The sequence below is a fragment of the Phormidium sp. FACHB-592 genome, from assembly GCF_014695795.1.
Taxonomy (GTDB): Bacteria; Cyanobacteriota; Cyanobacteriia; order Leptolyngbyales; family Leptolyngbyaceae; genus Stenomitos.
On sequence record NZ_JACJOZ010000046.1, the window covers coordinates 1 to 115,343 of the forward strand.

Sequence of the window (115,343 nt, forward strand, 5' to 3'; positions counted from 1 at the left end):
CTCATCGGTCAGGTCACTGTCGTAGTAAGGCTGACTCATATCCTCAAGCCATGTAGATGTCACTCTTCTGGTATCGCGCCTTTGTGACCGTAGTTGTCTTCTACTTCACATACATTTACAAACAGTTTCTAAAGGTATAAGTGCAGCTTAGACGGTTAAGCAATCAGTAAAGGGGAAGCGGCAATGCTTGGGCTTTGAATGTTGTACTTAGCACTCGAAGTTAAGGCAAGCAAGCTTACCCCTCTTTTTCGGAAGATTGCTGCAAGCCACAGCTTACAAGCATTTCCGTTTGCAAAAGCCAAACTTTTCCACCTTTCACTTTTTAACCTCTTCACGTACTGTCAGAGACAGTAGCTTACCCGTTGAAAACTTGCTGTAACTCAGTAGACTCTTAGTCTGACCTGATAATCTACTAGCATTCTTGGATGCTTTTGCATCTCAAGCTGTTCTACGCTCAACTTGAGAGAAGCAGTATGGATCTTAATTTTGAGGATATTGTTCTTTTACTGCATCCAGCGATCGCAGTGACAGTCGTGTTTCCTCTGATTGGCATGGTTGTGAGGCTGGCATGGCAGACACGGGCACGTCGCTTGGAAGTAAAGGCAGACAACAAGAGTAAAATCCCGCCAGCGGTTGGGCAAGAGCATCTTCAACTCGGTCGCTGGCTCACAGGTGCCGTGGTTGGCATCTACTTTCTTGGCATCACATTCCCGATTTTTGAACAAATCCAGAAGGAAGAGGGTTTTGCTAAAGCACCACAGCAAGTCATTTTGATTGTGCTTTTCTATATTGCGACGATCGCCTCACTTGTCTTTTTGTACCGCGCGCAAGAAAAGCTTTGGCGTGGCGTTTTCGCTACTCTGACCGGGATTGGACTAGTGGTTCTCGGCTTTCAGGATGGCGTGTATCGTCTTGATAAATACTGGTTTTTGTCTCACTTTTACTATGGGTTAGTAGCAGCGTTGCTGATGGTCTTTTCACTGGCGATCGTCCGTGACATCTACCAGGATCGGGCAAACCGCTGGCGTACTACTCATATTGTGTTGAACTGCGTCGCACTATTGCTCTTTGTGGGTCAAGGAATCACAGGCACCCGCGACCTTCTAGAAATCCCGCCAAGCTGGCAGAAAAGCACGATTTACCAATGCAACTTTGACAAACTATCGCCTGCATACAAAACCTGCCCACCGCTTGCGCCATCAAAGTAGTTGCCCCTGATGTAAGCATTGATCTTTTCATAGAGCGTAGGGAAGCGCCTGCACCTCTACGCCACGACTTGAAGCAATCACGCATTTCTTAGAACGAGATGCGCGGAATGATAATAATGCTGGGACGGCTGTACCGATCGCGCTTATAGTCACGACGATCGCCGTAATCGCGGTAGTCACGACGATCACGCAAGTAGCGTTCCCGTTCCCAATCACGACGATCCCAACTGCGGCGATCGCGTCTAAGAACGGAACGATTACGGTCGTATCCATCAAGCGTATAAACTCGTTGAATGACTCGACGGTTGTAGCCCCCATCGCGGGAGTAGCCACGATTGTAGCCCCCATCGCGGGAGTAGCCACGCTCATACCGTTCGCCAGCCAGCACCCCTGTAGGTGCTGCAATGGCGATCGCGCAAATTAAAGACAGAGCAGTACGAAACATCTTACGTGACTCCTACTTATTGCTGGTTACGTCCTATCAGCTAGTCACCCTACTCATCAGTATAAATAACTAGGATGAGATTCGCCTTTTCGTAACGCTAGATGAACTGTAGGTTGGTGTTCAAACAAGACAAGCCAACAACCGTTTTGACTGCTGTCCCTGCTACCGTCCAGCTTGTCAAATCGTAAAGATTTATAGTCAACATCGGAATCGACCTATCCTTGCGAGTAGGAATGGTTGTGGTAACAAATTGTTTGTTAGCAGCGATCATTCATAGAGTAGGGAAGCGGGGAGAATGGTGATGAGAAGTGGCAGTGGCGTTAAGCCCTGGTTTGTTTTGCTGGCTCTATGCGTTGCCCTTACCATCAAAGGCTGTAGCTTCGCCAACATCACCTCCAATACCAGCCCGCAGCCATTGGTTGCTGCCTTACCAGTGCCTAAATTGCCAGACTGGATTGAGCAGATTAGCCCGCTCGGAGACGCTGCTACAACCGCACAGATCCGCATTCGCTTTAAGGAACCAATCATTCCACTGGAAAACCTGGAGAACGGGTCACAGGAACTGCTGAAGAAATTTGAGGTTGTGCCACCGCTGCCGGGAACGTTTCGTTTTCTTACCCCTCGCATGGTTGGCTTCCAGGGTGATCAGGCAATACCAAAAGCGACTCGTGTTCAAGTCAAGCTTAAAGCTGGGTTGGCAGATCTAAAAAATCATCGACTAGATCAGGATCTTGCCTGGACATTCAATACTGAAGCCATTAAATTATCTAACTTGCCCGGGATGTCTGTTCCCGGAGAGGCGGCAGAGGCAGCAAGACCACTAGATCTCAAGCCTGTCCTCAAATTTACCTCCAACGTTGAGCTAAATCTGGCATCGCTGAAAGAGCGCGTCAAGTTGGTTCCAGCCAACGAGCCAAAGGCGAACAAGGGCGTAACGATGAATGCGGCGTTGGAGAAGAGTGAAGAACAGTCAAAGGAGCAGTACCCCGAAAGTACACCCGATGCGCAATTTGATCCCTCCGCCCGCGACTGGATTTATACGCTGGAACCCCAGCAAGCGCTTGCCAAAGCCACTCGTTATCGTCTGGAAATCACGCCAGGATTAGCGGCAGCAAAAGGCAATCTGGCTAGCGAGAGTATGTTTGCTAGCCAGGTGGAAACCTACGCACCGCTAGCATTTCAGAAACTAAACTACTACGGGCAACCCGATGCAAGCGGGACAACGGGACGCTTTGTCAACGGCAGCGGTCAGTTGGAGTTCAATAACGAACTAGATGCAGAAGCCGCGATCGCCAACATTTCCGTTGAACCGCCCCCGAAAAAAGATGTGCCCCTAGTGCGGGTTTACGAGGGCGAACGTCTGGTTAACCTTAATCCCTGGGCACTGGAGCCAGCGACCAAATACACGATCAAACTGGGTGCTGACCTAAAGGATAAATTTGGGCAAACCCTCGGCAAGCCAATGACGGTAGACTACCAAACTGGCGATGTTGGGGCTGACCTGTGGGCACCCTCTGGGCTCAATATTTTCCCGACAGGCAAGAACCTGCAACTAAATCTCTCAACGGTTAATCTTCCCAGCTATAAAGCCGCCTTTGCAATCGTCCAGCCAACGGATTTAGTCTATACCGACTCTGCCTACCCCAACGCTAATGGTGGCAGCCTGTTGCCCAGTCCCTCTGCGTGGAAGCGTGCGTCCTTGAAGGGGCAAAAGAATCAGGCGATCGACACAGCTATACCGCTGCAACAACAATTGGGCGGCACTACTGGGATGCTGGCATATGGCGTTCAGGCACGCACTAATCAATATCAAGACGGCAAACAGCAAAAGTGGCGCGAACCGACCACCTATGGCTTGGTGCAGTTGACCAATCTGGGCGTATTTGCCCAATGGTTCCCTGAATCGGGCATGGTGCGAGTTAGCCATCTCTCAGACGGATCGGCTGTTGCAAATGCCGCTGTGCAAGTTTATCAATCGAAACTGGAGGCGAAAGACCAGCCCACTCCAAGCGCCTGTGCGACCGGCAAAACCGACAAGACCGGCACCTTATTGCTCGATCGCTCAGCCTTACAAACCTGCATGGGTGGAGCCGGACGCTTTGCCAATGCACCTAACCTGCTAGTTGTGGCGCAAGAAGGCAAGGACTGGGCGTTTACCCGCACGACGGAATATAGCGGTGCCTATGGGTACGGTATTGATGCTGGCTGGCTGGGCAGCGCCCCTGAGTCACGGGGTGTAGTTTTCTCCGATCGCAATCTCTATCAACCGGGTGAAACTGCCTGGTTTACCGGAGCCGCCTACTACCTGCAAAACGGTGCCTTAAAACAAGACAAAAACGCCCGTTATACCCTCACACTACGCGACTCCAACGGACAGGAAACCAGCCTGGGCACTCAGACGACAAATGAATTCGGCACGTTTTCTAAGGAGTGGACAGTCGCCAAAAACCAGCCCCTTGGTTACTATGCGATTCTCGCCAAGAACGATCGTGGCGTTGAAATTACGGGCGAATTCCGCGTTGCCGAATTTAAGCCACCTAACTTCAAAGTGGCGTTGACGTTAGAAGGTAGTAAACCTGTTGAGCCATCAAACGCAACGCAAAACTCACAAGCCGAAACTCAAAACTTTGATGCGATCGCCACTGTTGGTCAGACCATCACCGCCAAAACCCAGAGCAACTACCTCTTTGGCTCGCCTGTAGAGGGTGGCAAGGTTAATTACTACATCACCCGCAAGCAAGCAGAGTTCGTACCTAAGGGCTGGGATGGCTTTGCCTTCGGGCGGCAGTGGTTCTGGCCCGAAGAAGCGCCCACCGTCACCAGCGACGTGCTGCAAACCAATCAAGTGTTGAGTCAAAACGGGGATAGCAGTCAGACCGTCACGGTTGAGAAAGAGTTGCCCTATCCGATGGCGTATCGCGTTGATGCCCAGGTGTCGGATGTGTCAAACCTCTCCGTTGCTGACTCCAAGACCTTTCTGGCATTACCGACAGACAAATTCATTGGGCTGCAAAGCGATTTTGTAGCGACCGCAGGGCAGGATTTCCCTGTCAAAGTCATCGTCACTGACCCCGCAGGTGCGCCAGTTTTGAATCAAAAAGTGCATCTGGAACTTCAGCAGATGAACTACAGCCGCGTGTCGAAACTGGTAGAAGGCAGCCGCACCCAGCAAGATCAGGTCGAGTACAAAACCGTCGCCACTGCGGATATCCAGTCTGATGTCAGTCCGAAAGGTGCAACCCTCAAGCCTACTACCGCTGGTGCTTATCGCCTACAGGCAACGTTTGCAGGCAGTAACGTGGTCAGCGCTACCGAAGTACAGCTTTGGGCAACGGGGGATGCGGCTGCATGGGGCAACCGCTACCGCAACAATCGACTTGAAATCAAGCTTGACAAAAAGCAGTACCAAGTCGGCGAAACGGCTACAGCGCTGATCCAGTCGCCCTATGCCGATGGTGAACTTTACTTTGCTGTCGTGCGCCACAACACCCTTTACAAAACACTGACAAAAGTACAGGGTGGTGCGCCTAAAGTGCAGTTTCAGGTGACACCCGAAATGCTGCCCAATGCAGCGATCGAAGCTGTGCTGGTGCGTCAGGGCAAACCGCTAGAACAGGTGGAACCTGGCAGCCTAGATCAACTCGTTCGCATTGGCTTCGCCCCCTTTGAAACGAGCCTTGCTCCTCAGTATTTGAAGGTAGAAACTACCGTTGCGCCCTCGTTGCAGCCGGGAGACGAACAAACGGTGCAGGTGCGAGTCTCTGCACAAGACCAACCGGCGAAAGGGCAAGTCACACTGATGGTCGTGAATGAAGCCGTTCTGCAACTGACAGGCTACCGTCCGCCTGATCTGGTGAAGACCGTCTATGCGGAACAACCCGTCTCAGTCCGCTTGAGCGACAATCGACCCGACGTAGTGCTGCAACCACAGGCATCGCCCTTACAAAAAGGCTGGGGCTATGGCGGTGGTTCGTCGGCAGGCGCTGGCAATACGCGAATTCGCACCGACTTCAAAGCGCTGGCATACTACAACGGCTCGGTGAAAACAGACGCGATCGGCAACGCTACAGTCAAATTCAAGCTGCCGGATGACCTAACCACCTGGCGCGTGATGGCAGTCGCTACCGATGAGAATATGCATTTTGGCAACGGCGATGCCACCTTTGTGACGACTAAACCGCTGCTAGCAAATCCCTTGCTGCCACAGTTTGCTCGACCGGGCGATCGCTTTCAGGCAGGCGTTTCTGTTACCAACAACACAGGACAAAACGGCAACCTGTCAGTAAATGGCACCGTTACCGAGCCGCTCAAGCTAGATAACTCAGGACAGCAGCAAGCGCAGGTGGAAGCTGGCACGAAGGCGTATCGTTTTCCAGTTGTCGTGCAGTCAGCAGGCGAAGCAATGGTGAAATTCACTACTCAGCTTGGCAGCGCCACTGATGCCTTTGAACTGCCGCTGGACGTGAAGCCGCTAGACGTAACCGAACAAGTGGTGGAAGCAGGCACCACGACCGATCGCGCGACCATTCCCCTGAACGTAGATAAAAATGTAGCGCCTGATGCAGGTGGACTGGACATTTCCCTTGCCAGCAGTTTGATTCCCACCCTGACTGCTCCCGCAAGGCAAGTGCTAGACGAAACCAACCTACCCTTCTTGGAGCCTGCTGCCAGTCAGCTCGCGATCGCCGCCAACCTGCAAACCCTTACCCAAACCTATGGGCAAACCTTTGCCAGCTTTAACCCCACTCAGCAGGCAACCCAAGCGCTCGATCGCCTGCAAACCCTCCAAAAACCCGATGGCGGTTTCGCCGCCTACCCTGGACAGGAGACTTCTGATCCGTTTATCACTCCCTACGCTGCCCAAGCGGTCGCCCTCGCTGATCGTGCCTTTAGTAAAACTGACTCCTCTCCCCTCACTCCTTCCCCCTCACTCCTCTCCTCTCTCACCGCCTATCTCAAGAAGCTCCTTGCCGACCCCGGACAGTACGATTTCTGCAAGCAAGCGCTGTGCAAAAATCAGGTTCGTCTGGAAACGTTGATTGCTCTTGCAGACCTGGGCGATCGACGCAACGACTTCCTTGCTGACCTCTACAGCCAGCGGAGCCAGTTTGACCCCGTTAGCCAGATCAAGCTAGCGCGGTATCTGTCTCAGTTTCCCGACTGGCAGCAAGAAGCCACCACCATGGTGAATCAGCTTCAGGAAACGATTTACCAAACGGGACGTAACGCCACCGTCAACTTGCCGTCTAACTGGCGCTGGCTCAACTCTCCTACAACAGCTCAGGCTCAGGCATTACGGCTCTTTGTCGCTCAAAAAACTAAAGCTGAGGACACCGATCGACTCCTGCAAGGGCTACTATCTCAGCGGCGTAACGGCACCTGGCAAAGCACCCACGACAACGCCGAAGCGCTCACGGCTCTGGTGGCATATAGCCAACTCCAACCGACACCACCCACGTTTGAAGCTACCGCTGCACTTGCGGGTAAACCGATCGCCACTGCTAAATTTGCAGGCTACCGCACTCCCAGCACGACTGAACAAGTAGAAATGGCTGCGTTACCGCGCGATCGCAATGACCTGATCCTCACTAAGACGGGCCAGGGCACTCTGCATTACCTTGTTGCCTACCGCTATCGTCTACAAGGCAACCAACCCGGTAAACTCAACGGGCTGAGAATCACCCGCACTATTCGTCCTGCCAACGAAGACAAAGTGGTATACAAAACTGGGCTTTATGCGCCAGAACCACTGACTGTTCCAGTGGGGCAGGTCTACGACATCGGGCTGGAGATCATTGCCGATCATTCAGTGGATCATGTAGTCGTCACCGATCCGCTGCCTGCGGGCTTTGAAGCGGTGGATGACAGTTTCCAGACAACGACACCCTACTTCCAGTCACAAGGCGATAGCTGGCAGCTTGTCTATCAAACGATCTACCACGATCGCGTGGTTGCCTTTGGTGACAAGCTCGATCCAGGCGTGTACACCCTGCATTATCTAGTGCGCTCTGTGACTCCCGGCACGTTCGTCTATCCCGGTGCGGAGACACATCTGCAATATGCTCCAGAAGAATTCGGGCGATCAGCTTCCTCAAGCCTTGTCGTGACGGAGAAGTAAACCGCTTGAGTTGATGCTTCAACCTAATTGTGGAGCGGCAATGCATTCACCGCCGCTCCATTTTGAGATTTTCGTACGTTTCTGCGACGAGGCTTCTGCAAATGATGAAGCAATCCTAATTTCATCAGATTAAGCGATCGCGCCCTTAGAACGAAGTTTTTGCAGCGGATAGTTGCAAAGCGTTGGCACTAAGTTAAGGGTTACGTTTGCGATCGTGGTTCGAGGATGCAGTGCAACACAAACAAAAGGTAACCCCGACCATATATTGCTATAGTCGGGGCTATCTAGGCTTTCAATCAATGGATCAAAAGCAACAAATTAAAGGTTGTACAGCACTTAGAACGGCTAAGATGAAGGATCTCCTCGCTTATGACGATCATAATTAGAGCTGCTGCGATACCGTCGTTGAGTTGTTTTTGGGTATTTAGGTATCTATTGCATTACTCTCGATGTTGCAGATGAAGAGATATCAACAACCTGGTTGAATGCTGCACATATTGACGAGATCGATTCAGACGTTAAAACGATAAAAACCTCCTGTTTAACGTAAGCTGAACCATTTATTTTGAATTAAGAAGCCTCCTTTCTTTGCTTCTTGTTTTTAGAATACTCTCCTTCTATTGTGATTTCTAGGGTTGAAATCAAAGTTTATCTTTTGAAACTTAACGCCATCGGTTGAAACGCGATCGCTCTTAGTAACTGCCAAGCCAACGAAGCAACTGATCACTTATCCTGATAGATGCTGCGATTAAGACGGCGATCGCCAATATTGAACCTTTCCCTCTTGCATAAATTTATGCTAGTGATAATTCTACTCATGCGCTAAAACAAGAAGATGGAAGATTCTACTTACGCTATTTTTCTTGCCTTTGGCTTGCTCTGGGTCGTCATGGGAGGAGCGGCTGTGATTGCTCTCATGAAGGCAGACGGTCAACCCATTCGGCTGGGTAAATGGGGGCTTGTCGTCACAGTACCCATCCTTATACCGTTACTAGCTGCCTTTGCGTTCGCAGCGTTCTATCACTAGCGAACTGCCAGCGTGCGCTTTCAAAGCTGTGGCTTGCTTCATCGAAGCGTAGGCTGACGGTAAACAGAAGCCAACGATCGCCAGCCCAATTGGATGGCTGCTTCCAAGGTAAGCTGATGGAAGCCGATCGCCCTTAGTCACCGCTATGCAACCAGAGCAACCGACCACTCACCCTGCATCCCTTGATGCCTTTTGGATGCCCTTTACCGCCAATCGGCAGTTTAAAGCCAAGCCCCGGTTGATGGCGGCAGCAAAAGGGATGTATTACACAACAGTCGATGGGCGCGAAGTGCTGGATGGCACTGCCGGATTGTGGTGCGTCAATGCAGGGCATGGTCGCGAAGAGATTGCAGCAGCCGTACACGCCCAAGTGATGGAACTTGATTTTGCACCGACGTTTCAGATGGGGCATCCAGGTCCTTTTGCCCTTGCCGATCGACTGGTTAAAATGCTTCCGGGCGATCTCAACCACGTCTTTTTTACCAACTCTGGTTCTGAGTCGGTGGATACTGCCCTTAAAATAGCGCTGGCGTACCATCGTGTGCGGGGAGAAGGCGCGCGTACCCGGTTGATTGGGCGAGAGCGTGGCTATCATGGCGTTGGTTTTGGTGGCATCTCAGTGGGTGGTATTGCACCCAACCGTAAGTTTTTTGGCAGCCTAATTCCTGGTGTGGATCACTTGCCGCACACGCATAATCTGGAACACAACGCGTTTACTCGTGGTCAGCCTGAGTGGGGCGCACACTTGGCAGATGAACTGGAACGCATTGTAACGCTGCATGATGCTTCCACGATTGCTGCTGTAATTGTCGAACCCCTGGCTGGCTCAACGGGAGTGCTAGTGCCCCCCAAAGGTTATCTCGAACGCTTGCGAGCCATCTGCGACAAATACAGTATTCTGTTGATTTTTGACGAAGTAATTACGGGCTTTGGGCGCTTGGGTTCGGGCTTTGCAACCGAGCATTTTGGCGTGATGCCCGATCTAGTGACGGTGGCAAAAGGCATTACCAATGGCACCGTCCCGATGGGTGCAGTCTTTGCACGGCAGGGTATTCATGAGGCCTTTATGCATGGACCCGACAGCGCGATCGAACTCTTCCACGGCTACACCTACTCTGGTCATCCTGTTGCCTGTGCTGCTGCTGAAGCGACACTGGACATCTACGAAAAAGAGGGCTTGTTCGATCGCGCCCGTCGGCTCTCTAGCGAGTGGGAAAACGCTGTTCATTCGCTTAAAGGCTTACCCCACGTGATTGATGTTCGCAATATGGGTTTGGTCGCTGGTGTTGAATTGGCATCGTCTGGCACTCCCGGTGCCCGTGGCTACGAATGCCTCGTCAACTGCTTTGAGCAAGGGTTGTTGATCCGCACAACCGGCGATATTATTGCCCTGTCGCCACCACTCACGATCGAGACAAGCCACATTGATCAACTGATTGAACAGCTTACAAAAGTGCTTAAAGCGCTACCGTAATTCGGTGAAGGATGAATAAATAGTGGGTGAAGCAATAAAATGGCTCAATGAGTGCCACTCACCATTTATCATCCTTTATGCCTCTCGGAGAATTACATGGCGAAGACACCACAGCCGTCGTCCTGGGCTTTTAATGACCATGAATCTTTCCTTCCTCTGACGCATGAGGGTAAGGTGGTTGGCTTTTGCCAGCCAGCCTATGCTCGTCATATCGTGAAACAGTTGACTGAGGGAGAACAGTTGTATAAAGCGCTAGAGTTGGCTTGCTATGACTTGACAGCACGAGCAGGTGGTAGTGCGATGGGTATTGGCGAGCTGGTGCAGCAGTATATGGCTAAAGCAGTAAGCCCCACAAGTGGTACGGCTTTAGTCGCTCTGTTATTAAAACAACGCCAGGAAGACTTGGACTTAAACGATGAGGAGTTTGCCAAGTTCTGCGATACGTTTCGGCTGTCCCGCGCTGAGCTACAAGCGATTTATCGAAACGAAGATATTGAGAATAACCAACTTAACCCGCTGGCACGCATTTTGGGTCTGTCAGTGGATGAGTTGATTGATGCGTGGAAGGAAAGAGAGTAAGGAAGGGAGATAGGGAGTAGAGCTTCGACTTGAGCGCTCAACCGAACGGAGTGAGGAGTAGGTTTGTAACAGTATTGGTTTCATTGCGCTATGGGCTGCTGGCGATCGTGCTCCATCAGCAAAACTTAACCTAAAGCCAACCTTCTAATTAACTTCCCTTGAAATACAGGTTCTAGGCTTGTGGTGCTCCTCATCACATTTATAAGCTCTATGCTGCAAGCCTACGCTTCTAGAGATGCTGTTCAGCCTGATCTGCGTCATTTTCTGGAAGAACTCTATCAAGGGCGAAACCTGAGTTCCTTCCGTGCCGGACAAACGATTCCTATGAATCCTCAGGATGTATGGGTTGTCTGCCGGGGTGTGGTGCAGCTTAGTACCCTGTATCAAAATGGTGACGATGCCTTGCTAGGGTTAGCAGGTCCTTCTATGCCGTTCGGATTGCCGCTAACGCTCATTTATCCCTACCAGGCAACAGCGCTGTCAGATGTTGATGTCATGGGTCTGACGATCACCGAAATCGATCAATCACCCACGCTAGCTCAAGAAGTGGGTCGTCATACAGTACGCCGACTGCGGCAAACCGAAGCAATGCTGGCAATGGCAGGCTATCGACGGGTGGAAGATCGGCTACGGCAATTGCTGCTATTGCTACAAATGGAAGTCGGGCAACCAGTTGCGGGCGGCACTCGCCTCAGCGTACGGCTAACCCATCAGCACCTAGCAAGTGCCATCGGTACCACTCGCGTCACTGTCACTCGGCTACTGGGTCAGCTTCGTGGCGAAGGGCGGCTGATCGTTGATGCAAACCGCCATATTATTTTGCCGCTCAGCGCAACGCTATAGCCTGCGAGCGATCGACTTACTTAGGTCAGCAGTTGACGTGGCGGGCTGCATGATTTCAGCTTCTACTGGTACAACACCATTAGTTTCGCTATCCAGAGACCGAGCAGCTTCCCGAGACAGGTCCAACGTACGGTTGTCAAAGTAAGGACCGCGATCGTTGACTCGTACGATGACAGCTTTTCCATTGTTACGGTTGGTCACTTTCAGATAGGTATCAAAGGGCAGCGATGGATGAGCGGCGGTGAAGTCATTTTGGTTAAACCGTTCGCCTGTCGCTGTTTGCCGCCCATGAAAATAAGGACCATACCAGGACGCAATACCTTTCAATCGCTCCCCCGTTTCCTGCAAACCACGCATTTTTGCCTGCGCGTCGGCAAGTGCCAGAGGCGGCTCGGCTAACGCTGTTCGCAAAGCGTTAACCCACTGAATTGCTAAAACTTCGGGGTGACAGTCCCACTGGTTAGCCATCTGCTGATCAACAGTAAACAAGACGCGATCGCCCAATTTTCCACCAGGAACACCATTGATTAAACCAGGCTGCAACTGGTCAAAAGGGACTTTAGCCTTACTTGCAGTGGCACTATCCAAAGCCTGCTCAAGGTGATTAGCAAGTTGCTTTGCCTGCCGTTGGCTAGAGATAGAGCCAACAATAGAGTCTTTAATCTTGACCTGAAACAGGCTTTTGGTCTGATGCTTAAGGCGGGGGTTTGTACCACCTTTGGCATTACGTTGAGCGATCGACAGACAGTAACCAAAGCCCAGCCCAGAGCTGACCTGCTTAATGCTCGTTTTGGTCTCTCGCTTGGGTTCTGCCTGAACCACAACGACAGGTGGAGTAGAGCGAGACGCTGTGAATTTCTGAAAGCTTGAGAAGAGATTCTTAAACGCGCCTAGAAAATCAACTGGGGCTGACAGAATACTACTGGCATCAAACGCCAGCGCTAAAGAAAGGGCTTGAGCCTGAGGCACAGTTGGCATCATGGAGCCAAATGGTTGCACTTGCTGCGAGGGCAGCACGGAGATGACCTGATCGCGGCTGGCAGCAACTGATCGTTCGTCACGAGCACCACTTACCCTGTAAACGGCTTGAAGTGGTAGAACACGGGCTAAAGCAGCAGGCGCTCGTAAGAGGTCTTGGCTAGACGAAAAAAAGCAACCAACCCACGAGGCAACCCATACAAGTCCGAAAATTGGCATGAATAATCTGTGGTTTAGTGAACGGTAGTATGCACTACAAAATCAAAAACGGGATTTTATCTTACCTTTCATCAAACCTTTAAATCTCTACCTCAGGGATAATTATCGTGAAGGTGACCAAGTAAACAGACTTATTTTAGGAAATTAAGGATTTGTGAACGTTATAAGCGATAAGGGCAAAACCTTTAGCAGAGGGCACCAAGACAGTGCCAAAGGGTCATTCCCAGTCCTCTTTCAGAGCAGACGTCTGCTTTACATGCCAACGGTTACTCAGCCGAAACGCCAAACCGATAGCCTTTTCCGTAGACTGTGGTGATTAAGGGCGGTTCACCATTAGCTTCAATTTTGCGTCGTAGGAGCCGAATTTGAGCAGCAAGAGCGTTGCTGGTAGGTTTTTCTACGCTGTCGCCCCAGAGATGCTGGTGGATTTGCTCGTGGGTGAGAAGTTGGTTAGGCAGGCGCATCAGGTATGCCAGCAGTTGTGCTTCTTTTTCGGAAAGCTCGATCGCCCGCCCCTGACGGTAGGCAAGCTGATTGCTCACGTCGAGTTCTAAATCATCCACCTGCAACCGTTGGCTTGGTGCAACAGGCTCTAAGGTAGCGGGACGACGCAGCAACGCCCGGACTCTCGCCAGCAGTTCTCGCAGCTCAAACGGTTTGATGAGATAATCATCGGCTCCAGCATCCAACCCCTCCACCCGATCGTCGATAGTGTCTTTTGCCGTCAAAAACAATACTGGTGTCGTATCACCGCGCGATCGCACTTGCTGACAAATCTCTAACCCCGAATAGCAGGGCAACATCCAGTCTAGAATCAGCAGATCGTAGTGCTCCTGCTGTGCCAACTGATTGCCACGATCGCCGTCATACGCCACATCTACGGCATAGCCTTCACGTGTCAAAAGGAGGCTTAACGGGTCTGCCATTTCTACTTCGTCATCCACCAAAAGAATCCGCATCAGCGCGATTAGCCTCTAGCCATCAGCTTTCAGCTATTATTATCGTGCTGATTGCCAATCACTGAAGACTGTTTATGCTGACTGTTGTACTCCCCAAAGGCGCTCTCCTACCAGACAGCATTCGACTGTTGAAGGCAGTGGGACTGGATTTCAGCGTGTTTCTTGATCCAGCGAACCGCTTGCTGCAAATTACTGACCCAACTGGAACGGCAAAAGCCTTCCTGGTGCGGAACTATGACGTGCCAGTCTATGTGGAATACGGTCAGGCGCAGCTAGGAATCATTGGCTACGACGTACTGCGAGAGAAAGTTCCTCAGGTAGCGCATCTCGCTGATCTTGGGTTTGGCAAATGTCGGATGTCGGTGGCGGTGAAGCAGTCCAGCCCCTACCGATCGGCATTAGACCTACCGTTGTATGGGCGAGTAGCATCCAAGTTTGTCCACTGTTCCCGCGAATATTTCGACAGTTTGGATTTGCCCGTCGAAATCGTGCCGCTCTATGGCTCGGTGGAACTGGGACCGATTACAGGGATGTCTGAGGCGATCGTCGATCTCGTCGCTACGGGCACGACTCTCCGCGAAAACGGCTTGATTGAAACCGATGTTCTGTTTGAAAGCACAGCCCGCTTAATTGCTCATCCACTGAGTTATCGTCTCAACACCGATAGTTTAAGCGAGTGGATTGAAAAACTGCGATCAGCTGTAGCGATCGCAGCCTAAAGCGGCAAAGCAGCGAAAAATCCAAAATATGGAAATTGCCTATCGGCTGGAAGGGCTGGAGTTTGCATGGGATGAGAACAAAGCTTGTAGCAACGTGCTTTTGCTTGACCTAAGTACATAAGCTCTGGCATGAATGAAGAAGTAAGCGATTGCCAACACAACTCTTAGTAACCGCGAATCAGGTGTTTGGATGGCTCAAAATGGCGGCTGAGTGAGGTAAACTCCAGTCATATTCTAGCTGGTGGAAGCTATATGGCATTTTGTGAAGACCTGAAGTCGATCGTCGATCGCAAGCATCTTTTGACCCATCCCTTTTACATCGCTTGGACAGAAGGCAAGCTCACTCGCACACACCTGAAGCATTACGCGATCCAGTATTTTCAGAATGTGCTGGCGTTTCCGACCTATTTGAGTGCAGTGCATTTCAACACGCCCTCTTTTGACAACGCAATTGCCGTTCGCCAAGAAATTCTCGAAAACCTGATTGAAGAAGAGCGTGGCGAAACTAACCATCCCGCCTTGTGGAAGCGGTTTGCGGAAGCCCTTGGTGCAACGGAAGCTGACCTAGCAGCAACGTCTGCCCTGGCAACGACGACAAACTTGGTAGACACCTTCCGTCAGCTTTGCCTGACTTCGCCCTTCTACGCAGGCTTGGCAGCACTCTATGCCTACGAGTCTCAAATTCCTGACATTGCAGCCGTCAAAGTGGATGGACTCAAACAGTTCTACGGCATGACTAACCCTGACGACTATCAGTTTTTCACGGTGCATCAGCAGGCGGATGTGTGGCACACCGCGACCTCACAGAAGCTCATTGAGCAGTACGCCGATACACCTGAAAAGCAAGCTGAAGCACTGAAAGTAGCTGAAAAAGCCGCCGATGCGCTCTGGCAATTCCTAGATGGCGTGTACGAAACCTACTGCCAGGACATCATGCCTGAGCCTGTAGCAGCGTAAGCCAGTTCATTTCCGTCGCTTTGATGATAAAAAAGTGGGACAGAGAATTTACGCTCTGCCTCACTTTTTTGTTACTCGATCGTTTAGATCGAGATGAAGTTGCTGGCGGTGAGACTGTTTGCCTGCACATCCGACAGTACTGCCAACGTTGCACCCTGACGTTTGATCAGTGTGTCATTAGCATTCAGTTCAGTGCCTTGCAGAATCGAGAGCCTGTTAAAGCCCAAGCCCGCTGGCAGCGCAATGAGATCTGTGCCGTTCTCAAAGTCGGCAATCGTTTGTGTACCACCCTTCGCGAGTACGAAAAGATCTCGTCCTTCACCGCCAACGAGGAAGTTGTTGCCTTTGACGCCGCTTAGAAAATCATTGCCTGCACCACCTTCGATGTAGTCATTGCGTTTCGTTCCCCGCAGGCGATCGTTCTCCTCGGTGCCTTCATAGGATCTGACATTTAACCCTGCCACACCCACGCGTGGGTCGAGCTTGAGGGGTTGCTCCAGTTGCAGGACGATAATTTCGTTGTTGTCGATCGCGGGCGGACGACCAACTGAGAACGGATAATTGTTGTCATTCGCTACCAGAATGGTCTTGGCATCAAGCACCAACACATCTTCAATGGTCTGGAACGGGAAGTTGAAACTGGTGCTACCGTCCTTGTTGAGATCATCAGGGTCTTTGATGTCCAACAAGTTGGCAATTTCCGTTTTGGCAACAAACCCGTTGGCATCCTGCTGAGAAAAATCGACCTTAAAGATCTTCTTGAACTGGGCGGCACCTGCCTGGTTGTTATCACGCTCGATGATCAGGTATTCGTTGTTGTTGACAACGGTGATATCGCCGATCGCATTCGCGGGATTTTCCAGCTTGTAGTAGCCGACTAAGCCTTCGTATTGTTTGGTTGCCACGTCAAACTCGTAAATCCGCAGTGAGCCTGCCGGATCACCGACGACCGTGCCTTCCAATAAGGGGTATAGCGTAGACTTGTCAGGACTGATTGCCAAGCCTTCAAACCCTTGGGAGCGACCAAGGTTAGCGACTGCTGGTGGGGTGATGAAGGTGCTGCGGGCATCTTCGCCTGTGCCGGGGAAGTCGGTAAAGTAGCCGTCTACGCCCAACTCAATGAATTGCTTGAATTCCGCTAACGGATCGCCGTTGTAACTGTCGGGCAGGAAGAAGCTCTCGTTGCGGAAGGTGTAGGGATGCACCAGCAAGCCAGCCGCATGAGCATCGGTGACAAGCGAGGTGGGAGTGCCTGTGATGCGATCGCCATCGCTTATTGCCCCATCGCCATTCAGGTCATCGGGACGACCATCGTTGTTGCGATCGACGGTGGCTAGCGGCACAATTCGTTGCTTATTGGGACCAATGCCCTGCGCGTAGGTGGCAATATCTGCCAGTCCGGTTGGGGTCGAGAGGTCGGTGTAGGTGCGTGTATCGCCACTCACGACAAAATCATAGGGGCGACCAGAACCGCCAAACAGTTGCACCAGGGGGATGTCAATGCCTGCGTTTGGCAGAATCGTTGTGTTCAATGCCTTCAGGTTAGCGACTTCAAAAGATTGAATGTAGATCCGTGATGGATCGGTGAAGTTCTGCGCTACCAGCGTATCCACAAGTAACTGGCTGGTGTTGAAGCCCTGCGCCGTAAAGAAGGTGGGGTGCTTAGTTTCGGGATAGATGCCAATTTTGCGTCCGATTTCCGCTTCGACTTGCTGCACAAGGTCGATCACTTCATCCAGGGTCGGTACTTTTAGCCCATCGTTGTTGAAGGCTGTACCGCGAATAGCTGGAATGCGCTCGATCGCGTTCAGCGTTTTGATTTCTGCCAGGGTGAAGTCTTCGGCAAACCAGCCTGTCACTGTATTGCCATCTAAAACCTTAGTGGCTTTGCGATCGGCGAACTCAGGACGCAGGTAAATATCGGTGCTGGTGTCGGTGGTGTTGAGAGTGCCATTCGCATTCAACACGGCTAACATTGGCTCGTGACGGGCGATGAGAATGCCGTCTTTGGTAACTACTAAATCGGGTTCGATAAAGTCAGCACCATCAGCGATCGCTTTTTTGTAAGCCGCCAGTGTGTGTTCGGGCCGGTCGCCACTTGCGCCGCGATGCCCAATCACGATCGGTTGTTTACCATCCAATGTGTTGAACTCGGTAGTAGCGAGAACATCAGGATTTTGGGGCGATCGGACAAAGGGGCTGGTAATTTGATCGCGCACTAAATCACCTGTACCAGGGAAATCAGTGAAGTAGCCGTCCACACCCAGGTTGATGAATTGCTCAAACTCTTTCGCTGGATTGCCCTGATAGTCGGAAGCTAGAAAGCGCCCTTCGTTCCTAAACGTGTAGGGATGCACCAATAACCCAGCGCTATGGGCATCGGTCACGAGGCTACTGGGAGCCAGAGTGACGCGATCGGCATCATTAATCGTGCCATCGTTATTTAGGTCGTCTGGTTGCCCATCCTTGTTAGCATCCACATTCTTGAGCGATACAATCATCCGCTTCCAGGGACCAATGCCATCTGCATAGGTGGCAATTTCTGCCAAGCCTGCGGAGGTTTGCAAATCGCCGTAGGTGCGAGTATCGCCTGCCACTGCAAAATCGTAGGGACGTGCATTGACATCCTGATACAGCAGTTCACCTGTGTTGTAGTCCACATCATAGGCATCCAGCAATTGCACCAGAGGAATGTCGGTCTTGGTGTTCAGTTCCTTCAGGTTTGAGACTTCAAACGACTGGATGTAGACGCGGCTGGAGTCGGTGAAGCCTGTTTGCTCTAGCGTTGTGAGCAATGGCTCTTCCAGGGAAAGGCCTAAACTATCGTGATAAGTAGGGTGTTTGGTTTCGGGGTAGATGCCGATCTTTTTGCCCGTATCCTTCTCGACTTGCTGCACCAGCTCAATCACTTCTTGCAGCGTAGGAATCTCAAAGACACCATTGAATGCCTGAGTGCGGAAGCCTTGAGGCATGATTGCCCGCAGGGCTTTGATCTCTGCCAGGGTGAAGTCAGAGGCAAAAAATTCGTTTTCGTAGAGTACACCGTCAATAGTGCCACTGCGCTTGCGATCGACAAACTCTGGACGGCTGGCAACATCAGTCGTGCCACCCAAAATGGGTTCGTGGCGAGCAATCAACACGCCATCTTTGGTAGAAACGAGGTCGGGTTCAATGAAGTCGGCACCACGCTCGATCGCCAGTTTGTAGGCTTCCAACGTATGCTCTGGCAGTTCACTGCTGGCACCGCGATGACCAATGACGATCGGGGGCTTGCCGTCCAGGGTGTTGAGGTTGACTAGATTTGGCGTGGCGATAGGTGCATCCAGCAGTTTGCCTGTTGCGTCGAAGTGCAGCAAAAAGGGTCCAAATTCTTCGCCCACCCAGATCGTGCCGTCTTTGGCAATCACGAAGGATTCAACGTCAAAATCTGCGCCTGTGAGGAAGCGATCGCCCGTAGGGTTCGTAATTTCAAACGGAATTTTGTTATCTGGGTCGCGCAGTTGAATGAAGTTTCTAACCGCCACGCTGCCATTACCAGAAGGTTCTGCGCCCTGCAAGCTGGGGTCTACCTGATAGATTCTCAACAGAAAATCAGCGCTGTTGTTCTTGGCACCAAAGCCGTTATCTGACAGAAACCAGAAGCGGTTTTCATCGGCAAACTGCACACCGCTAAAGCCCTGTACTGGCTGACCAGGAAAAGGACCTATGCGCCCATTAGCAGCAATGCCCTTACCCGCTGGAGGTCCCTCAGCAAACGTATCGGCTGGAAGCGATGCAAAACCTTTGAGTGTTACGTCTGCCATAGTTCGTTTAGATGTGATGAAGGTAGATGTGCGGAATCGTAGACGCGCTAACAAAACGAAGGTAAAAGGTTCTTCGTGTCACCCCTTCCGCCATTGATGGCTAAACTGCCTTCATCCATTTACAGAAGGGGAGGTAGATGCCTACCACCCTCCATAAATCCCACAGAGACGTTAAGACAGGTCTAACGCACTGTTAACAAGCCAGTAATTCTACTGAATTATTAATGTTTAGATTTGATGAACTATTGCTTAAAAGACTTGACTAATTCTTGTGGCAAATGTAGGCGTAGCATCCGTTACCTGGTACGAGTAAAATTGACTACGCTACAGTTGGAAGACACGTTTCTTTCAACTCGTCCTTTTAACTGGCTCTTCCTATGACTGGCTCGATCGCACCCCAAACGAAGCCCGATCGCCGCGTGCGAGAGACAGACTGGCGCTTGTTTATGCGTTTGGCAGAGTACGGGTTACGCGATAAGCGGTTGCTGGCATGGTCATTTGCGCTCCTAGTGCCGACGGCGATCGCGGGAGCGATGCAGCCCATCCTCATTGGCGAAGCTATTTCCCTTATTCGGCAAGAGCCAACGGGCTGGACGTTTCTGCGGCAGATGCCTCTGACAGATGGCATCAATACGCTGGCAGGGTTGCTGCTCTTGACACTGGTGTTGCGAACCATCTTTGATTCGCGGCAGGGATTCCTTGTGCAAAAGATGGGGCAGCGCATCACGGCAGATATTCGGCAAGATTTGTTTCACCACGTTACGTCGTTAGCAATGCGCTTTTTTGATCGCACGCCCGTCGGACGGTTAATTACCCGCCTTACTAGCGATGTAGAAGCGTTAGGCGATGTCTTTTCCACCGGTGCGATCGGCATTCTGGGCGATTTCTTTTCGATCATTGTGATTGCGATCGCCATGTTTCTTTTGCAGTGGCAGTTGGCGCTCTTGCTCACAGCCATGTTGGTTCCCGCCACGGCGCTAATTATTTACTTTCAGCAGCAGTATCGCAAAGCCAACTACAAAGCGCGCGAAGAACTATCGATACTCAACTCGACCCTACAAGAAAACATTGTCGGTATTAATGTCGTGCAGCTTTTTCGCCGCGAAGCCTTCAACGCTGACTTGTTTCGCACGATTAACAAGCGCTACATCAAAGAAGTTGACAAGACCATCTTTCACGATTCGGCAATCTCCGCCACGCTGGAATGGATCTCGCTAGCAGCGATCGCCGCCGTGCTGTGGCTAGGTGGCAACCTGATTCTAAGAGAAACCCTTAACCTCGGACAACTCTCAACGTTCATCCTCTTTGCCCAACGCCTCTTCGATCCGCTGCGTCAGTTCGCCGAAAAGTTCACTGCGATTCAGGCAGGCTTTACAGCAGTGGAACGAGTCAGCGATATCTTCAATGAGCCGATCGACATTCGTGACCCCGAACACCCCAAAACGCTAGACAGCAGCCCCGAAGCCACCACTGGCGAAATTCGCTTTGAGCACGTTTCGTTTGCTTATAAGGAAGGCGATTATGTCCTGCGCGACCTTAACTTCACGATTCATCCCGGTGAAAAAGTAGCGCTCGTCGGACCCACAGGCGCAGGCAAAAGCTCCATCATTCGTCTACTCAGCCGTTTATATGAAGCCACCGAAGGCTGCATTTTGGTAGACGGGGTGAACGTCCGCGATCTGCCACAAACGGAACTACGCCGTCACATGGGCGTGATTCTGCAAGATGGCTTTGTGTTCGCAGGCGATGTTAAGAGCAACATTACCCTGGGCGAAACATACCCCTTTGCAGCCATTCAATCTGCGGCTGAACGCACAAACGTTTCTGCCCTGATTGAGCAGCTACCGCAAGGTTACGATACCCCTCTACGCGAACGCGGCACTAATCTTTCAGGTGGACAAAAACAACTGTTAGCGTTTGCCCGTGCGGCTATCCGCGAACCGCGCATTCTCGTACTGGACGAAGCAACTGCTAGTCTGGATGTAGGCACCGAGGCACTGATTCAAGATGCGCTTGATCATTTACTAAAAAACCGCACGGCAATTATCATTGCTCACCGTTTGTCTACAATTCGCAACTGCGATCGTATTCTCGTCCTCAAGCGCGGTCAGCTTGTCGAATCCGGCAACCACGACGAGTTACTCAGTCAGGGTGGACTTTACGCCAGCTTATATCAATTACAAATGTTGGAAACGTGAGGTGCAACAGCACGTTTTAGCAATGTAAACCATCGTTCTTGTGGAGGAGTGAAAGGAGTGATTCGTGTAGCAAACCCTGAATCGTCAGACTGATGATCCTAAGTTGGTCGAGACGTTACGATCGCGTTCCTTGACGTTAGCGATTGCTAAAGATGGCATGACATAAGTTTGTAAAAAGCAGCTTATGGGTACGCTATTGTCTATTGCAGACCGTCATAATCCAAAAGACATCAAATCAAAAAGGTATTAATTAAAAAGACATCATCGCTCACTGTTTTTCCGTTCTCTATCCTTCGATTCACTTTTAGCACTCACTTTCATAAAACATGCAGACTTTAGAGCAATCCCTGCCGCTAGTGCCAAATCACACTGCGAAGACAGTTATTTTTGACTTTGATGGCACGATCGCTGATTCTTTTGACACTGTGTTTGCCATCAGCAACCGATTGGCAGATGAGTTTGGTTTTCCAATCACACCGTTAGAAGACGTAGATGCTTTGAAGAATTTAAGTTCTCAAGAAATTCTCAGGCGATCGAACGTGCCATTCGTTAAACTACCCTTTTTATTGCGGCGGCTACGCTTTGAACTTAACCAGGAAATTGCTGGACTTCAACCAATTGCTGGCATTAAAGAGGCGTTGCTAGAACTAAAACGGCAGGGGCATCATCTGGGTATTGTTACGTCTAACTCTAGGCAGAATGTCATCGCTTTTTTGGCGGCTCAAGACATGAGAGAAGTCTTTGATTTCGTCGATTCTGGTTTGACGCTCTTTGGCAAAGGCAGAATTATTCAAAAAATTCTGCGCCATAACCGAATTGATCCTGCCACCGCTATTTATGTCGGAGACGAAACTAGAGATGTTGAAGCCGCCCGCAAAATAGGCATTAAAGTCATTGCGGTTTGTTGGGGCTTCAACTCCTGCAAGGTGTTAGGAGCACAAGAACCCGATTTTCTGATCGCTGACCCCGCAGAGCTAGTGACGGCAACTAACTTCTCATAGCAACGACGATCGTCAACAGAGCACTTAAGTACGAAAAGATCCCGTGCTATTGAGATTTAATGTCAAAGCGCTGCCGCTCTACTCAATCAATCCGGGTGGTGGTGTGATTTCAATGCGGCGCTGCTGTAAATCGACAAGCGGCACGATCGCCTCCACAAAGGGAATCAACACAGTGGGTTGCTTCGTTGCTTCTGCTGCATTGCGTTGCACTTCTAAAAGGGTGTTGCCTGCCTGAATGATGCTGCTCACGGTGCCAATGAGTACTTGTGTAGCTTGATCGAACACTGCTAGCCCAATCAAATCGAGTATGTGAAATTCACCTTCTTCTAAAGGGGGACGATCGCCCTCTGGTACAAACAGTTGACCATCTCGCAAGGCTTCAGCTTGGTCGCGATCAGTCACCCCGGCAAATTGCACTACGTACAGCCCTTTACCATCCAGGTAGCGTCCCCGCACCAACTCAATCGGTTCTGGTGCTGTGGACGGCGATCGCTGGAGCCAGCGCGTTCCTGGTATTAAAAAGCGCTCTGGAAAATCCGATTCTGGGTAGACGCGCACTTCGCCCTTCATGCCCTGCGCCGCCACAACTTTGCCGATGGGGAGGAAGTGAGGAGGTAGGAGTGAAGGTTGAAGTGCATCTGTCTTTTGTGCTCGCCCTTCTGCCTTTTGCCGTTTGCCTTCTGCCTTTTTACTTTTAGTTTTTGCCTTTTGTCTGGTGCTGTCTGGTGCTACAGGTTCTTTACGTTCTAAATTGCGATCGCTCACGATGCCACCACTGCTTGCTTACCGATTATGGACTGTTGATACACACGTTCGACCACTGCTGCTAAACGCTGCATCGCTATTTCAAGCTCCTGATCGCTACCAGTCAGGCTAATGCGAACGCACTGACGAGTATGCTCCCAATCTTCATGCAGCCCCGGAAAGAAGGAACTGCCAGGAACAACAATCACGCCAACCTGCTTTAGCTCTTGGTAAAACTCCCAGTCAGTGATAGGCAAATCTTTGAGCCACAGCCAGGTGAAAATAGCACCTTCGCCGCGATGTAAGAACCAGGGCACAGAAGGCATTGCCTGATCAAGCGTTGTTTCAACGATCGCAACTTTCTTCTGATAGAAGGGACGAATCACCTGAGCCGCGATGTCTGCCAACGCGCCAGAGTTGATGGCACGAGCGGCGATCGCCTGTCCATAGCGAGGTGAATGGATGCACATATTGGTCTGGAAGCATTCCAGCACTTGAATGAGTTGTTCGTTACCGATCGCAATACCAATGCGCTCGCCGGGAAGCCCCGCCTTGGAAAGGCTCATACAGTGCAGAATGTTTTCGCCAAACAGCGGAGTCATCTCGGTAAAGTTGAGCGCCGGAAATGGTGGTGCATAGGCAGAATCAATCAGGACAGGCACATGATGAGGAGCCGCCAAGGCTGCAATTTTCTGCACTTCGTCATCGGTAAGGACGTTACCAGTTGGGTTACAGGGTCGAGAGAAAAGGACACAGCCTGTATCTTCTGCGATCGTCAACTGGCTAAAGTTGGGGCGATACTTAAAGCGATGGGCAGCCGTATCAATATCTAAGGACGGCTTGTAGGCAAACAGTGAATCTGGAGCGAGCGCTACGCCACCATAGCCTGTGTAGTCGGGACTCAGAGGCAAAACAACTTTTTTTAAGGTGCCGCTTTCGGTATAGCCGCCGAACGCATTAGTAGCGTAAAAATAAAGGCTCTGGCTACCAGGTGTAATCAGCACGTTGCGCTCGGTCAACTGCAACCCATAGCGCCGATTAAAATCCTGCACAATGGCATCAATCAGAGGTTGGTAGCCCTGACTTGCACCATAACGACACACTACATCACCATACTCAGCGCTCGCCAACAGGTCGGCAGTGCAATCGCGCCAGAGTTGTTCAACTTCGGGCAAAATCAGCGGATTGCCTGCGCTTAAATTGATAAAGTCCTGTCCTGCGCCCGATCGCAACGTTTCAGCAATATCTTTCATAATTGCCCGCACACCAGTCAGGCGGGTCATTTGGTTGCCAAGTTGAGTCAGGGCAGGCTTCATAGTAAAAATTGCAAAGTGTGGGGATTGTAAAGCGTCTTTCTAACGTTCACCAATGCTACTCAATTGTTCACACACTTTACCAAGTAGATGACCGTTGCCATTGATTTGCTTATTGTGTTCAGTCTGTCCTTCAAGCAGCAAGCACTAGCCCTAAAGCCTGTCTGACTAATGTTCACAGCTCAATTGAACTTGCCAAACTCTATCTGATAGCCGATGGCAAGAACTAACCCTGTGGAAGATGTGTTGACTGATCCACAGTTCTATCCTTAGCTGTAGAATTTCAAAATAATATGGAGTGTTGCTGATGAATATATTAATGGTTGCGGATGCTGCAAGCACGGGTATGCAGTTTCCAGTTTCGTTTACGTTGGTTTATGTTGTTGGGTTTATTGCAGCCGTTTCGATCGGTTCGATCGCCTGGTATAACTCCAAGCGTCCACCTGGCTGGGAAGGCAAGGATCGTCCTGATGCAGTACCTGAAGTAAAGAAAGAGGAAACTCCTGGGTTGTAAGGTTTTTGGGCGATCGATAAGGACAACGGTTGAGAGCCTTCTCAACCGTCAGCGGTTAGCTCTAGCTTTGAAGCTGATCGCTAAAACAAAAAATGTCTATGAAATAACATCACTTATGCATTTAGAGTAGCTACCCAGCGTTGGTAAATATTACGAATCGCTGTAAGCACTGAATTTTTCACTGATTCAGAGGGCGGGTGTGATGTATCTAAAAGTTGGAGATCAGTTAGCAGTTTTGCCTCGCTGGTATCTACGGTGCCATCACTATAAATCAGTCCACTAATAGCCTCGATAAGCTGCTGGCAAGCTTCTGAGGTCGGCTGATTACCCAGATATTCATTCACCCAGCTATAGCATTCTGCTGCTTTTACAGGTCTAAATTCGTGGAGCAACGGTTGAAGCTCTGGCTCGTTTTCTAACCCCTTTTCTTCAGCAATGCGGTGCAGATACTCGCGTTCTTCTGGTTGAATTTGACCATCAATCCAGGCGACACCAATGAGAATTTTTAGCAGCGTTGTAACCTTAGGATCTGTTGTCATAGGTCTGGTACAAAGGTAAATGAGCCAAGCAACCTGAGCAGGCTTCCTACACCCTACACCCTGCACCCTACCCATACCCACCGTTACTTAACGCTTCTTCAAGCGCGCCATAAAAAAGCCATCCATATCGTGTTCCTGCGACCAAATCTTAATCCATCCGTCTGAAGTGACGAATGCCGCCGGTGGCGTATGCGGTTGCGGTGGCTCGCTCACCCAGTCAGGATGACGAGCCAGAAAGCTCTGCACGATTGCCTCATTTTCTGCCGGATGTAGGGTGCAAGTAGCATAAACCAAACTGCCAGCAGGCTTAACCCATAACGCTGCCTGATCCAACAGTTCTGTTTGTAATTGCGTCAGTTGCTGCACAGTTTCAGGCGTTTGTCGCCAGCGAGCATCAGCATGGCGATGGAGTGTGCCCAAGCCAGAGCAAGGAGCATCAACCAGCACACGATCGCATTGCCCTATAAACTGCGGCAGGTTGCGGCTGTCGCCCTCACACAGTTGAATCGATTGCAAACCCAGACGATCGACATTTTGCTTAAGCTTTCTTAACCGAGAGGCAGCACGATCACACGCCCACACCGTACCGCGATCGTGCATTAACTCTGCTAGATGCATGGTTTTGCCGCCCGGTGCTGCACACGCATCCACAACTACGTCTTCAGGCTGCGGATCGACTAGATAACCTACTAACTGAGCGCTACTGTCCTGCACAATCCACCAGCCCTCGTCAAAGCCTGGTAGCTGATGAATTGCCCCTGCGGCTTCGGGTAAGCGCAACGCCTCTGGAAGGTGTGGAATACGGCTTACTGCAACGCCTGCGGTCTGCATTGCCGACTCGACCGTTTCAACCGAAGCCTTAAGTGTATTCACCCTCAAATCAATATGGGGCGGCTGGTTCATCCATTGACACAGTTGCTCCGTTGCTTCTACCCCCAACTGCTCCAGCCAAAGTGCCACCATCCAATCGGGATAACTGTGTTGAATGCCAAGGCGGGTGATGGGGGAAGGCGAGGTGAGGAGAGAGGAGAGAGGAGAGAGGAGAGAGGAGTCTTGCCTTGCTTCCCCCACTCCCTCTGTCGCCCCTGCTCCCTCCGCTCCCTCTGCCTCCTTCAAACGAACATACTGCCGCAACAAACCATTCACAAAGCCTGTTAACCCAGCAAAGCCGTTTTGCTTCGCCAGATCAACGGTTGTATTCACCGCAGCAGAGGCTGGAATTTGATTCAAAAAGCGCAGTTGGTAGAGTCCCAAATGGAGGATGGTGCGGAGATCATCCGGTTGCTGATGGGCAGGCTTTTTCGCCAGTTGGTCAATGAGCGCATCTAACGTCCGCTGCCTGCGAACGCTGCCATACACTAGCTCGGTCAGCAAGCGACGATCGAGAAGATTAGTGAGCTTTGCCTGCCGCAGCGTTTTGTCCAGCGCCACGTCGGCAAAAGCTCCCTGATGCACCGATCGCAGTGCCAAAAAAGCCAACTGACGAGGATTTTGGGTCACAATCGTGGTTTAAAACGCCGTTCCTAGGATAGCTCGGTACGCGGTTACTTTGAGTCTGCTGGATGATGGACGGGCGCATGGTGGACAGGAATTTCGATCATAAATTCGGCACCAAATTTTGGTTCAGAGTAAAACTTCAGGTAGCCGTGGTGCTGGTTGACAATAGTTTGATAGCTCACCGTTAGCCCTAACCCAACCCCCTGTCCTACCTCTTTCGTGGTGAAGAATGGATCAAAAATTTGGTGTTGCAGGTTGTGGGGAATGCCCGGTCCTGTATCAGTGATGACAACGCGAACCATTTCGGGTTGGTTGTTTGTGGCTGCAATCATATCGGTGCAAATGGCGATCGCCTTTTTGCCCTGCCAGGTACTCAATGCTTCGATCGCATTCAGCAACAAGTTGAGAAACACCTGATTGAGGTCGCCGGGATAGCATTCCACCAGGGGCAAATCACCATATTGACGAATGATTTCGATGTCTTCTTTGAAGTGGGTTTTGAGTACAAGTAGCGTACTTTCAATGCCTTCGTGGAGATTGACCCGTTTGCGCTGTGCTTCATCCAACCGCGAGAAGTTGCGGAGTGAGAGCACGATTTGACGAATGCGCTCGGCACCCGATCGCATGGAGTCGAGGATGCGAGGCAAATCGCCCCGCAAAAAATCGAGTTCAACTTCAGCAATCATCGCCTGTAAAGCTTCATCTGGCTCTGGTGTGCGAGCCTCATACTCCTTCAGTAAGTAGAGCAGATCGTGAATGTAGGTTTCGACATAGGGCACATTGCCGTAGATGAAGTTGATCGGATTATTGATTTCGTGAGCTACTCCTGCCACCAAGCGCCCCAGGCTAGACATTTTTTCGCTCTGAATAAGCTGTGCTTGGGTTAAACGTAGCTCGTTCAGCGTTTCTGCAAGATGGTGTGCCTGTGCTGCACTTTCTGCTGCCTGCTGCTTTGTCTGAGCATAAAGATGCGCCTGCTGAATCGAAATTGCTAACTGATCTGCCACTGCTTGCGTCAGTTTTTGGTCGTTCTTTGACCAATAGCGCGTGTGAGAACACTGATTGAGGTAGAGAATAGCGTGCAGTTTTTCCTTGTTCTGCACGGGCACCACCAGCGATGATTTAATTTCCGCCTGCTGATACTCCTCGTTGTGGGGACCAATGCGATCGTCCTGAGTCACATCAGCAATGACAACGCGACGGCGATTTTGAATCACCCAGCGGGTAATCGGACCATTAGTGTCAAACGCATCAATGGTGCCTGTAAAGGGTGGACGGCAGACTTCATACAGATGCTTGAGCCGAAAGGCAGCACGATCGTTGGTTTCATCCATCGCCGCTTCAACAACGGGTTCGCTCTCGTAATCGCCAGGATCTTCAACCAGATGCACCAGGCAGCGATCGACCTTGAGCGCCTCTAGCAGTTGAGCGATCGCGCCACTGAGAATCGTTCCCAGTTCAAAGCTTTGGCGCGTCTGGGCAGTGATCTGGTTTACCAAACGCTCTCGCTGCGCCTGCTTTTGGGTTTGTTCATAAAGCTGCGCCTGCCGGATTGCAATCTCAAGTTGCTGAGCGATCGACTGAATAAACTCTACTTCTGCGGGCGACCAGTGGCGGGGCTTGTCAGACAGGCAAGCGATAAACCCGTTCGAGCCGCCCTGCGAGTTAACGGGCACTAACAAATTAGCGATCGCGCCCAATACTAGCGGAGGCGGTTGTTCATCACGTTTGCGCCAGGGTAGTATCCAGTGCCTGAGCGATCGCACCAGCGAAGTGCCACTACTCAACCCACTAGTGATGCTGAGTTCGCCACGGGCGATTGCGGTCGCTGTGAAGCCAAACATAGCCAGCGGATAGTAGCCTGGTGCGAAAGCTTTTCGGTGCAGGCGATCGACGTTACCACTCTCACAGACAAGCTGAACTCGCTTAGTGTCGTGAAAATACCACAAGAAACTACAGCGATCCAACTTGAGTAAGGTTGCCAGTTCATCGGTTGCCGTTTGCAGCACAACCCGCAACTCTAGAGAATTGCGAACACGGTCAACAATCCGCCGTAGTTGGGCATTTTGTTTTTCGGGATACTCCAACCAATTACTTGGTGATACTTTAGCCAAACGAAATTTAGGAAACACACGAGGCCGGGTAAAAAAGGCAGACAGCATGAATAATTAGGGCGAGTTACTCGTCCAAAAGGGCATCACATTTTTTTCGAGTCGCTTAAAGATGAGACAAAGCAGTGGAGGGAAAGAGAAAGCAGCAAGGCTCCTTCCATCTGTTCCCTGCCTTTACCTAATCGCAACAGCACTCCACTCGACCGGAAACCGCTGTTTAAAAATCTGTAAGACCGTAGAGCCTAAGCACTACAGTAAAGATGCCCCTGTTTCGTCAATTAACGCTGTTTTGTTACTTAACACTGTATAAAGCAACACTGTATAGCTATGTTAGAAGTTTGAAGGCATTGAAGCTGTATTCAAACGTACGCTCTATTAGTTCGTTAGATTTAAGTCACCCGCCAAAAGACGTGTTTTGTCTCAGCAAGGCGATTAAACCGAGCAATGGTATGAAACAGACACAACCTAATCTTCAAGAGTCTCCAGCACAGTCGTTGAGTGTGGTGTTAGCGACCGATCGCCGTCAAGCCAATCAACTCACGGCGATCCTGCTTCTGATGGGGGTAGGCTTGGTTGCGATCGAACCAGTACTGGCATTACCTAATCCGGAGGATAAGCCTGAAGAAGTGCTGCGGTTGGAAGTCATTACTGGAGCGCGATCGCCGCTTGATGGCAAACCGATTACGGCAAGTGAGTATGCTCAGCTTCAGGCAGAGTTGCAAACGCCCGGACCCTCTCGACCGCAAGTGGGGCGACCACTTGAAAAGAACCTTAATTTGCTGCGTCTCCGCAGATTTATCAAAACCTTTTTTCCGTTCTTGCCAGTCCGTTAGTGAAGCAGCCTCAGGCGGGAACTTTAAGCGCTACCTGCTTTAACGCGCCGGGCAATCAGTGCTACCGCCTTTGCACGTCACATCGTATCCAACTGTCAAGGGTTGGTAGAAAAGTCTAATGCCCAAAGGTCAGGGAGTTGATGAATTTTTGCAACAGATTAGCGGAGTAATTGCTCAGAAAGAATGGGTTCGATGTAACAAAATACTTAAGACATCCTTATCAAATTGTGTCGGATATTTCCTAGAACGCTTATGTGGACTGGTTTTCTGGTACAACGGTGTGTATGCGATTATTGTAACGGTCAGTATTCAGTCATCCGCAACCCATACTCCTGAAAGATGGTGTGGTGCCAATTTGACTGCCTGCTCGTGACTGCCCCGCATACTTCGCGCATTACCAGACTAAGGAGCTTAACTGCATGTTCACACACGTCAAGCCCACCATCAGACACGTCGCACCCGATGATCTACGGGGACGCGCTCTGCTTAGAGTGGTCTATGTCGTGCTAGAGCCTCAGTATCAGAGTTCGCTTTCGGCAGCGGTTCGCGCCATTAACCAGAACCATCCCAATCTGGCTGTCGAAATTAGCGGCTATTTGATCGAGGAACTCCGCGATTCGGATAACTACGAAGCCTTTCAGCGTGACGTGGCGCGGGCAAACATTTTCATTGCGTCACTGATTTTTCTAGAAGATCTGGCAGACAAAGTAGTGGCAGCGGTAGAGCCACACCGCGATCGCCTGGATGTGGCAGTTGTCTTCCCCTCCATGCCGCAGGTGATGCGCCTAAACAAGATGGGCAGTTTTTCGATGGCGCAGCTAGGGCAATCCAAGAGCGCGATCGCCCAGTTTATGAAAAAGCGCAAGGAGAAATCTGGGTCTGGCTTTCAGGATGGGATGCTAAAGCTGCTGAACACGCTGCCCAAAGTGCTGAAATACCTGCCGATGGACAAAGCGCAGGATGCCCGTAATTTCATGTTGAGCTTTCAATACTGGCTCGGTGGTTCGCAGGAGAACCTGGAGAACTTCCTGCTGATGCTTGCCGATCGCTACGTATACAAAGAACTCGACACAGACAGCGGTGCCTTGCAGTATCGTGATCCCGTCACCTATCCTGACCTAGGTATCTGGCATCCCCTCGCGCCCACCATGTTTGAGGACGTGAAGGAATACCTCAACTGGTTTAACTCGCGCACTGATATTTCGGACGAATTGAAAGATCCCCTTGCCCCTTGTGTGGGTTTGGTGCTGCAACGGACGCACTTAGTAACGGGCGACGATGCCCACTATGTAGCGATGGTGCAGGAACTCGAAAGCATGGGCGCACGGGTGATTTCGGTGTTCGCAGGCGGACTGGACTTTTCCAAGCCCGTTGAGGCGTTCTTCTACGATCCCCTTTCTAAAAATCAGAACGCCATTGTGGATGTCGTGATCTCGCTGACTGGGTTTGCCCTAGTGGGTGGACCTGCGAAGCAGGATCATCCCAAGGCGATCGAAGCCCTCAAACGCCTTAACCGTCCCTATATGGTGGCGCTGCCCCTGGTGTTTCAAACCACCGAAGAATGGGAGGACAGCGATCTGGGTCTGCACCCGATTCAGGTGGCGCTTCAAATTGCGTTGCCCGAACTGGATGGCGCGATCGAACCCATTATTCTTTCGGGTCGGGATGGCATGACAGGACGTGCGATCGCCCTGCAAGATCGGGTCGAAGCGATTACTCAGCGTGCTATGAAGTGGGCAAACCTGCGCCGCAAGCCCAAGCTGACCAAGAAAGTGGCGATCACCGTTTTTAGCTTTCCACCCGATAAAGGCAACGTTGGCACAGCCGCATATCTAGACGTGTTTGGCTCCATTTACAAGGTGATGGAAGCTTTGCAGCACAACGGTTATGACGTGAAAGACTTGCCTGAAACGGCAGAAGCGCTGATGTTGGAAGTGCTGCACGATGCCCGCGCTCAGTACAACAGCCCCGAACTAAACGTTGCCTACCGGATGTCGGTGCCAGAGTATGAAGCGCTGACCCCGTACTCCGAGCGTCTTCACGCATCCTGGGGACCACCGCCCGGACACCTCAACACCGATGGGCAGAATCTGCTGGTCTTTGGCAAAGAGTTTGGCAACGTCTTCATTGGCGTGCAGCCGACCTTTGGCTATGAAGGGGATCCCATGCGGCTGTTGTTCTCACGGTCTGCCAGCCCCCATCATGGGTTCGCCGCCTACTACACCTACCTGGAGCAAATCTGGAAAGCGGATGCCGTCTTGCATTTCGGCACTCATGGATCGCTAGAATTCATGCCCGGCAAGCAGATTGGGATGTCCGATACCTGTTTCCCCGATAGTCTGATTGGCACTATTCCAAACCTCTATTACTACGCAGCGAACAATCCCTCGGAGGCGACGATCGCCAAACGTCGCTCCTACGCGGAAACGATCAGCTACCTCACACCACCCGCTGAAAACGCCGGACTGTATAAGGGTTTGAAGGAACTGGGTGAACTGGTTGCGTCCTACCAGACCTTGAAAGACACGGGACGCGGTGCCCAGATCGTTGATTCGATTATGGACAAAGCGCGGATCTGCAACCTGGACAAGGATATTGAGTTTCCTGAAAGCGCGAAGGAACTGGAGCCAGAAGCCCGCGATACGGTGGTCGGCAAGGTCTACATCAAGCTGATGGAGATCGAGTCGCGTCTGTTGCCCTGTGGTCTACACGTCATCGGCAAACCCCCAACGGCAGAAGAAGCGATCGCTACTCTAGTCAACATTGCTAGCCTCGATCGTCCTGAAGACAACATTCTTAGCCTGCCCAGCATTATTGCGAACAGTCTGGGTCGCACAATGGAAGCGATCTATCAGGGCAGCGATCGCGGTGTGCTAGAAGACGTGCAGTTACTGCAAGACATTACCCTGGCAACCCGATCGTCTGTTGCATCACTGGTGCAGGCTCAGGTCGATGCCGATGGTCGCGTTTCTAGAGTTTCCAGGCTCAACTTCTTCAACATGGGCAAGAAAGAACCCTGGGTAGAAGCCTTGCACCAGGCAGGTTATCCGAAGGTGGACGTTGAGCAAATCAAACCACTGTTCAACTATCTAGAATTCTGCCTGAAGCAGATCGTGGCGGATAACGAACTCGGTGCCCTGCTCACTGCCTTGGAAGGCGAGTACGTCATTCCTGGTCCTGGCGGCGACCCGATTCGCAACCCTGATGTGCTGCCGACTGGCAAAAACATTCACGCCCTCGATCCACAGGCAATTCCGACCTCCGCAGCCGTGAAGTCTGCCAAAGTGGTAGTCGATCGCCTGCTTGCCCGTCAGTGCGCGGAAAATGATGGCAAGTATCCAGAGACGATCGCTGCGGTTCTCTGGGGCACCGACAACATCAAGACCTATGGTGAATCACTGGCACAGATCTACTGGATGCTCGGTGTGGCTCCGTTGCCTGATTCGTTGGGACGAATGAACAAGCTGGAACTGATCCCGCTTGAAGAACTCGGCCGTCCTCGCATTGATGTAGTGGTGAACTGCTCCGGTGTGTTCCGCGATTTGTTTATTAACCAGATGGCACTGCTCGATCGCGCCGTGAAAATGGCAGCCGAAGCCGATGAGCCACTGGAAATGAACTTCGTCCGCAAGCACGCCCTCAAGCAGTCCGAAGAAATGGGCATTAATCTGCGGCAGGCTGCCACTCGCGTTTTCTCCAACGCCTCTGGTTCCTATTCCTCCAACATCAACCTGGCGGTGGAAAACAGCACCTGGGAAAGCGAAGCCGAACTTCAGGATATGTACCTGGCGCGGAAATCCTTCGCCTTCTCGTCAGATAACCCTGGCACGATGGATCAAAACCGCCAGATCTTCGAGTCTGCCCTCAAAACGGCGGATGTCACCTTCCAGAACCTGGACTCGTCCGAAATCTCGCTGACGGATGTCTCTCACTACTACGACTCCGACCCCACTAAGGTTGTGTCTCGTCTACGGAATGACGGCAAAGCGCCTACTTCCTTCATCGCGGATACTACAACCGCCAACGCCCAAGTTCGCACCCTCTCGGAAACCGTTCGTCTGGATGCCCGTACCAAATTGCTTAACCCCAAATGGTACGAAGGGATGCTGAGCCACGGCTACGAAGGCGTGCGGGAACTATCAAAGCGGTTGGTAAACACGATGGGCTGGTCGGCAACGGCAGGCGCAGTGGATAACTGGGTCTACGAAGATGCCAACGAGACGTTCTTCAAAGATGAGGAAATGTCGAAACGCTTGCTCGACCTCAACCCCAGTTCGTACCGCAAGATGGTGACGACGCTACTCGAAGCTAATGGTCGCGGCTATTGGGAAACCACTGAGGAGAACCTCGATCGCCTCCGCGAACTCTATCAAGAAGTTGAAGACCGCATCGAAGGCATCGAGTAGGTTGCCTACACGTCAATAGTTGCAAGGGGACACGATATTTCGATGTCCCCTTTTATTGTGAGTACAATTTACTGAGGTCAAACCGTGTTAGCAAGCTACGTATAGGCTCATAATAGGAAGAGTACTCCGTAATCGTTACAGAATTGTAAATTACGAGGATGTCTTACAAGCCCAGATGTAGGGATGTATAGGCTTAAACAAACTCTCATCCCTTAATCTGTCAGAAGAAATGATTATTGACAGGGGAATGAGAGCAAAGCAACTATCCTGTCCGATCGACATCAGCGATAAGCAATGGAATCTCTGATCCAAAGCGCTGCCCTCAGTCACATCAGATGGACGACCCCGAAGTGTGGCGATCAGACTCGTAAGCAATGCCATCTTTTACCGAGTGGTGGCAGGGAGTGCTTAGTGGCTATTGCCACACAACTTTCCATGGTGGAAAACGGTTTATCACCACTTTCGAGCTAAGCTGATGCGGTCTTGCCGGAAACCTCCGAAACTTTCATCTATGTCGCGATGATTCATCTCATACTCAGACGCCTAGCGTAGGTTTTCACTTCTCAGATATCCTCATAAGCGTTGTTTGCTGGATATACCATCGTCGTTCTGATGGGTTTTATACCTTCTCGACTAGAACGCAGTTATGGAACCAGGGAATTTGTGCAGCAACCTGCTGCACAATTTGCTTGTTGGAATAAGCTTCAGCGAATGCCCTCATATATTTGAGCTTTCGCGATGAAAACTCTTTGCTATCGGGATCCCGTTTCACGCCAACTTTTCAGACAGCCTCTAAAATCGATTCATGAATGCTTCGCATACAGTTACAAGCTGGATTGGCACCTCTTGCATCGGATAGTGTCCTGCATTGCTTATGACGTGCAACTCAGCCTTCTTAAACCATTGTAGGATTGTGCTTTCGACGAGAGCAGTCGTTACTGCGGCATCGTGTTCACCTGTAATAGCCAGGAAGGGGACTTCGCAACCATCGACTTCAGCCGCAAAGTCTTCTGCCGACCACATCTTAAAGTAGTTACGGTAAGCATCAGGATGAGTAGTTCTCAATGACTCATTGACCATGTACCGCTCCCAGACTTTCGTATAGCGATTGCCAGTCGTAATCATACAAATGGTGCCGCGATTGGCTGGTACTTCCCAGGCAGTAGCAAACAACTTTTGGGTCTCTTCATCAAAGGGGACAGCGCTTGCAGGTACTGGGGTCACTCCTATCACAGACTTGAGGTGGGTGCTGTAATGAGCACTCAAGTATTGGGCGACTTTGCCCATCATCGAATGACCGATATAGTGAAATGCTTCCCAACCTAGCATAGCTGCCAGTGTCATTACATCTCCTGCCACTTCTGCATTTGTGTAGTTTCCTACCATGCTTTTAGAATCACCGTAACCGCGTGGATCGGCAAAACAATACGTGAACGTCGCGCGATCGAGCCAGTGATAAATCGGTTGAAACACCGTATGGTCACCTAACCAACCGCCCATCACAATGACTTTTTCTGGTCCCTCTCCGATAACTTCGTGGGCAAGAATGGGTTGTGTCATCGTGGCAAAGCTCCTTTCAAGATTAGGTACAGTTGGTTGTTCATCACTCTAAACTCAGCGACAGAAGGCTTAGCTGAGCAATGTAAGCTTCAGAAGCAAGCTTTAAGTTTGTCACTGGTTTAACGACCGGAACTTTACAGGCAGATTTCATAGGGCTATAGCCACCAGCCTGAGGGAGGAACTGAAAGGCTATGGTTATTTATGGTGTATGAGTTAAGGAGAAGAAAAGGCGTATCGGGGTTCAATGAGTAGTTGTACCACATCACCGGGGCGCTATCACCAGGACGGGCATAGTCTTCGTGCTGCTGGGAAGCGCCAACACTTGGCACAGGGTTTGCCAGTGATGTTGGTTAAAATCTGCCAAAGCTTATGTCGCTGGGGCAATAAGCTTAGTTGCATGCTTAACAGTGACTGAGGTTCAGTCGACACAACATGTGGTCCAACCTTGTTTGCTTGTTACGGGTAGGGCTGCCGCCATCTCTGTAGCTCAACACACCCAGCGTAATCAGGCTGAGAGCGGTCAGCCAAAAGACCGTCTTGAAAATCGTTTTTGCCATACCAGTGCTCAACGTCTAAAGCTGCCTTGGGTATGACTAAGACTGCTAGCCTAGTCCTAGAGGTACCCTACTGTACTTTACAGCGCCCGGTCGCTGGCACCGGGCTTTCGCGTGCAAAGAAGAGGCAAACCACTCCACCCAAGCTCAAGTTAACGATCGCTCACCCTGGCATTGCCAATCAGGGGTCTCTCTCTGGAGTCGCTACAACTAGGCAGGGTTGGGGTCCTGTATGGCTTCACCGATTGCTTTAGCCACTTCAATACCATTTTCTTCAAGAATAATGATGGGATCAAAGCCAGTCTTGACCTCAATGCGCTTGATCAACACCTGCCCATTGGAAAAACGTTGCCCCACTTGAAGATGGCGACTGCTGGCTTCATTGGGTGCTTTAACGATCGCATGAGCCACACTGCCGACCACGACCACACCACTGACTTCTACCGCGTTCGCTAGGCTTGCCACTGGTAACGGCGGCAGTGCGCTGAGCAACGGTGTGCTTTGCTTGGGCGGCAATGGCGTAGTGCGCTTCGGCTTTAAAGCCGTCAGGCGGGTGCGGGGCTGAGTCAGTGGGGGCACAGTGACCGTCGGTGGCGTTGGAAATCCTATGTAAGGGGAGAATTTCGGTTTGTTAGCAAGCGTCGGTCGCCGTTGGATCAAGCGCGGCATACGCCTGGCTCGCGTTGGTAATTGCCTTAGAAGGGGGACATCGGGGCGAGCAGCCACAGGACGCGGTTGTTGTAACTTTGGTGGTAGGCTGGCGAACGGATCAGTTCTGCTTTGACGTTGAATGCTGCGCCGCACTTGTCTTGTCTGCTCAACGCTGTTGGTTGACTGGAGCAGTCCTGGCATGTACTCAGGAGCTGCCACTTGCGGTACCAACGGCGCTGTCCCAGCAGCAAAAGGCTCTGCTGTAGCAGGCGCTTCTGTTGTACTCGCGGGTTCTGGCGGCAGCGTGATCACGGCATCCTTATCAGCATGAGAAGAGCAACTACCAACGGTCAAAGCGACCGACCCAGCCAGCCCAGCAGACATCAACTTGCGCATGTTTCTCTCCTCAAGGGTTTGGTCTCCGACTGGCGTTGGCAAGGGTCAGGGTAATCGGTGCTGTAGCTTTCGGTGTCTAGCCAGAACCAATGCTCAACATGAGCGAAGCAACTATTGCCACAGCAGCGATCGCCCTATGTCGCTCTTGCCTTAACTGACCAGAGAGCGTCTCGCTTAACCAATTCTCAGAACAGTCGAAAAATCCGGACGATTGTTGTGCAGTCTTAGTAAAGACTCGCTTTGAAGCTGAGGTCTTGGCACAACCTCATCAACAGCTCCTATGCGCGACTGAGTCATAAACAAAGCTGATTTATTCATCGGGTCGCAGCGGACATACAATTAGCACAAGCCTTGCCTAACGGCGCATTAGAGACATTTCATCCAAAGGTAGTCTAATGTGCAAGCGCTGCTGCTAATGAAGTAGTGCTTGACTAATGAGAACCTTTTCCTAGGATTATTTACTTGGGTAGATGTTACATTCCCTACATTTGTTAAAAATGATGCTGTCGACCTGGTGAAGCTCTGCCTTGTGCAAGCCGCTGCACCGCTAGCTTCTGATGCACCTGACGCAAATGAAAAGTTTTTCTCTCCCTGTTGATGAACAGGAAAGCATCCTTTGTTTACAGCTTGTGAAACACAACATTAAGTACTCGCAAGCGGTTGCTGTCTCGAAGCTCCTGGTAGCACAAGGAAGCGGTCGGGTTTTGACCGAGGAAGAGTCGCAACTGACTCAGCAGGTTTGTCGTCAGTGGTTAGAGCAGCGGCAACGACAGCAGCGTCTAGAGGCAGTTCTGGAGCACTTGCACAACTAGAAGAGCATACTCACGCTATAACGCCTCTATATAGCAGCGGAGACAAAAAGGGGGACTATATTGCAAAAAGTGATAGAGTTAAAGGCTACCAATAGAAAAATTAACGGTAGTCCTATCTGGTAAAGGATAGGGAATAAGCAGCCTTCACTAACAACTCAATATCGCCGCACCTATCAGGTTGTTGTAATGATGGATGAAATACAAAGTCGCTCCCCTGTGATTCTCCAACTTTTTAGAGAATGATAACGGCTTCCTCACTAAGCGTGACACTCGTTGCCTCAGCATGTTGTTGAAGCGTTCAATGTAGCTGGTTAAGCCGCTCTCTTTACCTACCGCACGATGACGTTTACTTGGTAAAACCTTGGCGTCAGCTTCCCAGTAATCGCTGTACACAATGGCGCATTGTCAGTAGACAGCAGGCATCGATTGCCACAACCTCATTGCCCCCTCTGCTGAACAGTCGCCAATGTAGCATTCACAATCTCACGCGTTTCTACATCCAGTGCTAGCCACACCCACTGCTTGTTGCCCTTGTCATCAACAAACGACCATAATTCATCCATCTGCACCGCTAAGTGCCCCTTGGCTTTCGGTTGAGCTTGTACCGCTGCCGCACCTGGGCATAGCAACGGTGGACATAGCGTTGTAGCCTTCCCTCCGATCAGTTCATCACACGAGCACAATACCTACCAAGGGAATCTTCTCCAACAACAGGTAGTCAATCATCGTCTTGCGGTCTGGGTCAATTGGCTTCCATTGCAGGTCTTCGACAAATTGACGACCACAATCACGGCACTTGTAATTCTGCTTGCCACGACGAGTCGTGCCATTTTTCATGATGTCGTCTGAGTATAGGTCGGGCAAAGGAGATAAGGCTTCATGGTGGAAGACTCGGAAGCAGGAGATGTATGATAAAAGACTCAACCATGATAGCTAGTCCTAATTCTCTCTACTCTTTACTAAAGGGCACTACCCGTATTTTTTAACCATCGTACGCAGGATGAAGCCTTTTATGCTTTAGTCGATCGCATTTATACAGAAGGCATAGAACTCTAATCCCTACAGTATCTAACTGAACTGATCGAAACCAAGCAGAAAGTTCGTAAGAATCGATCGCAGTGATTGGAGGGGGTTCGTGTGGAGGTTCCCCCAATACTGTGCAATTCAAATCGCTTTAAAGCTTTCGGCTTAATGGTTTAGAGGGGATTGACTCGAAGGCAAGCTTCGACTGCTGCGGGTCGATTTGAGGCTCAAGTTCATACACATTGCGGTAGCCGTAGTTATATAGCGCAATGTAAGTTGAGAGATTGAGCGATGCTGATGGCATTTTGGAGGGAAACGGCTCCTCAGCGTTGACAAAATTATTGTTGCAATAGATGAGAATGCGAGTCGTTTTATCAGGCAGAGTGCGCTTCAGACTCTCCACTGTAATGTCTGGAAAACTCAGATTGACAGCGCCTTTAATGTGCAAAAGCTCGTACTTTTCACGGCTACGGGCATCCAGAACGATCGTGCCCGGTTCACGGCTCATACGGATGAAATCGGCTTCCGAAAGCCTACGCGTCTTGCGATGCTTTGCCGCCTCAAACGAAACGCGGAGATACCCATCCATATCGATCGCAGGGTTTGCCGCAAGTGGTTGTGGTGCCGCCACAGCACCGCCTGACAAAGCCACACAGAAAAAGAGAGCAATGGCAAGTTTCATAGAGTACGTTCTAAAGGAGGACTTAGGAATAAAGGTGCTTAGACTGTTGCACGCTATGAGCTTGTGAAGCACTGTTTATGGCTGTCTAAGCGAGCTACTTGAGTTTATCAAGCCGAAGGAATTAAAAACGCTGCTAAAACGCTGCAACAAGCGACCCAGTAGTTGTATCGCGCTTTTTAAAGTGATTTTGCCATGAAGCTTAAAACGGATGTAAGCGGCGACGGATGTAAGCGGCGGATGGTTTCGGTGTCACCGCTCCAAAACAAGGTTTTAGACGTGAGGAAGCACGATCGCCCATCCAACCTATCTAGGCGTTGCTGAGGGCATGATGCAGGCAAGAAGCCTCAAGTTGAGCCTTTGGTCAGAAATTCAACTCTCGGAATCAGCGGATCTTGAACAACCCCAATCCCCGTAAAGCTCCAACGTTTGAGTAAGGGATCAATCTGGGTGCCAGGAATGGATTCTACAGAGAAACGATCGGCAACTTCTGATGCATGAGTATTCAGGTAACTTAAGGCATCAAAGTGTTCACGAAACAAAAGTAAAAAACTTGGACTAGACTGGGCTGCGTTTGCGTCTTTACCAGCATGAGGATGCGCGACTAAATAGCTACCGTCGGCTCTCGATCGAATCAGGTAATAAGCTTCCGAAAACATGACGCTATTAGTAATTTTTTAGTTGTAAGTGAAAAACTGTGAATGAAAAACTCATTTTCAAGCAATCTTTTCACGTATCTTATCTGTAGAGAATAAGCAGTACGATCACTGCGTTGAGGTATCGAGATCGTTGCCCTTTGAATAGCCAAAAGTTGGTTTCTTTAGCCTCAACGGTAGTACTAAAGAACAATCACCCGTAAGCTTTAGATCTAGTTAGCTTCCTCTAGCTTAATGCGAGGATCAACCGCTTTGAGGAGTAAATCTGCCAGCAAATTGCCAATGATGAGCATGACCGCACCCATCATCAGGCTTGCCATCACTAGGTAAAGATCCTGTGCTTGCACTGCTTGCAGAATCAAACGACCCAAACCAGGCCAGTTAAAAAAGAACTCAGCAATAAACGCGCCACTCAGCAAGCTGGCAAATTCAAACCCAAGCAGGGTAATCAGCGGATTAATGGCATTACGCAGCGCGTGAATATAGATCACCTTGTTTTCTGGCAGTCCTTTGGCGCGAGCGGTTTGAATATAGTCTTGCCGCAGCACATCAAGCAGTTCGCCACGGGTAATGCGCTGAAGTCCAGCAAAGCTAGTGATGCTAAGAGCGATCGTCGGCAAGATCATGTGCCAGCCAATATCAATGATTTTACCCAGTGGGGTCAATTCGTTATGGTCGATGCTGGTCATATCGCCAACGGGGAAAAGGGGCGACGTGTTTTGCGCCAGAATCAGCAGCAGTAACGCTGTAATAAAACTGGGAAAGCCCTGCCCCGCATAGCTAATGACCTGCAAGAGTCGATCGCTCCAGCGGTTTTGATTGACCGCGCCGACAATACCCAATGGAATGGCGATCGCCCAAGTAACTAGCAGCGAAGAGAAGGCTAACAGCAGCGTCGCTGGCACACGTTCTAAAATAATTGCGGATGCCGAGCGGTTGTACAGCATACTGGGACCCGCATCGCCATATCTGACAATGCTCCAGAGCCAGAAGAAGTACTGCTCAATCCACGGTCGGTCTAAGCGGAATTGCTGCCGCTTTTGCTCTAAAAACTCTGGCGAAATTTTAGGATTCTGGCGATAGGTGTCCAAAAAGTCTCCAGGGGCAAGCTGGATGATCACAAAGCTCAGCGCTGATGCCAGGAACAGGGTCAAAAGTGCTTGTAACAGGCGTTTGACAATGTAAACAAACGTATCGCTGGTAAAAAACGTCATCAGCGCATCAACGCCTGCTTCTCGCCTGCTCCGCTCGGATATAGTCATCAGTTTGTGTTTCGCTAAAGATTGTTCAGCCATCGTTGTTGGCTTCAGGCTCCATGACCAACGGCTTGCTGCCAACAACTTAGAACTATCCTAATACTCAACCAGCGTGATGATCGGTACCTCCGGTAGCCGTTTGCGTCCGCTCAGATCCTTAAGCTCAATGACAAAGGCAAAGCCAACTAACTGACAGCCAGACTGCTGCACCAGTTGAGCGGTAGCCGCTGCCGTGCCACCCGTTGCAATCAGGTCATCCACAATCAAAATTTTGCAATCGGGAGGATGAAGCGCATCCTGATGCACTTCCAGGCGATCCATGCCGTACTCTAGCTCGTACTCAATGGAATGCACTGCTGCCGGAAGTTTGCCCGGTTTACGAACGGGAATAAAGCCTGCTCCTAGCTTGTACGCTAGCGGAGCACCAAAAATAAAGCCACGCGATTCCATCCCAATGATGAAGTCTGGCGCAAAGTCAGCACATTTTTCTGCCAGCGCATCAATGGTGTAACGCAACCCATCCGCATCACGCAGAAGAGTGGTGATGTCTTTAAAGATAATCCCTGGCTTTGGGAAATCTGGAATGTCGCGAATAAGAGCCTGAATGTCCATGAATTTGCTGAAACGAATTTACTGGAAGAACGTGAATGCTGAATAAGTGATATTGAGTGTAAGCGATCGCAGACAGTAGGGCATAGACGATCGCGAACCATTGATATCAGAAAACCAGTTAGGAAACTTGTGCGAGCGATCGTGCCATCTTACTCGCAGTACTGTAGTTTATGGTTGGTTGCGCTGAGTGTGACGTGTGTTACTTCCATAAAGGCGGCTGAGTTTAGCAAGGTTGTTCGTAGTTTGATAGATGAGACGTTGCAGCAATTCGGAATACCGTTGTGAAGTACTTTTTTTTGTCGGATGGCTGGACAGTTGGTAGAGTCTGGGAATTAGGAGGGCTATGGAACGAAAGCGCCTGGAGGCGCAAACCAGACATTAGCCAGATTAACCTCTGCGTTTGGGAGAAGGAGGAGAAGCTGTGGCTTTATCGGGTCGAAGACGCGGTTTTGATGGTTGAGGTTAAACCAACTGATCCGGCTCAGCTTGATGCCACAACACAAGCGATCGGACAAGTAGTCTTAAAGCGGCTGATTACGGCTGACCAGGCGATCGAACGACTTTGTGCGGCACAGGCTCAGACTAAAGCGTAGCCAAGCTAAAGAGCCGTTCAGCATGAGTAATCAGTAATCAGCGTTCAGCTCCACAGCAGTAGCAAAGCTTCAAACGCTGGCTTTCAGGCTAAGAAAAAGCGCAGGTTACTTTTTCACGGTTGATTGTGGTGTGGCGATCGCTTGACGCAGCAGCATGACTCGACGGCTATCGACCACCATTGCCCAAAAGCCACGATCGGTCAACGCTTGCAAGGTTGAATTAGCAAGGCTTTGGTCACTGGTATGCACCGCTAACAAGTACGGTCGCTGGCGATAGGCTGCCAGACCAATCTCTTTGCCAACCAACTGCTGCACCTGGGTTGCCAGTTCTGGGCGGCTAAAGTAATCGACCAAAACCGCATAGCCGCCACCTAAAGCCTGAGGGTTAAACGTCCCTATGCTTTGAGGTGAGGACGATCGCGCGACGCCTGCTGTTGGAGCCGGAGCCGTTGGCGTAGGTGCTGGTGACGGTTGCATGGGTGCTGGTGACGGTTGCGCCGCCACTTCTGATGGTCGAGCTACGAAAGCAGACAGCCCGATCGACTCTCTCACATACTTTGCCCAGGCATCGGCTGCTTCAGCCGTGGGAAACCCACCCACTCGCGTTACCACGTCGTTGAGGTAGTTGCAGACCGTCACCGTAGCGCTTGAGGGTAAGGTACGACGCACTTGCTCCTGGCTTTCGGGTGTCTTGCTCACCACCAATAGCAAATATTCACTGGGGCTAGGCGGTTGGCAGTCAGCATAGCCTGCTGGTGCAGGAGTATTTGCTGGTGCAGGAGTATTTAATGTAGGCGGTGCCGGTGGAATTTGGGCAGAGGCGATCGCCGCCGCCACCAAACTTGCTCCAGAGAACAGCACTGGACGCAACAAAAATTGGAATCGTCGGGCAATCTGAAACATAAACTTTCTTGAGAGGGTTTAAGTTGGCGATGCCCTCCTATCGCTGGAAAGCCAACAAGCAACCTTCATGCCAAAGGCTTAAGAAATGGATGCTAAGGAGGCTAAGGGCTGCGGAATGGTGTAAGAAGGAGCCTGAAACGCACCCGTCACCACAAATTCCAGCCGTAGTTTCAACCAGGTAATGAACTGAGGATTGGTTGAAATAATAGCACTCGCAGGCTGTGGGCACTTAGCTTTAGTCTCTGCCAGTTCCGGTGCTTCCAAGAACGCAGGTTGGTTAACGAGCCAAAAGTCGATTTCTTTTTCTTGCTCGTGGTAATGCCGGGTGCGTTCTTTCAGCACTTCATCGATCGGCTCTTCTTCAGTAAGAAACCGTTGGCTGGCAAGCACGTAGTAGTAGGTTTGCATGGTCATGTGAGTAGTGTTGATTGAAATGAATAGAAGTGAGAGTTAGAACGCTTAGTTTTAAAGCCTAGTTTTAGTGTTGAGTTTTTGGTGGTGAGTGAAGGCAAAGAACGGTAAGTCTTATTGAATCTTGCGCTTGAATGTTTTAACGCAAAACTCAAAATTCGTAACTCAAAACGCTCTACGCCTCATTCTCCTCGCATCGCTTGTTTCATTTCACGCACGGCTCGTTCTAAACCAACTAGGATGGCACGGCTGATAATCGTGTGACCGATATTGAGTTCTTCCATTCCTGGCAAACAGGCGATCGGATACACATTCCAGTATGTGAGTCCGTGTCCAGCATTGACGCGCAAACCAGCGGCGATCGCCTGTTCGCAGCCGTCTTTCAGGATTGTTAGCTCCTTCGCTCGATGGGCTTCGGCTTTGGCTTCGGCATATTGCCCGGTGTGCAGTTCGATAAACTGAGCGTGCATGACTGCGGAAGCCTCAATCTGCCTGGGGTCAGCGTCAATAAAGAGGCTCACCGGAATGTCAGCGTCTTGCAATGTGGTGACAATCTGCGCCATGCGATCTGCCTGCCCTGCCACATCTAGTCCGCCTTCAGTGGTGATTTCTTCGCGCTTTTCGGGTACGAGGGTCACGTAATCAGGCTTGATGTCGAGGGCGATCGCCACCATTTCATCCGTCGCTGCCATCTCCAGGTTTAAGTGAGTTCGCACCGTCTCCCGCAGCAAGCGCACATCGCGATCCTGAATATGTCGGCGATCTTCGCGCAGGTGGACGGTGATACCATCGGCACCCGCTAATTCCGCTAAAACAGCGGCAGCTACGGGATCAGGTTCTACTGTGCGCCGTGCCTGCCGTACTGTTGCGGTGTGATCGATATTAACGCCAAGTGTCGGCAAGCTAGTGGCTCCCAAAGCTGTTGCAAGCCCTTATTTTACCGTTAGGACTTGCGCGTTAGACAAGGATCAGAGAATTGAGTGCGATCGCATTGCTTCGTCAGCATCAGTTTGTCAGCATCAGTAGGATAGGTGGGGAGTGAAAGAGTTTTGAGTAACGCCTTGCGCCACGTTGCTAGAGAGTTTTGCGTTAACTCCAACCACTGAACACTGACCGCTGATAGCTGAATGCTGATCGCTATTTCAAGGAACATAAACGGATGGATCGATTGAATTTGCAAGTCTTCCGGCAGTTTTGGGCGATCGCCAAAACCTACTGGTTTAGTGAGGAAAAATGGCAAGCCAGGGGACTACTGCTGGGAGTCGTGCTGTTTTTGCTGGCGTATACCGGGCTAAGTGTGGTGCTCAACAACAAGCGAGGTGTGCTGATCTCAGCCCTTTCTGCCAAAGATGAGTCGCGCTTTTGGGAAACGGTTGTGATTTTCATTAGCGTGCTGGTTATCTATGCGCCACTGTTGGCAGGCTACCGCTATCTGCGCGATCGTCTCAGTCTGCAATGGCGACGCTGGCTAACCAATCGCTTCGTAGACAACTATTTTGGCGATCGTGCTTACTATAACCTCAGCACATCAGATGTAGACATTGATAATCCTGATCAGCGCATTGCCGAAGATGTTCGCAGCTTCACTCAGGAATCGCTCACGTTTTTGCTAGTGCTGGTGGAATCGGTGCTATCGGTCATTGCCTTTAGCGGCGTACTTTGGGGGATTTCTCGTTCTCTCGTGTTATTTCTGTTGCTCTATGCGCTCGTTGGCACGCTGGTAACAACGGTTGTCTTTGGCAAACCGTTGGTGCGGCTGAATTTTGAGCAACTCAAGAAAGAAGCAGATTTTCGGTTTAGCCTGGTGCGGATTCGAGAAAACGCGGAGGCGATCGCGTTCTATCGCGGTGAAGAGCAGGAAGCAACCCAGGTCAAGTATCGGTTTCTCGAAGTCTTTGATAATGTCAAACGGCTCCTGCTCTGGGAGCTAAACCTGAATGTGTTGACCAATGCCTACGAGTTCATTCCCTTCATTCTGCCTGCGTTGGTAGTAGCGCCCGCGATTTTTGCAGGAGAGCTTGAAGTTGGCAAAGTTAGCGAAGCACAGGGCGCGTTCATCCGAGTCTTTTTCTCGCTGAACTTGGTGGTTGCTCGCTTCCAGGCGTTGACAACCTTTGGGGCTGGGATTAATCGCCTGTATTCGTTTGCTGAGTTTTTAGAACAGGTTGAATTAGCGTCAGCCGAACTGGAACCAGTCGAGCCGGAGCAGACCCAGCCAATTGAAGCAACTGAAACAGCCGCTACAACTCTAACAACGATTCAAACTGTCACCGCTGATCGCCTGGCGCTAGAGCATCTCACGTTGCAAACCCCAAGCTATCAGCGGACGCTGGTCGAAGACTTGTCAATTGAAGTGCCTACCGGACAAGGCTTGCTGGTGATGGGAGCCAGTGGCTGCGGCAAAAGTTCACTGCTACGAGCGATCGCAGGGCTGTGGATCGCTGGAAAGGGCACGATCGTCCGTCCCGACGCTGACCAAATTCTCTTTCTGCCGCAACGTCCTTACATGGTGTTAGGCAGCTTACGTGATCAGATCCTCTATCCCAATACCCACCTTGAAGCAGACGACCAGCACTTGACGCAAATCCTGGAGCAAGTAAACCTGGCTGATTTAGCTGAACGCTTTGGCGGCTTCGAGGTCGAACGAGACTGGGCAGATGTGCTGTCTCTGGGCGAACAGCAGCGGTTGACCTTTGCCCGGTTGCTGCTGCAAAAACCAAATTATGCCATTCTCGATGAAGCTACCAGTGCCTTGGATGCGGACAACGAGGCGCGACTATATCAACATTTACGAGCGATCGGCACTACGTTTCTGAGTGTGGGACATCGATCGACGCTTACCCAGTACCATCAATCGGTTTTAGAGCTTTCGCAGGATAAGACATGGCAGTTGCACAATCAGTCTTAGTCAAGATTGATCATTGTCTGGTCTTCATGCATAGTTCAAGAAGGTTGTGATGCCTCCCTCTCTGCCCTTCCCCAACTGTTGCAATGTCTGCCGATCCTCTCTTGCTCCTCGATTACGAACCATCCATCGAAAGGCTGGGCGACGACTATTACGATCAGGTTACTGCGGCTGAGTTTCCGGCGCACATTTTGCGGTTTCGCAATGATGACCTACTGCCAACATTGGGCTTAGACCCACAAGCAGTTAGCGATGCTGACTTTGTGGAAGCGTTTGGCAAATTTCAAGGAGCGCGTCCGCTGTTGGCATTGCGCTATCACGGCTATCAGTTTGGCGAATACAACGCCTTTCTGGGTGACGGTCGCGGCTTTCTCTATGGGCAGGTGCGGGGCACAGATGGCAAACTGTACGACTTGGGCACGAAAGGATCGGGCACAACGCCTTACTCCAGAGGGGGCGATGGCAGGCTCACGCTCAAGGGTGGCGTCCGTGAAGTGTTGGCAGCAGAGGCACTGCATCGGGCTGGAGTGACAACCTCTCGCTGTTTGAGCTTGATCGAGACGGGGGAATCACTCTGGCGTGGGGATGAACCTTCACCAACCCGATCGTCCGTCATGGTACGGTTCCAACAATCGCACATTCGGTTTGGCACCTTTGAGCGGCTCCACCGCCTTGATCGCAAAGACCTGATCGCCATTCTGCTGGATCATGTCATTGAGGTTTACTATCCGCATCTATGGGAGCAGAGCGATCGATATGCGCTGTTTTATGCCGAACTGGTGCAGCGCGTGGCAACATTAACGGCGCAGTGGATGTCTACCGGCTTCTGCCATGCCGTGCTCAACACAGACAATATGGCAATTACGGGCGAAAGTTTTGATTACGGTCCCTTTGCGTTTATCCCTACACTCGACCCTAGTTTTACGGCTGCCTATTTTGATTATGGTGGGCGCTACAGCTACGGCAGGCAACCTGCCATTTGCCGCTGGAATTTAGAGATGCTGCAACGTCCGTTGGAACGAGTGATTGCCTCTACTGATCTAGATGCAGGGCTAGAGACGTTTAACCAGCATTATGAACAAGCCTATCGGCAACGGATGCTGCAAAAATTGGGCTTTGAAGCGGTAGAAAGTCCTGAACTGGATGAGTTGCTTAACTTGACGCTACAGCTTTTAAAGGAAACGCAAGTAGGCTATCACAGCTTCTTTGCCGAACTGGCGCAGCAGTTTTCGAGTCATTGGCGCGAGGATATCAATCACATTTTCCCTCAGGTCAGCGTTTCGCCCGGTGACTTTGCCACCCTCTGGGATCACTGGAAGCGCTGCTACTTCAATCTGTTGTTAAGCTTGCCAGAAGCGGAAATGGGCGCGATCGCCGCTCGTCTTCGTGACCATAATCCAACTGCAACACCCTTGCGACCAGAGATTGAAACTGTCTGGGATGCGATCGCTGAGAACGATGATTGGCAACCTTTTAATAGCCTGCTACAGCGCCTTCGAGCCTAATGAAAGAGCATCCTCTAGCGCCACCGCAACTTTCAACGCACCGATTGTTAGTTCGGTTAGGGACCAGGCGCGATGTCCGTGAAATCGTGCGTTACTATCGCACCAATCGTGCTTTTCTAACTCCCTTTGAACCAACCCGACCCGACGATTTTTTTAAGGAAGACTTTTGGCGGGGACAGGTAGAGCGGAATCTCATTGAATTCAACTACAACCAATCGCTCAGGCTCTTTGTCTTTGAGCAAGCAAATCCAGACACAATCATTGGCATTGTTAACTTTACTCAGTTCTTTCGTGCGCCACTTCATGCCTGCCTCTTAGGCTATAGTCTGGCAGAAAATAAGCAAGGAAACGGCTATATGTCAGAAGCCGTTAGTCTCTGCGCTAAGTACATTTTTGATGAGCTAAATTTTCATCGCATTGTTGCTAACTATATGCCTCGCAATCAGCGGAGTGGCAACTTACTAAAAAAATTAGGCTTCGTAGTCGAGGGCTATGCAAGAGACTATCTGTTAATTAATGGCAAATGGGAAGACCACATTTTGACTAGCCTGCTTAATACCCATTGGCAACCAGACTAAACGATCGCTTTTCTGCCTTGTCTTCGCTCGAAAGATCGCAGGCTTAACACCATTTTGTTCAGTACCATTGGTGCGAAAGCGCTAAATAGAGTTTTAATAGAGTAAGGAAACCGCTAGGATTTGGGCACTAGCCTGTAAGCAGGAAGTTATTGGCGATCGACCAGCGACAGAATCAGCTTTCTGGCATGGACGCTGACCCATAACGTACCCGTTCTAGCCACTGTTAAGCGCTCATTCGTGTTGACAGCGGTTGCAAGGACAACGCTTACACAATGCAATAGTGCCGAGTTGCAAGGTGATGACCTCTCTGACTCTGCTTCCTGGCTGTCTGCTATTCCAAACAGTGCCCTTTACGCAAAGCCGCAACTGCTACTGTCCCGTTTCATCAAAGCTACCCTCAGTTTAAGTTAACGTTTTAAGCCAACGTTGGTTTGAGCTAGCGCTAAAGGCAGCGGTAGTAACTTTAACGGTTCAGCGTGTTCTGAGTCATGGCTCCAGTCTGGCGGCTCAACCGAGTTGAAGGAGCGCAACGGAAGGCAGCAGGCGAGGCAACAAGCGCATCTGACTAAACCGTCTGAAGAACTGGTGTTTGAGGAACTGCTGGTTAGCGCTGGTTGATGGCGTTCATCAAGAAAAGCCTCATCTTACGGTTCTGTTACGAATCTGATACAGAATTAAGTACAAGGATCTATCGCTTCATGGAATTTTCGATCGCTGCACTGCTGTCAAACTTTACCGATGACAAGCTGGTCGCTCCCAAAGTTTTAGAAAAAAAGCTGGATTGCCGAGACGATGATGACCTGCAAAGACTCCAGATTGCGCTAGATGCGCTCGAAAAAATCGGCATTCTGACCAAAGATCGGGGGCGGTACAAACGGGTGACAGAAGAAGGCGTCGTGGAAGGAAAGCTGCGTTGCTCCAGTAAAGGCTTTTGCTTTGCCATCCAAGATATCGAAGGTGCAGAAGATATCTACATTCGCGAAAGCCAGCTTAGTAATGCCTGGAATGGCGATCGCGTGCTGGTGCGCGTCACAAAAGAAGGCAGTCGCCGCCGCAGCCCCGAAGGTGAAGTGCGTCTAATCGTAGAGCGGTCTAATCCGTCTGTGCTGGCACGAGTGAAGCAAGCCGAAGATGGGTTTCGAGCCGTACCGTTAGACGATCGCCTGCTGTTTGAAGTGCATCTACAGCAAGACGATGAAGCGCAAAACGGTGCCAATCTGGGTGACGCGATCGACCACCTGGCGCACGTCAAGCTGCTGCGTTACCCACTCGGACAACAACCGCCGCTCGGCACCGTCGCGAAGATTCTTGGGACTGATACCGATGCTGCCGACATTGATATTGTGTGCTGCAAGCATTATCTCTCCCGCACCTTTACCGATGCAGTAGAAGAAGCAGCAGCAGAAATTCCCACCAAACTGAGCAAAACAGACCTGAAAGGACGGGTTGATTTGCGCGGACTGACCACAGTGACGATCAAAGCCGATAGCAGTCAGGCAAATACCGATAGCCTGGATGATGCGCTGACGCTGGAACAAACCGACACAGGGCACTGGCGCTTGGGTGTCCACATTGCGGATGTCTCGCATTATGTTGAACCTGACTCGCCGATCGATCGCGAAGCTCGCAAACGCGGCACTTCTGTCTATTTAGGCGATCTGGTTATTCCCATGCTGCCAGATGCGATCGCCCATTCGCTCTGCGCGTTTCAGGCGGGCGAAGATCGGCTCGCTGTGTCTGTCCTGGTGACATTGGACAATGAAGGAAATGTCATTGAGTACGAAATTCAGCCAACGGTGATCAACGTTGACCATCAGTTGAGCTATCAGCAGGCACAAGCAATTCTAGAGCGATCGACCGCCAGCGATCAGCCGTCAAACCCAGACATTCAGCCGCTGGAGCCAGTGTTTGCGTTATTAGACCAACTCTCGGCACTGAGCCATGCGCTAAAAGAGCAACGCCACAAGCGAGGCGCGTTTGAACTGAACCTGCCCGAAAAGCCCAGTTCGAGCAGCCTGACCAGCAGCAGCGAGGCTCAAGATACCAGCAAGCTCGTCTTCATGCCGAAGTTTCACTATGACGACGAAGGTGTGCTGGGCGCGATGGTAGTCTCTCCTTCAGTGCCAACCTACGCCACGATCGCCGAATTCATGCTGCTGGCAAACCAGCTTGTTGCCAGTCATTTACAAGCGTTGAGTGTGCCAAGTCTCTACCGGGTGCATCCCACTCCTGACCCAGACGATGTGCAAGAACTCATCAAGCTATCCATCAGCATGGGTATTGAGCTGCACCTGGAACAAGAAGATCTCGTACGCCCAGAGGATTATCAGCACTTTACCCAGAAGTTTGCCGAATCTGATGCCGAGCGAGTCATGACCTATCTGCTGCTCGAAACGCTGAAGCCTGCGTTTTACAGCACAACCCCCCGACCGCACTTTGGGCTGGCGCTAGAGCATGGCTACACTCATTTCACATCGCCAGTGCGCCGTTATCCCGATCTATTGGTGCAACGGTCTCTCCATGCGCTGTTTGATGAAGGGCGCGATCGCAAATCCAGTCGCTCTAAAGAAACTGTCAATTTGCGGCACAGTTCATCGCACGGCAATATTAGCTGGAACGTGCTGCCACCCGAAATTCAGCAAGAGTTAGAAACCTACTTTGCGGCTCAAGTTATCCACCTGAGCGAACGCGAAAAAGTCGCTCAAGAAGCCGAGCAAGACCTGGAAGGGCTGAAGAAAGCTGAACTGATGCGAGAACGCACTGGCGAAATTTTTCACGGGTTGATTACGGGTGTGCAGTCCTACGGGCTGTTTGTTGAGATCGAAGAGTTGCTCGTCGAAGGCTTGGTACATGTCAGCTCTCTTAAGGACGATTGGTACGAGTATCGATCGCGCCAACAAACCCTAGTCGGGCGCAAAAACCGTAAGCAATATCGCTTGGGCGATCGCATAGAAGTTCAGGTGAAGAGCGTAGACTACTACCGCCAGCAAATCGACCTCATTGCAGTCGGCGGTGGCAGCGAGGCAACGGATGACGAAATTGTTGCAGAACCAGTACAGGTAGTAGACGCAGAACCAGAGTTTGATGATGAGTAATGGAAAGGGGGAGAGGAGGGGCAGAAGGCAAACGGTCAGTGGAAAAGAGCGGTCAGTTATCAGCGGTCAGCCGTCAATGCAAAACTTGAAACTTGAAACTTGAAACTGCCTCCTCTGCTTCCTCGCCGCCTCACCTTTCCCTAAAACTTCTAAACCCTTGTCTTTCTCAACGCTCTCCGCTCGTCCCCTCATCCTGGGCATCACTGGTGCCTCTGGACTAATTTATGCCGTCCGTGCTTTGAAGTTTCTTCTAGAAGCGGGCTATACGATCGAGCTAGTTGCGTCTAAAGCGGTCTACATGGTCTGGCAAGCAGAACAAGAGACACGGATGCCACCAGAACCGATGCAGCAAGAACAGTTTTGGCGGCAGCAGGCAGGGGTCGATCACGCGGGCAAACTCACCTGCCATCCCTGGAGCGATGTGGGAGCGACGATCGCTAGCGGTTCCTTTCGGACGCTGGGTATGCTCATCCTGCCATGCAGCATGAGTACCGTTGCTAAACTGGCAGGCGGACTTAGCTCTGACCTACTCGAACGCGCCGCCGATGTCCAGCTTAAGGAAGGTCGCAAGCTCGTCATCGTACCGCGTGAAACTCCCTTCAGCTTGATCCATCTCCGCAATTTGACGACTCTGGCAGAAGCTGGAGCACGCATTGTACCCGCCATTCCTGCCTGGTATCACAAGCCGCAGACGATCGAAGATTTGGTTGATTTCGTTGTTGCCCGTGCCTTAGATCAGCTAGATATTGACTGCGTGCCGCTGACTCGCTGGGAAGGACACTAGAGCTAGAGAAGAAAATGCAGATAGCAGATAGCCGTCATCAAGCAGTTGTTACCAGGTTGATAACTAAAACTGAAGAAGCTGCACATCTCAAAAGGCTAAAGCACTGAGAAAATGAAACCTAGCAACAGCCAATTCAGGATGAACCGAATCAAGATCATCAAAGAGACTCCGAAAGCTACCGTGCGATAGCCAGAGGTCCAGTCAACTCGAAGATCTTTGACCCATATTTGAGTTAACCCCAGCGCTAAACAGGTCAAAGGTATCCCACCAAAAAGATTTAGCTTTGCGCCTGTCATCACAATCAACAGCGTATCGAGAGTCCCTAGAATGGATGCTGTTCGGAACAGTCCCCGTATTGTGTAAATCTGGAAACCCAAATTGAAGGCGGCAGAGGCAAACAACCCGATCGCTGTAAACAGTGTGCCGCTGCCTAACATGATGAGGATCTGGTAGACCTTCAGCGATCGCTGCATTGGCTCCCATTCTTGCTTCCCTTGATACGGCTCTTGTGGCCAGCCGTTTGGTAAGACGACTTTTGTAATCAGTTCTACCTGATTTTCATTGCCTGTGAATAGGCAGGCTGTCCGAAACAGTGGCGTATTCGCTTGTGGAGACGCTTTTAGCTGTGTCTCCACAAGCATGACACCTGGGAAGACTAGCTCTGGTCTGATGGAGGCACTGTAGCGAGTGCTTCGCCGACTCGGGTTCCGCTGTGTCTCTTGTATTTGTAAGTCCGAGGTGTTTTCACAAAAGCTCAACCCTTTCGCTTCCATTTCAGGGGTAAAGGGCGTAGCAGCAGTTTTCAGGTCATGCAGGGTTTGTTCGCCGACCATTTGCACCGCAAGCTGACAGTAACCCGGTGCTCCCGCTGCATCCTGACAGATTTCTGTAGCGGCAGGCGGTTTGGCTAGAAACTTAATGGCTCCAATGAACACCACCACAAATAATGCTGTTAGCCCAAGCATCACAAATTTGGAGCGTTGTGAGGCTTGACTGGAGGCTTGGGGCTTTAGCTTTGTCTGCGAGGTAGAGCGAGAAAGGATAGGCTGAGAAGGGTTGAGCTGAGAGTAAGCCGCAGAAGGCTGTGTTGCTGGCTGTGTCTTAGTCTCGATTTCTACAACCTCTGTTGTTGCTGGCTCTTGGAGAAGCGTAAATTCTTTGATTTTGTAGGGGTTCTTGCCGTTTGTTTTCTGCTTATACAAAAAAACGGTATCAATGCCCGCTAAGTTAAATGGTAGCAGTAGGTTTTGCACCGCTTTAGCAAAGGTATCACCTTCTAAAATTTGGTTGGTTTTGGCAATGAGTTTGAGGGTGCGATCGTCCAGCGTTGCCTCGAAGGTCAGCGTTTCTGTTCCCAGTGCTTGATTAATGTGGGAAGCGATCGCCGTTGGGTTAGCGACTGAAGCCATTTCCAAATCAACGCTTGCATTAAGCTCTGGCTTTACGATTGAGTGATCTTCTAGCTTGGCTTCTACTTTAGATTCTGCATAGTCTACTGGTTGCTTACTGTTGTATTGCGCTGGTGCAACCTCTGTATCAGGCGTTGGCTTTAATGCGGTGGGTGGTGCGGTAAGCGCAAACGTTTTACTCCAAGCAGGTGTATCAGCTCCCTGCAATTGCCCCAAGACGCTCAATGTGTGTAAGCCTGGGATCTGCAATGCCAAAATTCCTTTGCGGATGTATGGCGCAAGGACAGTTTCACCGGGAACCGTTTGCCCTTCTAACAGCACGCGCAGATGTCCCTTTTGGTGAGCAATTTTGACCCCAATCCCCTGCGGCTGCAAGGCTCGATTCATCAGAGCAGCGATCGCGTTTAAGTCTCCCTGTTTCGCAAGAGCCGTTAAAGCGGGTTGTTGGATTGTCATACAACATTAACAACAAGATAGAAAATCTGTTGTTAATGTGCCCATCTTCGCCTATAAAATTGTGTAGCAAAAGAATTTTTTTAGTCTGAAGCGATGCTACCGTCAGCAGGGAAAATGTAGTTGCGGTAGGAGTTGCAAGGTTCCCCTGTGTATGCTTTTGCGCCCCCACTCAGCGGTGCAAGAACTTACCACTTGCTGTAAGCCTGAGAGAAGCGATCCCAGGGGGCATTGCCGTCGGTCACAAGCTGCCGCACAATTTGGGTTGGGAAACACAACTGACCTGATGCACAGCAGGACAACAAGCTTGAGCAGCTCTCGTCTTAATTCAGCCATACGTCTAAGCGCTTAAGTGCAACACGTTAGGCAGTCTTTAGCATCTCGCCAATCATTTTTTGCACAATTTGCAATCCGGTCACTGTCTGCGCTAGAAAACAGCCCAGTACCAATGTTGTGAACGTTATGTGCACCAATCTTGCCCACTCTTTGCCCTGCTGCATTAGTGGCACAAGGGTTGCTGACAAGGCTGCAAAACAAATGGTACTTAACCCAATCAGCAGATGTGGGCTAAGAAACAGCTTGCCGTATAAGAGATAGGTTGCACCCATACCTGCCACCGTGCCAATGACCCAGACAGCTAGCAAAAGCGCACCAAGCTGAAAGTGCCGCTGACTGTATTTCTGCTTCATCATTTGCTTGCGGATTTCGGCATCAGCACTGCGTGTCTGCCTAGCCAAAAGACCTAAGTAGAGGGCGTAAAAGGTAGCGATGAGGGCACCCAGCATCAGAACAGGGTGAGTGAACGAAATAACCACCTTCAAAAGGGGTGAAAATTCAGTACTAGTCGGCTGTGGAGCAGCCAGATGTGCCAGTGGCAGAAAGGAGAAGTCGTGAGGCATAGACGTTTAGAGGTTGCCTGAATGTCTGGCAGTTAAAACTGCGGCGACGGAAACAAAGCTTGCTAGCGTGCATGATCGAAACGCAAGGGTTTGCCAACCTGCGGTCAAACGACAGCACAAAGGCGCTAAAGCTACGGGTAACAACCTTAAGCATAGCGTCCCATGTTGATAGCTAAGTGTCTACAACACCTTCTAGCCATCTGTAACCTCTACACTTTCTGGTACTGCCACATCAGCCTGTGAAGGTTGGGGTAACAACCAACTGAGCAAAATGGCAGTTAAACCACCTGTCGAAGTTGCAGAGGCAAACATATTTTTGATAATAGCAGGCTGGTTATTAAAGAGTTCTGGTACGAAGACTACACCTAAGCCCAGCGCTAATGAAACGGCAATGATGATCGTTGCACGGCGATCCAATTTTTCAGAGGCAACAATCTTGACTCCAGCAACTGCGATCGAACCGAACATGACTGTAGTCGCACCGCCTAGAACGGGTTGAGGAATAGATTGGAACGCGCCGCTAACAATGGGCAACAAGCCTAACAGCGCCAGAATGCCAGCAACAAACAAGCCAACATAGCGGCTGCCCACACCCGTCATTTGGATGACACCTGTATTTTGGCTAAATGTGGTGATGGGAAAGGTATTAAGCAATGCCGCTAACGAAGAGTTCAGACCATCCGCCAGCACTCCAGCTTTAATCCGGCGGACGTAAACAGGACCAGCGATCGGTTCTTTAGAAACCATAGAAGTAGCAGTCATGTCACCCACAGATTCAATCGCAGTAAGGGGATAGAGAATGAGAAAGGGAATCAGGGCGCTGAACTCAAAACTCATGCCGTAGCGAAACGGAATCGGCAAACTAACAAGTGGAAGTTTGCTAAAAATACTGAAATCAACCATGCCCATAAAAGCAGAGACGACATAGCCAGCGAACAAGCCAATGGCGATCGCGCCCATCCGAATATATTGATTCTTCGCCAACGTCAAAACAATCACGATCAAAAAGACCCCAAAGCCCAGTGCCATATTCTGAGCATTGGCAAATGTATTCGCCTTTAATGCTGCTGTACCGCCTCCCATACTGGTAATGCCAGTTTTGAGTAGACTGAGTCCAATTAACATCACTAGCGTTCCCGACACGATCGGCGTCACGATTTTACTAAGCAGATGCAAAAAGCGACTCAACATTACATTTGCGAAAGCACCAAAAAAGCAAACGCCGAAAATCAGCGATAGTGCCTGCTCGGGCGTCCTTCCAGCCTGAATCGCAGTGCCCGCTACGCCCAGGATGGCACCCAGGAAAGCAAAGCTAGTGCCCTGCAAGCTGAGTAAACCTGACCCTACAGGACCAAAAGTTTTGCATTGAATAAAAGTGCAGATGCCAGAGGCAAGCAGCGACATACTGATAATGAAACTTGTGTTAGCAGCATCCAGCCCAAGACTGGTACAGATAATGAGCGGTGGCGTCACAATACCAACAAACGCTGCTAAAACGTGCTGCACAGCGACAAAGAATGACTCAACCACGGGCGGTTTGTCGTACAGTCCATAGATCAGTTCTGAGCCTGTTGCCGATAGCTCTGGAAAACCTTGAGCCTCAGGTAATTCAAGCTCCTGCAAGGTGCGGGTCTCTTCTCGCTGTGCCATCTTTACGATCGCCTCCTAAGCTTGCAAAACGTTGCTTAAAGCCAAATGCCGAGCGCCTAGATCGCTAAGGATCCTATGTTGCACACAAGTTTTTGTATGCGGTATACAATAATGACTCTGGCAACCAATGGGTGTGTAGGGTGCTACAAACTGCTGATTGTAAAAACGCTGATTGCTAAAAACTGAACTGAGCGCGAACATTACCAACAAAGACGGTGGAATTGCTACTGAAATTATTTGGGTTCCAGATGGCATAAAAGGCAGGCACGATCGCAATATTGTTCGTCAGCGGGTAATAGTAGGAGGCTTCCAACTCATACTGCGTACCGCCATCACCAGCACCAGACAGTAAAAAGCGCCGCCCACCTAAATAGTCGTGGGGCACCAAAAAAGAAAGGACACCTAACGCTCCTTTTTTACCTAAATCAGGTAAACCCACGCCAAATTGGATTGACTGCACATCGACACTGCCACCCGATCGCGCCGCATTGACCGGATCGATCTGCGTGCTGCCGTACGAGTAGCGCCCAAAAATACCAAAGCCCTGGGTAATAAGCCAGTCAAAATTCAGTACCACGGCATCGGCATCCGCATCGTTTAGCTGCCCACCAAAGCCATCATCGGCATAGCCATAGGGCAATGGTTCTCCTACCGTGCCACCAATAAAGCCGTTGTAAGCCTTGAGCTTGGAACGAGTGTAGAGCAGCCGTATGTTAAAACGCTTGCTTGGTGAAAAGGTGAGTTCACCCGTGATGGTATTGGAGCTGTTAAACAACCCATCGGCTGGGTTGCTAGAGGTGTTAAAGCCACCAGACGAATTGACAAATTCTGTGTTTTCAGCCAGATACCCGGCTGTAAAGCGCAACTGTGGGTTAATCGTCCAGATAGCAACAGCACCAGACCCACGATCGACGGCATTAGAAAGCGTACTGCCGTTTGAGTTGTAGCTGGTCGCTCCGGTAAGAAAGAACGTAAAGCGATTCGAGTCAAAGTAGCGATAAAAGTTAATGCGGGGACCAACAACAAGCCGCACGCTCTGACCGATGGGAAAGGCGTAGGACAGTTCGCGGATGACGACCGAGCCTTGGCTTAAAGTACCCGTTTGATCGAGAAAGGGTGTGCCCCACGAGTTAAAAAAGCCTGCCGAAACAAGTTGATTGGCAGGCGAGTTGCCATTTCCTGCTGCTAACTGGGTGATGAGAGAATCTTTGCCCGTAAACGAGGTCGTGAGCGTGAGAAAGGTGTAGTAACTCGCCGTCACTTCTGGCTGTTGCCGTTCAAATGTAGACGGTGCCAATGTAATCGGATTGCGGCGCGGCGCGGCAAAAGCATTCTCTGAAAAACGACGTTCAGCCGTCACAGAACCATCCACGAACGCCCCCGTCATGTTAAACCACACCAGCCCATTGAGCTTTGTTGTGGTTGAGAATTGCTGCGCTGCGAGGGTGGTAGTGCGGGCTTCCAGTGCCGTCACTCGTCCTCGCACGGTCGCTAATTCTGCTGCAAACTCTTCTTGCAGTTTTTGCAGAGCAGTGAGATCCTCTTGCTTGACCAGGGTGGTTGTACCAGCGGCAATCAACTCATTCACACGATCGAGACAGGCATTTAAACCAGCCGCGAATTCATAGCGGGTGAGGGCACGCTGACCGCGATAGGTTTGATCGGGATAACCAGCAATACAGCCATAGCGTTCTACCAAGGATTGCAATGCTTGAAACGCCCAATCGGTCGGCTGGACATCGCTTAACTGTGAAACCGATGTCGTTTGATCAACATCAGTTTCGTCAGACTGAGCCTCTACATCAGTCTGTTCTAACGTGGTTAGCTCAGTGGCAGGGCTAACCTGCTCTGCCACTGAGGGCGCTGCCACCACCTGTACAGGCTCCGTTACGATCCTGTCTGACGTAGGGATCGCTGGCTGTCTAGCAGTGGTTAGTGTTGGAACCGATGGTTGAATCTCAGTCGCTACAGCCAGTAACGGTTGGGCAACCACGCTCCATGTTAGAAGGGGTGCTGTTAAGAAGAAACGTTGCACGATCGCTGCTTTAAACATGACTCCTCACACAAGTAAGCAAACTGGGTCGCTCGTGACCGTTCGCTGTACCCCTAGCCAATGGCATCTTTCAGAGTGCAGCAAACATCGCCCTATGTTAAGAACATGGGCAGAGCATAGATACGACGAAGCTAGTTTGAAAGATTGAGACTGCGCTTTAGACTGCCTGCACAAGCTATGACTTGTAGCCTTACTTGAAGCAAGAACTTGAAACAAAAAGCTGAAACGCTATAGCCTGTATGCAGTACGCAGATTGCTATACACCGTATACCATAGTGAGATGAGCCGTTGTTTGGTGTACGTTACGCTACAAAGCTTAGATGTCGATCGCAGCCAAGGCGCTTGCTTATCTTGCATAGTTCTCCGACACTCTAGGAGTATTCACTTTGGCGTTCCCACCCGTTTTGCCTCTTTCTACTCGTCCACTCCAACGCGCTCAATCACTTCACGAACAAACGTATCAAACGCTGCGTACAGCAATTTTGTCAGGAGAACTGTCGGCGGGCGATCGCTTAGTCGAAACTCAATTGGCAGCCAGCCTAGAAGTGAGCCGTACTCCTATTCGTGAAGCAATTCGGCAGCTACAGCGAGAGAACCTTGTTACGACCGATCCGCATGGGGCGCTACGGGTTGCTATGCTCTCAGTGACGGATGCCGCACATCTTTACGATTGCCGCATGGCGCTAGAGCAAGTTTCAGTTGCAGAGGCGTGTCGCCATGCCACATCCGCTCAGCTTGAGCAACTTGACCTGGCGATTCAGCAGGCAGAGAAAGCCATAGAGCAACCGACCCATCAGTTGACCAATTATCAACTGCTGCACATGGATTATCAATTTCATCGGCTTTTAGCCGAAAGTGCCGACAATCCCTGGTTGGTTTCCTTGCTCGACCAGATGTTTGACAAAATGATGCTGCTGCGGCTGCGGACGATGCAGCACAACCCGCATGTGTTAGAAATTCGTAGCGAACATCGCTCCCTCTATCAAGCCGTGAGCGATCGCAACCCAACTGCTGCTGTCGCAGCCCTTCAAGACCATCTCCTTGCTAGCAAAAAGCGAGTGATCCAAGAGATCGAGCAAATTGGGGGCAAAGGCTAGAGGATGAAGGCTAAAAGCTGAAGGCTAAAAGATCAAAGTTGCAAGGTTTTTAGCTTCAAACCGCTTTTTTCAGGCAGAAGCGAGCTTTTCGCTATCCCACATCAGACACACAACGAAAGCCAGCGAAGATCTCGCGGACGTGAGGATGGTACCAGTTGCGGAACGCACAGCGCAGGGATGACGGTTGCGTTGCCCAACTGCCGCCTTTCAATATTCGATGTTGCCCATCAAAATATGCCTCAGAGTAGCCGCGATAAGGATAGGCTTCAAAACCCGTGTAGCGATCGAACCAGGAGTTTGTCCACTCCCACACATTGCCTAGCAGATCCTCGCAGCCGAAGGGACTCGTGCCAGCAGGATACGCACCGACCGGCGTAGTTTGTCCAACCGCATGATTGCAGTTGCAGTCGTGCTCACTGGGTACGGCTTCACCCCAGGGGTAGGTTTGCCGTTGCTTGACGATCGGGTTCCAGCTTGCTGCTTTTTCCCATTCCGCTTCGGTCGGCAGACGCTTGCCCACAAAGCGAGCATAGGCATCGGCTTCATACCAGCTCACACCGCAGACCGGATGGTTAGCACGATCAGGAGCATCAGACCAATAAAGCGGCTGTATGACCTGAGCCGACTGTAGCCACGCCCAGCCTTCCTCCGACCACCAGCGCTGCTCCTGATAACCACCGGCTGACATAAATGCCTGGTACTGCTTACAGGTGACAGGAGCGCGATCGATCCAATAAGTTTCCACAGACACCCGATGCACCGGACGTTCATTATCTAGCGCCTCAAGGGATGCATTGCCACACTCAAAGGAGCCTGCGGGAATGCAGATTTGGGGCGTGGGGAGTGGGCTTCGACGTGAGCGCTCAGCCGAACGGGAGTAGGGAGTGGGGAGCGAAAGAGGCAGGGACGTAGAGGGAACAGTTTTAAGTTCTAAGTTTTGAGTTTTGCTTTGACGACTAATGGCTAAGAGCTGAGGGCGAAGAGCTGACGGCTGACCGCTCTCTTCCACCTTTTGCCTTTTGCCTTCTGCCTTCTGCCTTTTTATAAGCGCCAGCACGATCGCGATCGTTTCTCCATGCTGACTTTCATGTTGCAGCAACCAACGCCAGAGCCGTTCTTGCTCATCCAGTGGTGCTGTTTCTAAATAGGCAAAAGTAGCCTTGCGAACGGCACTTAGATACGTCTGCACTTCGGCAAGGTCGGGCAGATAAACGCGCTCTGCTTTCGGTAAGGTATCCGCAGCAAAGAGCCGCCGATACTGCGGGTATTGGGGCGGCAGTCCAGCAAGGTGCTCCAGTAGCCAAAGGGCTTCTGTATAAGCGATATGCCCCAGGTGCCAGCCGATCGGGCTGAAGTCTGGGTGTGCTTGCTGGCAAAAAGTATTGTAGTCGACAGTTTGAAACAGCGCCAACGTAGCAAGACGGCAGGCTTCCATCTGCTGCTTTATTTGCTGTCGGCGGTCTTGTAGTGAATTGGAGGCGTGTGATCGCTCCTTAGCGCGATCGTCAGCGGCTAAAACAGGATCAGCTAAAACATTATTGGTGACAACATCAGATTGATCGGCTTTGGATATCGAGGTCATGAGTCACAGTAAGAATGCTACGTTCTGGGAAAGCAGTCCAGTTGCCCGCAAAAAGCGGTTCGGAGGCAATTAGCACAGCATCAGGAAAAAGTGGGTCGTCGCGTAACCAGTAGAGCGATGGTGTCGGGGAATGATTTGCAAAACGCGATGCTACCAGTTGCCGTCCGTCACTAATCACCAAATTGGCAGAAAATTCGGTTTGATACTGCTGCCCCAGGTCGGATAATATGGTCAAGGTTTTGTGAAAAGCGTCTGCCAAAGCCATAGTTGGATTCGCTTCCAGCAGATTAATCAACAAAGCGAAGATGTGCTCTGAATCGGTATTACCATCGATCGACTGATAGGTAGCATCACTAAGGCGCTCACGAATCGGTCGATAGAGGGTCTGCCGAAAGTTCTCAATAAAGCCATTATGAATGCCTAAGATGAGACGCTGCTGAAACGGCTGACAATTGCTTAAATCAACTGACTGTCCAGCAGTCGCACTACGCACAGCGGCAAGCACGCAGCCCGACTCAATATACCGACTGAGGCTCGGTAGATTGCTATCACTCCAAATCGGCACCGTATTTTTGTAGATGAATGGATCTGACTCTCGTTGCGGATGATACCAACCAGTGCCAAAACCATCTGCATTCAGCAAGCCAGAAGTCATTTCGCGGGGTTGATAGCTCTGAGAAATAAGAGAATGCTCCGGCTTATAGAGCAGGCGATCGAGCGTAACCGGTAAGCCTAAGTAACCCAGCAATCGACACATTTAGGAGAACACTTTCTGACCAGGACTCCTAAGGATTGTAACGAAATTGAGCTGACAGCGTGGCGTAATGTCGCGGAACACTGCTACTTTGCCTTATTCTGGTGTCTTACGTGTTTGTCGTCATTAGGTAATTGATGGTTGCTCAGCTTCTCCTTGCCTTGCTCCTCATGACATCAGTCGGACTCAACATGCTTGGTCAAACGTTGTTAAAGTTTGGCTCAGGTCAGAATTCCTTTAATCCCTACTTATTGGGAAGCTCTTTAGTTTCCGTTTTGCTTAACATATAGAGATTTCATCCACGCCCATTCTTTCGCTAACCCTTCTGGAAGCCCCACCTGCGGGTCATAGCCCAAGATTTTGCGTGCTTTTGAGACATCCGCAGCCGTATGTCGGGCATCGCCTGTAGCAGGTGCCATCATTTCTCGTTGGAGTGGTTCACCGACAATTGTCTCAATGGTTGCCAAGATTTCTGTCAGCGCTACACGGCTGCCGCCACCAATGTTAAAGACTTCACCGATCGCCCCTGTCGCCGTTGCCGCCGCCAGGTTTGCCGCTACCGCATCACTCACAAAGGTAAAATCGCGCGTTTGCTGCCCGTCGCCGTAGACTGCGATCGATTGCCTGGTCAAAACTGCCTTAAAAAACTTGTGGAATGCCATATCAGGGCGCTGTCGTGGACCGTAGACCGTAAAGTAGCGCAAGCCTACGGTGGGTACACCAAAATTGCGATGGTAGAGCAAGCACAGACGTTCGGCTGCGAGCTTTGTAATCCCGTAGGGTGAGACAGGTTGAGGGCAAATCAGCTCGTGTGTCGGCAATGTTTCCGCATCACCATACACAGATGACGACGAGGCAAAAACGAGGCGTTTTAAGTTTGCGCTTTTTGCCGCTTCTAGTAGTACCTGAGTCGCATTAATATTTCGTTCCGTATAGCTGCGAAAGCCACTGCCCCAACTGTCGCGGACTCCGGCTTGCGCGGCTTGATGATAGACCACATCCACATCGGACAAGAGTGTAGACCAGTCCAACTGCTGCATCTCAGCTTCAATCAGTTGAAAGGACGGGTGCTGGGCTAAGTGAGCAATGTTTTTACGCTTCAGCAGGGGATCGTAGTAGTCGTTAAAGTGATCAATCCCAATGACACGATCACCCCGATCAAGCAAAGCATCGACCAGATGAGACCCCACAAAGCCTGCTGCACCCGTCACCACATTAATAGTCATGCTGTCTCAATTCACTTCACACAATCAACCTTGGCTAAAGCTATACCATGACTAAAGCGTTTAAGCCGTTTTGGCAGTCGGTCGTATCTCTCCCCTCAGCCTAAAAACTGTGTCCAGGACTGAAGCTCCATCCTTTTTAAGCTTAGACTTCTGATTCAAGCTTAATGGCGGTTCTTTGACCCTCAGCAGCGTTTGCGACTTGATTGCAATGGCGGCAATCGCTTGGTGCATCACAGTTGGGACAACCCCGAAAAAACCGCTCGATATCTTCTACATCCAGTGCTGCCAAACCATCAGAGGCTTTATAGCATTTAATCTCAAAGGCACTCACTTTTAAGGAGCCTTTGTGGGTGGCGTAGCAGTCTCCGCATTTGGGACTAAGGTTTAGCGCAAGGGCGTGCCAGTCAACGGCTGCAAGGAGCTTTTCCGAAAGTTTGATCATGCGCAATTGCCTTTAGTTACTCGAGTATGAAAGCAGTTGTGAAAGCAGTCATTGTGATAGCAACCGTTGCCTGCCAGTATCGACTCAACTCCTAGAAGCAGCGTCCTAACCGTTTAGGGCAGGCTCCAAAAAACCTTCATCGAGCATCAACAGAGGGAAAACGCAACGTTGCGTAGACCCATCATAGTGGTCATTGTGAAAAGCAATTTTTTTGTTAAGAAAGACTAGAGCGCACGATCAAACTGTAGCGGGACTTATCAACTTAGTCCAAAGCGGTCAAGTAGCTAGGGGCTGTGTTTTGACATCCAGCCTCAAGGGGGATTGCATCCGCTAGAAAGACAGGTAAAGTGCAGTCACGTGTGTTATTGCGAACATTGATGGTACACAACGATGCATATCCGATGGTAGGTGCAGGTTCGGCAATCTCCACCCTATTTAACTCGGATGTCCATCTAGACAGAATGTAAAGTTTCCATTAGATTTTTGACTAAAGCTTTAGCAATGTGTTCTCTTTTGCATCTGAATCTAGCGTGCCTTAACGTCTTTGCTCACAACGCTGACTGAGAGCGACATAGCACTCATTTAGAATCACTTTTCAGGAGATTTTCCATATGCGGATTGCTCAAATTGCACCTCTTTGGGAGCGCGTACCGCCTCCTACTTACGGCGGCACCGAACTGGTTGCGGCACTCTTAACAGATGAGTTAGTGCGGCGTGGTCATGAAGTGACTCTGTTTGCCTCCGGTGATTCTCAGACCCTTGCTAGGTTAGAGGCAGTACATCCTCGTGCCCTTCGTTTGGATGACAGCGTGAGAGAGTATGGCATTTACGAAATGCTGCAACTGAGCACAGTTTACGATCGCGCTAACGAATTTGATATCATTCACTCCCACATGGGCTGTTCGGCGTTGTCCTACGCCAAGTTGGTGAAAACGCCCACTGTACATACGCTGCACGGTATTTTCACCCCAGATAACGAGCGGATGTTTACCCATGCGAAACAACAGCCGTTTGTCAGCATTTCAGAGTCCCAACGTGAGCCAAGACTAGGGCTTAACTGTGTAGCAACTGTCTACAACGGCATTGATACCGATAGCTACAACTTTTATCCGCAGCCCAGCGACCCACCTTATCTAGTCTTTTTGGGACGGCTGTCACCAGAAAAAGGTACTCACTTAGCGATCGAGATTGCCCAGCGCACCGGCTGGCACTTGAAGCTGGCAGGCAAAATTGATCCAGTGGATGTGGAGTATTACGAAACTGCCTTAAAGCCGCACATTGACGGTAAGCAAATTGAGTATCTTGGCGAGGCAAACCACCAGCAGAAGAACGTGCTGCTTGGCAATGCGTTTGCGACCTTGTTCCCCATTACCTGGCGCGAACCCTTTGGCTTGGTGATGGTGGAGTCAATGGCAGCAGGTACCCCTGTCATTGCCATGAACCTTGGTTCGGCAGCAGAACTGATCGTACATGGTAAGACTGGCTTCCTGTGTCACAGCGTTGATGAATGTGTGGCTGCACTCGATCAAGTCCCAATGATCGATCGGCGTGTCTGTCGTGAACACGTTGTTAGCAACTTCAGCGTCAAGCGTATGGTCGATGGGTACGAAGCGGTTTATCGGCAACTTGCTAATGAACGGTTTGCCCAAAATGGGCAGTCTCGCCATGCAGTAAGTGCTGCCAGCAAGCGTAGTTAGTCATTGGGTGGAGGCACGAGTCTCCACCTTTTTTATGAGGTTATGAGGAGAAGTTATGGTCAGCTACAGCTCAAAACCCGGTATCTCTTTGCCTACAGCGGCAAGCCAACCTTATGTTGCGCCTCGCAAGACTGTACCGACACGGCAAGCGATCGCGCTGATCTCGGAGCATGGCGACCCAGCCGCAGAGATCGGTAAAGATGCAGCGGGTGGACAAAATGTGTACGTACGGCAGGTCGGCGAAGCGCTAGCCAAATTAGGCTGGCAGGTGGATATGTTTACCCGCAAGGTTAATCCCCAGGATGCGGCGATCGTGCAACACTCTCCCCACTGCCGTACCATTCGGCTGGTGGCAGGTCCGGAACAGTTTATTCCCCGCGATGCGTTGTTCCCCTATATGCCAGAGTTTGTTGAGGCGTTTCGGGCGTTTCAGAGCAAGGAAGGTATTCACTATCCGCTGGTACACACAAATTACTGGATGTCTGCATGGGTCGGGTTGCAGCTTAAGCAACACAGCAACATTCAACTCATCCATACCTATCACTCGTTGGGTGTGGTGAAATATCAAACCGTGCCTGATCGCCCAGCCATTGCTGATACTCGTCTGGCGATCGAGCGTCAGATTCTTGAACAGGCAGACTGTATTGTGGCAACCAGCCCTCAAGAGCAGGACGCACTACGAACACTGGTTTCAGAGCAGGGCTATATTGAAGTAATCCCTTGCGGCACCGATATCGACAACTTCCACACCATACCCAGGGCAGAAGCCAGAGCCACGCTGGGTTTTGCTGCGGATGACGCGATCGTTCTTTATGTGGGGCGCTTTGATGCCCGCAAAGGAGTTGAAACGCTGGTGCGTGCCTGTGCCCAGTTGAAGGAGGGAATTGTCAACAAGGAAACAGGCGACAGGGCAGTAAAGCCTGCGAACCTGCGCTTGGTGATCGTGGGTGGCAGTGATCCAAACGGCGCTGATGGGTTGGAACGAGAGCGAATTGATCAACTGGTGCAGTCGATGGGGCTAGCAGAACAAACCGTTTTTGCTGGACAAATTGGACATACACAACTGCCGCTCTATTACACAGCCGCTGATGTTTGCGTCATCCCCAGTCACTACGAACCGTTTGGACTGGTGGCGATCGAAGCCATGGCGTGCGGTACACCTGTTGTCGCCTCTGATGTAGGTGGTCTGAAATTCACCGTTGTACCGAATGAAACAGGTTTGCTCGTGCCACCACAAGATACAGAGGCGTTCGCTCAGGCGATCGAGCGTGTGCTGACTGATGAACTGTGGGCGAAAAAGTTGAGACAGCAGGCACCCATTCGAGTCCAGAAAAACTTTAGCTGGTCAGGTGCAGCGGTGCATTTGAGCGATCTCTATCGGCGCTTGTTAGCTCAATCCATTTCCAGCACCCTGTTCTTTGGTGCGGCGACCACGACTCAACCTGAAAGAAGCGAAAAACCACCCATTTTGAAGGAAGCCGCGCTTGCGATCGGGTTAACCAAAGAGCGTATAACAGACGCTGAATTATTGAGCGTTGCTGATTAAAGGTGCGAATTTCGTAGAGAAGTCTTGCAGGGCAATGCCCTGCAAGCAGACTTAATTAAAGATTCAAAGCGTGTTCTTGCAGCACTTCCAGTGGTACGACGTTCAGTGCAGCTTCATGCGTCGCTTCAAGGACGATCGGGGGCGCAACACCCGCATCCAGCGCTTCTTTCCAACGCGAAACGCACAAACACCATTTGTTGCCAGGCTTCAAGCCAGGAAAATTGTATGACGGGACAGGGGTACTCAAATTATTGCCCCTGGCTTTTGTAAAGGCGAGAAATTCTTCGGTAACCTGGGCGCAAACGACATGAGTTCCGAGATCTTGAGGACCGGTTTCGCATACGCCATTACGAAAGAAACCTGTCACTGGGTCGGTGCAGCAAAGCTCAAGTTTTTCGCCAAGCACATTTTTCGCGTCTGTCATGGTCTTTGCTCCTATATATGATAGTTAGTTAAATTAGTAAAGAAATAATTGGGTGGTAGAAATCGCAGTCATTGGTTCAAAAGCAGACAGTGGCAGAAGAATATATTGCTATTTAGTGCAAACAAGATTTGTGACTGAATACCATTGAGAATTTATTGGATTTAACGCAGCATAAGCAGCTTTAAATGTCCGTTTGCTCTTTCTTGTAATCGTTCGACGTAGAATGTAATCCTCTTCCTGTATTGTTTGAACGCCTTGCCAAACGAAGTTTTCTTTTTGCCATCCTACAGAATTAAAGATCAGCTTGCTACCATCATTCGCTAATACTGTTTGCACAAAGCGATCAGATGCTACATCGTATGCCATTGAACCTTGAATGAGAATCTTTTTGTTACGCTCTCGATTCCTAATATATGTTCCTTGAATTCTGTAGGATCGTTTGCCAACCTGAGCGGTGACGCTCCAGGTCATTTTTCCTGCTAATTCAGAATCAGCCGTGCCAACATCCTGAACTTGACAAACCCAGTTTCCTTGAAAGTAAGCCAATTGAGCAAGCTTAGAAGGCGGTGATTTTGGCTGCTCTGCAACACTCTTTTCAAGAGCAGGCAAATGAATAATTACGGGTAAACCAATCGCGATCGCCTTCAAAGCGATACTAAATTTGCCAATTACCACCTTTCTCAGAGTCATCAAAATCGTCTTACGCCGTTATTATTTTTTCTTCTTGCCTTTTTCCTTTTTCACCTTTTCCTGAGCGTTTTTACCATCTAAGAACCCATCAACCTTATTGTTGAGACCATACACTTCACGGCTTCCTGCAAGCGTTACCAGCGTCACTTCTTTTTCATCACCTGGCTCAAAGCGAACAGCCGTACCGGCAGGAATATTCAAACGCATTCCACGCGCTTGATCGCGATCGAACCTCAGCGCTTGATTAACTTCGTAAAAGTGGAAGTGAGAGCCAATCTGGATGGGGCGATCGCCTGTATTTGCCACACTTAGTGTCACGGTTTCACGACCAACATTTAACTCAATCTCACCATCTTCAACAAACAATTCACCTGGAATCATAGTTACTCCGTAAGCCAATTTTTAGCGAGCGATTAACGAATGGGATCATGAACGGTAACTAGTTTTGTACCATCTGGAAAAGTTGCTTCAACTTGTACTTCGTGAATCATTTCGGGTATGCCTTCCATCACATCACTGCGCGTTAGTAACGTGGTGCCATAACTCATCAATTCGGAGACCGTACGTCCATCGCGTGCGCCTTCTAAAATAGCGGCTGAAATATAGGCGATCGCTTCAGGATAGTTGAGCTTTACTCCACGATCTTTCCGTCGTTCTGCTAGTAAGGCAGCCGTAAAAAGCAATAATTTATCTTTTTCTTGTGGCGTTAGTTGCATCGTTCAATCCTCACCATTGATTCTTCTTTACAGCACGCCCCAAACTCTTGGTACGCAACCAGAGCGACCCAAGAATGATAAGCGGATTAGCCGCCAAACTTCAACAAACCACTGGCGAACGTCAGCCGTTGAGTGTCCTCGGTAACGGCACAGCAAGCCCGACTGCAAGCGAGTCACGCCGCCTTCCCCCGCTCCTGCCCAGAGCAATCGTGCCTGCTCCACCAACTTTGTATCCACTGGCTGCCCCACAAAGGCAAAACTACCAACCACCGGGCAACCTGCCAAGCCATGATTACCATAAAACGAGACTTCACTGCCAGGAAGCCATTGACGATCGATCCATAAGGGACGACCCTCCTGCCAGATTTCGGTCTGCGATCGCCAATCGCCCGCCAAAAACTGCTCGTTTCTGGCGCTGCGTCCAAAGCGGGTCATCTCCCAACCCAGCCAGGTCGCACCAGGAGCGAGTTCAATCCGCATTGCCTGCCGATACCTCGCCTGGTCAAAGACGATCGTTTCCTGGGGCAGCCATTCCAGGCAGGCTCCAGTCGCTACATTGACATGGGTTGTTTGGTTCGCTTCTAGCCCACTAGTGCGATAGATTTTGCCCGCCGAAGCCGTGGTAATGAGCGCGTTTGCCTGCGGTTGCAGTTGAATATTAAGCGCAAGGCGATCACCGCCCACAATGCCGCCTGCCGTATGCAAAATAACGCTATGGCAAACCGCTTTACCTTCGGGATAGAGCGAGCGTTGCACTTTAAGGGGTGCCTGTGCCTGAGCGTAAGCAACGTGAGTCGTGTGGTTAACACTGCCATAGACGAGCTTTAAACTGCCACGCCAGCCTGGGTCGATCGTCATAAAAAAGGCTTAGAAGTTGAGGAGCAGAATCAGAAAAACTGTGTTGTGACAAATAAATCAAATAAACAATGCTTGTTCTAAAAGCGACAAATAGACTCTGGTTGAATAGGGCAAGTTTGGTTGGGTAGGGGGTTATTTTGCAAATACAACACATTAAGGTTAGTGAGTGCCTTAAGAGGAGTGAGATTAGTAACGCGATTGCCACCCAAATACAGTGTTGTAAGGTTAGACAGCGCACCGAGCGCGCTAACATCAGCGATTTGATTGCCACCTAGAGCTAGATTGGTGAGATTTGTCAGTGCTCTTAAAGCACTAACATCATCGATTTGATTGCCGCTGAGGTCAAGCGTGGTTAAATCAACTAATGGTGTGAGTGGCGAAAGGTCAGAAATCTTTTGGGCAGAAAGTGAAAGCTCTTTAAGACCCGTTAGCGATCGTAGGGGGCTAATATCAGCAATTTGATTGAAGCTTAAATCTAAACTATTCAACTTTGAGAGCGGTTTTAGAGGATTAAGATCAATAATTTGATTAGAAACCAAATCAAGACCATCTAAATTCTCTAAAAATTGTAGTGAATCAATACTTACAATACGATTATTACCTAGATAAAGAGCATTTAATTTACGTAAAGGTTTGAGCGGAGTTAGATCAGCAATACGGTTATAGCTTAGATAAAGCCGAGTCAGATTAATTAGAGAGCTTAAAGGCTTTAGATCGACAATTTGATTGTTGCCTAAATAAAGCTCGTTTAATGCCGTTAACACCTGTAAAGGGCTGAGATCAACAATCTTGCTATCACTAAGGTCAAGGGTTGTTAGACCAGAAAGAATTTCGCTTGACTGATAGCAATCGAGCGTACGCGCTCGCTTCAGCAGTACATCGATCGTCTGTCTAGTTGATGCAGGCAACGTAGACTTTTTGAGGCACCAATCAGCAAAACTTTTGAACTGTCTGATAGTGCCGTTTTGTGAGACCACTTGTGCAGAGGCAACTGAGATAGGACTGCAAACAATAGTACAACAGGTGATTGTCAGCAGCGTTAATCCTTTCAGCCTTAACAACCAGGGCTTTTCTTTAATAAATAGTTTGTTGTTAGATGAAGAGCAATCAGTAAGGGCTTTACATCGCATCATCATGCATCCGTAACGTATGTTTTAATGTTAAACAGTCTAAGCAATCAGGACACTAGATACAACATCATATTGCTAGATTTTCTATGCTGTTCTTCTCCTCAGCTTGCGTATTAAGTGAGAGCCTTGGGTAGAACGATCGCCACTAAAAGGTCACAACTATAAGCTATAACCCCTTTGCTTAACAATGCCGCTGCAAAGCTGATTGGTATGAATAAAGCAAGCACACCTTGAATGATTACGATCGCGACAAATGTGACAAAAGCTACAGATTGCACGCAGGCTTGACACTAGAGTCTAGACGTTATCTGAACCTTTGAATACTGATTCAGAAGCGGTTGGAGCACGTTACTGCAGCTTTCAATCCAAGAGCTTTGTAAGCTTTTTTAGCTATTGCGTTGGACATCATAACGGTTCAAAGCAGTAGTTGAAAGGAGCGATCACAAAGCCTTTCTTTGGGTTGGTTGCTGTAGAAATCTTCGTTAAAGCAACTAGGTGAGCAGGAGCGTTCTATGCCAAAAACATTATTCCAAGTCGATTTGACCAAGCCAATGGATCAGCAAGAGCTACCTGGTCACAATCGCTGGCATCCAGATATTCCAGCCGTTGTCTCTGTCAATCCTGGCGATGTCTTTCGGATCGAGTGCAAAGACTGGACGGATGGTCAGATCAAAAATGATGACAGCCCGGATGACATTCGCGATGTAGATCTAACCGTCGTTCACGTTTTGAGCGGACCCATCCATGTCAACGGTGCTGAACCTGGCGATATTTTGGTCGTTGATTTAGTTGATATTGGTGCGCTTCAAGGCGACGAATGGGGCTTTACAGGCATTTTTGACAAGAAGAACGGTGGCGGTTTTTTGACCGATCATTATCCTGACCCAGCGAAAGCAATTTGGGATTTTCAAGGCATCTACACCACCTCCAGACACATTCCAGGCGTGAAGTTTGCGGGCATTATTCACCCTGGTTTGATTGGCTGTGCACCGTCTCACGAACTGCTAGCAACATGGAACAAGCGCGAAAAAGAATTGGTAGATACGGCTCCCGATTTGCGAACCTATGGCGCGGGTCTTTCTGGCGACAAACCAGTGTTGGCAGCGCTGCCAAATCCTAAGAACGCGATTCTTGGTCAGTTGCCAAAGTCTGAGTTCGATCGCGTGGCGGTTGAAGGCGCACGAACTGTACCCCCGCGTGAGCATGGTGGCAACTGCGACATCAAAAACCTCTCAAAGGGCACCCGTATTTACTTTCCGGTGTATGTGGAAGGCGCAAAGTTATCAATGGGCGACATCCACTTCTCGCAAGGTGATGGTGAAATTTCGTTCTGCGGTGCGATCGAAATGTCTGGCTTCATCGACATCCATGTAGACATCATCAAAGGTGGGGTTGAGAAGTACGGCATGGTCAACCCCATCTTTAAACCCGGTCCGGTAGAGCCTCGCTTCTCCGAATACCTGGTGTTTGAAGGCATCTCGGTCGATGAGTTCACAGGTAAGCAGCACTACATGGATGTACACATTGCCTATCGGCGTGCGTGCTTGAACGCGATCGAGTACCTGAAGAAATTTGGCTATACGGGTGAGCAGGCATATCTCTTGCTCAGTTGCGCTCCAGTAGAAGGCAGAGTGAGCGGTATTGTAGACATTCCTAATGCCTGCTGTACGGTGGCAATTCCAACTGCGATCTTCGACAAGCCCATTCTGCCTGTGTAAAAAAAGTTGTTAGTTGTTGGTTGTTGTTTTTTAGAGTTTGAATTGAAAACCGGATGGTGTTTGAAAAGCTATCTTCAGTCTCAATCTTTTGATGCACTAACAGCTAACAACTAACAACTAAGTAGGTCTCCCTAATTAAACGTAGGATGTGTAAAGCCTGCGGCATGGCTTCGCTAAAGACGGTAGCCGTAACGCATCAAATCCTTGAGCATTATGGGTTACGCTATTGCTAACCCATCCTACGAAAACCCTGTTTACTAACAGCTAACAACTAATAACTAACAACCAATAACTACTAACTAAAATGCCTCTCTACGAGTTCAAATGTGATAACTGTGGCGTGTTTGATCAATGGCGATCGATCGCAGAATGTAACGATCCGGCTAGCTGCCCTACCTGCGAAGGTGCCACCAGACGGCTTTTTTCAGCGCCAGCACTGTTATCGGGTTCGTTGCGCTTAAAAACGGCACGTTCAGAGCCAGAGTTAGTCCAACGATCGAACGATCGCGAGCCAGAGCGACCGAAAGCACAAGCGCACAATGGTGGACGACCCTGGATGATTGGGCATTAGCTTTAGTCGTTGCTCCTACAGTTGCACTATAGGAAAAAATTGTAACCGTCGTTACAGGGTGGGACGATCGAAGTCTATAAACTAGCCCCTATTGCCAGTACTTTGATCTGTCCTGAAGCAAAGAATTTGTGCCGAACAAAGATTATAGGAGGCTTGAATGTCTTATCACGGTGATATTTCGTCTAGTGACGACGCTGTAGGGGTGGCGGTAGTCAACTACAAAATGCCGCGCCTGCATACTAAGGAAGAGGTGCTTGCAAACTGCAAAAATATTGCCTCTATGATTGACGGCATGAAGCTTGGTCTTCCTGGCATGGATCTGGTAGTTTTCCCAGAATACTCAACCCACGGCATTATGTATGATGCTGGCGAAATGATGGAAACTGCCGTCTCCATCCCTGGACCAGAAACCGAAATTTTTGCCGAAGCGTGTATCCGCAACAAAACCTGGGGCGTTTTTTCACTGACGGGCGAGCGTCACGAAGACCATCCCAACAAGGTGCCCTACAACACCCTGATTTTGATGAATGATCAGGGCGAAATCGTTCAGAAGTATCGCAAAATCATGCCCTGGACACCCATTGAGGGCTGGTATCCTGGCGATTGCACTTACGTTACCGAAGGTCCCAAAGGCTTGAAAATCAGCCTGATCATCTGTGACGATGGCAACTATCCTGAAATCTGGCGTGACTGCGCGATGCGTGGTGCTGAACTGATTGTGCGCTGCCAGGGCTATATGTATCCCGCGAAAGAACAGCAGGTGATGGTTTCTAAGGCAATGGCGTGGATGAATAACGTCTACGTTGCCGTTGCTAATGCTGCTGGCTTCGACGGTGTTTACAGCTACTTTGGGCACTCGGCGATCGTCAGCTTTGATGGTCGAACCTTGGGCGAATGTGGCGAAGAAGACATGGGTGTGCAGTATGCCGCTCTATCTAAATTTGCGATCCGCGACTTCCGCAAAAACGCTCAATCGCAAAACCATCTGTTCAAGCTCTTGCATCGTGGCTACACCGGCAAAATCAATTCGGGTGAAGGCGCTGAAGGCGTCAAGGAATGCCCATTTGAGTTCTACCACACCTGGATCAATGATCCAGCGAAGGCAAAGGAAATCTCCGAGTCGATCACTCGTCCGACGGTGGGCGTGAAGGAATGCCCGATCGAGGGGTTGCCGACCGAAAAACTGATTGAAACGCCACTGGTGATGAAGGAGAAAGAAACGGTTCTCCTTAACAACTAAACTGATTTCATTAGACATCATTGCTGCTCTGAACGAAACGCTTGCGTAAACCACGCAGGCGTTTTTTTGAGGAGGGATAATGATCGCAGCCATTTGCCATCCTGAATCAGTTAAACAGGCATAATGCGTGCAGATGCTTGAGACGAATTATCCATGCCGCGATCGTTCTTGCCGTTTCTCCTTGCTTTTATTCTGCTGCGCTTAGTCTTTTGGTTCGCCACTTTTCCCAATCCTGATGAGGCATATTACTGGTTATGGGGGCAGTATCCCGCGCTATCTTACTACGATCATCCACCACTAGAAGCTTGGGTGCAAGGGTTATTTACAGCAGTACTGGGACGTTCTACGTTCGTACTACGGCTTCCCAATCTGTTAAGTAATGCAATTCTTTTCTACACATATTATCAAATCATTCGCTATCTCTACAGTGAGAAAAGCCAGCAATCTTTTTGGTTGGTAGTGCTATTGGTGCTGTCCTCACCGCTGTATTTCTTGTTTCTAGCGCTGGCATGGCATGACCATTTGTTGATTACGCTCTCGTTAGCATCGACGTATCTCTTTATCCGCTTTTTAGATAGCTATATCGAAAATGGTACGGGCGAAAGCTGGCGTTTATACGGTGCGGCAGGCACGATCGCGCTAGCTCTTTTGTCTAAGTACAATGCTGTTTTTGTCATGTTAGGCTTTGTGGCAACGCTGATTGTAGACAAACGCTTGCGTCCTTTATGGCGCGATCTCCGCCTCTATTTGGCAGGCGCAATCACACTTACAGCCTTAATTCCTATTTTTTTGTGGAATCTTTTTAATGACTTTCAGTCGTTTCGTTACTATGTCGATCGTAGTGTTGGAGCGAACAACTTTAGCCTTAGATTCTCGCCTTTTTTCAACTTCTTATTGTTCTCAGTTCTGCTCGTTTCACCCATCATTTGTTTAGGTTTCTTTCGTGGCTTAAAAGGTTCAATGCAACAGAGCAAAATCCGCTCAATTTATCCAACAGTTGCGTTTTGGGTGTTCATTCTCTCTACCGTAGCGCTTACAATCATTTCGCTACTGTCTGCTGCACTTTACTACTGGAATATTACGGCTTATTTATTGCTGTTTCCCTTGCTGCCTGCTGTTTTTGGAGCGGTCAGCGGTCAGCAGTCAGCGGTCAGCAAAGGCAGAGGCTTAACTAACAATTTGCAAGCTTCAACCTCTACGTCTTCAGCCTCTCATGCCTTGCCAAAGCGTCTTTTTGTTGCCGCCCAATGTTATGGTTTATTATTCGCAACATTGTTAGTGCTTCATTACAGTGTCCTGCCGCTGTCAGCCTTTTTTGACAAAGAGAGTGATCCAGATTCACGGATGTTGTTCGGTTGGGAACAGATTGAAGCGGCGATTAAAACAGAAACTGAAGCAGTCGGTCGCAATCGTTTTTTAGCTACGACAGACTATCGTTCGGCATCAGCATTGGCGTATCAGCTTAACGATAAAACGGTAATGGCAATTTCCGATCGCGTTGATCAATTTGACTTTTGGTATACCAATGATGCCCCCTTCAAGGGTCGCAATGCGCTGCTTTTGTCAGATGATTGGCATCCGTTACAACCAGAATTGCTCGCCCAGTTTGATCGCACCTCAGAACAAACTACGATCGCGATCGTGCGCTTTGGCATCTGGATCAAAAACTATTACCTCGTCAAAGGCTACGGGTTTCGCGGCGGCAAGGTTTCTTAAACGCATACGCATAAAAAACTCTCAGCATAAAACCAATTTGCAAAAGGCTTCGTGCTGAGAGTTTTAAAGGAGTCTGAATGGTTGACTAAGCGGTGACTGCCACAGATTCCGCACTCGCAGTTTCAGCGATCGGATAGACGCTAATTTTCTTTTTGCTCTTGCCGTAGCGTTCAAACGTAACAATACCGTTGATCAGCGCAAACAGTGTGTCGTCACTACCACGACCAACATTGCTGCCGGGGTGAATTTTAGTACCACGCTGCCGGATCAAAATATTACCTGCTTTAACAGCCTGTCCACCAAAACGCTTAACGCCTAGACGTTGAGCATTAGAGTCGCGACCGTTACGTGTACTGCCTGTACCTTTTTTATGAGCCATTGTTCCCCCAATCTGAGTCGTTATCTAACAGAAATCTAATGCACACCACTTAATCGATCACAGCAGTCATGTCTAGCATTGCAGCCAAACCTCCTGCTTAATCGAGTGTAGCTATGCGTCGTCGGTGTCGGACACGGTTGCAGGTTCAGCAGCCGCTGCTTTCGCTGCTGGTGCGGCTTTGGTTGCCGCTTTGAGGCTAGAACCACCAATACTGATGCTATTAATCATCAAGCGGGTTAGTTCTTGACGATGCCCTTGCTTTTTGCGGGTTTTCTTTTTGGGCTGCATTTTGTAGACGATGATCTTGCGATCGCGCAGATGCTGCATCACAGTTGCTTCAACCGTTGCGCCTTCTACGTGGGGTTGCCCAACACTGATGTCGCCATCATTTTGTACAAACAGCACTTTGTCAATTGTAATTTGAGAGTCGGGTTCAGCCGCAAGACGGTTAATGTCGTAAAACCGACCTGGCTCTACACGTAACTGTATGCCACCCGCTTCGATAATTGCGTAAGAAGTCATGAGATAGTCCTGGAAGTTGCCGTACAGGTAGCCGATGAGAGTTTTGAATTTTAAGCTCTGAGTTTTGCATGAGCCTAACCGCCTCATACTCAACACTTAAAATGAACTCATCACTCATTCAAGGGCTTTTGCTTTGCCTGACCTGTTCCGAGCAGGAATAGACAGTCAGTTAACCAGTATCTCTACTTCTAACAGCTACTGTCAAGCCTGGAGCAAGAATCGCTTGAAAGATGGATTCGATCGCTCGTTGAAGTTAGTTACCGCCGCTGCTTCGAGAAGAATAGCCCCTGTTCCGTACAAACGGCTGTGAGCGGTCGATCCCATCCATCTTCGGGGAGCGTAGGCAGGTAGGCACTGTCAAAAACGATGCCGATCGTGGGTTTTTCTGCCCAGTTTGGTGTCGCTAGCAGTCGGTCATAAAAGCCGCCGCCGTAGCCCAACCGATAGCCGCGAGTGTCACAGGCGATCGCGGGCACCAACAGCAAATCCACCTGCTCTGGTTCCAGCACAGGCGAGTCTGGATGCGGTTCTAGAATGCCGTAAGCACCAGTTTGAAGGGGCAGTGGCGCTTGAGGTTCCCAGCGATGCCAGTGCAAGGTTTTGCCAACGCAACGCGGAAAGCCCCAGCTTTTTTGGGTTTTGAACAGCTCGCTAAGATCGGGTTCCTGACAAATGCTGAAGTACGCAAGCACAGTCTGAGCGGTGGTAAAAAGAGACGACGATCGCAACTGGTCGCAAAGTTGGCTATTTTTCGCCCGCCAAACGTCTGGGTCGATCGACTGCCGAGCCTCCAAAAGCGCTTTTCGCAACTCTTTTTTATCCATCGTTAGGCACATAAACTCGACGCATCAGTTTAAGACCGCTTCTTTACCTGAATGACTTGCAGACTGCCACCCGCATGAAGTGTCTGCCTTACACGCTGAAACCCAGCCGCTTCTAATAACGTTGCTAAATCAGACTTGATCAACGTCCATGCAGTTTCCGTTTCAAAGAGCAGCAGAAAAAGCGAGAGTCCGGGCACAAAAAGCGGGTTGGTCGGTTTGTGAAAATCAACCAGTGTGAAAACACCATCAGGTCGAAGGACACGATGTACTTCCTTCAAGATTTGCTGAAGTTGCTGTGACTCCATTTCATGCAGTGCCACGCTAGTATGCACTACATCAAACTGGTTGTCAGGGAACGGCATCGCCTCTGCAAAGGCTTCGACATAGTTCGCCTGAGGCACGTTTTTCTGAGCACGTCGCAGCGACAGTGGCGAAGCATCCAGTCCAGTCACATGGCACGATCGCTCTACTAAAAATTTCGTTGCCTGCCCACTCCCACAGCACAAGTCGAGAACGCTGGTTTCAGGGGCGATCGCCACCCCTTCTAACGCTAATTGCCGAAACCGCCGCTCTCCACCCACGCTCAACGCTGCCAACCGCGAAAAGCCATCGTAGAGCCACTGATATTGATAACTCCAATCTCTAAGAATGGTTGCCATAGGAGGTGAGGGTTAAGGAGCAAGGAAGCTAGGGAAGCATGGGGAGCAGAGGAAGCGGAAGAGAAGCTTTGAATTTTGAACAGGTTCTGATTTTAGCCTTTTACCGTTTGCCACTCCCTACGCCCCGCTCCCCACTCCCTACTCCCTACTCCCGGCGCAGCAAACTGGCTCCGATTCAACGCTGTCTCCACAGCCTGCTGCTGATCGCGATGCGTAAGCCATTGATGGTAGGTGCGAGTATGCACTGCAACGGAGTGCCCCATCATGCGAGCGGCAACGGTATCTGGCAAGCCAAAGTGGATAGTGCGAACTGCCCAAGCGTGGCGCAGATTGTATGGCGAGAAGGGCAACTCATAGCGCCGGAATTGCGACGTGACGCGCTGCCCAATGCGCTGGAGTGTGGTCTGGGTGAGATCGGTTTGAATGGTTGGGAGTTGAAGCGATCGCAGGTTAAAGTGTTCGACCCAATCGGGGTAGAAAGGCCACACATCATGAGTGCCAGTTTTAGTAGTGTTGAGGACGCGGATAACAGCCTCTGGTTTGCCTTGAAGTAACGCTGAGTAGTCGCAGAAGAAAACTTCATGGTTTCGCAAGCCGTAGGTTGCCATAACGGCATAGACAAACTGCCAGCCCACATTGGGAATTTGCTCCCAGGTTGCAGCGATTAGTTCATCTGACGGTAAGGTACGGGCTTGTGTTTGGCTTGCGCCGTAGCTGCCCCAGAAGATTTTCAGATCAGTAGGAAGTTCGATGTGCAGAAACGTTGCAAGGGCGCTCAAGGCAGTGCAGCAAACCTGACGACTGCGAGAATTATCTTCTGTAGCACGCACTGTTGCGTAGATCGCTTCTACTAAGCTCAACTGAGGATTTGCCTGCGCGATCGCCTCTAGCTTGCGGTAGTACGGGGCATACGCCTTCTCCCAAGTCGTTTTGGCAGAAGCAGGCTGTTGCACTCGTGATGCCTCCGCGAGAAAGTCCTGTGCAAAGGCTTGTATTTGCTGCGACAGACCCATCTGATCCAGTCGCCCCCAACCCATGCCGCTGTCGTAGTTGCGCCAGTCAAACGTATTTTGAATGAGTTGTGCAGCGAGCACCTTCACCGCTTGTTCTGCTTGCTTTAACCCAGCAGGCGTGGCTGGCAAGCCCAAGCTCAACCGCTGCTGCGATGGTTTAAGCCGCAAGCTACCAGGGCGCGGGGGCAACAGACCGCGCAAACTCAGTTTTTGTCCTCGTCGCTCAATCTGAAAGCCCATCTGTGCTGCTTTCAGGCGTTGATTAAGCTGAAGCAGGCGGTCATCGATCGCAGCAACATCGGTCATAATCGGCGTTTTAGTAGCAAGTCGTGAACGTGGCGTAGATGCTCTCTATTTTAAAGGGACGATCGTCGCTTCCCAGACCGCTCAACTTCACTCTTACTGTCAACAGTTTGCTTGAAACTCCGCCAGAAAAAACTCGATCTGTAAATTCTGTACTCTACCTTGTCCCGCACAAAGGTTAAAATCAGTTACAAACCTGAGAGCAAGGGAAAGCCGTAGCCGTTATGGGTCGATTTGGGGTATTGCTGCTAAACCTGGGCGGACCAGACCATTTGGAAGATGTCCGTCCCTTTCTGTTCAACTTGTTTTCCGATCCGGAAATTATTCGGTTGCCGTTTCCCTGGCTGCAACGCCCGCTTGCCTGGTTGATTTCGACAACGCGGGCAAAAAAATCTCAGGAAAACTATCAGCAAATTGGCGGCGGCTCACCGTTGCGACGGATCACAGATGAACAAGCGGAAGCACTCCAGATACAGCTTCGGCAAAAGGGGCATGATGCCAATGTCTATGTCGGTATGCGCTATTGGCATCCTTACACTGAGGAAGCGATCGCCCGTATTAAGCGTGATGGGGTTGATCGCCTGGTGATTCTGCCGCTCTATCCTCATTTTTCCATTAGTACGAGTGGCTCCAGCTTTCGGTTGCTAGAGCAAATTTGGAATGAAGACCCCAGCCTCTCGCAAATCGACTACACCGCGATTCCCTCCTGGTACGATCGCCCCGGTTACCTTCAAGCAATGGCAGACCTAATTGCCAAAGAGTTAGATCAATTTCCTGAACCCGACAAAGTTCACGTTTTCTTCAGCGCTCATGGAGTGCCTGTTAGCTACGTCGAAGAAGCTGGCGACCCTTATCAACGTGAAATCGAAGCGTGCGTTGCGCTTATCATGAAGACCTTGAACCGACCCAACCCCCATGTGCTGGCGTATCAAAGCCGTGTGGGTCCTGTGGAATGGCTTCAGCCTTACACCGATGATGCGCTGACAGCACTTGCCGAGCAAGGCGTCAAAGATCTCGCAGTTGTGCCGATTAGTTTCGTTTCAGAACATATTGAAACGCTGCAAGAAATTGATATGGAGTATCGGGAACTGGCAGAAGAAGCAGGCATTGCAAACTTCCATCGCGTTCCTGCTCTCAATACACATCCTGGGTTTATCAATGACCTGGCAGATCTGGTGATAGAAGCGTTCAACACCCCACATTTGAAGCTGGCTCAAGTCATGCATCCAGAGAAGCAAGTGAAGATGTATCCGCCAGAGCGCTGGGAATGGGGTATGACCATTTCGGCAGAAGTCTGGAACGGTCGCCTTGCCATGGTGGGTATTCTTGCCGTGCTGCTAGAGATCTTTATGGGTCGTGGTCCATTACACGCGATCGGTTTGCTTTAGAAGGTGGAAGGCAGAGGGCAGGAGGCGGAAGGTAGGAGGCAGAAGAAAGGCGCTATTGTCTCTTAACGGTTAAGTCTCTAGCACTTGCAGCAGGCGTTGATAGACAGCGTGATACCGCTGCAACCGTTCCGTATCTTTTGCAGTCAGCACCGCCATACGGGTAAGCGTCATATTGTCTTCCAGGTCGTAGCGCTTGACCCGCATAGCAAGGGGATTCGTCAGCACGCGATCCATAAAGTCGTCGTAGCTTTCGTCCGATCGCCGTGTGAGACAGTCCAAGGCAGCGATCGCCTCGGACGGAAAGCCCTCAGCCGCAAGCTGTTCTAGCGTCCAGTCCGAATCTTCTACCACATCATGCAGCACAGCTACAATTTGTTCCAATGGCGTTTGTCCGCGTAGCAATAGCCGCAGTGGATGCAAAATGTACGGTGCGTTCGCTTTGTCCAACTGGTTTTGGTGCGCGGTTGCCGCGATCGCCACTGCACGTCCTAGCAGTTGATTTAACGATAGACCCATAGCCTTTAATTCCTTGAGCGCTGCCTTAGTGTAGCTAGCACAGACAATTAGCTGGATTGCTGCCCCGAAAAGACGGGACGGCTTAGTACCATACTTGCAGCTTTGATCACGTTGCGACCGATCGTCTCCAGTGGGGATAGCACCGTTAAGACGCTTCGATGCGGACAGCGCTTGACTGGACTATGAGCATACTGCTGTTGCTGCTGCCGAAGCTGAACAATGAGCACTGGCAAATCTTGCTGCACCTCAGACCAGTACCGTTGTGGAAACTGAGTGTAGTCAAAATTACAGTCGCGAAAAATGCGCTCAATTCGGTGGTAGCGATGCACCGACCAATCCCGCAAGATTGCCCATGACGAGTGCAAATCCTCTGCTATTAGGAGGGGATACGCTTTCTGTTTTAGCCTTTTGAGGTAGTGATCAAGCAAAAACTGCATCATCTTTGCATAACCTGGGTTCTGGCAAGCAGTCTGCTGGATGATCTCTTCTCGTGTGACACCAAACTGGGCTAGCGTGGCTTCGGGAATGTAACAAATGCCGCGTTGTGCATCCTCCTGCATATCGCGCAGGTTGTTAAAGAACTGGTCTAAGGCACCGAAGTAGCAGGCAGGTTGCCAATAGTTCTGTGATAGAAAGGGGAGGACTTGAAAAAAAGCTCCACCCAAATCTTTGAGCATGACCTCATACTGATCAAGAGTATCAATAACGAGATTATGACCGTGGTAGCGCTCGATCGCTTTTAGGTAGCGGTTCCATGACCAAATCGAGAAGCGATCGAACGGGTTAGAAGTGCCAAACCAGCGTGTATAGATACAGTTCAATACGTCTGTATAGGCACATCCAGATTTAACCTGCCCCCAAAGTAAAAGCCATTTCCAACCAGCGTAAAATTTGCGAAATTCAGCACTATCAGAATCTACCAGTTCATTTTCAGCCAGTCGATCAATCAGCCGAATCCAGCTAATCCGCTCGATCCACTCATCACGGATGCAAGGCTCTAACTCCATTACCCACGCTGCATTGTCTTCGTCTTTTAGCGAATCATCGGCGATCGCGTCATGTTGAGAGGAACCTACCAATCCTGAAATTGTGATGCCGTCCATATCACCGTGCCGCTCTTGGTGTCATTTTTAGCATTCCCAGCTTTCAGTAGAATTAACGTTGTGTCATTAAAGACATTAAAAAGACTCCGTACCGAAGTAACCCGCTTCTTCGAAGCGCTTACCAGAACTTCACAAGATGCTGATACAAACGAGACATGGGTGACGGTAAGCACCACAAACCTGCGCTGGGAAGCGGAACTAATGCAGCAGGTGCTGATGGCGCATGACATTCCCACCCGCCTTGTAGCGCTCGGTCTTGGTCTTTATATGGGGCAGGGAAGTCCGGCTGCTCTGCAAGTGCTTATAGAGGACGAACAAACAGCACTTAACTTACTGAGACCCGTTGAGGAGAAAACAGAAACAAGCGAGTAACCTGCTATGATCAATCGGCAACTAAAGGTTGCTCCGTCAAGTCTTAAAATAAAAGCTTTGTAAAATCAGGCTATCTGTTCGCGTTCCGATCGCAGATTTAGAATGCTGACTTAGGTATGGACAGGTAGTCAAAAAGTAAGGAACTACCGCACCTATGTCATTATTTGATTGGTTCGCTAATCGGCAAAAAGCTGGTCCTATCAGCAAAGATCGTCAGGAACGAGAGATTGCCGATGGGCTTTGGGCAAAGTGTGAGGCGTGCGATGTGCTGACCTACACCAAAGACCTACGTGCTAATCAAATGGTTTGCTTAGAGTGTAATCACCACATTCGGGTTTACAGCGACGAGCGTATTCGTCAACTGATTGATCCCAACACCTGGATTGCCATTGACGAAGGGCTGTATGCTACCGATCCCCTTAAGTTTCGCGATCGCAAGCCTTACAGCGATCGGCTCCGTGAAACCCAAGATAAGCTCAAACTTTTAGATGCTGTTCAAACTGGCGTTGGTCAGCTTGATACATTGCCAGTTGCGCTGGGCGTGATGGATTTTCGCTTTATGGGCGGCAGCATGGGTTCTGTAGTTGGTGAGAAATTGACTCGTTTGATCGAGCGTGCCACCCGCGAACGGCTTGCAGTCATTATTATTTGCGCCTCAGGCGGAGCCAGAATGCAGGAAGGGATGCTCAGCCTGATGCAAATGGCAAAAATCTCTGGCGCTTTAGAACGTCATCGTGCTGCCCGCCTGCTTTACCTCCCCGTCCTTACACACCCTACGACAGGCGGCGTTACCGCTAGCTTTGCCATGTTGGGTGACATTATTCTGGCAGAACCAAAGGCAACGATCGGCTTTGCTGGACGCAGAGTGGTCGAACAAACCTTACGCGAAAAGCTGCCCGATGATTTCCAAACCGCAGAATATCTGCTGAAACATGGCTTTGTAGACGCGATCGTGCCTCGGACTCAGCTCAAAAAAACGCTGGCTCAACTTATCCGCTTACATCAGCCCTCCGCCTCGCCCACGCACTTACCCACCCATTTGCCAGAGGCTCGCCCATTTAGTATCACGGCACCAGAGGCATAAGAGCGTTGTGTTGTCACAGTTGTTCTGTAGAGCGATCGCGGCTATGGGCGATCGCTGTCAGGCACTAGGCGACAGCAGTACGTGTGAAGAACTTTGACCGCTCTGTAGCGTGTACACTTCGCCTGTACAATCAGAAAGGAATTCATTTTAGACCCCAGACCCGTCTGGCTTTGGTGAATGTGAAGGCTATGATTCTCATTCTTTAAGGCTTGTGCTTTTGGTACGGCTGAAATTATGACCTGGGCTACTGCTGCTAAGTGTGCTTTGAAGAGTGTGCTTTGAGGCATCCAGGTGCAGTTGATGGAGTCTGGTAATCCTCTTAATAACCCCAATATCTGAGCCACAGTAAGGAGAACCATGCTTAAAAGGTACATCTGGCTTGTTGTAGCCACTGTATTCTTCGCCTTTCAGATGTTTGTCGGCAACGTCTCGGCGGCTGAACTGGATGCAGCAATTCGTACAATTCCCCTTGATGACAAAGGTGGAACGCTTGAGCTGAGTCTCAAGCAGGTGAAAGAAGGAAAGCGCCTGTTTCAGTATGCCTGTGCCCAGTGTCATGCTGGTGGCGTGACCAAGACAGACCCTAATGTTGGTCTTGAGCCAGAATCATTGGCGCTAGCAACACCACCCCGTAACACGGTGGCTTCTTTGGTGGACTACATGAAAGACCCCACCACCTACGATGGTGCACAGTCGATCGCCGAAGTGCATCCTAGCCTTAAGAGTAAAGACAACTTCCCCGAAATGCGTAACCTGACGGAAGACGACCTGGTTGCGATCGCGGGTCACATTTTGCTTCAGCCTAAAGTGGTTGGCGACAAGTGGGGCGGCGGCAAGATTTACTATTAAGCGATTAGGCATCACTGCCTCACATTCTTCTACGGTAAGACTTTAGACATCAAACTTATAGACCGATCGAGTGTCTAGAGTTTAAATGTCTAAAGTCTTTTTTGTTCAAGCGAGAGTTCATTCAAGCGGAATTTTACAGATGCAACGCTCTCTTTGGGTTCGTCTACTGGTTCTGGTTATTGCTATGGGTTCACTCTTCACCAGTGTGTTACCCGCTTATGCTGCCGGTGATGCCTATGTAACACGCTACCTGCGCGTCACTGAGCCTATTCCACTGGCACTGGATGAACAAGGCAACACTCGCTTGTTTGCGGCAGAAGAACTGTCAGCTGGCAAGCAACTCTTTGAGCGCAATTGTCTTAACTGTCATGTGGGTGGAGCAACCTTACCGGATCCCACTGTGTCGTTAGCGCTAGCAACGTTACAGGGCGCAACACCACGACGCGATAACGTGAGCAGCCTGGTTGCTTACTTCCGGCAACCAATGACCTACGACGGCACTGAAGAAACATTTTTATGCCGCCAAGTACCTGAAAGCTGGTTGTCGCAAGCGCAGGTAGAAAGTCTGGCAGGTTTTGTGCTGAGAGCAGCGCAAACTGCACCCGGATGGGGCGGCGCAATTTTTCAGGATGAGTAAGCTACACCCTCTAACGTCCTTAGTTTAAGGATGTGCAATGACTCAGAGGATTGTAAAGGCATAAAGTCTCATCGCTTGCTCTCCATCACTGTTTAGATTCTTCGACGCGCTGTCGTAGATATGGTTTAAGATCCATAGATGTAAGTGCGCTTAAATCACTAAGAGAGCTATGAAATCAATCCGTTTTGTTACGAAAAGCCTCTGCCTCACCGTGCTGGCTGCCCTGCTTGTTGTTGGTAGCTTTTTTACGTCAGTGGCTCCCGCAGCAGCTGAGACTTATACAGTTAAAATGGGCGCTGATAACGGTCTGCTAGTCTTCCAACCCGCTAACCTAACCGTCAAACCTGGTGATACTGTGAACTGGGTTGTTAACAAAGTGCCTCCCCACAACGTCATCTTCGACGACAAAGCAATTCCTGGCAAAGACAAGGATTTGGCAAAATCTCTTTCCCATCCTCAGCTTGAAATGGCTCCTGGCAAAGGTTATGAGTTGACCATCCCTAAAGATCTTGCGGCTGGTGAATACTCTTACTTCTGCGCTCCTCACCGAGGTGCTGGCATGATTGGCAAACTGACGGTTGAAGGCTAATTCCGCGAAGCAACGGGAACTATCTACCCAGAATGCGGCAGGTAGTTCCAGCTTTTTTGTCATGCGATCGCACAGCAAGCAAGATGACGCTTAAAGCCGCCTTGTCTACGTGAACCCGTTACTCAATGCCCAGCTAAACGAGTGGGATATTAAAATCCAGATAGAGGAGAAACGGCTTGAAGAGACTGTCGATGATCGCGCTACTGGCGACGATCGTTTTTATCTTTAGCATGGCAGGCTCTCCGGCACAGGCAGCAAACCTTGTGAACGGTGAAAAACTTTTTAACGCTAATTGCGCTGCCTGTCACATGGGCGGTAATAATGTCATTCTTGCTAATAAGACTTTAAAAAAAGAGGCTCTGGAGAAGTACGAGATGGCATCTCTAGACGCAATTAAGCATCAGGTTGCAAAAGGCAAAAATGCCATGCCTGCCTTTGGTGGACGTTTAAGCGCAGAGCAGATTGAAGATGTAGCTACCTATGTCTTGGAGCAATCGCAACAGGGATGGTAGGCATCTACTAATGCGCGTTATGTATTATCACTGGGCAATGATCGAACTTGTGCTCTGTTAAAGCAGCAAAATTGTTCGATCAACGAATGCTACATAGGCTTTAAGCTCTCTTGAAATTATCAAGGGAGCTTTTTTGTACTTACATATCCTTCGTACTGGCACGACTGCTTCAGTTCTAAGTCTCTCTCACTAGAAAAGGGTAGTGATCAAGCTTCTTTCCGCTTCTGTAGGCGATGGTAAAGGCGCTGTGTTTTGGTAAGGCAGTCAATGTTTTATAACTTAGCAATCTATCCTGAGAGGATGTCTGAGAAGCTCTAAAATGTCATGCTGTTCACTGAAGCATTTTCACAAACGTATTTTTTACAACGTATTGATGTAGTGCACGTTTAATAGAGTTGCAAAATGCTACCAAACGCTTCATTGAGCGCTGGAACGATAGCTATGTTGTTTTGCTTTACTTTATTCAGACCGATCAAAAACACTTTTAAGACCAGCTCCTAAAGCGCTTGATCATTGACCAAAGTACGCCATCTCCTGTCCTACCTCATTACAAGGAAAAATCAGTGGTTCCTCTGCGCGACAATAATCCAACGAGCATTACTCCGTTTGTAACCTATACGTTAATTGCCGCCAACATTTTGGTGTTTTTGTACGAACTCAGTCTGTCACCCCCACAGCTTGAGCAGTTTTTTCGTGTGTGGGCAGTGGTTCCTAGAGAGCTAACCGCCAGTTTTTCAGGTCAACTGTCAGCCCAGCCGTTCCCAGAGTGGCTCACCTTATTTACATCCCAATTTCTGCATGGCGGCTTTTTGCACGTTGCTGGCAATATGTTGTTTCTCTGGATTTTTGGCAATAATGTTGAAGATCGGTTAGGGCACGTCAAGTATTTAATCTTTTATTTAGCGTGTGGGGCACTCGCAGCACTGACTCAGTGGTTTGTCTCGTCTGGCTCATCCGTACCATCGCTAGGTGCTAGTGGCGCGATCGCGGGTGTCATGGGAGCCTACATCCTACGCTTTCCCAAAGCAGAAGTTTTGACCCTGATTCCCCTTGGCTTCTTCTTCTGGACGTTTCGTGTCCCGGCTTTTGCGTTTCTAGGCTTCTGGTTTCTACAGCAAGCTCTCTATGGCTTGGCTAGCTTGGAAGCGCCGATGAATATCGGCATGGAGAGCGGCGGTGTGGCTTACTGGGCACACGCAGGAGGCTTTGTCTTTGGTGCCATTCTCGGTCCGTTGTTAGGTTTACTCTCTAAACCAGCCAACTCATACAGCTCCTAAGATGCGTCTGTGGTCTGTGAGTTACAATAAGCGCGCCACATGATGAGGATGGACAATGCCCCGGATTAATCCGTTTACGCTCCAGATGGAGGTTACTCGAATGTTTGAGCAGGGGCAAGCGTTTTTTGCCACTCTCAAAGTGCAGGACTGGCTGAAGGAGCGTAACGAAGACCCTACCGCTTACGACATTTTGTTTCACCAAAAACCTGCTCCACCGGGATCAGGGCAGGTCACGGTTGTCGAAATTGAACTCCGCCGCAAAGATGGACAGCCAGTTGACACTTGGCTCCAGGAAGAAGCGAATCGTCATGCCTAATGTCGGTCTTGGCAAACGGCTTTAAGCCGTTACAGGTACAGGGGGGTATTGCTGTAGCACCTGCTTCAGGTAGTGCCCTGTGTAGGAGTGCGGGTGCTCGGCAACGTCTTCAGGAGTACCGACAGCAATGATTTCGCCGCCCCGATCGCCGCCTTCGGGTCCTAGGTCAATAATCCAGTCAGAGCAGCGAATTACGTCTAGATTGTGTTCGATAACAAGGACGGTATTGCCTTTATCTACCAGTCGTTGCAGCACATCTAGCAACTTGTGAACATCGTAAAACGACAGTCCGGTCGTTGGCTCATCAATGAGATACAACGTTTTGCCTGTGGCACGACGCGAGAGTTCAGTCGCTAGTTTGACCCGCTGCGCTTCGCCACCAGAAAGGGTCGGTGCGGTTTGTCCGAGCCGGACGTAACCCAGACCCACATCTGCCAGGGTTTGCAACCGTGCTGCTGCCTGAGGAATGTTTTTGCAAAACTCCAACGCTTCATCGACGGTCATACCCAAGACATCAGCGATCGACTTCCCTTTAAACTTCACCTGAAGCGTCTCACGGTTGTAGCGGGCACCTTTGCACACCTCACACTGCACGTACACGTCAGGCAAGAAGTTCATTTCGATGACATTCACACCCTGACCGCCACAGGCTTCGCAGCGTCCGCCCTTGACATTAAAGGAAAACTGACCCGGCTTATAACCTCTGGCTTTTGCTTCGATCGTCTCAGCAAAGACATCACGGATGATATCGAATGTACCCGTATAGGTAGCAGCATTGGATCGTGGGGTGCGACCGATCGGCGACTGGTCAATCACGATCGCCTTGTCAAGTGCACTCAAACCACCGATTGGCTCCATTTCCTTTGGCTGCGGAATTTTGCTGCCAAAGTGATTTTGCAAAGCGGGATAGAGCAGTTCATTAATCAGCGTCGATTTGCCAGAGCCAGAGACACCTGTAACCGAAACGAGAGCACCAAGCGGAATATCAACGTCAACGTGCTTAAGATTATTGCGGTAGGCATGACGGATTTTAAGAGCGCGACCATTGCCCGATCGACGCTGGGCAGGGGTAGCAATCACCTCTCGTCCTGACAAATAAGCCCCTGTCAGCGAATCCGGCGTATTCAGCATCGTTTCCAGACTGCCCTGTGAAACAATCCGTCCACCATGGACACCAGCACCGGGACCAATATCGACAATGTGGTCAGCTGCCCGAATCGTTTCCTCGTCGTGCTCTACAACGATCAGCGTATTGCCCAGATTGCGGAGACGGGTCAGCGTCTTTAGCAGGCGAGCGTTATCTCGCTGGTGCAGCCCAATGCTGGGTTCATCCAGCACATAGAGCACACCAGTTAACCCAGAGCCAATCTGCGTTGCGAGCCGAATACGCTGCGCCTCACCGCCTGAAAGCGTCATCGCCGTGCGGTTGAGAGAGAGATACTCCAGCCCTACGTCCAGCAAAAACTGCAAGCGGGCTTTGATCTCACGCAAGACCAAATCAGCAATTTGTGCCTGCCGTGCGCTCAACTCAATGCTGTTCACCTGATTCAGACAATCACGAATGGAGACGCTCGTTAAGTCAGCAATTTGAAATTGTCCCAACCGCACCGACAGCGCTTCTGGTTTGAGCCGCTTGCCCTGACAGTCTGCACAAGGCTGATCAACCAGATATTGCTCCAATTTTTGCTTGTAAGTATCTGAGTTAGCTTCCTGGTATTGCTTTTCTAGCAATGGCAAAGCGCCTTCATAGCGACGCTGGTAGCCCTTATTCTGGCGGTAGCGAGAATCCACCTCAATCCAAATCGCCTCCTTTGAGCCATGCAGCAACACCTGATGCTGTTCGTCGGTGAGTTGGCTCCAGGGCGTTTGAATATCGAAGCCAAATGCTGCCGCCACACTACAGAGCAGCGAGAGATAGTAAGTGTTGTCTTTGTCTGACCAGGGCGCGATCGCCGCATATACAGGCAAGTCCGGGTTCGGCACAACCAACTCTGCCGAAAATTTGCGATGGCTACCCAAGCCATGGCAGGCAGGGCAGGCTCCATAGGGCGAGTTGAAGGAAAACAAGCGAGGCGACAGTTCTTCCATCACTGCGCCATGTTCAGGGCAGGCGAAGTTCTCAGAAAAGACGAGGGGCGTAGGAGGCGGGGCTTGGGGCGTAGGAGCAGATGTGCCATAGTCGCCACCTTTCTCAGCCGCACGAAGGGCTTTGCCAGTGGGGAGTTCGACCACATTGCTACCGGAATCCTGGCTTTTTGTGGCTGACTCCTCCTGCAATATGTCAATTACCGCAATGCCGCCAGAATGCTTCAGACAGGTACCAAGGGAGTCCGTCAGTCGTTCTTCAATGCCCGCTTTTTTAATTAAGCGATCGACCACAATCTCGATCGTGTGCGACTGGTTTTTATCTAGATCGATCGAGTCACTCAGCTCTCGCACTTCGCCGTTGATGCGAACCCGCGCAAAGCCTTCGGCTGCCAGACTGGATATCTGCTTTTTGTGGGTGCCTTTCTTGCCACGGACAACGGGAGCAAGCACTTGAAAGCGGGTGCGATCAGGCAGTTCCATCACCCGATCGACCATCTGGTCAATGCTCTGGGGCGAAATGGCGCGATCGCAGTGAGGGCAATGAGGCGTGCCTGCCCGTCCATACAGCAGCCGCAGATAGTCATAAATTTCGGTGACAGTACCAACGGTTGAGCGTGGGTTGTGCGACGTAGATTTCTGGTCGATCGAGATGGCGGGACTTAAGCCCTCGATCGCATCAACATCGGGCTTGTCCACCTGTCCCAAAAACTGGCGGGCATACGCACTTAACGACTCGACATAGCGCCGCTGCCCTTCGGCAAAAATGGTGTCAAAAGCCAGGGATGACTTGCCAGAGCCAGATACACCTGTGAACACGATCAGGCGATCGCGCGGCAACTCTAGATCAACATCCTTCAGGTTATGCTGTCGTGCCCCTCGAATGCGAATCGTATTTTGAGCAACAGCATGACTGGCAGGATGACCATCATGTGACTCCGCTACAGTCTGTTTAGAACCGTTAGTCTTGGAACCGTTGGCGCGATCGGGCATAGAGACAGGAAAAAATAATCTTTCCCATTCTATCGCTCTACGCTCCGAGACAGGGATGAAAGCCTTCTCGCTATTCGCCTAATTTCTCTTAAACCATATGGGTAAATCTTTCTAACTGGTAAACCTTGACGCTGTATTAGCTTTCAGACTTGAGCTTTAAGCCGTACACTCTACATTGACTGCTGACTGCTCAAGAGTAATGCAGCAAACGGAAGGATTTTGCAAGATTAGCTAGGCTTAAGAAGCATTGGCTAGCTCTGCTGATGCATTGCCCCCGACAGAGGTTCAAACCATGTATACCCAAGAATTAATCGCCACAGCAAAGGCAATGGTCGCTCCGGGTAAAGGCATCCTGGCGGCTGATGAAAGCTACGGTACAGCCAACAAGCGTTTTGAAAAGATCGGCATTCCTACAACAGAAGAAAAGCGACGGGCATACCGCGAAGCACTCTTTACCACTCCTGGCATTGGTGAGTTCTTAAGCGGCGTGATTCTATTCGACGAAACGATTCGCCAAGCAACAAAGGATGGTAAGCCGTTCACCAAGTTGCTGCTAGAAGCTGGCATCATCCCCGGTATTAAGCTGGATGCAGGCGCAAAACCGCTGGCTAAGTCTCCTGACGAGACGATAACCGAAGGTCTGGACGGCTTGCGCGATCGCATTGCCGAATACTACAAAATGGGCGCTCGTTTTGCGAAATGGCGTGCCGTCATTACAATTGGCAATGGCATTCCGTCTCACCGCTGTATCGACACAAACGCGAATGCTCTTGCCCGGTATGCCGCGCTCTGTCAGGAAGGCGGGTTGGTGCCGATCGTTGAACCTGAAGTACTAATGGATGGCGACCATACGCTAGAGCGCAGTTATGCCGTGCATCACGATGTACTCAAAGCCGTTTTTGATGCACTTTACGTTCAGGGTGTCGAACCTGATCAAATGATTCTTAAGCCGAGTATGGTTATCTCTGGTCAAGACTGCCCTCAACAGGCGAGTGTGGAAGACGTAGCTCGCTTAACCGTCAAGTGCTTGCGAGAGCGAGTGCCTGCTGCCGTTCCTGGTTGTGCGTTTCTCTCTGGCGGGCAGAGCGATGAAGTAGCAACTGCTCATCTCAATGCCATGAATGCTACTTTCAAAGACCAACTGCCGTGGAAGCTCACCTTTTCTTACGGTCGTGCGCTTCATCAAGCAGCGCTAGAAGCCTGGAAAGGCGAGGATGCTAATATTTCTGCGGCTCAAAAAGAGTTGTATCGTCGTGCAAAATGCAATAGCGCAGCATCGCTAGGGCAGTATGCATCTGAAATGGAGAAAGTAACTGCCTAGTTTTTGGGTGCTATTAACCTCGCACTATTTTATCTTGCACAAGCTGTAGAGCTGTATAGTGCTATTAGGCATCGCTGTAACGCACCGCTAACCCATGTCTCTGTGCGTTACGCTGTCGCTAACAGCACCCTACGCAATCATGGCGCAATTTCAAAATACGTAGGAACAAAAGCTGCCGGGTTCATATGAGTTTTGAGTTGTAAGTCCTAAGAAGGCTCTACGCTTGCAACCCAAAGCTCATCTTTCAGCATCCCCCACTGTTAAGCGGCTCTAACCAGGATGCGTTGCGCTGTCACGACGAGCAGGGTAAGCAGTAACGTACTGCTTTGAGTTGGCTGCATTGTTGGGGCTTCGCTCACCTGGCTCATCAACTACCTGTGCAACCATTTTGGGTGTTGCAGGATGCTCAAGGAGTAGCGGTTCTTTAACCTTCCCATGTGTTGGTAGCGCGATCGGTGCCAGCAAAGTCATAGGTGCTTGCTCGATCGTTGGTGATGCTGGCAATTGCCTGACGGGTGCCATCACAGATGCAAAGGTGCTGGCATAATGTCTATGGCTAGAAAGCTCCGTCATCGATCGCTGTTCTGGCAAATAACTCATATCTGCCTGGGTTATCTGCATCACTAAAGTACGATCAACCAGGCTGATCCGCTGCACCAACGAGCTGCCCAAAAGCACAAAGCGCCAGTGGCAATGCACATCGGGCTGTACGACTACCAAATGAAGTTGCCGTTTATACAATACCAGGTTGCGTACTTCCCCAACCGTTTCGCTCTGTGAGTCAACGACGGTGAAGGTGTCCAGCCTCTCTTTAAGCGCTTCAATTTTGGTCAGTAGCGATCGCTCTAAAGGTCGGCGGTTGGTTGCCAGTTGCAAGACGTTTTCTGGTAAAGCGTAGTTCATGGGCTGGTGCTAACCTCTTGAGCAACGGCTGAAAGGGTCGGGAAACGGCTAATAGGGTACAAAACCAGGAAGGCTTCACCCTGGAGTAGCTTGCGTGAAAAGACCAGTTGAACCCCAACTTGTTGGTACACTACTGGCTTACAGATTCCTAAACAGCATTGGTTAGGGCATCGACAACTTAAGTATAATCGCTGACTGCTCTATGGTTTTAGTGTGGTAGATTTCGGCTCCTCGATCGACCACTACACCTATTTTGTGCAATACCTTACCATGCCTCAAGACTGGCTTGTCCTGCTAAAAACGTTTCGAGCGATCGCGGTGATTCGTGCGGCACAGTATGAAAGCGGCTATCAGATGGCAAAGGCAGTCGCAGCAGGAGGGATGCGGCTGATTGAAATTACCTGGAATAGCGATCGCGCCTCGACACTCATTGACCGCCTGCGTCAGGACTTACCTCACTGCACGATCGGAACAGGCACGCTACTGCACGAAACGCAGCTTCGAGAGGCGATCACCGCCGGTGCTCAGTTTCTCTTCACGCCTCATGTCGCTCCCAGCCTGATCCAACTCGCCGTAGCACAAAATATACCTATCATCCCTGGTGCCCTTTCCCCGACCGAAATTGTCAGCGCGTGGCAGGCAGGAGCAAGCAGCGTTAAGGTCTTTCCTGTGCAGGCGTTGGGTGGCGCAGCCTACATTCAAAGCTTGCAAGCACCGTTGGGCAACATTCCCTTAATTCCCACAGGTGGTGTCACGTTGGCAAATGCCCAATCGTTTTTAGCGGCTGGTGCTGTCGCCGTTGGGCTTTCGGGTCAGTTATTCCCCAAACAGGCAGTGGTGGACGGCAACTGGGGTGCGATCGCCCAACAAGCAAAGGTGCTAGTGCATTGTCTTACTAGCCCTAAGGCAGCAGATTGTGAACCATAAACGCTAAAGAGGCTGCTGACCATGAAGCCACTTTAAACACTCGCTCAATCATTAGCCATTAAACAGGAAAAACCGTAGATAGGAATGTATAAAACAATCTACAGAGAGCGAACGATCATGTTGCCACCACGCAGTTTCAAGCAAAGCCTGAGTTTGTTGGTGTTTATCGGTACTGCCATCTTGCCTGTGTCGGCACAGGCTATGCCGCCCGTAAGTGCCCCTATGCTGATCGCACAAACCAACACGATCGCCACCTCAGTGCGTCGGCTCGAACAATCAAAGCAGCGGTGGATTGAGGTAAATCTTTCCAGTCAGCGCCTCATCGCTCGGGAAGGCAAAACACCTGTCTACGCCATTCTGATCTCTACAGGCAAAGCTTCAACACCAACCAAGACTGGAGTATTTGCCATTCAGACGCGCAATCGTTCTGCCCGTATGAGAGGCGCTGATTACGATATTGCTGATGTGCCTTACACCATGTATTACGACGGCAACTATGCCATTCATGGAGCTTATTGGCACCACCGCTTTGGCACGCCCGTCAGCCACGGTTGCGTCAATTTAGCAGTTGATCACGCTGGCTGGCTGTTCAACTGGGCGAAAATTGGCACACCTGTAGTCGTGCGACGCTAGGTCTTGCCAGCACAGCGTTGCTAGCATCCCCTAAATGTCCCCTACTTTTACGGTCGTTTCTGGTCGTTTTCGACTCTACCAGCAAAGGGCTAGAAGCCTTGAAACGTAAGCGGACCCTACAGGATTTGAACCTGTGACCGACCGCTTAGAAGGCGGTTGCTCTATCCACTGAGCTAAGGGTCCTTATATGACGTATCGCTATATTGACCAGCATAAACCAAGAACCCCCTACGTCTGCTCTGATTTTTGAGCGATCGTCTTGATCCAGACGATTGACTTAAGACAAAGCACTGAGACGATGGGAAAAGCTGAAGGCACAGGCAGTCTAACACCAAGACTCAAACAGCAGTTAGGGTACAAAGCTCAACTACTCAGTTGGGACTTTGGTAATAAACCATGCTCAACTTTTGGTTTCTGCGCTACTCTGACTCTATCTGCGCGATTGCCTTGATGGAGCTAGCTAATGACATCAACGCTTTTCTATCTAGTCAATTTATCAAAAAGCCCTTTAGTCGGAGCTACCCCATTACCCGTTCCGGCGTTTTAACTCTTTTGTTATGACACATTAAGTTGTGTTAGCAACCTTAAAAGACTTTAATCTTTGCAGCAATGTCAATTAGCAATTCAAAAATGGGAATTGATTAAGGTACAGTTTTCCTAGCTCAACGTCACAACTCATTGTTAACTGTTATCGCATTTATCAAACCACCTCCTTTTCCCACTGGCGAGATCGTTTCAGATGATCCCGCCCAAACGCCCAGCCCCGACAGGAGTTAATTGGCAGCGTCATGTTTATTCTGAAGAGGCAGGATGTTGAGATTACCAGTATCCAGCACCCCAAGCGGGATCAGCAAATCCCGATCCTTACCTATCAGGGGCAGACCTTTCGCCTGATTAGTGTCTTCAACGCTAGCCAGGAGGAAGATGCCAAAACATTTTGGCGCGATCTTACCGATAATCAGGGTAAAGCTTGTGTACTGTTAGAAGAGCCTGAGCGTTATAGCGTTTGGGGCAAGATTCGCATAGAGCAACTGGCAGCCGATACCGAAGCTGGTGGAGGAGATGCAGCGGCAACACCGATCTACATCAGGGCGTGCCTGCTGATGCTGCAAGCGCTTTACATTGATATTGAAGATTTGCTAGGTAATCGTCAGGCAGGGCTATTTCAGAAAGATATTGCCGAGGTGTTTAAGCAGTGGCGTTTTCCCCAGGCAGACTCACCAGACGCGCTCAAGTATCTGCTGACGGTTGATCCTCTAGATGCGGCTCATATTCCACCCTGGCAAGAGCACCATCTCAATACACTGTTACAAGAGCTGCACCGAATAGGAAAAGCGTATTTCGGAAATACTACGTTTGCAGAACGAGCGATCGACACATTGCAAGATCTTTCACCCAACGATCGCACGGTTTTTCAGGCTTGGCTCAATCAGTCACCTTTAGGTAAAATGTGGCGCTAGCAGCTGTTCTAAAAAGCAACGTCGTCTGGCTATGAGCTTGAAGAAATGTTCCCGCTTTGCGTCATCGCTGCTACTTTCGATTACGATGCGAGTCTTGCAGCAGGCACCCTTGTTGAGTCATCTGTCCAACAGCCCATGTTCGTCACCCTTTTGAAGTTTGGTAGGCAGTTCCTTGGACAAATCATCTAGCTCTCCCAAAGCGTTCCCCTCGGTACAGACGCTCGTCCTGGCTCAAATTGTCTGGGCAGTGCTGGCGCTTCTCTTCTTTCTACTCTTTAGCGTGTCGTTACCAGGAGAAGACCGACCACAGTGGTATGCGATCGGCACCACTGTTTTTGAAGAAGTGGCTTATTTAACAGCAGCATGGCTCTGTTTCAGAAACTGGCGTAGCCCACAGATTGTTAGTGGTCGTAATGTCTGGCTCTGCATTGGGCTGGGGGTATCGTTCTATTTCCTGGGTGGACTGCTGTTCTTCTATTGGGAAACAGTACTTGGACAGGATGCTGCCGTTTCACCCGGCGATTTTTTCTACATCCTGACCTATATTTTTCTGATTCTGGGCATCATTTTAGCGGTTTCTTCTAGACGTTTGAGTCTGGAGATGTGGCAGTGGGGAGTCGTCGCGATTATTGCAGCCATTAGCATTGTAATTGCATGGTTTGTTTCTTCACCCCCTGCAGGTGGCAACGTGACCCAATCCTTGCTGATACAGCCTGTTGCGGCACAGACTGCTCCTGCAACCAGACCAACGACGAAGCCTGTAGTCAAAGCCAGTCCGAAAGTTGCGCCTGCCGCCAAACCAAAGCCTGCTGCTGTGGCATCTCCTGTAACACCACCTGCCGTTGCACCTGTGCCTGCGGCTGCGGATAAGAATGCGCTCACTGTTGAAGCCGCAACCCCAACGGCTCCAGCCGCTCTTGCTGCGCCGAAAGTAGAGCCACCAGGATGGGTTAAATCCCTAGAGAATGTGTTGGACCCGCTGAAGTCCTACGTCAATGGTTTTTACATTGTTTGCGATGTGTTGCTATTGATTCTTGCAACGACACTGCTGCTAGCCTTCTGGGGCGGACGGTTTGCTCAATCCTGGCGTATGATTGCCGCCGCTGCCTTTTCGCTTTATATTGCGGACATTTGGTTCAAGTACACAACAACGTACATACCAAATTATCAAAGTGGCGGCTTTTTAGAGGTGTTTTGGGTGTTTAGCGGTGTGCTGTTTGGCATTGGCGCTGCGCTGGAGCATGATCTGTCAAGCCGTGCCCGTAGTCGATCGAGTGGGCGCAGACGTGCCTCGTTATAGGACAACGATCGACGATCTGCCCTTTCAACATGATCGCGTTAGCCAAACTGCGAACGACTGCAAATGATGTGTCTACTTTCCCTTCAATGCAGCAATTGTCCTCAGATTGATGGCGGTTCAGCATAGAATGAGGCAAGTGGCTTGTTCTATCCGTAGCCTAAAGCATGACCTCTCGAAAACTGTCTGATTCTGATAAGCAGGAAATGTTGCAGCTCTATCGGCAACCAGGGGAGACCACATCAACCCTGGCAAGCCGTTATGGTGTCAGCAACAGCACCATTAGCCGCATCCTTAAAACTAGCTTCTCTGAGGCAGAATACGAAACGCTCATTCAGCAAAAGCGTGGCGGGCGTTCCGCAATCGAGTCGCTCCCTCCCTCCTTACCAGACACCGAGCCGCTTGTAAGCATTGCGACCGAACCGCCAGCACCAGAAGAGTCGCTATCTATAGTTGAGGAGCCGGTATCTACAGTTGTGGACGCAGGTGCCATTGAAGTTGAAACCCCGCTAGACGCTGAACCTACGAGCGTCGTGATATCATCCTTGCCTCCCATCAGGGTCGATGAGTCTCTAGCTGTCCCTACAATGGCAGTGGATGAGCCTGAGCCTGCTAATGCAAATGGGCGGCGCTTACGAAAACGTTCCTCAGCCCCATCTGAACCAGAACGTTCCTTAGCCCCATCTGAACCAGTCGCTTCAATTGCGCCACCGACGATTCGATCGAAGATGCCAGGACGAGTTGATCGCTCAGCTGCAAGCCCATTGGAAGAAGCTGTACCAGACGCCAACGAGCCAGCAATCATTCCCTTAGTTGATCTCCCTGCTGACGATCGCCCAACGGCTGCTGCGATTGTTGAAGGCACAGCGTTACTTGACGATGGGGTCGATCTGACAGGCGATCTGGAGGAAGAAGACCTGGATGACGACGATTTAGACGAGCTGGATGACGACGATTTAGACGACGATGACCTGGATGACGACTTGGAAAATGGGTCATTACTGGTTGGCAGTCGTATCGCTGGCAAAATGCTGGTGCAGGTGCTACCCCTAGCGGAAGCGTCACTGCCGCGTACCTGTTATTTAGTGGTCGATCGAGCAGCTGAGTTAATTGCCCGACCGTTGAAAGAATTTGGCGATTTAGGTCAAATTCCAGAAGCAGAGACTTTAGAGAAAACGTTGCCGATCTTTGATAATCATCGCATCGCTAAACGTTACTCCAATCCTCGGACACAGCGAGTAATCAAGCTTCCTGATGGGCAAGTGCTACAAAAAACGTCGTCGCATCTTCAGGCAAAGGGCATCACGCGACTACTGATTGATGGGCAGGTTTACGCACTGTAAAACGAGTTAATTAACGAGTTGAAGCGGCGAACTCAGAACGCACGGCTCTCCGTAACGGTCTCAATAGTCCTCATTGTCTCGCTGAAAGCTGGAGAATCCTAGCAACGGTTGAGCGATCGCGGTGCCTAACAAGCCTAGCCCAACGCTAAATGCCAGCACTAAGCCGACTGGAATCTCAATCGATTGAAAGCCCAAAAATCGTAGCGAAACAGGGGTAAAGTTCTGAATCGCAAGAATCGCGATCGCGCTAATCCAGACAGAGAGTAAAAGAGATGTAAGCAGGATCGCGAGGGCTTTCATAACGTTGGTAGGCTGAGGGAGGATGAGATCCATTCTTACAGCTTTGCTGAATACATAGGTTTGAAAAGTAGTCAGGCTGTTAACAAGTTTGATAATGAAAAACCCGTCGGCGATGCTGACGGGTCTGATACCTATGAGTGCTTCATAGGATTTACAACACAGCCAACAGGAGCGAATCCGGAAAATTGGGCGATCGCAAAATGAACTGCCGAAAACGCTAACGAAGCATCTGCTTCCTGCTGGTGTTGTTCACTCGTACATTGTTCACTTTGTACAAAGAAAAGCTTTCACTGTCTTTCAGGGCGGAAGAGATGGGCGTGAGCGGGATTGTAGAGGTTTGAGCGGGTTGATGGGCGATCGCTGCCATGCCAATTACACGTTACTGTGTCAGGTACAGTTGCGGCAGCAAGTGCTGGACTAATCACATACAGCGTTGTTCGTCTCAAGCCCTCTCGCTGAGTCGTTACTGCCATCTCTGACAATGGCACCAGCCAAATTTTTTCATCTTGCCAGCCTAAGCGAAAACAGATAGCAACTGGCGTTTCGGCAGGATAATGCTGCCTTAGCTTTGCTGTTGCAGTGTCTATATGTTTCGCACTCAAGTAAAGGCATAGGCTGGCTTGGTGGGCTGCCAAAGCCGCCAATTCTTCAGTTGAGGGTACTTCAGTACGACCGCTAATGCGAGTCAGAATAATCGTCTGCACCAATCCTGGCACCGTTAGCTCAACCCGTAGCTTTGCTGCTGCTGCCTGGAACGCACTGATCCCTGGTACGACTTCAAACGGTACACCTGCCTCTAACAACGCCTGCATTTGCTCCTGAATCGCTCCATAAAGGCTAGGATCGCCTGAATGTAAACGCACCACAGACTGTCCTGCCTGCACTCGCGACACCATAAGCGGCAGTATTTCCTCCAGCGTCTGGTGTGCGGTACGAATCAGTTCTGCGTCAGGACGAGCCACTTGCAGAATTTGTTCGGGTACCAACGAATCAGCAAACAAAATCGTATTTGCCTGGGCTAAAAGGCGCTGTGCTTTGACAGTGAGTAATTCTGGGTCACCAGGTCCAGCACCCACGATGTAAACAGCCGGTGGAAGGGAAAATGAACAGTCCTGAATGGATGAGTTAGTCACAGGAGAGGGGTTGAATGATTGAATCTGTTAGTAGCCTCCACGTTCTTTCATGCAGTTCATGTAGTGTTCTGCGAGAAAGGCTTTGCGCTGGCAAGCTTTGAGTTCTTTAACTGACTACTGACTGCTGACCAAAAGGCTAGACTACTAGCGCTTAAAAAATAGCAGCGTGTTTCGTTTTCTCCGGACGGATCGCAGTATGCACGAAGTATGGAGTGGTAGATGCACCCTGATTTCGCCCTGGAGCCTAGCTCTGGGGTGTTTTTTTTGGCAGTTTAGCCACGTCGTGCCTAGTTTTAGCGCCTACAACGTCTTGTTGGACTGCTGCGAAGGCTCTGAATGATCGTTCTCTCGTGGTGTGGCTACAACATCTGGTAAGGGGCGATGCAGGATGTAGAGCCAAATCAAGCCAAAGATGCCGATCGCAATTTGGGTAAGACTAACAACCTGCGCGATGCGTAACGGCCCTAGCATCAGACTGTCAGTGCGCAGACCCTCAATCCACAAGCGACCGCAGCTATAAGTCACTAAGTAGACCAAAAACAGTGTGCCAACCTTTAGTCTAGCTTTTGCTTTCAAGCCCCAAAAAAAGAGCGCGATCAGAAGACCAAAGACCATTACGTTCCAGACTGATTCATAGAGAAAGGTCGGATGGAAGTACTCAAAGCTCTCATAGCCAGTCGGGCGGCGTTCTAACGGAATGTAGAGCTTCCAGGGTAAGTCTGTTGGACGACCAAACGCCTCCGAGTTGAAGAAATTTCCCCATCGTCCGATCGCCTGTCCCAAAATCAGCGAGGGCGCAACTAAATCTGCTAATTGCCAGAACGCAATCCGACGGAGGCGGGCAAAGAGCAGACTAGCTACTAACCCACCCAAAATAGCACCGTGGATAGCGATCCCCCCTTTCCATATAGCAAGAATCTGATCAGGATGCTGGGCGTACTCTTGCCATTGAAACGCGACGTAGTACAGCCGTGCGCTGGGAATTGCCGCGATCACCAGCCATAATGTCAGATCGCTTAATAACTCTGGGTTAACACCACGACGATGGGCTAAATATTGAGCCAGCGTCACGCCTATCAGCACCGCAGAGGCAATCAAAAAACCATACCACCGTACGGAAAAGGCTCCCCACTCGAACAGCATGGGTCCTGGGGAGGTGAACTGAGCGGCGATCGGTAAGTCAAGCAGAGACATGACGCAGACGTGAAGAAAGGGCATGGCGTAATCTAGCTAGGCATTAAGTGAGCCAGTCCTGAGTGAACCTGACTGCACACTCAAAATTGTAAGTGTTGCTGGGCATTCTGACCGAGCCATCACGGTTTAACGCCAAAACGGAGGGGCTTACAGTAGAAGTTCTGCGCTAGTGATGCTGATGGATCGGTGAAGCCTTGAAGCATGCACAACATTTTCACTGAACCGTTATGGTTGCCGGATTGACTTAGGCGATTGCCACACAGCCTGAGCATCACAAATCTCAACAAGAAAAGGCGTACCCAAATCATAAAGCCGTCTTGAAATGGGCACTCTTAAGTTACCCGATCGCCTGTCGCTTCTACTTTGACAGCTTAAAGGACGGTTCTTGGGTTGTTTTTGACACCTTGCAACGCCTCACACGTTTTGACAGCACATTAGTGAACCAGAGATTATGCCCAAACTTTCGCAGCCGTCCTTGATTTCGTCCGACAGCACGGCTACCCAGCACTCTGAAACATCCTTCACACTGGAAACCGTGCGTCAAACCGTGCTCAAGCTTGTGAATCCGCTTTGCCAGCTACCTTCAGTGCCCAATCTTTCTGATTCAGCACTGTTAGCAATGCAGCGCTTAATGGAAATAATTACCACGCTGCGATCGTCCCAACCATTATTTTTAGAAGGCGTACCCTCACCGTTACCTGGCGCGATCGAAGCGTTGCTTCCGTATGTCAGTGAAGAAGCCTATGACGTGCTGGAAGCTTTGCAACGTGAAGAAGTGCCGGTCAGCCCCAACAGCTTTTGTGCAGCAACGCCACCCGCCACTCAAAACGCTGCACCCCAAACATCTGATCCCCTCACACCCTTAGCCTCAACGCTTCTATCTTCAAGTCTTTCGGAGAGCAAACTGTACTCCTTCATCGCGATCGAAACTTTGATCCCCTCTCTGCTATGGCGGATTGCCCGAAGCGATTACAGCGTGATGCACCTTATTGAAGGTGTTAGAGGCAGATGCTGGCAGTCAGAGACAGGGTGGGCTACTGGTATGCTGCGCCTGGTAGTTATGCTAGAGGTAGAAGCGCCCACTATACGCTGGTGCTTCGATTTGGCAACGGGGGAACCTGCGGAGGATCTGCTTGAGTCGAGTTCGATCATTCAGTCAGAGGAACAGGCGCTCCCACTGCAACAGTCTGTCTATACTGGCGCTGCTAACGACGGAAGCGATACGTTCTGTCAGGTTGAGTATCAACTTCAAGCGATTCTACAGCTACTACAAAGTGAAACTGGGTTAGGAGACTTCCTTCAAGGGGTAGCAGTCGAACTCTTACAACCTAGTGCGGGTTGGCAAGCAGGCAAGCTTCAATTACGGTTTGGCTTTGAATTTACGGCTCAAGTGCTAGATCTCGACAACAGCAAGGCGATACAAAGCCATGCTGAGCCAATCGAAGCAGAGTTGATGGAGGACGAGACGCAGATCAACGGCACGATCGCGATGGCTCAGGTAGCTATAGTCAAAGCATTGGGGCAATCACTTAGTCCAGCCGCGCTTGTACGCGCAAGCGATGCAACACTTTTAGCACCCTATATTCAACAGATTACCCGTCAACAGCTTGCCCAAAGCCTCTGCCTACTCCAACGTCAATTTAGCCACACTAATGAGAGTGAGCAACTTACAACCATTGTGCAAGCTGCGCTCCTTGCGCTTGCTCACAAAACGAGACTGACTGGCATTGGGTTACAGCAACCGACATTACTGCTGGACGAACTTGCGCCTAAACTGTTGTGGTCACTGACACGCCATACATATGAGATGACACAACTATTGGGAGGCGTGCCAGCGCAGGTGCTACAGCCAGGAGAAAAGTGGCAGCAAGGAACGCTGCGGCTACTGGCAGTGCTGCAAATAACAGCACCTGAACTGAGTTACACACTTGATTTATCAACCGGACGATCGGTACCAGTGACTGTAGCAGCGCTACCAAGGGACGCAATCGTTCAATCTTGTATTGCAGCCTTTTGCCAGCAACCAACCGCGATCGCAACGCTCACAGACCACTTGGAGCAGCTTTGTGCTAACTCACCGGAACAGCAGTTGTTAGTCAATGGTTTTGCAGTTGACTGGCTGAAAGACGTTGAGCAAGACTGGCAATCTGGGACAATGACGCTTAGTTTAAGCCTTGTCTTTTTTGCTGATACACCCTAATGTACACCTACGCCTTTTGTCAAACACCGCTTACCCCCTTAGAACTCCCACAAGGTATTGCCACAACTGTACAGATGGTTACGGTCGGCCAACTGGCAGCGATCGTCGAACCAGCCGTCTCTCTAGAGCCTCTGCAACAAGATGACACGCTTTTAGTGCAAGCTGCCTTAGCGCACGATCGCGTCATCCGTAGCCTGTGTTTGAAGTCAACAATCCTGCCGTTGCGCTTTGGTACATGCTTCAACTCCTTACAAGGCTTGTCCGCGCATTTAGAGACATATCAGCAAGCATACTTGAGCCAGCTAACCCATTTGAATGGGAAAGCCGAATACACGCTGAAACTCATGCTTCTGGAGCCACCAGACGCAGTGATTGCACCCGAAATTAAAGGGAAAAACTACTTTCTTGCCAAAAAGCAGCAGTATCAACAACAACTGTTGTATCAACAGCAACAGCAAGCAGCGATCGAGCAAATCGAGCAGGCAGTGCTTCAAACCTATCCTGAATACTGCGGTAGCCAGGATGCTACTGGCGTAAAAGCAATGCATCTACTAGTTAATCGCGATCATGAACAGCAGCTCTGCGACTTCATTCAAGCCTTACAGCAGCAATACCCTCAGTTACAGCTAGTTTTAGGAGCCGCCCTACCGCCGTATCACTTTGTTTCCAGCGCTTCTACTGTAACGCCTGGTTCCGCAAGCTAAAGCCAGAATTACCGATCGCTGCCCACCGAAACAACTATTAGCAGTTGTATAAAAGCAGGCTTACAGCAACAGTGGCGCTCTGCTGGGACTTTTTACACGCTTGCAGAGTCTCAGCTCAGTGCCTTGAGAGTTCCACTGAACCTGGTCAAAAATCTTGTGCAAAAGATACATCCCACGACCGCACTCCTGTTCGTCGCAGGGCAACACTTGTTCAAGCTCGGCTTCAGAAACATAAGAGGGCTGAAAACCAACACCCTGATCTGAAATAACCCACCAATAATGGTTCGCAACAACTGAAAAACGAACGAGTACTGTCTTACTAGGGTCTAAAGCATTACCATGCTTAGCAGCGTTTACTAAAGCTTCCTGCAATCCTAAACGTACTTCGGCTTTCCATCGATGTGGAATTTCTTCCAAAAGAATGTCAAGAATTGGAATCAGGTAAAGCGTAGAAGCAAAGCTAACCGTGTTCCACTGACGTTTGACGGGACGATGTGAGACAGCAATCACTCAGAAAACCCTGTAGCTTTCAAATGGATGAATGCAATTTATGCTGTGTTGACCAGGGAAATTAAGTACCCTTCAAGCATTATCAAGGCTTAGGTCAGGCAGTCATAAAATTGCTCAATAAGCGTATTCAGCGCAATCAGTGACTTTATAAAGCTTTAAAACAGTGAGGTATCGTCAAAACCGCTCTTAAACGGAGGTAGAAAAACTCTTACAAAAAATATTTTTCTTGGCTGGAATCCTCCAATCGGATGAACTCCACTTAATTCATAGTATCAAAATATGTTTGAGAACGCACGTCCCATATGAACTTTCAAAAAGTTGAACGGTTGACAGTGGCTCATGAAAGGCTCGTGAACCAAAAGCAAGGCATCAGTTTGCCTGAAAAAGGTTATTTGAAAAGGTTTTCCATATAACGAAAATCACGCTCAACCTCAGCCCATAGAGAACGGTTGTGCGGATCGGTGCGAAGCGCTTTCTTTAGATAAATTCTAGCTTTGTCAAGCTGACGCTCTTGAATAAGCTGCCGCCCCCACCGTTGATAGGCGATCGCCTGCCATTGCTTTACCTCTGAGTCTTGCGGAAGGCGACGGGCTAACCCTTCAATAAGGGCGATCGCCCGTGGAAAACGCTGCTCCTTTAGCAACTGCTGCAACTGCTGGTAGGAGTTGGTCTTGAGCTGCTGCTCCAAGGGCGACAAATTTGTGAATTGCAGGGGAGGTTGCTTGCGCGTAATGCGAATATCACCAGCTACCGGGGCGACTGGTGCTTTTCCTGGTGCAGTAGCCTGACCCGTCTTTAGCGCAGGCTCACTGCTACCCGTTTCAGACAGCAAAAATTTGTAAGCTTCGGTTAGCTCAATAAACTTTTCTTTCGCTTGCCGATTTCCTGGATTGACATCTGGATGATATTGCCTTGCCAGCCGTCGATAGGATGCTTTGATCTCATCAAACGATGCACCAGACTTTAGCCCTAAGATGCGATAACACTCTGCAAGGTTCATTAAGATGAAAAATGGCAGAATTACTAGATTCTGCCACTACTGAGAAAAAAGATGCAAACAGGAAGGGCTTAGGAAGCAGATTCAATCACACGATCGATCAAGCCGTACTCTTTCGCTTCCTCTGCTGACATAAAGTAGTCGCGATCCATGTCCTTCTCAATTTTGGGAAGTGCTTGCCCCGTACGATCGGCATAGATCTGGTTAAGCTGCCGTCGGATACGGATAATTTCCCGTGCTTCAATTTCGATATCAGTTGCTTGCCCACGAGTGCCACCAGACGGCTGGTGAATCATGATCCGTGAGTGGGGTAAGGCGAGCCGTTTACCTTTTGCGCCTGCTGCCAGCAAGAAAGAACCCATAGAAGCAGCTAGGCCAACACAGATAGTCACTACGTCGGACTTAATGTGCTGCATAGTGTCGTAAATCGCCATCCCTGCGGTAACAGAGCCACCAGGAGAATTGATGTACAGCACGATATCTTTACCTGGATCTTCAGAATCCAAATAGAGCATTACAGCCACAATTTGGTTCGCAATTTCGTCATCGACATCTTTACCCAGGAAGATAATGCGCTCCCGGTAAAGACGGTTGTAGATGTCAATCCACTGTGTGTAAGGCTCTCCCGGCATACGGTAGGGAACCTTGGGAACACCAATTGGCATAAGAAGCTCCGTTGTTAGATAGTTTTGAGTTTTAAGTGATGAGTTTTGAGTTCAGTGCGGTAACTCAAAGCTTGCAACTTTAGATGATGCCAGCCGGTAGTGGTACAGGGATGTCTTTTTCGCTTTCGAGGACACGATCGATCAGTCCGTATTCTTTTGCCTGTTCAGGGGACATATAGAGGAGCCGATCCATATCTTTGGCAATTCGTTCGATCGATTGACCTGTGTTGTGAGACAAGATTTCAACCATCGTCGCTTTGTTCGCTAGAACTTCTTTGGCGCGAATTTGAATATCTGTCGCTTGCCCACGTGCATAACTCTTGCTCTGATGAAGCACGATCGTAGCGTTTGGCAGGCTGACACGGTACCCCTTCGTACCTGCGGAGAGCAGCATTGCTGCCATACCCATCGCCGAACCGATGCAAATAGTTTGCACAGGCGGTTTGATGTAGCGCATGGTGTCGCAGATAGCAAACGCTTCGGTTTCAAACCCAATTGGTTCGCCATCGTAACGCGAGGTACCTGTGGAGTTGATGTAGATTTTGATCGGCTTCTCGGGATCTTCGTACTGAAGATAAAGCAGCTCTGCCACAATCAACTCAGTTACAGCAGGCACCAGCGGCATTCCCAGGTAAACAATCCGCTCTTTCAGCAGCAAGGAGGGCAAATCGGGTGGCGGTGTGCGATAGAAGGAATCACCACCACCATAGTAAGGAGACTGTGCGGCTTGAATGGATGAAGTCATAGCAGGGTTGCCTGGAACGTATTGCCTGAACGTGTGTCATCGGACGCATTGGCGCTGTCTTTACATACTAGCGTGACAGTTGGCACTGTGGAGCAGTAAGGGGGGAGGAGTGAGGAGGTGGAGAGGGGAAGGGGTGAAAAGGTAAAGAGGTGAAGGGTGAAGGGGATTGGGTTTTTCGCCTGGCTGCTTATGGTCGGCGATCCCAGGGCGTTCTTCCTGACCGAACCCCTGGCACTTCGCCTATTCTAGGTATTAACCAGGCGATCGTTGTTTGCCCTTTGCTTTACCAGGAGTTTTGCGCCATGAAAGTTGGTTTGCAGTCTGTTCTGAATGATGCGAATATCGATGCTGCTCAAGTGAATAGCCAGCGTCAGCTTTCGGTTTCGATCGCAGCGATTGCAGAATCCTTAAGCCGCAGCGTGCCGCTGAATCTTTGCCTGATCCTGGATCACAGTGGCTCGATGAGTGGACGATCGCTAGATACAGTGAAGCAGGCAGCTATTCGGCTTGTTGATCGGCTTTCACCCGGCGATCGTCTTACGCTGGTAGCATTTGACCACAAAGCAAAGGTGCTGGTGCCCAATGAGGTCATTGACAACCCTGCCAGCATTAAGCTGCAAATTAACCAGCTAAAAGCAGGGGGCGGTACGGCGATCGATGAAGGCTTGCGGCTGGGTATTGAAGAATTAGCAAAAGGCAAGAAAGACACGGTTTCTCAGGCATTTTTGCTGACCGATGGCGAGAATGAACATGGCGATAACGATCGCTGCTTGAAGCTGGCAAAGCTGGCAACTGACTATAATCTGACGCTGAATACGCTTGGCTTTAGCGATCGGTGGAATCAGGATGTGCTGGAAAAAATTGCGGATGCAGGCGGCGGTACGCTGTCGTTTATTCAATACCCAGAACAGGCAGTGGCGGAGTTTGATCGACTCTTTACCCGAATGCAGTCTGTAGGGCTGACGAATGCCCATCTGCTGTTAACTCTAGCGCCCGATGTGCGGTTGGCAGAGATGAAGCCGATCGCCCAAGTGGCACCGGACACGATCGAATTAACGGTACAGCAAGAAGCTGGGAAATACCTTGTGCGTCTGGGCGATTTGATGGTGGATGCACCTAGAGTAGTGCTGGCAAATCTCTACATTGGTAAATTGCCAGCAGGCGAACAACCGATTGCTCACGTTCAAATTCGTTACGACGATCCTGCCTATAGCAAAGAAGCCTTACTCTCTGAGACGCTTACCATTACTGCTAATACCGTCTCACCCTACCAACCAGCGCTTAACGCCGACGTGCAGCAGCATATTCTGGCGCTGGCAAAGTATCGACAAACGCAAATTGCCGAAACCAAGCTCCAGCAGGGCGATCGCACAGGAGCCGCCACCATGCTGCAAACCGCTGCCAAAACTGCTTTGCAAATGGGCGATCAGGGCGCTGCCACAGTGCTACAAGTAAATGCCACCAAGCTTCAGGCAGGGGAAGAACTCTCGGAGGGCGATCGCAAGAAGACCCGCATTGTGTCTAAAACAACTTTGCAGTAGGCAAATTGCTTCTTAGTTAGCTGCTTTTCCTGGCTTTCCAGGTGCCGCCGTACACATAAAAGGGATTGTTCTGGCTAATTTTTATCCAACATTCTGGACATACGAAAACCCATGCTCCCGATGCATCGTGCTTGACACGGTAGAGCCGGGAAGCAGTTTGACTACAGAGAGTGCAGGGCTTTTGGCGCGATCGTGGCATCAAAACAAGCGCTTAAGACGCAAGCATAGATGCCTTTGGTCGAGCGAAAATCATGCGTCCCGCTGATGTTTGCAGAGCGCTAGTGACAATCACCTGCAACTCGCCACCTACAAAGCTGCGACCTTCTTCAACAACCACCATTGTGCCATCGTCTAAATAGCCCACGCCCTGAGTCGGCTCCTTGCCTTCCTTCAAGATCTTCAGGTCAAGACTGTCACCAGGAAGGTAGGATGGACGGACAGCTTGGGTCAGGTCGTTGATGTTAAGGACGGGCACTTGTTGCACCGTTGCTACTTTGTTCAAGTTGTAGTCGTTTGTCAGCAGAGTGCCGTTGATTTCTTGCACTAGACGCACTAACTTGGCATCGACTGTAGGCACATCCTCGTAGTCAGCAGAATGGATGATGATGCGATCGGGGTAAGCTTCCTTCATCCGATTGAGAATATCTAGCCCACGACGACCCCGTACACGCTTAATGTCACTAGAGGCATCGGCAACCTGCTGTAGCTCTGCTAGCACAAATTGAGGCACCAGAATCTGCCCTTCCACAAACCCCGTGTTCAGCAGTTCTTCAATGCGACCGTCAATAATGCAGCTTGTATCCAATACCTTGGTAGACGCAGGCTTGAATGTTCCTTCTGCTAACAGGGCTGTTTCGACCGTGTTTGGATTGATTAATCGCAGCAAGGCACGACCGTGAGTATCTGCCAGCGTGATCCCCGAAAACGAGAAGAGAATGCTGCCCAGTACGGCTGCCAGCGGCTTGAGAAAAGAGAATTCAGGTGGGATCGGCAGTAGAAAAATCGGTGCCAGCATTAAGTTTGCCACCAGCAGCCCAATGACCAGCCCCACAGCGCGGCTCAAAAGTACATCGGCTGGCAAGGCGCGAAACCGCCGCTCGAAGCGCCGATACATTGTTTGCACAACTAAGCCGATCGCAAAACCAATTAAAGCACCAAAGCCAGCCGTTACCCAGCGCAAAGCGCTTTCGTTGGTCACTTGCTGCAAGGCGCTCACTGGCAACTCTTCAATGCCGTTAAAACCGATCCCCGCCCCTGCTAGGATAAATGAAAGAATGATAATAGCGTCAAGCATAAGCTCAGGTTGGTTGGGGGACTGATTCCAAACCTTTGAAAGGATTGAGGAATAACCGATCTGGATGTCGAGCCAGTAAGCGCAGTTAGGTCAGTAGCGTGGCGAATTCGGCAATTCAAGCGAATGCAGTAATTCAACTGGCATGGCAGTCAGGCGGCATGGCTTCATTATACTCTTCGTACTGCAATGCTTTTGTTTGCGGCAGACTCTAAGGAAACAATTAACCTTTCCGCTTTGCCGGAAGCGGCTTACCTCCACATTCCCTTTTGTCGGCGGCGTTGCTACTACTGCGATTTTGCAGTTTCGATCGTCGGCGATCGCCCACCCGTAGCGCGAACCAATGAGCTGCAACCCAATTCGTTGCAAAGCAGCGCGTTTGGTACGATCGCCCGCTACGTTGAAATTTTGCGTCAAGAAGTTCGTGGCACTGCGTCCTTCGGCAAACCGCTTCAAACGATTTTCTTTGGCGGTGGTACACCCTCGTTGTTATCCGTTGAGCAACTGAGCCAGATTCTTGACACGCTCAACCAACAGTTTGGCATTGCTGCGGGTGCTGAAATCTCGATGGAGATTGATCCCGGCACGTTTGACCTGGCGCAAGTGCAAGGCTATCGAGCGGCAGGCGTAAACCGGGTGAGCCTTGGTGTGCAGGCATTTCAGCCAGAACTGTTGCAAGCCTGTGGGCGATCGCATACCGTCGCGGATGTGTACCAGGCTGTGGAGTGGGTGCAGCAAGCTGGCTTTGAAAACTTCAGCCTGGACTTAATCTCTGGCTTACCGCACCAAACGTTGGCAGATTGGCAAGCGTCGTTAGAAACGGCGATCGCCCTTGTGCCCACTCATCTCTCTTGCTATGACCTCACGATTGAACCCATCACCGCGTTTGGGAAGCAGTACAAACCGGGGATGCAACCGCTACCGTCCGATGAAACCACGGCTGAGATGTACCGCACTGCACAACGATTACTTACAGCAGCAGGCTACGACCACTATGAAATCTCTAACTACGCCAAACCGGGCTACCAGTGCCGCCACAATCGCGTGTACTGGGAGAACCGATCGTTCTATGGCTTTGGCATGGGCGCAACAAGCTACATAGAGCATGACCGTTTCTGCCGCCCCCGCAAGACGCGAGAATACTATGAGTGGGTGGGGGAAAGGCAAAGGAGTGGGGAGCGGGGAGTGGGGAGTAGGGAGTGGGGAAAGCCAGAACCGTCTCCTTCATCCTCCATCCCACTGCAAAGCGAAAGCCAGCTACAGACTTCAGACATTCTTCTCGATACGCTGATGCTGGGTTTGCGGTTAGCGGAAGGCTTAAGTTTGTCGGCGCTGATTGAGCAGTTTGGTAGAGAGACAATGCAGCAAGTTTGGGCGTGTCTACAGCCGTTTCATCAGAAAGGTTGGGTGGTGGTTCGTTCTGGTCTAAATGAGGCGATCGCGCCTTCTCTAGCAACCTTGCCGGATTCTGGGCGGCTACAACTTAGCGATCCTGAAGGCTTTCTCTTCTCCAACGTCATCCTCGTTTCCCTCTTTGAGGAGTTTGAGTAGAAAACTCAATGCTTCAGCCCTTAGCCTTCAGCCCTCAGCTTTTAGCCTTCCCTAAATCCCAAACAGCGTTTGCAGTCGTTTGCGAACTTTGTCGAATGGCGTTTCTTCAGAAAATTCCGACAGGATGCCCATTTGGCGCAGGGTTTGCTGGCGTTCCATGAGCTGATGAGCGATCTGGTCGGCGAGTCCGCGATGGTCTTGAAGGAGTGTTTGTAGATCGTTGCGCTCAATGACAAAGAGAACGGTGTCGTCGAGCGTTCTAACACTTGCCGATCGCGGGATGCCCATGAGCAGCGACATTTCGCCAAAGAATTCGCCTTCATTCAGGGTGGCGATATACTGCTCGGCTCGCTTAGAAAAGATCTCGACTGAGCCGTTGAGAATAATGTAGAACGACTCGCCAGGGGTGCCTTCTTCGCAGACAATCTGGTCGGCGGGAAAGAGTTGCCGATAGCCGTATTCAATCAATTGCAAGAGTTCTTCATCAGTGCATTGCTCGAAGTAGGAAATCCGTCGCAGCATATCGCGCAGGGTCAAGTTATTGGGTGCTTTTGGGGTGGGTTTGCGGCTGCTAATGGAATCTTTTTCTGCATGTTTGCCGTTGCCATCCACCGCACCGTCTCGCTGAAACAGGTGTGCTAGTTGTTCAAGATTGCGAATGTTGAGATCTTGCTGGGGAAAGGGTACTTCGATGTTGCGCTGGCGCAGTTCGCGATCGATCGTGAAATAGAGCGAACTTTTAATCGGCTCAATTTCAGTGGGTTGATTAATCCAAACCAGCAATTCAAAGTCCAGTGCACTATCACCAAAGCGTTTGAACCAAACACGGGGTGAAGGATCGGTTAGCACTTTCGGATCTTTCCGTGCGGCGGCTAGGAGTGCTTCGGTGACAATGAGCGTATCGCTACCATAGGCTACGCCAACGGGAACGTGAAGGCGACAGCGAGGATCACGGTAACTCCAGTTGATGATGTTGTTTTCGACAAAACGGATGTTGGGCACGATGACAAACACGCCATCGAGGGTGCGTACAGTGGTCGATCGAATTGAAATGCTTTCGACCGTACCCAGCAAGTTGTCGATTTCGATAAAGTCACCCACACGAATAGGTTGCTCGACGAGTAGTGTCAGCCCACTGACAAAGTTGCTGGCAAGGTTTTGCAGCCCAAAGCCCAAACCAATGCCCAAGACCCCTGCAAAGAGGGTCAGCGAACTCAGGTTTACGCCTGCCGTTTGCAGCACGATGACAAAGCCGATCGCAGTCAGCAGATAGCGGACAAAGGTGGTAACGACAGCACGGCTCCCACGATCGAACCCTAACCGTACCAACAGTCGTCGATTGATCAGATTGCTGACGGCACGCGACACCCAAAAGACAGCTACACTGACCACCATCAGCGTCACAATCAAACTGAGCGAATACCGATTGTTGCCGACCTCAAACAGAGGAGCAGCAAAGAGCCGCAGCAGTTCGGCAAGGGTTGTCTGAATTCCGTTAAGCAACCAATTCATGCATCAATCGGGTAAAAGCGTTCTGAACTATTGTGCCGGATCTGGTTGACACCAAAAGTTAGGAACGGTCAAGAGACTGGGTAGTGGCTGTAATGTGTGTTTGACTTGATCGCTAGGTCAAGTAACTCAGTCTTTACCTTGAGCGAATGGTTTATCCTGAAAAGAGTGTGGTTAACGGAACTTAACAGACCTTCCATCCTTCTTCTCTGCCTATGAAATGCATTATCGATCGCCGTGCCCAGTTTTCTGCCAGTCATCGTTATTGGCTACCAGAACTGAGTGAGGCTGAGAACTTTGAGCGGTTTGGTACCTGTGCTCGATCGCCCGGACACGGGCACAACTACGTCCTCTATGTCTCGATGGCAG

The 115,343-nt window shown here is 50.3% G+C and carries 99 protein-coding genes, 1 tRNA gene and 1 pseudogene (1 of these 101 running past the window's edge); 47 read left to right on the top strand and 54 right to left on the bottom strand.

What is annotated here, in order from left to right; translation table 11 throughout:
- Positions 1 to 473 precede the first annotated feature (473 nt).
- Complete coding sequence (locus tag H6F86_RS12240) at positions 474 to 1,208, top strand: DUF4079 domain-containing protein (RefSeq protein ID WP_190448886.1); 735 nt, start codon at positions 474 to 476, stop codon at positions 1,206 to 1,208.
- An 88-nt stretch (positions 1,209 to 1,296) separates the two neighbouring features.
- On the opposite strand, the gene H6F86_RS12245 is transcribed toward H6F86_RS12240, so the two are convergent.
- On the bottom strand, positions 1,297 to 1,653 hold the full coding sequence (locus H6F86_RS12245) for a hypothetical protein (protein ID WP_190448887.1): 357 nt from the start codon (positions 1,651 to 1,653) through the stop codon (positions 1,297 to 1,299).
- 295 nt (positions 1,654 to 1,948) lie between these two features.
- On the opposite strand from H6F86_RS12245, the gene H6F86_RS12250 reads away from it, so the two are divergent.
- Entirely contained in the window at positions 1,949 to 7,771 is a 5,823-nt protein-coding gene (locus H6F86_RS12250) for an alpha-2-macroglobulin (RefSeq protein WP_347240231.1), read from the top strand.
- A 129-nt stretch (positions 7,772 to 7,900) separates the two neighbouring features.
- On the opposite strand, the gene H6F86_RS12255 is transcribed toward H6F86_RS12250, so the two are convergent.
- Positions 7,901 to 8,071, bottom strand: a complete 171-nt coding sequence (locus H6F86_RS12255) for a hypothetical protein (RefSeq protein WP_190448888.1) — start codon at positions 8,069 to 8,071, stop codon at positions 7,901 to 7,903.
- 535 nt (positions 8,072 to 8,606) lie between these two features.
- Here H6F86_RS12255 and H6F86_RS12260 point away from each other — a divergent pair.
- From H6F86_RS12260 to H6F86_RS12275, 4 genes are all read left to right on the top strand, one after another.
- Positions 8,607 to 8,798 (top strand): hypothetical protein, encoded by a 192-nt coding sequence (locus tag H6F86_RS12260; protein WP_190448889.1) that lies wholly within the window; start codon positions 8,607 to 8,609, stop codon positions 8,796 to 8,798.
- A gap of 145 nt (positions 8,799 to 8,943) precedes the next feature.
- Positions 8,944 to 10,272, top strand: a complete 1,329-nt coding sequence (locus H6F86_RS12265) for an aspartate aminotransferase family protein (protein WP_190448890.1) — start codon at positions 8,944 to 8,946, stop codon at positions 10,270 to 10,272.
- Positions 10,273 to 10,368: 96 nt separating this feature from the next.
- Positions 10,369 to 10,851, top strand: coding sequence for a hypothetical protein (locus tag H6F86_RS12270; RefSeq protein WP_190448891.1), 483 nt, complete (start codon positions 10,369 to 10,371; stop codon positions 10,849 to 10,851).
- A gap of 210 nt (positions 10,852 to 11,061) precedes the next feature.
- The gene (locus H6F86_RS12275; RefSeq protein ID WP_190448892.1) at positions 11,062 to 11,694 is read left to right on the top strand and encodes a Crp/Fnr family transcriptional regulator; all 633 of its coding nucleotides are present in this window, start codon (positions 11,062 to 11,064) and stop codon (positions 11,692 to 11,694) included.
- Here H6F86_RS12275 and H6F86_RS12280 read toward each other — a convergent pair.
- Together H6F86_RS12280 and rppA are read right to left on the bottom strand one after the other, a co-directional pair.
- Positions 11,689 to 12,891: a septal ring lytic transglycosylase RlpA family protein gene (locus H6F86_RS12280; protein WP_190448893.1), complete on the bottom strand. Its 1,203-nt coding sequence runs from the start codon at positions 12,889 to 12,891 to the stop codon at positions 11,689 to 11,691. The two genes, H6F86_RS12275 and H6F86_RS12280, sit on opposite strands and share 6 nt — an antisense overlap.
- Positions 12,892 to 13,157: 266 nt before the next feature.
- The gene (gene rppA, locus H6F86_RS12285) at positions 13,158 to 13,850 is read right to left on the bottom strand and encodes a two-component system response regulator RppA (RefSeq protein ID WP_190448894.1); all 693 of its coding nucleotides are present in this window, start codon (positions 13,848 to 13,850) and stop codon (positions 13,158 to 13,160) included.
- A gap of 74 nt (positions 13,851 to 13,924) precedes the next feature.
- On the opposite strand from rppA, the gene hisG reads away from it, so the two are divergent.
- Positions 13,925 to 14,569 carry an ATP phosphoribosyltransferase gene (hisG, locus tag H6F86_RS12290; RefSeq protein WP_190448895.1) on the top strand — a complete coding sequence of 215 codons (645 nt, stop codon included), beginning with the start codon at positions 13,925 to 13,927 and terminating at the stop codon, positions 14,567 to 14,569.
- A gap of 252 nt (positions 14,570 to 14,821) precedes the next feature.
- Positions 14,822 to 15,526 carry a CADD family putative folate metabolism protein gene (locus H6F86_RS12295; protein ID WP_190448896.1) on the top strand — a complete coding sequence of 235 codons (705 nt, stop codon included), beginning with the start codon at positions 14,822 to 14,824 and terminating at the stop codon, positions 15,524 to 15,526.
- Between the two features lie 83 nt (positions 15,527 to 15,609).
- On the opposite strand, the gene H6F86_RS12300 is transcribed toward H6F86_RS12295, so the two are convergent.
- Positions 15,610 to 19,329 carry a glycerophosphodiester phosphodiesterase family protein gene (locus tag H6F86_RS12300; RefSeq protein WP_190448897.1) on the bottom strand — a complete coding sequence of 1,240 codons (3,720 nt, stop codon included), beginning with the start codon at positions 19,327 to 19,329 and terminating at the stop codon, positions 15,610 to 15,612.
- Between the two features lie 377 nt (positions 19,330 to 19,706).
- Here H6F86_RS12300 and H6F86_RS12305 point away from each other — a divergent pair, with 377 nt between their 5' ends.
- Together H6F86_RS12305 and H6F86_RS12310 are read left to right on the top strand one after the other, a co-directional pair.
- Positions 19,707 to 21,527 (top strand): ABC transporter ATP-binding protein, encoded by a 1,821-nt coding sequence (locus H6F86_RS12305; RefSeq protein WP_190448898.1) that lies wholly within the window; start codon positions 19,707 to 19,709, stop codon positions 21,525 to 21,527.
- 326 nt (positions 21,528 to 21,853) lie between these two features.
- Positions 21,854 to 22,528 carry an HAD hydrolase-like protein gene (locus tag H6F86_RS12310; RefSeq protein ID WP_190448899.1) on the top strand — a complete coding sequence of 225 codons (675 nt, stop codon included), beginning with the start codon at positions 21,854 to 21,856 and terminating at the stop codon, positions 22,526 to 22,528.
- Positions 22,529 to 22,606: 78 nt separating this feature from the next.
- On the opposite strand, the gene rimM is transcribed toward H6F86_RS12310, so the two are convergent.
- Entirely contained in the window at positions 22,607 to 23,125 is a 519-nt protein-coding gene (gene rimM, locus H6F86_RS12315; RefSeq protein WP_347240282.1) for a ribosome maturation factor RimM, read from the bottom strand.
- Between the two features lie 164 nt (positions 23,126 to 23,289).
- Positions 23,290 to 24,588 carry a valine--pyruvate transaminase gene (locus H6F86_RS12320; protein WP_190448901.1) on the bottom strand — a complete coding sequence of 433 codons (1,299 nt, stop codon included), beginning with the start codon at positions 24,586 to 24,588 and terminating at the stop codon, positions 23,290 to 23,292.
- A gap of 304 nt (positions 24,589 to 24,892) precedes the next feature.
- On the opposite strand from H6F86_RS12320, the gene H6F86_RS12325 reads away from it, so the two are divergent.
- A complete protein-coding gene (locus H6F86_RS12325; RefSeq protein WP_190448902.1) occupies positions 24,893 to 25,099 on the top strand; it encodes a hypothetical protein in 207 nt (68 codons plus the stop codon).
- Positions 25,100 to 25,212: 113 nt separating this feature from the next.
- Here H6F86_RS12325 and H6F86_RS12330 read toward each other — a convergent pair whose 3' ends face one another.
- From H6F86_RS12330 to H6F86_RS12340, 3 genes are all read right to left on the bottom strand, one after another.
- Positions 25,213 to 25,638 (bottom strand): TerB family tellurite resistance protein, encoded by a 426-nt coding sequence (locus H6F86_RS12330; protein WP_190448903.1) that lies wholly within the window; start codon positions 25,636 to 25,638, stop codon positions 25,213 to 25,215.
- 87 nt (positions 25,639 to 25,725) lie between these two features.
- Positions 25,726 to 27,138, bottom strand: a complete 1,413-nt coding sequence (locus H6F86_RS12335; protein ID WP_190448904.1) for a 16S rRNA (cytosine(967)-C(5))-methyltransferase — start codon at positions 27,136 to 27,138, stop codon at positions 25,726 to 25,728.
- Between the two features lie 44 nt (positions 27,139 to 27,182).
- Positions 27,183 to 29,297, bottom strand: coding sequence for a GAF domain-containing protein (locus tag H6F86_RS12340; protein ID WP_190448905.1), 2,115 nt, complete (start codon positions 29,295 to 29,297; stop codon positions 27,183 to 27,185).
- Positions 29,298 to 29,695: 398 nt separating this feature from the next.
- Between H6F86_RS12340 and H6F86_RS12345 the strand changes: the two genes are divergently transcribed.
- Together H6F86_RS12345 and H6F86_RS12350 are read left to right on the top strand one after the other, a co-directional pair.
- Positions 29,696 to 30,079 (top strand): hypothetical protein, encoded by a 384-nt coding sequence (locus H6F86_RS12345; protein WP_242033497.1) that lies wholly within the window; start codon positions 29,696 to 29,698, stop codon positions 30,077 to 30,079.
- A 419-nt stretch (positions 30,080 to 30,498) separates the two neighbouring features.
- Positions 30,499 to 34,485 carry a magnesium chelatase subunit H gene (locus H6F86_RS12350; RefSeq protein ID WP_190448906.1) on the top strand — a complete coding sequence of 1,329 codons (3,987 nt, stop codon included), beginning with the start codon at positions 30,499 to 30,501 and terminating at the stop codon, positions 34,483 to 34,485.
- A gap of 792 nt (positions 34,486 to 35,277) precedes the next feature.
- Here H6F86_RS12350 and H6F86_RS12360 read toward each other — a convergent pair.
- Together H6F86_RS12360 and H6F86_RS12365 are read right to left on the bottom strand one after the other, a co-directional pair.
- Complete coding sequence (locus H6F86_RS12360) at positions 35,278 to 36,045, bottom strand: alpha/beta hydrolase (protein WP_190448908.1); 768 nt, start codon at positions 36,043 to 36,045, stop codon at positions 35,278 to 35,280.
- A gap of 764 nt (positions 36,046 to 36,809) precedes the next feature.
- Positions 36,810 to 37,646 carry a hypothetical protein gene (locus H6F86_RS12365; protein WP_190448909.1) on the bottom strand — a complete coding sequence of 279 codons (837 nt, stop codon included), beginning with the start codon at positions 37,644 to 37,646 and terminating at the stop codon, positions 36,810 to 36,812.
- 572 nt (positions 37,647 to 38,218) lie between these two features.
- On the opposite strand from H6F86_RS12365, the gene H6F86_RS12370 reads away from it, so the two are divergent.
- Complete coding sequence (locus H6F86_RS12370) at positions 38,219 to 38,458, top strand: hypothetical protein (RefSeq protein WP_190448910.1); 240 nt, start codon at positions 38,219 to 38,221, stop codon at positions 38,456 to 38,458.
- Positions 38,459 to 38,605: 147 nt separating this feature from the next.
- Here the strand turns inward: H6F86_RS12370 and H6F86_RS12375 are convergent.
- The 5 genes and pseudogenes from H6F86_RS12375 to H6F86_RS12395 all read right to left on the bottom strand — a co-directional run bounded on the left by H6F86_RS12375 (position 38,606) and on the right by H6F86_RS12395 (position 42,684).
- Positions 38,606 to 39,295 (bottom strand): annotated as a pseudogene (locus H6F86_RS12375) (IS1 family transposase).
- Between the two features lie 337 nt (positions 39,296 to 39,632).
- A complete protein-coding gene (locus H6F86_RS12380) occupies positions 39,633 to 40,163 on the bottom strand; it encodes a rhodanese-like domain-containing protein (RefSeq protein WP_190448911.1) in 531 nt (176 codons plus the stop codon).
- A 344-nt stretch (positions 40,164 to 40,507) separates the two neighbouring features.
- On the bottom strand, positions 40,508 to 40,819 hold the full coding sequence (locus tag H6F86_RS12385; protein WP_190448912.1) for a hypothetical protein: 312 nt from the start codon (positions 40,817 to 40,819) through the stop codon (positions 40,508 to 40,510).
- Positions 40,820 to 41,028: 209 nt separating this feature from the next.
- Positions 41,029 to 42,030 (bottom strand): ABC transporter permease, encoded by a 1,002-nt coding sequence (locus H6F86_RS12390; RefSeq protein WP_347240284.1) that lies wholly within the window; start codon positions 42,028 to 42,030, stop codon positions 41,029 to 41,031.
- Between the two features lie 138 nt (positions 42,031 to 42,168).
- Positions 42,169 to 42,684: an adenine phosphoribosyltransferase gene (locus H6F86_RS12395; RefSeq protein WP_190448913.1), complete on the bottom strand. Its 516-nt coding sequence runs from the start codon at positions 42,682 to 42,684 to the stop codon at positions 42,169 to 42,171.
- Between the two features lie 281 nt (positions 42,685 to 42,965).
- Here H6F86_RS12395 and H6F86_RS12400 point away from each other — a divergent pair, with 281 nt between their 5' ends.
- The gene (locus H6F86_RS12400) at positions 42,966 to 43,277 is read left to right on the top strand and encodes a hypothetical protein (protein ID WP_190448914.1); all 312 of its coding nucleotides are present in this window, start codon (positions 42,966 to 42,968) and stop codon (positions 43,275 to 43,277) included.
- Positions 43,278 to 43,382: 105 nt separating this feature from the next.
- On the opposite strand, the gene H6F86_RS12405 is transcribed toward H6F86_RS12400, so the two are convergent.
- From H6F86_RS12405 to H6F86_RS12420, 4 genes are all read right to left on the bottom strand, one after another.
- Positions 43,383 to 44,180 carry a hypothetical protein gene (locus H6F86_RS12405; RefSeq protein WP_190448915.1) on the bottom strand — a complete coding sequence of 266 codons (798 nt, stop codon included), beginning with the start codon at positions 44,178 to 44,180 and terminating at the stop codon, positions 43,383 to 43,385.
- A gap of 78 nt (positions 44,181 to 44,258) precedes the next feature.
- Complete coding sequence (locus H6F86_RS12410) at positions 44,259 to 44,588, bottom strand: MgPME-cyclase complex family protein (RefSeq protein ID WP_190448916.1); 330 nt, start codon at positions 44,586 to 44,588, stop codon at positions 44,259 to 44,261.
- 185 nt (positions 44,589 to 44,773) lie between these two features.
- Positions 44,774 to 45,493, bottom strand: a complete 720-nt coding sequence (locus tag H6F86_RS12415; protein WP_190448917.1) for a pyridoxine 5'-phosphate synthase — start codon at positions 45,491 to 45,493, stop codon at positions 44,774 to 44,776.
- Positions 45,494 to 45,534: 41 nt separating this feature from the next.
- The gene (locus H6F86_RS12420) at positions 45,535 to 45,744 is read right to left on the bottom strand and encodes a hypothetical protein (RefSeq protein WP_190448918.1); all 210 of its coding nucleotides are present in this window, start codon (positions 45,742 to 45,744) and stop codon (positions 45,535 to 45,537) included.
- A 6-nt stretch (positions 45,745 to 45,750) separates the two neighbouring features.
- Between H6F86_RS12420 and H6F86_RS12425 the strand changes: the two genes are divergently transcribed.
- The 5 genes from H6F86_RS12425 (at position 45,751) to H6F86_RS12445 (ending at position 53,458) form a co-directional block, all read left to right on the top strand.
- Positions 45,751 to 47,499, top strand: coding sequence for an ABC transporter ATP-binding protein/permease (locus H6F86_RS12425; RefSeq protein WP_190448919.1), 1,749 nt, complete (start codon positions 45,751 to 45,753; stop codon positions 47,497 to 47,499).
- Between the two features lie 83 nt (positions 47,500 to 47,582).
- Positions 47,583 to 49,001, top strand: coding sequence for a YdiU family protein (locus H6F86_RS12430; RefSeq protein WP_190448920.1), 1,419 nt, complete (start codon positions 47,583 to 47,585; stop codon positions 48,999 to 49,001).
- Positions 49,001 to 49,579, top strand: a complete 579-nt coding sequence (locus H6F86_RS12435) for a GNAT family N-acetyltransferase (RefSeq protein ID WP_190448921.1) — start codon at positions 49,001 to 49,003, stop codon at positions 49,577 to 49,579. The genes H6F86_RS12430 and H6F86_RS12435 overlap by 1 nt, the downstream gene beginning before the upstream one ends.
- Positions 49,580 to 50,277: 698 nt before the next feature.
- A complete protein-coding gene (locus tag H6F86_RS12440; protein ID WP_190448922.1) occupies positions 50,278 to 52,674 on the top strand; it encodes a ribonuclease R family protein in 2,397 nt (798 codons plus the stop codon).
- 157 nt (positions 52,675 to 52,831) lie between these two features.
- Positions 52,832 to 53,458 (top strand): flavin prenyltransferase UbiX, encoded by a 627-nt coding sequence (locus tag H6F86_RS12445; RefSeq protein WP_190448923.1) that lies wholly within the window; start codon positions 52,832 to 52,834, stop codon positions 53,456 to 53,458.
- 95 nt (positions 53,459 to 53,553) lie between these two features.
- Here H6F86_RS12445 and H6F86_RS12450 read toward each other — a convergent pair whose 3' ends face one another.
- The 4 genes from H6F86_RS12450 to H6F86_RS12465 form a co-directional block, all read right to left on the bottom strand.
- On the bottom strand, positions 53,554 to 55,323 hold the full coding sequence (locus H6F86_RS12450) for a hypothetical protein (RefSeq protein WP_190448924.1): 1,770 nt from the start codon (positions 55,321 to 55,323) through the stop codon (positions 53,554 to 53,556).
- Between the two features lie 359 nt (positions 55,324 to 55,682).
- Positions 55,683 to 56,219 (bottom strand): DUF4079 domain-containing protein, encoded by a 537-nt coding sequence (locus H6F86_RS12455; RefSeq protein ID WP_190448925.1) that lies wholly within the window; start codon positions 56,217 to 56,219, stop codon positions 55,683 to 55,685.
- 192 nt (positions 56,220 to 56,411) lie between these two features.
- Complete coding sequence (locus H6F86_RS12460; protein WP_190448926.1) at positions 56,412 to 57,869, bottom strand: nucleobase:cation symporter-2 family protein; 1,458 nt, start codon at positions 57,867 to 57,869, stop codon at positions 56,412 to 56,414.
- Between the two features lie 175 nt (positions 57,870 to 58,044).
- On the bottom strand, positions 58,045 to 59,922 hold the full coding sequence (locus tag H6F86_RS12465) for an iron uptake porin (protein WP_190448927.1): 1,878 nt from the start codon (positions 59,920 to 59,922) through the stop codon (positions 58,045 to 58,047).
- A gap of 386 nt (positions 59,923 to 60,308) precedes the next feature.
- On the opposite strand from H6F86_RS12465, the gene H6F86_RS12470 reads away from it, so the two are divergent.
- Positions 60,309 to 61,019 carry a GntR family transcriptional regulator gene (locus H6F86_RS12470; RefSeq protein ID WP_242033498.1) on the top strand — a complete coding sequence of 237 codons (711 nt, stop codon included), beginning with the start codon at positions 60,309 to 60,311 and terminating at the stop codon, positions 61,017 to 61,019.
- A 91-nt stretch (positions 61,020 to 61,110) separates the two neighbouring features.
- Here the strand turns inward: H6F86_RS12470 and H6F86_RS12475 are convergent, their stop codons facing one another.
- From H6F86_RS12475 to H6F86_RS12490, 4 genes are all read right to left on the bottom strand, one after another.
- Positions 61,111 to 62,454: an SUMF1/EgtB/PvdO family nonheme iron enzyme gene (locus H6F86_RS12475; protein ID WP_190449052.1), complete on the bottom strand. Its 1,344-nt coding sequence runs from the start codon at positions 62,452 to 62,454 to the stop codon at positions 61,111 to 61,113.
- Between the two features lie 115 nt (positions 62,455 to 62,569).
- Positions 62,570 to 63,358 (bottom strand): ergothioneine biosynthesis protein EgtC, encoded by a 789-nt coding sequence (gene egtC, locus H6F86_RS12480; RefSeq protein ID WP_190448928.1) that lies wholly within the window; start codon positions 63,356 to 63,358, stop codon positions 62,570 to 62,572.
- Positions 63,359 to 63,618: 260 nt separating this feature from the next.
- On the bottom strand, positions 63,619 to 64,581 hold the full coding sequence (locus H6F86_RS12485) for an NAD-dependent epimerase/dehydratase family protein (protein WP_190448929.1): 963 nt from the start codon (positions 64,579 to 64,581) through the stop codon (positions 63,619 to 63,621).
- A 142-nt stretch (positions 64,582 to 64,723) separates the two neighbouring features.
- Positions 64,724 to 65,023 (bottom strand): hypothetical protein, encoded by a 300-nt coding sequence (locus tag H6F86_RS12490; RefSeq protein ID WP_190448930.1) that lies wholly within the window; start codon positions 65,021 to 65,023, stop codon positions 64,724 to 64,726.
- A 611-nt stretch (positions 65,024 to 65,634) separates the two neighbouring features.
- Between H6F86_RS12490 and H6F86_RS12495 the strand changes: the two genes are divergently transcribed.
- Both H6F86_RS12495 and H6F86_RS12500 read left to right on the top strand, forming a co-directional pair.
- On the top strand, positions 65,635 to 66,720 hold the full coding sequence (locus H6F86_RS12495; protein ID WP_190448931.1) for a glycosyltransferase family 4 protein: 1,086 nt from the start codon (positions 65,635 to 65,637) through the stop codon (positions 66,718 to 66,720).
- Between the two features lie 55 nt (positions 66,721 to 66,775).
- Entirely contained in the window at positions 66,776 to 68,266 is a 1,491-nt protein-coding gene (locus tag H6F86_RS12500) for a glycosyltransferase family 1 protein (RefSeq protein ID WP_190448932.1), read from the top strand.
- A gap of 55 nt (positions 68,267 to 68,321) precedes the next feature.
- Here the strand turns inward: H6F86_RS12500 and H6F86_RS12505 are convergent, their stop codons facing one another.
- From H6F86_RS12505 to H6F86_RS12530, 6 genes are all read right to left on the bottom strand, one after another.
- Positions 68,322 to 68,690 carry a DUF2237 domain-containing protein gene (locus H6F86_RS12505; protein ID WP_190448933.1) on the bottom strand — a complete coding sequence of 123 codons (369 nt, stop codon included), beginning with the start codon at positions 68,688 to 68,690 and terminating at the stop codon, positions 68,322 to 68,324.
- A gap of 108 nt (positions 68,691 to 68,798) precedes the next feature.
- Positions 68,799 to 69,380 carry a hypothetical protein gene (locus H6F86_RS12510; RefSeq protein WP_190448934.1) on the bottom strand — a complete coding sequence of 194 codons (582 nt, stop codon included), beginning with the start codon at positions 69,378 to 69,380 and terminating at the stop codon, positions 68,799 to 68,801.
- A gap of 21 nt (positions 69,381 to 69,401) precedes the next feature.
- Positions 69,402 to 69,761 carry an urease subunit beta gene (locus H6F86_RS12515; RefSeq protein WP_190448935.1) on the bottom strand — a complete coding sequence of 120 codons (360 nt, stop codon included), beginning with the start codon at positions 69,759 to 69,761 and terminating at the stop codon, positions 69,402 to 69,404.
- A gap of 32 nt (positions 69,762 to 69,793) precedes the next feature.
- Positions 69,794 to 70,096 carry an urease subunit gamma gene (gene ureA, locus H6F86_RS12520; RefSeq protein ID WP_190448936.1) on the bottom strand — a complete coding sequence of 101 codons (303 nt, stop codon included), beginning with the start codon at positions 70,094 to 70,096 and terminating at the stop codon, positions 69,794 to 69,796.
- A 27-nt stretch (positions 70,097 to 70,123) separates the two neighbouring features.
- Complete coding sequence (locus H6F86_RS12525; protein ID WP_190448937.1) at positions 70,124 to 70,954, bottom strand: urease accessory protein UreD; 831 nt, start codon at positions 70,952 to 70,954, stop codon at positions 70,124 to 70,126.
- Positions 70,955 to 71,031: 77 nt separating this feature from the next.
- Complete coding sequence (locus tag H6F86_RS12530) at positions 71,032 to 71,862, bottom strand: leucine-rich repeat domain-containing protein (protein ID WP_190448938.1); 831 nt, start codon at positions 71,860 to 71,862, stop codon at positions 71,032 to 71,034.
- Between the two features lie 734 nt (positions 71,863 to 72,596).
- Here H6F86_RS12530 and fmdA point away from each other — a divergent pair.
- From fmdA to H6F86_RS12550, 4 genes are all read left to right on the top strand, one after another.
- Positions 72,597 to 73,802, top strand: a complete 1,206-nt coding sequence (fmdA, locus tag H6F86_RS12535) for a formamidase (RefSeq protein ID WP_190448939.1) — start codon at positions 72,597 to 72,599, stop codon at positions 73,800 to 73,802.
- Between the two features lie 304 nt (positions 73,803 to 74,106).
- Positions 74,107 to 74,373 (top strand): zinc ribbon domain-containing protein, encoded by a 267-nt coding sequence (locus H6F86_RS12540; protein ID WP_190448940.1) that lies wholly within the window; start codon positions 74,107 to 74,109, stop codon positions 74,371 to 74,373.
- A 157-nt stretch (positions 74,374 to 74,530) separates the two neighbouring features.
- Positions 74,531 to 75,613 carry an aliphatic amidase gene (locus H6F86_RS12545; protein ID WP_190448941.1) on the top strand — a complete coding sequence of 361 codons (1,083 nt, stop codon included), beginning with the start codon at positions 74,531 to 74,533 and terminating at the stop codon, positions 75,611 to 75,613.
- Positions 75,614 to 75,766: 153 nt separating this feature from the next.
- Positions 75,767 to 77,329: a glycosyltransferase family 39 protein gene (locus tag H6F86_RS12550; protein WP_190448942.1), complete on the top strand. Its 1,563-nt coding sequence runs from the start codon at positions 75,767 to 75,769 to the stop codon at positions 77,327 to 77,329.
- A gap of 85 nt (positions 77,330 to 77,414) precedes the next feature.
- Here the strand turns inward: H6F86_RS12550 and rpmA are convergent, their stop codons facing one another.
- From rpmA to H6F86_RS12575, 5 genes are all read right to left on the bottom strand, one after another.
- Positions 77,415 to 77,708: a 50S ribosomal protein L27 gene (rpmA, locus tag H6F86_RS12555; RefSeq protein ID WP_190448943.1), complete on the bottom strand. Its 294-nt coding sequence runs from the start codon at positions 77,706 to 77,708 to the stop codon at positions 77,415 to 77,417.
- Positions 77,709 to 77,819: 111 nt separating this feature from the next.
- A complete protein-coding gene (rplU, locus tag H6F86_RS12560) occupies positions 77,820 to 78,230 on the bottom strand; it encodes a 50S ribosomal protein L21 (protein ID WP_190448944.1) in 411 nt (136 codons plus the stop codon).
- Between the two features lie 257 nt (positions 78,231 to 78,487).
- Positions 78,488 to 79,054 (bottom strand): 5-formyltetrahydrofolate cyclo-ligase, encoded by a 567-nt coding sequence (locus H6F86_RS12565; protein ID WP_190448945.1) that lies wholly within the window; start codon positions 79,052 to 79,054, stop codon positions 78,488 to 78,490.
- Positions 79,055 to 79,083: 29 nt separating this feature from the next.
- Positions 79,084 to 79,713, bottom strand: a complete 630-nt coding sequence (locus H6F86_RS12570; protein WP_190448946.1) for a methyltransferase domain-containing protein — start codon at positions 79,711 to 79,713, stop codon at positions 79,084 to 79,086.
- A 92-nt stretch (positions 79,714 to 79,805) separates the two neighbouring features.
- Complete coding sequence (locus H6F86_RS12575; RefSeq protein WP_190448947.1) at positions 79,806 to 81,032, bottom strand: site-specific integrase; 1,227 nt, start codon at positions 81,030 to 81,032, stop codon at positions 79,806 to 79,808.
- Between the two features lie 221 nt (positions 81,033 to 81,253).
- On the opposite strand from H6F86_RS12575, the gene hemH reads away from it, so the two are divergent.
- On the top strand, positions 81,254 to 82,417 hold the full coding sequence (gene hemH / locus H6F86_RS12580; protein ID WP_190448948.1) for a ferrochelatase: 1,164 nt from the start codon (positions 81,254 to 81,256) through the stop codon (positions 82,415 to 82,417).
- A 69-nt stretch (positions 82,418 to 82,486) separates the two neighbouring features.
- Here hemH and H6F86_RS12585 read toward each other — a convergent pair whose 3' ends face one another.
- Both H6F86_RS12585 and H6F86_RS12590 read right to left on the bottom strand, forming a co-directional pair.
- Positions 82,487 to 82,933, bottom strand: a complete 447-nt coding sequence (locus H6F86_RS12585) for a phosphohydrolase (protein WP_190448949.1) — start codon at positions 82,931 to 82,933, stop codon at positions 82,487 to 82,489.
- A gap of 47 nt (positions 82,934 to 82,980) precedes the next feature.
- On the bottom strand, positions 82,981 to 84,036 hold the full coding sequence (locus tag H6F86_RS12590) for a squalene/phytoene synthase family protein (RefSeq protein WP_190448950.1): 1,056 nt from the start codon (positions 84,034 to 84,036) through the stop codon (positions 82,981 to 82,983).
- A 60-nt stretch (positions 84,037 to 84,096) separates the two neighbouring features.
- Between H6F86_RS12590 and H6F86_RS12595 the strand changes: the two genes are divergently transcribed.
- From H6F86_RS12595 to H6F86_RS12630, 8 genes are all read left to right on the top strand, one after another.
- Positions 84,097 to 84,408: a hypothetical protein gene (locus H6F86_RS12595; protein WP_190449067.1), complete on the top strand. Its 312-nt coding sequence runs from the start codon at positions 84,097 to 84,099 to the stop codon at positions 84,406 to 84,408.
- Between the two features lie 154 nt (positions 84,409 to 84,562).
- Complete coding sequence (gene accD, locus H6F86_RS12600) at positions 84,563 to 85,492, top strand: acetyl-CoA carboxylase, carboxyltransferase subunit beta (RefSeq protein WP_190448951.1); 930 nt, start codon at positions 84,563 to 84,565, stop codon at positions 85,490 to 85,492.
- Positions 85,493 to 85,849: 357 nt separating this feature from the next.
- Positions 85,850 to 86,341, top strand: coding sequence for a photosystem II cytochrome c-550 (gene psbV, locus H6F86_RS12605; RefSeq protein WP_190448952.1), 492 nt, complete (start codon positions 85,850 to 85,852; stop codon positions 86,339 to 86,341).
- Between the two features lie 139 nt (positions 86,342 to 86,480).
- Positions 86,481 to 86,978: a photosystem II cytochrome PsbV2 gene (gene psbV2 / locus H6F86_RS12610; protein ID WP_190448953.1), complete on the top strand. Its 498-nt coding sequence runs from the start codon at positions 86,481 to 86,483 to the stop codon at positions 86,976 to 86,978.
- Between the two features lie 169 nt (positions 86,979 to 87,147).
- Positions 87,148 to 87,567 (top strand): plastocyanin, encoded by a 420-nt coding sequence (petE, locus tag H6F86_RS12615; protein WP_190448954.1) that lies wholly within the window; start codon positions 87,148 to 87,150, stop codon positions 87,565 to 87,567.
- A gap of 176 nt (positions 87,568 to 87,743) precedes the next feature.
- Positions 87,744 to 88,079 (top strand): cytochrome c6 PetJ, encoded by a 336-nt coding sequence (petJ, locus tag H6F86_RS12620; RefSeq protein WP_199322277.1) that lies wholly within the window; start codon positions 87,744 to 87,746, stop codon positions 88,077 to 88,079.
- Between the two features lie 563 nt (positions 88,080 to 88,642).
- Positions 88,643 to 89,356, top strand: a complete 714-nt coding sequence (locus tag H6F86_RS12625; RefSeq protein WP_190448955.1) for a rhomboid family intramembrane serine protease — start codon at positions 88,643 to 88,645, stop codon at positions 89,354 to 89,356.
- Positions 89,357 to 89,411: 55 nt separating this feature from the next.
- Positions 89,412 to 89,672, top strand: coding sequence for a hypothetical protein (locus H6F86_RS12630; protein WP_190448956.1), 261 nt, complete (start codon positions 89,412 to 89,414; stop codon positions 89,670 to 89,672).
- Between the two features lie 21 nt (positions 89,673 to 89,693).
- Here H6F86_RS12630 and uvrA read toward each other — a convergent pair whose 3' ends face one another.
- Positions 89,694 to 92,750, bottom strand: coding sequence for an excinuclease ABC subunit UvrA (gene uvrA, locus H6F86_RS12635; protein ID WP_190448957.1), 3,057 nt, complete (start codon positions 92,748 to 92,750; stop codon positions 89,694 to 89,696).
- A gap of 292 nt (positions 92,751 to 93,042) precedes the next feature.
- On the opposite strand from uvrA, the gene H6F86_RS12640 reads away from it, so the two are divergent.
- Positions 93,043 to 94,071 carry a class I fructose-bisphosphate aldolase gene (locus H6F86_RS12640; RefSeq protein WP_190448958.1) on the top strand — a complete coding sequence of 343 codons (1,029 nt, stop codon included), beginning with the start codon at positions 93,043 to 93,045 and terminating at the stop codon, positions 94,069 to 94,071.
- A gap of 270 nt (positions 94,072 to 94,341) precedes the next feature.
- Here the strand turns inward: H6F86_RS12640 and H6F86_RS12645 are convergent, their stop codons facing one another.
- On the bottom strand, positions 94,342 to 94,974 hold the full coding sequence (locus H6F86_RS12645; RefSeq protein ID WP_190448959.1) for a hypothetical protein: 633 nt from the start codon (positions 94,972 to 94,974) through the stop codon (positions 94,342 to 94,344).
- A gap of 270 nt (positions 94,975 to 95,244) precedes the next feature.
- On the opposite strand from H6F86_RS12645, the gene H6F86_RS12650 reads away from it, so the two are divergent.
- Positions 95,245 to 95,901 carry a bifunctional 4-hydroxy-2-oxoglutarate aldolase/2-dehydro-3-deoxy-phosphogluconate aldolase gene (locus H6F86_RS12650; protein ID WP_190449054.1) on the top strand — a complete coding sequence of 219 codons (657 nt, stop codon included), beginning with the start codon at positions 95,245 to 95,247 and terminating at the stop codon, positions 95,899 to 95,901.
- A gap of 222 nt (positions 95,902 to 96,123) precedes the next feature.
- The gene (locus H6F86_RS12655) at positions 96,124 to 96,534 is read left to right on the top strand and encodes a L,D-transpeptidase (protein WP_242033503.1); all 411 of its coding nucleotides are present in this window, start codon (positions 96,124 to 96,126) and stop codon (positions 96,532 to 96,534) included.
- Between the two features lie 110 nt (positions 96,535 to 96,644).
- On the opposite strand, the gene H6F86_RS12660 is transcribed toward H6F86_RS12655, so the two are convergent.
- Positions 96,645 to 96,717: transfer RNA gene (locus H6F86_RS12660), tRNA-Arg, on the bottom strand.
- Between the two features lie 605 nt (positions 96,718 to 97,322).
- On the opposite strand from H6F86_RS12660, the gene H6F86_RS12670 reads away from it, so the two are divergent.
- The 3 genes from H6F86_RS12670 (at position 97,323) to H6F86_RS12680 (ending at position 100,634) form a co-directional block, all read left to right on the top strand.
- Entirely contained in the window at positions 97,323 to 97,994 is a 672-nt protein-coding gene (locus tag H6F86_RS12670; RefSeq protein WP_190448962.1) for an Npun_F0813 family protein, read from the top strand.
- Between the two features lie 172 nt (positions 97,995 to 98,166).
- Positions 98,167 to 99,294, top strand: coding sequence for a hypothetical protein (locus H6F86_RS12675; protein WP_242033499.1), 1,128 nt, complete (start codon positions 98,167 to 98,169; stop codon positions 99,292 to 99,294).
- 164 nt (positions 99,295 to 99,458) lie between these two features.
- On the top strand, positions 99,459 to 100,634 hold the full coding sequence (locus H6F86_RS12680; protein WP_190448964.1) for a helix-turn-helix domain-containing protein: 1,176 nt from the start codon (positions 99,459 to 99,461) through the stop codon (positions 100,632 to 100,634).
- Positions 100,635 to 100,694: 60 nt separating this feature from the next.
- Here H6F86_RS12680 and H6F86_RS12685 read toward each other — a convergent pair whose 3' ends face one another.
- The 3 genes from H6F86_RS12685 to lgt all read right to left on the bottom strand — a co-directional run bounded on the left by H6F86_RS12685 (position 100,695) and on the right by lgt (position 103,261).
- Complete coding sequence (locus H6F86_RS12685) at positions 100,695 to 100,934, bottom strand: lipopolysaccharide assembly protein LapA domain-containing protein (RefSeq protein ID WP_190448965.1); 240 nt, start codon at positions 100,932 to 100,934, stop codon at positions 100,695 to 100,697.
- Between the two features lie 287 nt (positions 100,935 to 101,221).
- Positions 101,222 to 102,067, bottom strand: a complete 846-nt coding sequence (gene cobM / locus H6F86_RS12690; protein WP_347240254.1) for a precorrin-4 C(11)-methyltransferase — start codon at positions 102,065 to 102,067, stop codon at positions 101,222 to 101,224.
- Between the two features lie 300 nt (positions 102,068 to 102,367).
- Positions 102,368 to 103,261, bottom strand: a complete 894-nt coding sequence (gene lgt / locus H6F86_RS12695) for a prolipoprotein diacylglyceryl transferase (protein WP_190448966.1) — start codon at positions 103,259 to 103,261, stop codon at positions 102,368 to 102,370.
- A gap of 451 nt (positions 103,262 to 103,712) precedes the next feature.
- Between lgt and H6F86_RS12700 the strand changes: the two genes are divergently transcribed.
- Together H6F86_RS12700 and H6F86_RS12705 are read left to right on the top strand one after the other, a co-directional pair.
- Positions 103,713 to 105,461, top strand: coding sequence for a hypothetical protein (locus H6F86_RS12700; RefSeq protein ID WP_190448967.1), 1,749 nt, complete (start codon positions 103,713 to 103,715; stop codon positions 105,459 to 105,461).
- Positions 105,461 to 106,165 carry a GvpL/GvpF family gas vesicle protein gene (locus H6F86_RS12705; protein ID WP_190448968.1) on the top strand — a complete coding sequence of 235 codons (705 nt, stop codon included), beginning with the start codon at positions 105,461 to 105,463 and terminating at the stop codon, positions 106,163 to 106,165. The genes H6F86_RS12700 and H6F86_RS12705 overlap by 1 nt, the downstream gene beginning before the upstream one ends.
- Positions 106,166 to 106,225: 60 nt before the next feature.
- On the opposite strand, the gene H6F86_RS12710 is transcribed toward H6F86_RS12705, so the two are convergent.
- The 4 genes from H6F86_RS12710 to H6F86_RS12725 all read right to left on the bottom strand — a co-directional run bounded on the left by H6F86_RS12710 (position 106,226) and on the right by H6F86_RS12725 (position 109,082).
- Positions 106,226 to 106,675, bottom strand: coding sequence for an ATP-binding protein (locus H6F86_RS12710; RefSeq protein WP_190448969.1), 450 nt, complete (start codon positions 106,673 to 106,675; stop codon positions 106,226 to 106,228).
- Between the two features lie 388 nt (positions 106,676 to 107,063).
- Entirely contained in the window at positions 107,064 to 107,675 is a 612-nt protein-coding gene (locus H6F86_RS12715) for a J domain-containing protein (RefSeq protein ID WP_190448970.1), read from the bottom strand.
- A 68-nt stretch (positions 107,676 to 107,743) separates the two neighbouring features.
- Positions 107,744 to 108,337 carry an ATP-dependent Clp protease proteolytic subunit gene (locus tag H6F86_RS12720; RefSeq protein WP_199305252.1) on the bottom strand — a complete coding sequence of 198 codons (594 nt, stop codon included), beginning with the start codon at positions 108,335 to 108,337 and terminating at the stop codon, positions 107,744 to 107,746.
- 79 nt (positions 108,338 to 108,416) lie between these two features.
- A complete protein-coding gene (locus H6F86_RS12725; RefSeq protein WP_190448971.1) occupies positions 108,417 to 109,082 on the bottom strand; it encodes an ATP-dependent Clp protease proteolytic subunit in 666 nt (221 codons plus the stop codon).
- Positions 109,083 to 109,384: 302 nt separating this feature from the next.
- On the opposite strand from H6F86_RS12725, the gene H6F86_RS12730 reads away from it, so the two are divergent.
- Entirely contained in the window at positions 109,385 to 110,623 is a 1,239-nt protein-coding gene (locus H6F86_RS12730) for a VWA domain-containing protein (protein ID WP_190449057.1), read from the top strand.
- Positions 110,624 to 110,834: 211 nt separating this feature from the next.
- Here the strand turns inward: H6F86_RS12730 and H6F86_RS12735 are convergent, their stop codons facing one another.
- A complete protein-coding gene (locus H6F86_RS12735) occupies positions 110,835 to 111,917 on the bottom strand; it encodes a PIN/TRAM domain-containing protein (protein ID WP_190448972.1) in 1,083 nt (360 codons plus the stop codon).
- Between the two features lie 186 nt (positions 111,918 to 112,103).
- Here H6F86_RS12735 and hemW point away from each other — a divergent pair, with 186 nt between their 5' ends.
- The gene (hemW, locus tag H6F86_RS12740) at positions 112,104 to 113,465 is read left to right on the top strand and encodes a radical SAM family heme chaperone HemW (protein ID WP_190448973.1); all 1,362 of its coding nucleotides are present in this window, start codon (positions 112,104 to 112,106) and stop codon (positions 113,463 to 113,465) included.
- A gap of 51 nt (positions 113,466 to 113,516) precedes the next feature.
- On the opposite strand, the gene H6F86_RS12745 is transcribed toward hemW, so the two are convergent.
- Positions 113,517 to 114,977, bottom strand: a complete 1,461-nt coding sequence (locus H6F86_RS12745; RefSeq protein ID WP_190448974.1) for a mechanosensitive ion channel domain-containing protein — start codon at positions 114,975 to 114,977, stop codon at positions 113,517 to 113,519.
- 212 nt (positions 114,978 to 115,189) lie between these two features.
- Here H6F86_RS12745 and H6F86_RS12750 point away from each other — a divergent pair, with 212 nt between their 5' ends.
- Positions 115,190 to 115,343, top strand: partial view of a 6-carboxytetrahydropterin synthase gene (locus H6F86_RS12750; RefSeq protein ID WP_190448975.1) — the beginning only. It continues 719 nt past the right edge of the window; 154 of the gene's 873 nt are visible here — the first part of the coding sequence; the start codon lies at positions 115,190 to 115,192; its stop codon lies beyond the right edge, outside the window.

Bases quoted from the DNA above. Each gene is read 5' to 3' on its own strand.
- H6F86_RS12640 (WP_190448958.1), top strand. From the start codon at position 93,043: ATGTATACCCAAGAATTAATCGCCACAGCAAAGGCAATGGTCGCTCCG.
- H6F86_RS12630 (WP_190448956.1), top strand. From the start codon at position 89,412: ATGCCCCGGATTAATCCGTTTACGCTCCAGATGGAGGTTACTCGAATG.
- accD (WP_190448951.1), top strand. From the start codon at position 84,563: ATGTCATTATTTGATTGGTTCGCTAATCGGCAAAAAGCTGGTCCTATC.
- H6F86_RS12655 (WP_242033503.1), top strand. From the start codon at position 96,124: ATGCTGATCGCACAAACCAACACGATCGCCACCTCAGTGCGTCGGCTC.
- fmdA (WP_190448939.1), top strand. From the start codon at position 72,597: ATGCCAAAAACATTATTCCAAGTCGATTTGACCAAGCCAATGGATCAG.
- H6F86_RS12725 (WP_190448971.1), bottom strand. From the start codon at position 109,082: ATGACTTCATCCATTCAAGCCGCACAGTCTCCTTACTATGGTGGTGGT.
- H6F86_RS12525 (WP_190448937.1), bottom strand. From the start codon at position 70,954: ATGACGATCGACCCAGGCTGGCGTGGCAGTTTAAAGCTCGTCTATGGC.
- H6F86_RS12250 (WP_347240231.1), top strand. From the start codon at position 1,949: ATGGTGATGAGAAGTGGCAGTGGCGTTAAGCCCTGGTTTGTTTTGCTG.
- H6F86_RS12745 (WP_190448974.1), bottom strand. From the start codon at position 114,977: ATGAATTGGTTGCTTAACGGAATTCAGACAACCCTTGCCGAACTGCTG.
- H6F86_RS12410 (WP_190448916.1), bottom strand. From the start codon at position 44,588: ATGCAAACCTACTACTACGTGCTTGCCAGCCAACGGTTTCTTACTGAA.
- H6F86_RS12240 (WP_190448886.1), top strand. From the start codon at position 474: ATGGATCTTAATTTTGAGGATATTGTTCTTTTACTGCATCCAGCGATC.
- H6F86_RS12365 (WP_190448909.1), bottom strand. From the start codon at position 37,646: ATGCGCAAGTTGATGTCTGCTGGGCTGGCTGGGTCGGTCGCTTTGACC.
- H6F86_RS12550 (WP_190448942.1), top strand. From the start codon at position 75,767: ATGCCGCGATCGTTCTTGCCGTTTCTCCTTGCTTTTATTCTGCTGCGC.
- H6F86_RS12495 (WP_190448931.1), top strand. From the start codon at position 65,635: ATGCGGATTGCTCAAATTGCACCTCTTTGGGAGCGCGTACCGCCTCCT.
- psbV (WP_190448952.1), top strand. From the start codon at position 85,850: ATGCTTAAAAGGTACATCTGGCTTGTTGTAGCCACTGTATTCTTCGCC.
- H6F86_RS12430 (WP_190448920.1), top strand. From the start codon at position 47,583: ATGTCTGCCGATCCTCTCTTGCTCCTCGATTACGAACCATCCATCGAA.
- H6F86_RS12280 (WP_190448893.1), bottom strand. From the start codon at position 12,891: ATGCCAATTTTCGGACTTGTATGGGTTGCCTCGTGGGTTGGTTGCTTT.
- H6F86_RS12345 (WP_242033497.1), top strand. From the start codon at position 29,696: ATGAAACAGACACAACCTAATCTTCAAGAGTCTCCAGCACAGTCGTTG.
- H6F86_RS12500 (WP_190448932.1), top strand. From the start codon at position 66,776: ATGGTCAGCTACAGCTCAAAACCCGGTATCTCTTTGCCTACAGCGGCA.
- H6F86_RS12320 (WP_190448901.1), bottom strand. From the start codon at position 24,588: ATGAAGCCTGCCCTGACTCAACTTGGCAACCAAATGACCCGCCTGACT.
- H6F86_RS12300 (WP_190448897.1), bottom strand. From the start codon at position 19,329: ATGGCAGACGTAACACTCAAAGGTTTTGCATCGCTTCCAGCCGATACG.
- uvrA (WP_190448957.1), bottom strand. From the start codon at position 92,750: ATGCCCGATCGCGCCAACGGTTCCAAGACTAACGGTTCTAAACAGACT.
- lgt (WP_190448966.1), bottom strand. From the start codon at position 103,261: ATGTCTCTGCTTGACTTACCGATCGCCGCTCAGTTCACCTCCCCAGGA.
- H6F86_RS12370 (WP_190448910.1), top strand. From the start codon at position 38,219: ATGAAAAGTTTTTCTCTCCCTGTTGATGAACAGGAAAGCATCCTTTGT.
- H6F86_RS12565 (WP_190448945.1), bottom strand. From the start codon at position 79,054: ATGGATAAAAAAGAGTTGCGAAAAGCGCTTTTGGAGGCTCGGCAGTCG.
- H6F86_RS12685 (WP_190448965.1), bottom strand. From the start codon at position 100,934: ATGAAAGCCCTCGCGATCCTGCTTACATCTCTTTTACTCTCTGTCTGG.
- H6F86_RS12275 (WP_190448892.1), top strand. From the start codon at position 11,062: ATGCTGCAAGCCTACGCTTCTAGAGATGCTGTTCAGCCTGATCTGCGT.
- H6F86_RS12450 (WP_190448924.1), bottom strand. From the start codon at position 55,323: ATGACAATCCAACAACCCGCTTTAACGGCTCTTGCGAAACAGGGAGAC.
- H6F86_RS12325 (WP_190448902.1), top strand. From the start codon at position 24,893: ATGAATATATTAATGGTTGCGGATGCTGCAAGCACGGGTATGCAGTTT.
- H6F86_RS12350 (WP_190448906.1), top strand. From the start codon at position 30,499: ATGTTCACACACGTCAAGCCCACCATCAGACACGTCGCACCCGATGAT.
- H6F86_RS12730 (WP_190449057.1), top strand. From the start codon at position 109,385: ATGAAAGTTGGTTTGCAGTCTGTTCTGAATGATGCGAATATCGATGCT.
- H6F86_RS12385 (WP_190448912.1), bottom strand. From the start codon at position 40,819: ATGTTTTCGGAAGCTTATTACCTGATTCGATCGAGAGCCGACGGTAGC.
- H6F86_RS12645 (WP_190448959.1), bottom strand. From the start codon at position 94,974: ATGAACTACGCTTTACCAGAAAACGTCTTGCAACTGGCAACCAACCGC.
- psbV2 (WP_190448953.1), top strand. From the start codon at position 86,481: ATGCAACGCTCTCTTTGGGTTCGTCTACTGGTTCTGGTTATTGCTATG.
- H6F86_RS12440 (WP_190448922.1), top strand. From the start codon at position 50,278: ATGGAATTTTCGATCGCTGCACTGCTGTCAAACTTTACCGATGACAAG.
- H6F86_RS12435 (WP_190448921.1), top strand. From the start codon at position 49,001: ATGAAAGAGCATCCTCTAGCGCCACCGCAACTTTCAACGCACCGATTG.
- H6F86_RS12720 (WP_199305252.1), bottom strand. From the start codon at position 108,337: ATGCCAATTGGTGTTCCCAAGGTTCCCTACCGTATGCCGGGAGAGCCT.
- H6F86_RS12485 (WP_190448929.1), bottom strand. From the start codon at position 64,581: ATGACTATTAATGTGGTGACGGGTGCAGCAGGCTTTGTGGGGTCTCAT.
- rpmA (WP_190448943.1), bottom strand. From the start codon at position 77,708: ATGGCTCATAAAAAAGGTACAGGCAGTACACGTAACGGTCGCGACTCT.
- H6F86_RS12295 (WP_190448896.1), top strand. From the start codon at position 14,822: ATGGCATTTTGTGAAGACCTGAAGTCGATCGTCGATCGCAAGCATCTT.
- H6F86_RS12585 (WP_190448949.1), bottom strand. From the start codon at position 82,933: ATGGGTCTATCGTTAAATCAACTGCTAGGACGTGCAGTGGCGATCGCG.
- H6F86_RS12330 (WP_190448903.1), bottom strand. From the start codon at position 25,638: ATGACAACAGATCCTAAGGTTACAACGCTGCTAAAAATTCTCATTGGT.
- hemH (WP_190448948.1), top strand. From the start codon at position 81,254: ATGGGTCGATTTGGGGTATTGCTGCTAAACCTGGGCGGACCAGACCAT.
- H6F86_RS12405 (WP_190448915.1), bottom strand. From the start codon at position 44,180: ATGTTTCAGATTGCCCGACGATTCCAATTTTTGTTGCGTCCAGTGCTG.
- hemW (WP_190448973.1), top strand. From the start codon at position 112,104: ATGCTTTTGTTTGCGGCAGACTCTAAGGAAACAATTAACCTTTCCGCT.
- H6F86_RS12570 (WP_190448946.1), bottom strand. From the start codon at position 79,713: ATGGCAACCATTCTTAGAGATTGGAGTTATCAATATCAGTGGCTCTAC.
- H6F86_RS12455 (WP_190448925.1), bottom strand. From the start codon at position 56,219: ATGCCTCACGACTTCTCCTTTCTGCCACTGGCACATCTGGCTGCTCCA.
- H6F86_RS12310 (WP_190448899.1), top strand. From the start codon at position 21,854: ATGCAGACTTTAGAGCAATCCCTGCCGCTAGTGCCAAATCACACTGCG.
- ureA (WP_190448936.1), bottom strand. From the start codon at position 70,096: ATGCAACTAACGCCACAAGAAAAAGATAAATTATTGCTTTTTACGGCT.
- H6F86_RS12270 (WP_190448891.1), top strand. From the start codon at position 10,369: ATGGCGAAGACACCACAGCCGTCGTCCTGGGCTTTTAATGACCATGAA.
- rppA (WP_190448894.1), bottom strand. From the start codon at position 13,850: ATGCGGATTCTTTTGGTGGATGACGAAGTAGAAATGGCAGACCCGTTA.
- H6F86_RS12425 (WP_190448919.1), top strand. From the start codon at position 45,751: ATGGATCGATTGAATTTGCAAGTCTTCCGGCAGTTTTGGGCGATCGCC.
- H6F86_RS12390 (WP_347240284.1), bottom strand. From the start codon at position 42,030: ATGACGTTTTTTACCAGCGATACGTTTGTTTACATTGTCAAACGCCTG.
- H6F86_RS12305 (WP_190448898.1), top strand. From the start codon at position 19,707: ATGACTGGCTCGATCGCACCCCAAACGAAGCCCGATCGCCGCGTGCGA.
- rplU (WP_190448944.1), bottom strand. From the start codon at position 78,230: ATGACTTCTTACGCAATTATCGAAGCGGGTGGCATACAGTTACGTGTA.
- egtC (WP_190448928.1), bottom strand. From the start codon at position 63,358: ATGTGTCGATTGCTGGGTTACTTAGGCTTACCGGTTACGCTCGATCGC.
- H6F86_RS12670 (WP_190448962.1), top strand. From the start codon at position 97,323: ATGTTTATTCTGAAGAGGCAGGATGTTGAGATTACCAGTATCCAGCAC.
- H6F86_RS12545 (WP_190448941.1), top strand. From the start codon at position 74,531: ATGTCTTATCACGGTGATATTTCGTCTAGTGACGACGCTGTAGGGGTG.
- H6F86_RS12380 (WP_190448911.1), bottom strand. From the start codon at position 40,163: ATGAAACTTGCCATTGCTCTCTTTTTCTGTGTGGCTTTGTCAGGCGGT.
- H6F86_RS12395 (WP_190448913.1), bottom strand. From the start codon at position 42,684: ATGGACATTCAGGCTCTTATTCGCGACATTCCAGATTTCCCAAAGCCA.
- H6F86_RS12715 (WP_190448970.1), bottom strand. From the start codon at position 107,675: ATGAACCTTGCAGAGTGTTATCGCATCTTAGGGCTAAAGTCTGGTGCA.
- H6F86_RS12540 (WP_190448940.1), top strand. From the start codon at position 74,107: ATGCCTCTCTACGAGTTCAAATGTGATAACTGTGGCGTGTTTGATCAA.
- H6F86_RS12360 (WP_190448908.1), bottom strand. From the start codon at position 36,045: ATGACACAACCCATTCTTGCCCACGAAGTTATCGGAGAGGGACCAGAA.
- H6F86_RS12460 (WP_190448926.1), bottom strand. From the start codon at position 57,869: ATGGCACAGCGAGAAGAGACCCGCACCTTGCAGGAGCTTGAATTACCT.
- H6F86_RS12260 (WP_190448889.1), top strand. From the start codon at position 8,607: ATGGAAGATTCTACTTACGCTATTTTTCTTGCCTTTGGCTTGCTCTGG.
- H6F86_RS12590 (WP_190448950.1), bottom strand. From the start codon at position 84,036: ATGGACGGCATCACAATTTCAGGATTGGTAGGTTCCTCTCAACATGAC.
- H6F86_RS12465 (WP_190448927.1), bottom strand. From the start codon at position 59,922: ATGTTTAAAGCAGCGATCGTGCAACGTTTCTTCTTAACAGCACCCCTT.
- H6F86_RS12650 (WP_190449054.1), top strand. From the start codon at position 95,245: ATGCCTCAAGACTGGCTTGTCCTGCTAAAAACGTTTCGAGCGATCGCG.
- H6F86_RS12420 (WP_190448918.1), bottom strand. From the start codon at position 45,744: ATGTTCCTTGAAATAGCGATCAGCATTCAGCTATCAGCGGTCAGTGTT.
- H6F86_RS12510 (WP_190448934.1), bottom strand. From the start codon at position 69,380: ATGACTCTGAGAAAGGTGGTAATTGGCAAATTTAGTATCGCTTTGAAG.
- H6F86_RS12340 (WP_190448905.1), bottom strand. From the start codon at position 29,297: ATGCTGTCTGCCTTTTTTACCCGGCCTCGTGTGTTTCCTAAATTTCGT.
- H6F86_RS12475 (WP_190449052.1), bottom strand. From the start codon at position 62,454: ATGGAAGCCTGCCGTCTTGCTACGTTGGCGCTGTTTCAAACTGTCGAC.
- H6F86_RS12505 (WP_190448933.1), bottom strand. From the start codon at position 68,690: ATGACAGACGCGAAAAATGTGCTTGGCGAAAAACTTGAGCTTTGCTGC.
- H6F86_RS12490 (WP_190448930.1), bottom strand. From the start codon at position 65,023: ATGATCAAACTTTCGGAAAAGCTCCTTGCAGCCGTTGACTGGCACGCC.
- H6F86_RS12735 (WP_190448972.1), bottom strand. From the start codon at position 111,917: ATGCTTGACGCTATTATCATTCTTTCATTTATCCTAGCAGGGGCGGGG.
- petE (WP_190448954.1), top strand. From the start codon at position 87,148: ATGAAATCAATCCGTTTTGTTACGAAAAGCCTCTGCCTCACCGTGCTG.
- hisG (WP_190448895.1), top strand. From the start codon at position 13,925: ATGCTGACTGTTGTACTCCCCAAAGGCGCTCTCCTACCAGACAGCATT.
- H6F86_RS12515 (WP_190448935.1), bottom strand. From the start codon at position 69,761: ATGATTCCAGGTGAATTGTTTGTTGAAGATGGTGAGATTGAGTTAAAT.
- H6F86_RS12700 (WP_190448967.1), top strand. From the start codon at position 103,713: ATGCCCAAACTTTCGCAGCCGTCCTTGATTTCGTCCGACAGCACGGCT.
- H6F86_RS12245 (WP_190448887.1), bottom strand. From the start codon at position 1,653: ATGTTTCGTACTGCTCTGTCTTTAATTTGCGCGATCGCCATTGCAGCA.
- H6F86_RS12265 (WP_190448890.1), top strand. From the start codon at position 8,944: ATGCAACCAGAGCAACCGACCACTCACCCTGCATCCCTTGATGCCTTT.
- H6F86_RS12680 (WP_190448964.1), top strand. From the start codon at position 99,459: ATGACCTCTCGAAAACTGTCTGATTCTGATAAGCAGGAAATGTTGCAG.
- H6F86_RS12705 (WP_190448968.1), top strand. From the start codon at position 105,461: ATGTACACCTACGCCTTTTGTCAAACACCGCTTACCCCCTTAGAACTC.
- H6F86_RS12575 (WP_190448947.1), bottom strand. From the start codon at position 81,032: ATGACCGATGTTGCTGCGATCGATGACCGCCTGCTTCAGCTTAATCAA.